Annotated in this window: 128 protein-coding genes, 1 other RNA gene and 10 pseudogenes (2 of these 139 cut by a window edge); 42 read left to right on the top strand and 97 right to left on the bottom strand. The window is 41.2% G+C overall.

Annotated elements, in window-relative coordinates; translation table 11 throughout:
* Window positions 1-278: the 3' portion of a DinB family protein gene (locus DIC78_RS21200; protein ID WP_106022522.1), read on the top strand. It extends 226 nt beyond the left edge of the window; the window shows 278 of its 504 coding nt (coding positions 227-504); its start codon lies beyond the left edge, outside the window; its stop codon occupies window positions 276-278.
* 206 nt (window positions 279-484) lie between these two features.
* On the top strand, window positions 485-718 hold the full coding sequence (locus tag DIC78_RS21955; protein WP_127696876.1) for a hypothetical protein: 234 nt from the start codon (window positions 485-487) through the stop codon (window positions 716-718).
* Between the two features lie 127 nt (window positions 719-845).
* Here DIC78_RS21955 and DIC78_RS21190 read toward each other — a convergent pair whose 3' ends face one another.
* The 8 genes and pseudogenes from DIC78_RS21190 to DIC78_RS21145 form a co-directional block, all read right to left on the bottom strand.
* Window positions 846-1,358: a GNAT family N-acetyltransferase gene (locus tag DIC78_RS21190; protein WP_127696875.1), complete on the bottom strand. Its 513-nt coding sequence runs from the start codon at window positions 1,356-1,358 to the stop codon at window positions 846-848.
* A gap of 368 nt (window positions 1,359-1,726) precedes the next feature.
* Window positions 1,727-1,888 (bottom strand): annotated as a pseudogene (locus DIC78_RS21945) (GNAT family N-acetyltransferase); the annotation flags it as partial.
* A 314-nt stretch (window positions 1,889-2,202) separates the two neighbouring features.
* The gene (locus DIC78_RS21175) at window positions 2,203-2,949 is read right to left on the bottom strand and encodes a hypothetical protein (RefSeq protein ID WP_240671132.1); all 747 of its coding nucleotides are present in this window, start codon (window positions 2,947-2,949) and stop codon (window positions 2,203-2,205) included.
* 33 nt (window positions 2,950-2,982) lie between these two features.
* Window positions 2,983-3,228 (bottom strand): annotated as a pseudogene (locus tag DIC78_RS21170) (hypothetical protein); the annotation flags it as partial.
* Between the two features lie 55 nt (window positions 3,229-3,283).
* Window positions 3,284-3,448 carry a hypothetical protein gene (locus tag DIC78_RS21165; RefSeq protein WP_127696873.1) on the bottom strand — a complete coding sequence of 55 codons (165 nt, stop codon included), beginning with the start codon at window positions 3,446-3,448 and terminating at the stop codon, window positions 3,284-3,286.
* Window positions 3,449-3,495: 47 nt separating this feature from the next.
* Window positions 3,496-3,864, bottom strand: a complete 369-nt coding sequence (locus tag DIC78_RS21160; RefSeq protein WP_106022517.1) for a hypothetical protein — start codon at window positions 3,862-3,864, stop codon at window positions 3,496-3,498.
* Window positions 3,865-4,407: 543 nt separating this feature from the next.
* Window positions 4,408-4,624, bottom strand: a pseudogene (locus tag DIC78_RS21150) (hypothetical protein).
* A 3-nt stretch (window positions 4,625-4,627) separates the two neighbouring features.
* Window positions 4,628-4,879 (bottom strand): annotated as a pseudogene (locus tag DIC78_RS21145) (hypothetical protein).
* Window positions 4,880-4,949: 70 nt separating this feature from the next.
* Between DIC78_RS21145 and DIC78_RS21140 the strand changes: the two are divergent.
* Window positions 4,950-5,129: a DUF8096 family protein gene (locus tag DIC78_RS21140; protein ID WP_106022516.1), complete on the top strand. Its 180-nt coding sequence runs from the start codon at window positions 4,950-4,952 to the stop codon at window positions 5,127-5,129.
* An 87-nt stretch (window positions 5,130-5,216) separates the two neighbouring features.
* Here the strand turns inward: DIC78_RS21140 and DIC78_RS21135 are convergent, their stop codons facing one another.
* Entirely contained in the window at window positions 5,217-5,840 is a 624-nt protein-coding gene (locus DIC78_RS21135; RefSeq protein ID WP_024571441.1) for a hypothetical protein, read from the bottom strand.
* Window positions 5,841-6,341: 501 nt separating this feature from the next.
* On the opposite strand from DIC78_RS21135, the gene DIC78_RS21130 reads away from it, so the two are divergent.
* Complete coding sequence (locus DIC78_RS21130) at window positions 6,342-6,572, top strand: hypothetical protein (RefSeq protein ID WP_127696872.1); 231 nt, start codon at window positions 6,342-6,344, stop codon at window positions 6,570-6,572.
* Between the two features lie 7 nt (window positions 6,573-6,579).
* Here the strand turns inward: DIC78_RS21130 and DIC78_RS22040 are convergent, their stop codons facing one another.
* From DIC78_RS22040 to DIC78_RS21115, 5 genes and pseudogenes are all read right to left on the bottom strand, one after another.
* Window positions 6,580-6,639, bottom strand: coding sequence for a hypothetical protein (locus DIC78_RS22040; RefSeq protein ID WP_255004945.1), 60 nt, complete (start codon window positions 6,637-6,639; stop codon window positions 6,580-6,582).
* A 115-nt stretch (window positions 6,640-6,754) separates the two neighbouring features.
* The gene (locus tag DIC78_RS22035; RefSeq protein WP_404506174.1) at window positions 6,755-6,826 is read right to left on the bottom strand and encodes a hypothetical protein; all 72 of its coding nucleotides are present in this window, start codon (window positions 6,824-6,826) and stop codon (window positions 6,755-6,757) included.
* A 386-nt stretch (window positions 6,827-7,212) separates the two neighbouring features.
* Window positions 7,213-7,358 (bottom strand): annotated as a pseudogene (locus DIC78_RS21940) (helix-turn-helix domain-containing protein); the annotation flags it as partial.
* A 271-nt stretch (window positions 7,359-7,629) separates the two neighbouring features.
* Window positions 7,630-8,109, bottom strand: a complete 480-nt coding sequence (locus DIC78_RS21120; RefSeq protein WP_223203877.1) for a hypothetical protein — start codon at window positions 8,107-8,109, stop codon at window positions 7,630-7,632.
* Window positions 8,110-8,202: 93 nt separating this feature from the next.
* Entirely contained in the window at window positions 8,203-8,436 is a 234-nt protein-coding gene (locus tag DIC78_RS21115) for a hypothetical protein (RefSeq protein ID WP_106022513.1), read from the bottom strand.
* Window positions 8,437-8,783: 347 nt separating this feature from the next.
* On the opposite strand from DIC78_RS21115, the gene DIC78_RS21110 reads away from it, so the two are divergent.
* From DIC78_RS21110 to DIC78_RS21625, 3 genes are all read left to right on the top strand, one after another.
* Window positions 8,784-9,044 carry a hypothetical protein gene (locus DIC78_RS21110; protein ID WP_127696871.1) on the top strand — a complete coding sequence of 87 codons (261 nt, stop codon included), beginning with the start codon at window positions 8,784-8,786 and terminating at the stop codon, window positions 9,042-9,044.
* Between the two features lie 502 nt (window positions 9,045-9,546).
* Entirely contained in the window at window positions 9,547-10,677 is a 1,131-nt protein-coding gene (locus DIC78_RS21095; protein WP_127696870.1) for a response regulator aspartate phosphatase, read from the top strand.
* Window positions 10,667-10,810, top strand: a complete 144-nt coding sequence (locus DIC78_RS21625; protein WP_024121692.1) for a hypothetical protein — start codon at window positions 10,667-10,669, stop codon at window positions 10,808-10,810. Before DIC78_RS21095 ends, DIC78_RS21625 begins: the two co-directional genes overlap by 11 nt.
* A 39-nt stretch (window positions 10,811-10,849) precedes the next feature.
* Here DIC78_RS21625 and DIC78_RS21090 read toward each other — a convergent pair.
* Window positions 10,850-11,196, bottom strand: a pseudogene (locus tag DIC78_RS21090) (Y-family DNA polymerase); the annotation flags it as partial.
* A gap of 294 nt (window positions 11,197-11,490) precedes the next feature.
* Window positions 11,491-14,094: a phosphoenolpyruvate synthase gene (gene ppsA / locus DIC78_RS21085; protein ID WP_127696869.1), complete on the bottom strand. Its 2,604-nt coding sequence runs from the start codon at window positions 14,092-14,094 to the stop codon at window positions 11,491-11,493.
* A gap of 510 nt (window positions 14,095-14,604) precedes the next feature.
* On the opposite strand from ppsA, the pseudogene DIC78_RS21690 reads away from it, so the two are divergent.
* Window positions 14,605-14,689: pseudogene (locus DIC78_RS21690) on the top strand (putative holin-like toxin).
* Window positions 14,690-15,347: 658 nt separating this feature from the next.
* Here the strand turns inward: DIC78_RS21690 and DIC78_RS21080 are convergent.
* The 3 genes from DIC78_RS21080 to DIC78_RS21070 form a co-directional block, all read right to left on the bottom strand.
* Window positions 15,348-16,250: a tyrosine-type recombinase/integrase gene (locus DIC78_RS21080; RefSeq protein WP_240671131.1), complete on the bottom strand. Its 903-nt coding sequence runs from the start codon at window positions 16,248-16,250 to the stop codon at window positions 15,348-15,350.
* A 460-nt stretch (window positions 16,251-16,710) separates the two neighbouring features.
* Window positions 16,711-17,130, bottom strand: coding sequence for a hypothetical protein (locus DIC78_RS21075; RefSeq protein WP_024121695.1), 420 nt, complete (start codon window positions 17,128-17,130; stop codon window positions 16,711-16,713).
* 59 nt (window positions 17,131-17,189) lie between these two features.
* Window positions 17,190-17,936, bottom strand: coding sequence for an SDR family NAD(P)-dependent oxidoreductase (locus DIC78_RS21070; protein WP_106021259.1), 747 nt, complete (start codon window positions 17,934-17,936; stop codon window positions 17,190-17,192).
* A 168-nt stretch (window positions 17,937-18,104) separates the two neighbouring features.
* On the opposite strand from DIC78_RS21070, the gene DIC78_RS21065 reads away from it, so the two are divergent.
* Together DIC78_RS21065 and DIC78_RS21060 are read left to right on the top strand one after the other, a co-directional pair.
* Window positions 18,105-18,461, top strand: coding sequence for a winged helix-turn-helix transcriptional regulator (locus DIC78_RS21065; protein ID WP_024121697.1), 357 nt, complete (start codon window positions 18,105-18,107; stop codon window positions 18,459-18,461).
* Window positions 18,458-18,700: a hypothetical protein gene (locus tag DIC78_RS21060; RefSeq protein ID WP_049809936.1), complete on the top strand. Its 243-nt coding sequence runs from the start codon at window positions 18,458-18,460 to the stop codon at window positions 18,698-18,700. Before DIC78_RS21065 ends, DIC78_RS21060 begins: the two co-directional genes overlap by 4 nt.
* Window positions 18,701-19,200: 500 nt before the next feature.
* Here the strand turns inward: DIC78_RS21060 and csaA are convergent, their stop codons facing one another.
* The 7 genes from csaA to DIC78_RS21025 form a co-directional block, all read right to left on the bottom strand.
* The gene (csaA, locus tag DIC78_RS21055; RefSeq protein ID WP_105955047.1) at window positions 19,201-19,533 is read right to left on the bottom strand and encodes a chaperone CsaA; all 333 of its coding nucleotides are present in this window, start codon (window positions 19,531-19,533) and stop codon (window positions 19,201-19,203) included.
* Window positions 19,534-19,595: 62 nt separating this feature from the next.
* Window positions 19,596-20,318 carry a helix-turn-helix domain-containing protein gene (locus tag DIC78_RS21050; RefSeq protein WP_106022154.1) on the bottom strand — a complete coding sequence of 241 codons (723 nt, stop codon included), beginning with the start codon at window positions 20,316-20,318 and terminating at the stop codon, window positions 19,596-19,598.
* Window positions 20,318-21,070: a GNAT family N-acetyltransferase gene (locus DIC78_RS21045; protein ID WP_106022153.1), complete on the bottom strand. Its 753-nt coding sequence runs from the start codon at window positions 21,068-21,070 to the stop codon at window positions 20,318-20,320. The genes DIC78_RS21050 and DIC78_RS21045 overlap by 1 nt, the downstream gene beginning before the upstream one ends.
* Before the next feature lie 78 nt (window positions 21,071-21,148).
* Window positions 21,149-21,724, bottom strand: a complete 576-nt coding sequence (locus DIC78_RS21040) for a TetR/AcrR family transcriptional regulator (RefSeq protein WP_106022152.1) — start codon at window positions 21,722-21,724, stop codon at window positions 21,149-21,151.
* A 2-nt stretch (window positions 21,725-21,726) separates the two neighbouring features.
* Window positions 21,727-22,431 (bottom strand): MBL fold metallo-hydrolase, encoded by a 705-nt coding sequence (locus DIC78_RS21035; protein WP_106021266.1) that lies wholly within the window; start codon window positions 22,429-22,431, stop codon window positions 21,727-21,729.
* A gap of 76 nt (window positions 22,432-22,507) precedes the next feature.
* Window positions 22,508-22,993, bottom strand: coding sequence for a GyrI-like domain-containing protein (locus tag DIC78_RS21030; RefSeq protein WP_106021268.1), 486 nt, complete (start codon window positions 22,991-22,993; stop codon window positions 22,508-22,510).
* A gap of 52 nt (window positions 22,994-23,045) precedes the next feature.
* Window positions 23,046-23,984, bottom strand: coding sequence for a helix-turn-helix transcriptional regulator (locus DIC78_RS21025; protein WP_127696868.1), 939 nt, complete (start codon window positions 23,982-23,984; stop codon window positions 23,046-23,048).
* Window positions 23,985-24,189: 205 nt separating this feature from the next.
* Here DIC78_RS21025 and csk22 point away from each other — a divergent pair, with 205 nt between their 5' ends.
* Window positions 24,190-24,732: a mother cell-specific sporulation protein Csk22 gene (gene csk22 / locus DIC78_RS21020; RefSeq protein WP_095713089.1), complete on the top strand. Its 543-nt coding sequence runs from the start codon at window positions 24,190-24,192 to the stop codon at window positions 24,730-24,732.
* A 30-nt stretch (window positions 24,733-24,762) separates the two neighbouring features.
* Here csk22 and czrA read toward each other — a convergent pair whose 3' ends face one another.
* A complete protein-coding gene (gene czrA, locus DIC78_RS21015; protein WP_024121707.1) occupies window positions 24,763-25,095 on the bottom strand; it encodes a Zn(II)-responsive metalloregulatory transcriptional repressor CzrA in 333 nt (110 codons plus the stop codon).
* Between the two features lie 191 nt (window positions 25,096-25,286).
* Between czrA and DIC78_RS21010 the strand changes: the two genes are divergently transcribed.
* On the top strand, window positions 25,287-25,961 hold the full coding sequence (locus tag DIC78_RS21010) for a lysozyme family protein (protein WP_024121708.1): 675 nt from the start codon (window positions 25,287-25,289) through the stop codon (window positions 25,959-25,961).
* A 92-nt stretch (window positions 25,962-26,053) separates the two neighbouring features.
* Here the strand turns inward: DIC78_RS21010 and DIC78_RS21005 are convergent, their stop codons facing one another.
* Complete coding sequence (locus DIC78_RS21005; RefSeq protein ID WP_003231280.1) at window positions 26,054-26,590, bottom strand: DUF420 domain-containing protein; 537 nt, start codon at window positions 26,588-26,590, stop codon at window positions 26,054-26,056.
* A 137-nt stretch (window positions 26,591-26,727) separates the two neighbouring features.
* Window positions 26,728-27,510, bottom strand: a complete 783-nt coding sequence (locus DIC78_RS21000; RefSeq protein WP_024121709.1) for a VLRF1 family aeRF1-type release factor — start codon at window positions 27,508-27,510, stop codon at window positions 26,728-26,730.
* A gap of 170 nt (window positions 27,511-27,680) precedes the next feature.
* Between DIC78_RS21000 and DIC78_RS20995 the strand changes: the two genes are divergently transcribed.
* The 5 genes from DIC78_RS20995 to desR all read left to right on the top strand — a co-directional run bounded on the left by DIC78_RS20995 (window position 27,681) and on the right by desR (window position 32,286).
* Window positions 27,681-28,178, top strand: a complete 498-nt coding sequence (locus DIC78_RS20995; protein ID WP_024121710.1) for a hypothetical protein — start codon at window positions 27,681-27,683, stop codon at window positions 28,176-28,178.
* Between the two features lie 64 nt (window positions 28,179-28,242).
* A complete protein-coding gene (locus tag DIC78_RS20990; RefSeq protein WP_106021270.1) occupies window positions 28,243-29,220 on the top strand; it encodes a S66 family peptidase in 978 nt (325 codons plus the stop codon).
* 157 nt (window positions 29,221-29,377) lie between these two features.
* The gene (gene desA / locus DIC78_RS20985) at window positions 29,378-30,436 is read left to right on the top strand and encodes a Delta(5) desaturase DesA (protein ID WP_095713094.1); all 1,059 of its coding nucleotides are present in this window, start codon (window positions 29,378-29,380) and stop codon (window positions 30,434-30,436) included.
* Window positions 30,437-30,555: 119 nt separating this feature from the next.
* Window positions 30,556-31,668, top strand: coding sequence for a two-component sensor histidine kinase DesK (gene desK, locus DIC78_RS20980; protein WP_024121713.1), 1,113 nt, complete (start codon window positions 30,556-30,558; stop codon window positions 31,666-31,668).
* Window positions 31,669-31,686: 18 nt separating this feature from the next.
* A complete protein-coding gene (desR, locus tag DIC78_RS20975) occupies window positions 31,687-32,286 on the top strand; it encodes a two-component system response regulator DesR (RefSeq protein WP_010334571.1) in 600 nt (199 codons plus the stop codon).
* 325 nt (window positions 32,287-32,611) lie between these two features.
* On the opposite strand, the pseudogene DIC78_RS22225 reads toward desR, so the two are convergent.
* The 9 genes and pseudogenes from DIC78_RS22225 to DIC78_RS20935 all read right to left on the bottom strand — a co-directional run.
* Window positions 32,612-32,688: pseudogene (locus DIC78_RS22225) on the bottom strand (lipoprotein); the annotation flags it as partial.
* The gene (locus tag DIC78_RS21935; RefSeq protein WP_223203880.1) at window positions 32,675-33,139 is read right to left on the bottom strand and encodes a sodium:solute symporter family transporter; all 465 of its coding nucleotides are present in this window, start codon (window positions 33,137-33,139) and stop codon (window positions 32,675-32,677) included. The gene DIC78_RS21935 and the pseudogene DIC78_RS22225, both read right to left, overlap by 14 nt.
* Window positions 33,140-33,822: 683 nt before the next feature.
* Window positions 33,823-34,686: a LysM peptidoglycan-binding and 3D domain-containing protein gene (locus DIC78_RS20965; RefSeq protein WP_095713095.1), complete on the bottom strand. Its 864-nt coding sequence runs from the start codon at window positions 34,684-34,686 to the stop codon at window positions 33,823-33,825.
* A gap of 236 nt (window positions 34,687-34,922) precedes the next feature.
* Window positions 34,923-36,710: a DNA helicase RecQ gene (recQ, locus tag DIC78_RS20960; protein ID WP_095713096.1), complete on the bottom strand. Its 1,788-nt coding sequence runs from the start codon at window positions 36,708-36,710 to the stop codon at window positions 34,923-34,925.
* 143 nt (window positions 36,711-36,853) lie between these two features.
* Window positions 36,854-37,040, bottom strand: a non-coding RNA gene (ssrS, locus tag DIC78_RS20955) — 6S RNA.
* 230 nt (window positions 37,041-37,270) lie between these two features.
* Window positions 37,271-37,897, bottom strand: coding sequence for an FMN-dependent NADH-azoreductase AzoJ (gene azoJ / locus DIC78_RS20950; protein WP_127696867.1), 627 nt, complete (start codon window positions 37,895-37,897; stop codon window positions 37,271-37,273).
* Between the two features lie 151 nt (window positions 37,898-38,048).
* On the bottom strand, window positions 38,049-38,540 hold the full coding sequence (locus tag DIC78_RS20945) for a TraR/DksA family transcriptional regulator (RefSeq protein ID WP_127696866.1): 492 nt from the start codon (window positions 38,538-38,540) through the stop codon (window positions 38,049-38,051).
* Window positions 38,541-38,662: 122 nt separating this feature from the next.
* Entirely contained in the window at window positions 38,663-39,007 is a 345-nt protein-coding gene (locus DIC78_RS20940) for a PH domain-containing protein (protein ID WP_024121720.1), read from the bottom strand.
* Between the two features lie 384 nt (window positions 39,008-39,391).
* The gene (locus DIC78_RS20935) at window positions 39,392-39,595 is read right to left on the bottom strand and encodes a DUF6501 family protein (protein WP_024121722.1); all 204 of its coding nucleotides are present in this window, start codon (window positions 39,593-39,595) and stop codon (window positions 39,392-39,394) included.
* Window positions 39,596-39,823: 228 nt separating this feature from the next.
* Here DIC78_RS20935 and dhaS point away from each other — a divergent pair, with 228 nt between their 5' ends.
* The 3 genes from dhaS (at window position 39,824) to DIC78_RS20920 (ending at window position 44,144) form a co-directional block, all read left to right on the top strand.
* A complete protein-coding gene (gene dhaS, locus DIC78_RS20930) occupies window positions 39,824-41,311 on the top strand; it encodes an aldehyde dehydrogenase DhaS (RefSeq protein ID WP_095713099.1) in 1,488 nt (495 codons plus the stop codon).
* A gap of 99 nt (window positions 41,312-41,410) precedes the next feature.
* Window positions 41,411-43,309, top strand: a complete 1,899-nt coding sequence (locus tag DIC78_RS20925; RefSeq protein WP_106021278.1) for a terpene cyclase/mutase family protein — start codon at window positions 41,411-41,413, stop codon at window positions 43,307-43,309.
* The gene (locus DIC78_RS20920; RefSeq protein WP_127696865.1) at window positions 43,299-44,144 is read left to right on the top strand and encodes a superoxide dismutase; all 846 of its coding nucleotides are present in this window, start codon (window positions 43,299-43,301) and stop codon (window positions 44,142-44,144) included. The genes DIC78_RS20925 and DIC78_RS20920 overlap by 11 nt, the downstream gene beginning before the upstream one ends.
* A gap of 31 nt (window positions 44,145-44,175) precedes the next feature.
* Here the strand turns inward: DIC78_RS20920 and DIC78_RS20915 are convergent, their stop codons facing one another.
* Window positions 44,176-45,513: a sodium-dependent transporter gene (locus DIC78_RS20915; RefSeq protein WP_106021281.1), complete on the bottom strand. Its 1,338-nt coding sequence runs from the start codon at window positions 45,511-45,513 to the stop codon at window positions 44,176-44,178.
* A gap of 240 nt (window positions 45,514-45,753) precedes the next feature.
* Here DIC78_RS20915 and DIC78_RS20910 point away from each other — a divergent pair, with 240 nt between their 5' ends.
* A complete protein-coding gene (locus DIC78_RS20910) occupies window positions 45,754-46,719 on the top strand; it encodes a bile acid:sodium symporter family transporter (protein WP_101860559.1) in 966 nt (321 codons plus the stop codon).
* A 57-nt stretch (window positions 46,720-46,776) separates the two neighbouring features.
* Here the strand turns inward: DIC78_RS20910 and odhB are convergent, their stop codons facing one another.
* The 8 genes from odhB to cdaS all read right to left on the bottom strand — a co-directional run bounded on the left by odhB (window position 46,777) and on the right by cdaS (window position 58,451).
* Complete coding sequence (gene odhB / locus DIC78_RS20905; protein WP_059293272.1) at window positions 46,777-48,030, bottom strand: 2-oxoglutarate dehydrogenase complex dihydrolipoyllysine-residue succinyltransferase; 1,254 nt, start codon at window positions 48,028-48,030, stop codon at window positions 46,777-46,779.
* Window positions 48,031-48,045: 15 nt separating this feature from the next.
* Window positions 48,046-50,880 carry a 2-oxoglutarate dehydrogenase E1 component gene (gene sucA, locus DIC78_RS20900; RefSeq protein ID WP_106021282.1) on the bottom strand — a complete coding sequence of 945 codons (2,835 nt, stop codon included), beginning with the start codon at window positions 50,878-50,880 and terminating at the stop codon, window positions 48,046-48,048.
* A 228-nt stretch (window positions 50,881-51,108) separates the two neighbouring features.
* On the bottom strand, window positions 51,109-53,025 hold the full coding sequence (locus DIC78_RS20895; protein WP_127696864.1) for a vWA domain-containing protein: 1,917 nt from the start codon (window positions 53,023-53,025) through the stop codon (window positions 51,109-51,111).
* A gap of 10 nt (window positions 53,026-53,035) precedes the next feature.
* A complete protein-coding gene (locus tag DIC78_RS20890) occupies window positions 53,036-53,926 on the bottom strand; it encodes an AAA family ATPase (protein WP_024121732.1) in 891 nt (296 codons plus the stop codon).
* Window positions 53,927-54,013: 87 nt separating this feature from the next.
* Window positions 54,014-54,604 (bottom strand): superoxide dismutase family protein, encoded by a 591-nt coding sequence (locus tag DIC78_RS20885; RefSeq protein ID WP_024121733.1) that lies wholly within the window; start codon window positions 54,602-54,604, stop codon window positions 54,014-54,016.
* 142 nt (window positions 54,605-54,746) lie between these two features.
* Window positions 54,747-55,979, bottom strand: a complete 1,233-nt coding sequence (locus DIC78_RS20880) for a C40 family peptidase (RefSeq protein ID WP_127696863.1) — start codon at window positions 55,977-55,979, stop codon at window positions 54,747-54,749.
* Between the two features lie 396 nt (window positions 55,980-56,375).
* On the bottom strand, window positions 56,376-57,593 hold the full coding sequence (locus tag DIC78_RS20875; RefSeq protein ID WP_127696862.1) for a macrolide family glycosyltransferase: 1,218 nt from the start codon (window positions 57,591-57,593) through the stop codon (window positions 56,376-56,378).
* Window positions 57,594-57,836: 243 nt separating this feature from the next.
* Entirely contained in the window at window positions 57,837-58,451 is a 615-nt protein-coding gene (gene cdaS / locus DIC78_RS20870; RefSeq protein WP_024121736.1) for a sporulation-specific diadenylate cyclase CdaS, read from the bottom strand.
* A gap of 275 nt (window positions 58,452-58,726) precedes the next feature.
* On the opposite strand from cdaS, the gene DIC78_RS20865 reads away from it, so the two are divergent.
* Window positions 58,727-60,085, top strand: a complete 1,359-nt coding sequence (locus DIC78_RS20865) for an MATE family efflux transporter (protein ID WP_127696861.1) — start codon at window positions 58,727-58,729, stop codon at window positions 60,083-60,085.
* A 15-nt stretch (window positions 60,086-60,100) separates the two neighbouring features.
* A complete protein-coding gene (gene rsbRC / locus DIC78_RS20860) occupies window positions 60,101-60,949 on the top strand; it encodes an RsbT co-antagonist RsbRC (RefSeq protein ID WP_095713111.1) in 849 nt (282 codons plus the stop codon).
* Window positions 60,950-60,978: 29 nt separating this feature from the next.
* Here the strand turns inward: rsbRC and bshB2 are convergent, their stop codons facing one another.
* The 4 genes from bshB2 to rarD form a co-directional block, all read right to left on the bottom strand.
* The gene (bshB2, locus tag DIC78_RS20855) at window positions 60,979-61,644 is read right to left on the bottom strand and encodes a bacillithiol biosynthesis deacetylase BshB2 (RefSeq protein ID WP_024121739.1); all 666 of its coding nucleotides are present in this window, start codon (window positions 61,642-61,644) and stop codon (window positions 60,979-60,981) included.
* A gap of 19 nt (window positions 61,645-61,663) precedes the next feature.
* Window positions 61,664-62,014: a YojF family protein gene (locus tag DIC78_RS20850; protein ID WP_010334594.1), complete on the bottom strand. Its 351-nt coding sequence runs from the start codon at window positions 62,012-62,014 to the stop codon at window positions 61,664-61,666.
* Window positions 62,011-62,289, bottom strand: a complete 279-nt coding sequence (locus DIC78_RS20845) for a hypothetical protein (RefSeq protein ID WP_044155530.1) — start codon at window positions 62,287-62,289, stop codon at window positions 62,011-62,013. Before DIC78_RS20845 ends, DIC78_RS20850 begins: the two co-directional genes overlap by 4 nt.
* 74 nt (window positions 62,290-62,363) lie before the next feature.
* Window positions 62,364-63,260: an EamA family transporter RarD gene (rarD, locus tag DIC78_RS20840; RefSeq protein ID WP_127696860.1), complete on the bottom strand. Its 897-nt coding sequence runs from the start codon at window positions 63,258-63,260 to the stop codon at window positions 62,364-62,366.
* 98 nt (window positions 63,261-63,358) lie between these two features.
* On the opposite strand from rarD, the gene DIC78_RS20835 reads away from it, so the two are divergent.
* Window positions 63,359-63,814: an Hsp20/alpha crystallin family protein gene (locus DIC78_RS20835; protein ID WP_024121742.1), complete on the top strand. Its 456-nt coding sequence runs from the start codon at window positions 63,359-63,361 to the stop codon at window positions 63,812-63,814.
* Between the two features lie 32 nt (window positions 63,815-63,846).
* On the opposite strand, the gene DIC78_RS20830 is transcribed toward DIC78_RS20835, so the two are convergent.
* Both DIC78_RS20830 and DIC78_RS20825 read right to left on the bottom strand, forming a co-directional pair.
* A complete protein-coding gene (locus DIC78_RS20830) occupies window positions 63,847-64,080 on the bottom strand; it encodes a hypothetical protein (RefSeq protein ID WP_044155524.1) in 234 nt (77 codons plus the stop codon).
* Window positions 64,081-64,180: 100 nt separating this feature from the next.
* A pseudogene (locus DIC78_RS20825) lies at window positions 64,181-64,281 on the bottom strand (transporter); the annotation flags it as partial.
* Window positions 64,282-64,644: 363 nt separating this feature from the next.
* On the opposite strand from DIC78_RS20825, the gene DIC78_RS20820 reads away from it, so the two are divergent.
* On the top strand, window positions 64,645-65,034 hold the full coding sequence (locus DIC78_RS20820) for a tautomerase family protein (protein WP_024121746.1): 390 nt from the start codon (window positions 64,645-64,647) through the stop codon (window positions 65,032-65,034).
* Window positions 65,035-65,260: 226 nt separating this feature from the next.
* Here the strand turns inward: DIC78_RS20820 and DIC78_RS22030 are convergent, their stop codons facing one another.
* Together DIC78_RS22030 and yodB are read right to left on the bottom strand one after the other, a co-directional pair.
* On the bottom strand, window positions 65,261-65,392 hold the full coding sequence (locus DIC78_RS22030) for a hypothetical protein (protein WP_276317327.1): 132 nt from the start codon (window positions 65,390-65,392) through the stop codon (window positions 65,261-65,263).
* A 181-nt stretch (window positions 65,393-65,573) separates the two neighbouring features.
* Window positions 65,574-65,912: a transcriptional regulator YodB gene (yodB, locus tag DIC78_RS20810; RefSeq protein WP_024121748.1), complete on the bottom strand. Its 339-nt coding sequence runs from the start codon at window positions 65,910-65,912 to the stop codon at window positions 65,574-65,576.
* A gap of 129 nt (window positions 65,913-66,041) precedes the next feature.
* Between yodB and DIC78_RS20805 the strand changes: the two genes are divergently transcribed.
* Window positions 66,042-66,650, top strand: a complete 609-nt coding sequence (locus DIC78_RS20805) for a nitroreductase family protein (RefSeq protein ID WP_127696859.1) — start codon at window positions 66,042-66,044, stop codon at window positions 66,648-66,650.
* Window positions 66,651-66,695: 45 nt separating this feature from the next.
* On the opposite strand, the gene DIC78_RS20800 is transcribed toward DIC78_RS20805, so the two are convergent.
* Entirely contained in the window at window positions 66,696-67,298 is a 603-nt protein-coding gene (locus DIC78_RS20800; protein ID WP_101860547.1) for an alpha/beta hydrolase, read from the bottom strand.
* 11 nt (window positions 67,299-67,309) lie between these two features.
* Entirely contained in the window at window positions 67,310-68,221 is a 912-nt protein-coding gene (locus DIC78_RS20795) for a ring-cleaving dioxygenase (RefSeq protein ID WP_127696858.1), read from the bottom strand.
* Window positions 68,222-68,405: 184 nt separating this feature from the next.
* Here DIC78_RS20795 and DIC78_RS20790 point away from each other — a divergent pair, with 184 nt between their 5' ends.
* Complete coding sequence (locus tag DIC78_RS20790; protein WP_044155515.1) at window positions 68,406-68,606, top strand: DUF3311 domain-containing protein; 201 nt, start codon at window positions 68,406-68,408, stop codon at window positions 68,604-68,606.
* Complete coding sequence (locus DIC78_RS20785) at window positions 68,606-70,096, top strand: sodium:solute symporter family protein (protein WP_024121753.1); 1,491 nt, start codon at window positions 68,606-68,608, stop codon at window positions 70,094-70,096. Before DIC78_RS20790 ends, DIC78_RS20785 begins: the two co-directional genes overlap by 1 nt.
* Window positions 70,097-70,131: 35 nt before the next feature.
* Here the strand turns inward: DIC78_RS20785 and ctpA are convergent, their stop codons facing one another.
* Window positions 70,132-71,532, bottom strand: coding sequence for a carboxy-terminal processing protease CtpA (ctpA, locus tag DIC78_RS20780; RefSeq protein WP_101860546.1), 1,401 nt, complete (start codon window positions 71,530-71,532; stop codon window positions 70,132-70,134).
* 151 nt (window positions 71,533-71,683) lie between these two features.
* Between ctpA and DIC78_RS20775 the strand changes: the two genes are divergently transcribed.
* Both DIC78_RS20775 and DIC78_RS20770 read left to right on the top strand, forming a co-directional pair.
* Window positions 71,684-72,385: a class I SAM-dependent methyltransferase gene (locus DIC78_RS20775; protein WP_095713119.1), complete on the top strand. Its 702-nt coding sequence runs from the start codon at window positions 71,684-71,686 to the stop codon at window positions 72,383-72,385.
* Between the two features lie 86 nt (window positions 72,386-72,471).
* Window positions 72,472-72,732, top strand: a complete 261-nt coding sequence (locus DIC78_RS20770) for a hypothetical protein (protein WP_024121755.1) — start codon at window positions 72,472-72,474, stop codon at window positions 72,730-72,732.
* 40 nt (window positions 72,733-72,772) lie between these two features.
* On the opposite strand, the gene DIC78_RS20765 is transcribed toward DIC78_RS20770, so the two are convergent.
* The gene (locus DIC78_RS20765; protein ID WP_127696857.1) at window positions 72,773-73,594 is read right to left on the bottom strand and encodes a M15 family metallopeptidase; all 822 of its coding nucleotides are present in this window, start codon (window positions 73,592-73,594) and stop codon (window positions 72,773-72,775) included.
* Between the two features lie 83 nt (window positions 73,595-73,677).
* Complete coding sequence (gene deoD / locus DIC78_RS20760; RefSeq protein WP_024121757.1) at window positions 73,678-74,379, bottom strand: purine-nucleoside phosphorylase; 702 nt, start codon at window positions 74,377-74,379, stop codon at window positions 73,678-73,680.
* Between the two features lie 201 nt (window positions 74,380-74,580).
* Between deoD and DIC78_RS20755 the strand changes: the two genes are divergently transcribed.
* A complete protein-coding gene (locus tag DIC78_RS20755; RefSeq protein WP_024121758.1) occupies window positions 74,581-74,706 on the top strand; it encodes a hypothetical protein in 126 nt (41 codons plus the stop codon).
* Between the two features lie 37 nt (window positions 74,707-74,743).
* Here the strand turns inward: DIC78_RS20755 and yodL are convergent, their stop codons facing one another.
* The 3 genes from yodL to DIC78_RS20740 all read right to left on the bottom strand — a co-directional run bounded on the left by yodL (window position 74,744) and on the right by DIC78_RS20740 (window position 75,983).
* Window positions 74,744-75,058, bottom strand: coding sequence for a shape determination protein YodL (gene yodL, locus DIC78_RS20750; protein ID WP_038954208.1), 315 nt, complete (start codon window positions 75,056-75,058; stop codon window positions 74,744-74,746).
* Window positions 75,059-75,117: 59 nt separating this feature from the next.
* Window positions 75,118-75,729 (bottom strand): phosphatase PAP2 family protein, encoded by a 612-nt coding sequence (locus DIC78_RS20745; RefSeq protein WP_101860545.1) that lies wholly within the window; start codon window positions 75,727-75,729, stop codon window positions 75,118-75,120.
* 77 nt (window positions 75,730-75,806) lie between these two features.
* The gene (locus DIC78_RS20740) at window positions 75,807-75,983 is read right to left on the bottom strand and encodes a YozD family protein (protein ID WP_010334612.1); all 177 of its coding nucleotides are present in this window, start codon (window positions 75,981-75,983) and stop codon (window positions 75,807-75,809) included.
* 120 nt (window positions 75,984-76,103) lie between these two features.
* On the opposite strand from DIC78_RS20740, the gene DIC78_RS20735 reads away from it, so the two are divergent.
* Window positions 76,104-76,247 carry a hypothetical protein gene (locus DIC78_RS20735; protein ID WP_101860544.1) on the top strand — a complete coding sequence of 48 codons (144 nt, stop codon included), beginning with the start codon at window positions 76,104-76,106 and terminating at the stop codon, window positions 76,245-76,247.
* On the opposite strand, the gene DIC78_RS20730 is transcribed toward DIC78_RS20735, so the two are convergent.
* From DIC78_RS20730 to cgeC, 13 genes and pseudogenes are all read right to left on the bottom strand, one after another.
* Window positions 76,244-76,924 carry a hypothetical protein gene (locus DIC78_RS20730; protein ID WP_010334614.1) on the bottom strand — a complete coding sequence of 227 codons (681 nt, stop codon included), beginning with the start codon at window positions 76,922-76,924 and terminating at the stop codon, window positions 76,244-76,246. The two genes, DIC78_RS20735 and DIC78_RS20730, sit on opposite strands and share 4 nt — an antisense overlap.
* Window positions 76,925-77,077: 153 nt before the next feature.
* Window positions 77,078-77,302 carry a YozE family protein gene (locus DIC78_RS20720; RefSeq protein WP_127696856.1) on the bottom strand — a complete coding sequence of 75 codons (225 nt, stop codon included), beginning with the start codon at window positions 77,300-77,302 and terminating at the stop codon, window positions 77,078-77,080.
* Window positions 77,303-77,388: 86 nt separating this feature from the next.
* The gene (locus DIC78_RS20715) at window positions 77,389-77,667 is read right to left on the bottom strand and encodes a YokU family protein (protein ID WP_127696855.1); all 279 of its coding nucleotides are present in this window, start codon (window positions 77,665-77,667) and stop codon (window positions 77,389-77,391) included.
* Window positions 77,664-79,079, bottom strand: a complete 1,416-nt coding sequence (gene kamA, locus DIC78_RS20710; protein WP_095713124.1) for a lysine 2,3-aminomutase — start codon at window positions 79,077-79,079, stop codon at window positions 77,664-77,666. The genes DIC78_RS20715 and kamA overlap by 4 nt, the downstream gene beginning before the upstream one ends.
* Window positions 79,080-79,111: 32 nt before the next feature.
* Window positions 79,112-79,939, bottom strand: a complete 828-nt coding sequence (ablB, locus tag DIC78_RS20705) for a putative beta-lysine N-acetyltransferase (RefSeq protein WP_106021303.1) — start codon at window positions 79,937-79,939, stop codon at window positions 79,112-79,114.
* The gene (locus DIC78_RS20700; RefSeq protein ID WP_127696854.1) at window positions 79,917-81,227 is read right to left on the bottom strand and encodes a peptidase; all 1,311 of its coding nucleotides are present in this window, start codon (window positions 81,225-81,227) and stop codon (window positions 79,917-79,919) included. The genes ablB and DIC78_RS20700 overlap by 23 nt, the downstream gene beginning before the upstream one ends.
* Window positions 81,228-81,235: 8 nt before the next feature.
* Window positions 81,236-81,889, bottom strand: coding sequence for a 3-oxoacid CoA-transferase subunit B (locus DIC78_RS20695; RefSeq protein ID WP_127696853.1), 654 nt, complete (start codon window positions 81,887-81,889; stop codon window positions 81,236-81,238).
* Entirely contained in the window at window positions 81,874-82,563 is a 690-nt protein-coding gene (locus tag DIC78_RS20690) for a CoA transferase subunit A (protein WP_044155490.1), read from the bottom strand. Before DIC78_RS20690 ends, DIC78_RS20695 begins: the two co-directional genes overlap by 16 nt.
* 18 nt (window positions 82,564-82,581) lie before the next feature.
* A complete protein-coding gene (locus tag DIC78_RS20685) occupies window positions 82,582-83,904 on the bottom strand; it encodes an aspartate aminotransferase family protein (protein ID WP_127696852.1) in 1,323 nt (440 codons plus the stop codon).
* Between the two features lie 130 nt (window positions 83,905-84,034).
* On the bottom strand, window positions 84,035-84,166 hold the full coding sequence (locus DIC78_RS20680; protein WP_373271166.1) for a YjcZ family sporulation protein: 132 nt from the start codon (window positions 84,164-84,166) through the stop codon (window positions 84,035-84,037).
* 67 nt (window positions 84,167-84,233) lie between these two features.
* Window positions 84,234-85,013, bottom strand: a complete 780-nt coding sequence (locus DIC78_RS20675) for a spore maturation N-acetyltransferase CgeE (protein ID WP_127696851.1) — start codon at window positions 85,011-85,013, stop codon at window positions 84,234-84,236.
* 28 nt (window positions 85,014-85,041) lie between these two features.
* Complete coding sequence (locus DIC78_RS20670) at window positions 85,042-86,322, bottom strand: spore maturation glycosyltransferase CgeD (RefSeq protein ID WP_127696850.1); 1,281 nt, start codon at window positions 86,320-86,322, stop codon at window positions 85,042-85,044.
* Window positions 86,323-86,399: 77 nt separating this feature from the next.
* Window positions 86,400-86,680 (bottom strand): annotated as a pseudogene (gene cgeC / locus DIC78_RS20665) (spore maturation protein CgeC).
* A gap of 202 nt (window positions 86,681-86,882) precedes the next feature.
* On the opposite strand from cgeC, the gene cgeA reads away from it, so the two are divergent.
* The 3 genes from cgeA to DIC78_RS20650 all read left to right on the top strand — a co-directional run bounded on the left by cgeA (window position 86,883) and on the right by DIC78_RS20650 (window position 89,547).
* Window positions 86,883-87,284, top strand: a complete 402-nt coding sequence (cgeA, locus tag DIC78_RS20660; protein ID WP_024121772.1) for a spore crust protein CgeA — start codon at window positions 86,883-86,885, stop codon at window positions 87,282-87,284.
* Window positions 87,285-87,290: 6 nt separating this feature from the next.
* Window positions 87,291-88,244: a spore maturation protein CgeB gene (locus DIC78_RS20655; protein WP_127696849.1), complete on the top strand. Its 954-nt coding sequence runs from the start codon at window positions 87,291-87,293 to the stop codon at window positions 88,242-88,244.
* 152 nt (window positions 88,245-88,396) lie between these two features.
* A protein-coding gene (locus tag DIC78_RS20650; RefSeq protein WP_127695692.1) for an IS3 family transposase occupies window positions 88,397-89,547 on the top strand; the annotation gives its coding sequence in 2 pieces (ribosomal slippage) (window positions 88,397-88,670 and window positions 88,670-89,547; 1,152 coding nt in all).
* A 56-nt stretch (window positions 89,548-89,603) separates the two neighbouring features.
* Here the strand turns inward: DIC78_RS20650 and DIC78_RS20645 are convergent.
* Window positions 89,604-90,752: a phytase gene (locus DIC78_RS20645; RefSeq protein WP_127696848.1), complete on the bottom strand. Its 1,149-nt coding sequence runs from the start codon at window positions 90,750-90,752 to the stop codon at window positions 89,604-89,606.
* A gap of 356 nt (window positions 90,753-91,108) precedes the next feature.
* Between DIC78_RS20645 and DIC78_RS20640 the strand changes: the two genes are divergently transcribed.
* Window positions 91,109-92,134 carry an SDR family NAD(P)-dependent oxidoreductase gene (locus DIC78_RS20640; protein WP_024121775.1) on the top strand — a complete coding sequence of 342 codons (1,026 nt, stop codon included), beginning with the start codon at window positions 91,109-91,111 and terminating at the stop codon, window positions 92,132-92,134.
* A gap of 44 nt (window positions 92,135-92,178) precedes the next feature.
* Here DIC78_RS20640 and msrB read toward each other — a convergent pair whose 3' ends face one another.
* Both msrB and msrA read right to left on the bottom strand, forming a co-directional pair.
* The gene (gene msrB, locus DIC78_RS20635; protein ID WP_024121776.1) at window positions 92,179-92,613 is read right to left on the bottom strand and encodes a peptide-methionine (R)-S-oxide reductase MsrB; all 435 of its coding nucleotides are present in this window, start codon (window positions 92,611-92,613) and stop codon (window positions 92,179-92,181) included.
* Window positions 92,600-93,148, bottom strand: coding sequence for a peptide-methionine (S)-S-oxide reductase MsrA (msrA, locus tag DIC78_RS20630; RefSeq protein WP_127696847.1), 549 nt, complete (start codon window positions 93,146-93,148; stop codon window positions 92,600-92,602). Before msrA ends, msrB begins: the two co-directional genes overlap by 14 nt.
* Window positions 93,149-93,281: 133 nt before the next feature.
* Here msrA and DIC78_RS20625 point away from each other — a divergent pair, with 133 nt between their 5' ends.
* On the top strand, window positions 93,282-93,707 hold the full coding sequence (locus DIC78_RS20625; RefSeq protein WP_024121778.1) for a MarR family transcriptional regulator: 426 nt from the start codon (window positions 93,282-93,284) through the stop codon (window positions 93,705-93,707).
* 45 nt (window positions 93,708-93,752) lie between these two features.
* Here the strand turns inward: DIC78_RS20625 and DIC78_RS20620 are convergent, their stop codons facing one another.
* From DIC78_RS20620 to ilvA, 7 genes are all read right to left on the bottom strand, one after another.
* Complete coding sequence (locus DIC78_RS20620) at window positions 93,753-95,090, bottom strand: MATE family efflux transporter (protein ID WP_127696846.1); 1,338 nt, start codon at window positions 95,088-95,090, stop codon at window positions 93,753-93,755.
* A gap of 72 nt (window positions 95,091-95,162) precedes the next feature.
* Entirely contained in the window at window positions 95,163-95,357 is a 195-nt protein-coding gene (gene ypmT, locus DIC78_RS20615; protein ID WP_127696845.1) for a protein YpmT, read from the bottom strand.
* An 11-nt stretch (window positions 95,358-95,368) separates the two neighbouring features.
* Entirely contained in the window at window positions 95,369-95,932 is a 564-nt protein-coding gene (locus DIC78_RS20610; protein WP_069487337.1) for a YpmS family protein, read from the bottom strand.
* 9 nt (window positions 95,933-95,941) lie between these two features.
* Complete coding sequence (locus DIC78_RS20605; RefSeq protein WP_095713132.1) at window positions 95,942-96,709, bottom strand: SGNH/GDSL hydrolase family protein; 768 nt, start codon at window positions 96,707-96,709, stop codon at window positions 95,942-95,944.
* A 77-nt stretch (window positions 96,710-96,786) separates the two neighbouring features.
* Complete coding sequence (locus DIC78_RS20600; RefSeq protein ID WP_106020328.1) at window positions 96,787-97,368, bottom strand: SCO family protein; 582 nt, start codon at window positions 97,366-97,368, stop codon at window positions 96,787-96,789.
* Between the two features lie 157 nt (window positions 97,369-97,525).
* The gene (locus DIC78_RS20595; protein ID WP_127696844.1) at window positions 97,526-97,777 is read right to left on the bottom strand and encodes a DUF2535 family protein; all 252 of its coding nucleotides are present in this window, start codon (window positions 97,775-97,777) and stop codon (window positions 97,526-97,528) included.
* Window positions 97,778-97,867: 90 nt separating this feature from the next.
* Window positions 97,868-99,136: a threonine ammonia-lyase IlvA gene (gene ilvA, locus DIC78_RS20590; protein WP_095713134.1), complete on the bottom strand. Its 1,269-nt coding sequence runs from the start codon at window positions 99,134-99,136 to the stop codon at window positions 97,868-97,870.
* A 250-nt stretch (window positions 99,137-99,386) separates the two neighbouring features.
* On the opposite strand from ilvA, the gene DIC78_RS20585 reads away from it, so the two are divergent.
* Both DIC78_RS20585 and trhA read left to right on the top strand, forming a co-directional pair.
* Entirely contained in the window at window positions 99,387-100,391 is a 1,005-nt protein-coding gene (locus DIC78_RS20585) for a sigma 54-interacting transcriptional regulator (protein WP_106019996.1), read from the top strand.
* Between the two features lie 23 nt (window positions 100,392-100,414).
* Window positions 100,415-101,056, top strand: coding sequence for a PAQR family membrane homeostasis protein TrhA (gene trhA / locus DIC78_RS20580; RefSeq protein ID WP_044155470.1), 642 nt, complete (start codon window positions 100,415-100,417; stop codon window positions 101,054-101,056).
* Between the two features lie 32 nt (window positions 101,057-101,088).
* Here the strand turns inward: trhA and DIC78_RS20575 are convergent, their stop codons facing one another.
* From DIC78_RS20575 to DIC78_RS20525, 11 genes are all read right to left on the bottom strand, one after another.
* Complete coding sequence (locus DIC78_RS20575) at window positions 101,089-101,709, bottom strand: lysophospholipid acyltransferase family protein (protein ID WP_103671792.1); 621 nt, start codon at window positions 101,707-101,709, stop codon at window positions 101,089-101,091.
* Entirely contained in the window at window positions 101,710-102,219 is a 510-nt protein-coding gene (gene dfrA, locus DIC78_RS20570) for a dihydrofolate reductase DfrA (RefSeq protein WP_024121790.1), read from the bottom strand.
* Entirely contained in the window at window positions 102,216-103,010 is a 795-nt protein-coding gene (locus DIC78_RS20565; RefSeq protein ID WP_127696843.1) for a thymidylate synthase, read from the bottom strand. Before DIC78_RS20565 ends, dfrA begins: the two co-directional genes overlap by 4 nt.
* A gap of 85 nt (window positions 103,011-103,095) precedes the next feature.
* A complete protein-coding gene (locus DIC78_RS20560) occupies window positions 103,096-103,629 on the bottom strand; it encodes a phosphatidylglycerophosphatase A family protein (RefSeq protein ID WP_003230797.1) in 534 nt (177 codons plus the stop codon).
* Window positions 103,630-103,646: 17 nt separating this feature from the next.
* The gene (locus DIC78_RS20555) at window positions 103,647-104,261 is read right to left on the bottom strand and encodes a YpjP family protein (RefSeq protein ID WP_127696842.1); all 615 of its coding nucleotides are present in this window, start codon (window positions 104,259-104,261) and stop codon (window positions 103,647-103,649) included.
* A 259-nt stretch (window positions 104,262-104,520) separates the two neighbouring features.
* Complete coding sequence (locus DIC78_RS20550; RefSeq protein WP_127696841.1) at window positions 104,521-105,306, bottom strand: class I SAM-dependent methyltransferase; 786 nt, start codon at window positions 105,304-105,306, stop codon at window positions 104,521-104,523.
* A 39-nt stretch (window positions 105,307-105,345) separates the two neighbouring features.
* Window positions 105,346-105,780 (bottom strand): bacilliredoxin BrxA, encoded by a 435-nt coding sequence (brxA, locus tag DIC78_RS20545; protein ID WP_127696840.1) that lies wholly within the window; start codon window positions 105,778-105,780, stop codon window positions 105,346-105,348.
* Window positions 105,781-105,885: 105 nt separating this feature from the next.
* The gene (gene ilvD, locus DIC78_RS20540; protein WP_127696839.1) at window positions 105,886-107,562 is read right to left on the bottom strand and encodes a dihydroxy-acid dehydratase; all 1,677 of its coding nucleotides are present in this window, start codon (window positions 107,560-107,562) and stop codon (window positions 105,886-105,888) included.
* Window positions 107,563-107,854: 292 nt separating this feature from the next.
* Window positions 107,855-108,985, bottom strand: coding sequence for a conserved virulence factor C family protein (locus DIC78_RS20535; protein ID WP_127696838.1), 1,131 nt, complete (start codon window positions 108,983-108,985; stop codon window positions 107,855-107,857).
* 59 nt (window positions 108,986-109,044) lie between these two features.
* A complete protein-coding gene (locus DIC78_RS20530; RefSeq protein ID WP_127696948.1) occupies window positions 109,045-109,650 on the bottom strand; it encodes an HD domain-containing protein in 606 nt (201 codons plus the stop codon).
* Window positions 109,651-109,681: 31 nt separating this feature from the next.
* The gene (locus DIC78_RS20525; protein WP_127696837.1) at window positions 109,682-110,164 is read right to left on the bottom strand and encodes a glutathione peroxidase; all 483 of its coding nucleotides are present in this window, start codon (window positions 110,162-110,164) and stop codon (window positions 109,682-109,684) included.
* 353 nt (window positions 110,165-110,517) lie between these two features.
* Between DIC78_RS20525 and metA the strand changes: the two genes are divergently transcribed.
* The 3 genes from metA to cspD all read left to right on the top strand — a co-directional run.
* Window positions 110,518-111,423, top strand: a complete 906-nt coding sequence (gene metA / locus DIC78_RS20520; protein ID WP_024121799.1) for a homoserine O-acetyltransferase MetA — start codon at window positions 110,518-110,520, stop codon at window positions 111,421-111,423.
* A 230-nt stretch (window positions 111,424-111,653) separates the two neighbouring features.
* Window positions 111,654-112,802, top strand: a complete 1,149-nt coding sequence (locus DIC78_RS20515) for a diglucosyl diacylglycerol synthase (RefSeq protein WP_024121800.1) — start codon at window positions 111,654-111,656, stop codon at window positions 112,800-112,802.
* A 245-nt stretch (window positions 112,803-113,047) separates the two neighbouring features.
* Window positions 113,048-113,131: the beginning of a cold-shock protein CspD gene (cspD, locus tag DIC78_RS20510; RefSeq protein ID WP_003153604.1), read on the top strand. Its footprint extends 117 nt past the window's final position; the window shows 84 of its 201 coding nt (coding positions 1-84); it begins with the start codon at window positions 113,048-113,050; the stop codon falls past the right edge of the window.

Here is a 113,131-nt window from a genome sequence, read left to right as displayed (position 1 = left end):
CAGCTCAGTTTATTGCAGACAGCTATCATCAAGCCAGTAATGCGTTTGTACAGGCATTAAAAACCCAATGGACTGATCATACACTTCAAGAACGTATCAACTTTATTGGTCAACAATTGCCAAATGGTTCACTTTTGATGTTTTTGATTCAACATCAAAATCACCATCGAGGACAAATGACTGTTCTTATGAGACAAGCAGGATTAACTGTTCCAGGTATTTATGGTCCAGCTAAAGAGGAATGGACAAAATTCGGTTTGGAACCCCCGCAAATGTAAGCAGCCTTTATAACGAAGTTAACCTATTACAAAATATAAAAGCATGTTTCGATAATTTTTTTTCAAAACATGCTCTTTCCTTTTGCTTTTGTTCATTTAATCAATGTTATTAACATCAGAAATAATATCTGGCATTTTTCTAATCTCCTTTTTGAATAATGTTTTGATACACATTAAAATGGGTAAAAATTTATCAGGTGATTTCTTTGAATCATGATCAAAAAGTTACTCATTACTCCTCATTTATTTTTTCAACGATCATCGTGTTGCTGGTCGCAATCTTTCCTGAATACACTTCTTGGTTTGTGACTGTTTTCTTTTTGGGTTTTGCACTTATATATACTCTCCAAAAACATAAAGCAAGTTCGTCAAAAGCAATTTCTTATATTTCATATTTCTTGTTCATCGTTGTATTGGTTTACACATTAGTAAATATATAGTTTTAATCCTACTAGAATTGTCTCAAATAAAATGCCCTGCATGTAAGAATGTCTCCTGCCATTTCAGTGTTCTAAGTAGGAGATGGTATTTTGTTTGTATCGCCAATGTTTCTTCCTTCAATATAGTTCAATTCCACTCTTCCTCTAAAATAGCGTAATAATATTCATCCCACCATTCATTGCCTTTAGGAATACATTTTTTAAAAAAGCCTTCTCTTCTCATTCCAATGTTCTCCATAACTCGGTATGATGGAATATTCTCAGGTTGACACGTAGCTATAATCCTATGTAAGTTCATTTCTTTAAATCCATATTCCAAGATCGCTTGTGCTGCTTCAGAAGCATATCCTCTATTTTGATAATTCGGATTAAACACCCACCCAATCTCATATGTATGTTCACCAAAATACTTATAAAAAACAATATGGCCGATAAGAAAATCTTCATCTTTTAGTATTACAGGAAATTTTTCTGCGTTATCACCTTTGTTTTTCTTTACAAATGCTTTTGCATCTTCTTCAGTAAAAACCCCTTCTGGTATATACTTCATAACATTCATATCTGACGTATACTCATATACAGCTTTCCAATCTTTGAATTCAAATTCACGTATCAATAACCTTTTTGTTGTTATATGCATTAAAATAACTCCCATCAAAAATAATTACACTTAATCTTTATTCGATATTAAGACAATAATAACCTCTTTAAATACTATCCTTATACAACAATCTGGGCCCCTTACAAACAACAAAGGGTAGGCGTCTCAGCTATATCTTCTTGTAGACTTCTGTGTACGCCTTTAATTGGTCACGTAAATCCTTGCTCTAATCGCTTGACTTTCCGGTTTAATGATTCGATAATCGCGTCTTTATTATTTTCGTTCATATCACTTTGCAGCTTTCTTTTTCATTTTTAAAGCTATTTACACAAAAAAGAGGCTATCCACAAAATGACAATTTCAGGGATAACCTCTTTTTTATCAATTTCTAATCAATCATCTAGCTTTCACTCCATAAAAGCTTCTGAATAATGAACGACACCTTGCACATCTTCAAGAGAATGATTTGCTAATTCCAGAGCCATAAATACTTCATCAGGCACCTCAAAGGGCGCTTTTATATTCCATAAGCTAGCTGGCTTAAAACCAAACTTCGGATAATAATCTGCAAGATTGCTAGTTGAAAGGGCTCTGAAAAAACTAAAATTTGACAATCAGGTAACTGTGGAATGTAACCGAGTCAGTCTCCAATTCAAATGAATTTCTTTAAAATTCTTAATTTATTTAAAACTCATTTATTTTTTAATTAATCAGTTAAGATTAAATTTATACACAAAAGTGTAAATACCTAACAAAAACCACAAGATCACAACATTTTTTCACAAAAAACTTCCTTTGTAATCAAAACAAAGGAAGCAGGATGTTTTCTATTTATAAAAATACAATAATGAAGAAAAGTTCGCCTTTTTTCACAATCAGTTTTTTATTGTTCGTCTGAAGGTGGCAGTAGGCTAGGCGGTAGTGATTCCTCAATTTCTTTTGGGAGAAGTGCTTTTACTGCTTCTTGCCCTATTTGTTTAGCTGCGGCAGGATTTCGTGAAGTCCAATTCATTATTTTTATCATTAGAGCAGTTGCCCATTTCTTTTTTGATAAGTACTCGACTTGTTCCTTTAATAATTCAACTTCATCATGTAGTTTTGTATATTCTTCTCTTGATTGATTCTTATTAGTTTCGTTTTTATTAATAGCTTCGTTATAAAGTTTTTCAAGTTGACTGAGTTTTTCTTTTAATTCATTAGCTTCTTTCCTAGTAAAAAAGGTTTCTACATCTTCTTTAAATTTCTCTCGAACCAAATTTTCAAGCTCAGCTAATTTTTCTTCTGTTTCCTCAGCTTGTCTTCCTAAAATTGTATTCCTTATTTCCTTTCGTAATGCATTAACCCATCCTTCGATGCTGTCTAAAAGATCGTTAGAATTCATATTATGTTTATTTTGAGTTAAAACTACTTCACCTGGACTATATTGGCATGATATACGAGAGCCCTCTCCTTCAATTGTTGCATTGTAATAATAATCATCATATAAATATTTAATATTTAAGTTTATTCTCCTTGCCTTCTGTTCTTGTTGAATAATATGAAAGTCATCTGAAGTTATTCCTTGGTTGTTTAGTCTGTTTCTGATTTCGGTTAAAAAACTTCTATTCAATGTAGTAGCCAAAATGCTCACCTTTATTGAATTGGAACAAAGTGAAGACAGAATTTAATACTGTATCAGTTTATTCAATATGTTAATTTTAATTTGGTCTTTATTATTCTTCTTTGTTCTTCTATAGCCATCTAATAAAGACTTATTATAAACTTTGAGGTAATCATCAATAGTTAGCAAATGATATTTCACATCACCATCTTCAAAAATCTCTAGACTATTATAGTCTACATCTGCAAATGTTTTTAAATCCTCAATGTAAGCAATGCCTACTTTAGTATTAGTTTTCCTAAATTCATGCTATTGTGTCTAACTCTTTATTAAAAGTTTTAGCTATACTTATAAATTCATTTATCTAAAAAGCCTTAAATACTGAGTTAAAGAAAAATATCAAAATAATGATGGCTAGTACAATAACAATTTCAAAAGTGTGTGAACTACCATCTTCTTTTTCTCGTTCCGTTCTCTCCCTTATTTGCTCCCTATATTTTCTTTGTATTTCATTCTTTTTCTTGTCCATCTTACTCGACCCCTTTCAAAGTAAAGCCAAGCAATTCTGAATTATTTTTATTCCTTTCTTTTGACTCTTAATTTAATCCATTCTTCATCATCAGAATATGGTTTTTTGGTTGTTCTATACCATCCGTTAAAATGAGCAACTAACTGAATCATTATTTTCTCAGCTTGACCTTTAGAGTCCATACCTAACTGCGTAAAACCATTTTTACTACTTAGCGGATCTCCGTCCCCTGGCTTATCAAACTGTATAAGAGCTATGTAGTATCTCCTTAGTCTGCGCCAAAAGGTTATAGAGCCACCAAAGTGATTCCGATAGTGATTAACATTAAGCTTTGGTTTATAGCCCTTTGACTTTAAATATTCGGCAATTTCTTCAGCGCCAAATTCTTGACCTATTTGACCTCTTTCTTTAAGCACATTCTAAACCCCACTCATAATAAAATGATTATTTTATTACTATTATACTACAATTTTCCATGGTCAGACTAAACCAAAAGCAGTCTATTCAGAACTGCTCCTTAGTGTTTTTAACCTTTTGGGTGTTTATTCATATAATGTTGAAGTACTGACTGATAAGGAGTGAAACATATGAGATATTATCCGACCCATAGTTTAATGAGACAACAACCACAATCCCCTCCACCGTCTTACGTACCACCAAAACCCTATCCTTCACATTATTTAGTTGACTGTTTAAATAATTACACTTATGTTTGGTTGGTAAATGGTGAGGGATTTTGGTTTTACCCCACATACCTCCAGTATGGTGAAGTTGCAGGATATAGATGGAACGGTACTTTTTGGACATTCTATGGATTTGATGAAAGATTAATTGAAAGAGTTGCGTGTTATCCGATTCCTACTTTGTATTAACAAAAAGCCCTCTGTGGAAACTTAAATCCACAAGGCTTTTTCATTTATTGTGACTCATCTTTTATCTGGTGCACATTTATTAAACTTTTAGCGTGTCACCACTTGAATTTCCCCTTACCTCACATTGCACATTACACTTCGTTTTGAGCTCGCTTGCAACCTCAATGACTTCATACATTGTTTGCAATTTAGAAGCGCCGTGGAGGTCGCTAGATGTCAAATAACCGTCCTCATCTAATTTAAATGATTTGAAGTATTCCTTGTTCTCAAACTGCAGTACATAAAAATAATCAATCAAAGGCATAAATCAACCTCTTTTAAATAATTTTGTAATCCTCATAGCTAATGGCAGTAGCCCCATTAACATGTAAAAGGCAATAACGTTAAGCTTATTTTTGAAAAACAGGCTGGCCAAATTCCTTTCCATGCTCGCTGCTGTTTCTTTATCCATGAGTCCTTAAAATACTTCATCATAGACCTGATCAACAAAAATAAACTTAATGCCAGTCAATAATCCAACTCCAAGCCAAATAATTAAAGAATAAGCTAATCCAATCATTTGTTCCCTCCCTATATCGAACGAAATTTGCTATTCTTGAGTATGTTGAATAAATTATGTGGGTGATCGTGTGGAAGAGAAGTTGGAAACAAACGGGTATGATACTTCAATCGTTTATGATTACAAAGAATATCCAGATACAAAATACGGACGCTGCGACAATTGCGATTACACACTCTTCAAAAGCTCTGTGAAGAGTGGAATATTCTTGCGTGAATGCCGGTGCTGTGGGATGAAAAAGAGCATTTAGGTTAATTAATTCCAGTGTATGTATAATCTAAAGACATTGAGGTCAAGCCCTACAGTTATTTTTCTATAGGGCTTTGAAACTGTTACATTAGTAGCTTTCCTCTGTGTCGATTGAAGTGAAAGGTTCTAACTCAATGGCCTCATGTACTTCTGGGAAAAGATAAATTTCTCTCTGTTGCCCTTCACTGTATGCTTTAACCAATGGAGCAATGGCATCTGACCATTTTTTAAATTCCGTAGGGTTTATTCTTGGAGTAGGAGTGTAAGCGTGATGAATTGCATACGCAGTTGTTTTATTTAAAACACTTCTAGGAATCATTTCATACCATGTGTCAGTTCTATTATGTCCTCCCAACGCTGTACCATTTACACCATACCTACGTGGAGCTGTTGCATACAGAATGTTCCCCCTTGAATCAGTTAAGAAAACAACTACTGTGCCGGTGAACCCTTTCCACTTTTTACTAGTCCATGTTTTAGTGGTTGCATCTAATCTTCCACTTGAGGATATAATAATATTGGTTGCCATTCGTCTATGATCCCCTAATTCTGTATGCTGTGAGCCCCGTAAAGGAAATGTCACACGCTCATCACTTTCAATACTTTCTACGTAAGGATTAAAGTTTAAGTAATCATTTCTGTAGTCAAACGATACAGGATACATTGCGTCGTCCCAATTTTGATAGAATTTTTGGAATTGATAATTATACACAACAAAACACCTCAGTAAATAATTTAGGTCAATGACCAAAATCAACATATTCAGTTAACTCGAACAAAGTTCCTAAATATTCACAATTAAATATGACAGTGTAGGTTCCTTAAAGATCGCAACCTTAACTCAAGAACTGTATAATTTATCTTCCTCTCATTATTTTTAGGTATTTATAAATGTTTTCAAATGTAGCTTATAACTCACTTATTTTTCTTCATTTAAATTTCAGGAATTGTTCCATAATCAAAATAAAAATATCTTCTGTTGGCTTTTCTTATATACTTACTTTTCTTGTTTGAGCTCTTTCTTTTTATTCCTTTTGTAACCTGCATAAGAGCCGCCAAAAATAGCTATAAACATGGCAATCCAAATAAAAATGTTCAAGGCAACTTCCCCAATTTTAAATAAAACACTTCTTTTATCTTGATTCTTTATGCTCTCGGATTAAGACACGTAATCGTGTTAAGGTTAATTCATGACTGCATAAGGAGTGATACCTTGCTAAAAGTTGCAAAAATTTCGGTTTCTTGCATTGCATTAGTCTTGTGCGTATACTCACTGTTTAATCAAAATGAATTATTGTTGCTGGTTGTTCAATTGTTTGTTGCAGCACTTTTATCAGTAGTCGGAATTGAAGCGATATTAAGCAAACAAAAACTGTCTGGATATTTATTGTTTGGAACAGCAGCCTTCTTACTTGTTGTAAACGGTGTGAAATTCATGATTTAAACTTATTTTAATTCCGTAAGAATATAGAGTCCCAGAACCAATAAATGAAAGCTGCAACAATGCTCATAATGAAATAATTTAAGCTTTTTAGCACAGCAAGCAAGAGCACTTGTTGGATTAGTCACAACAAAGAACGATAACGCAGCTACAAAAGCTATAGCTGTGTAGATAAAAAGATTAATTTAAACTTTTTTCCTCTTTTTCTCAGCAGCACTTGCAAATTGCAAAGGGACAGCAAACACCAAATAAGTGATTAAAGCGTAAAATCCTATGATGCCAATAGTGACTAATGCGATTTGCCATAAATCCAGAGTATAAAAGATTGAGCATTATTCAACCTCTGAAAATAACCACCGCGTTACGAAATAATTCATATCATTAAACTCAAACCATAAATTCTTTATCCAAACGTCTCTTAAGCTTTGTCTCTTTATGTGAACTCTTGATAATAAATTCTGTTCCGATCTGTTTTCACCTGGTTTGTTGTACTTAAATGTTCCTTTTCATACATCCTCCATTAAATCAATATCATTTTTCCACCTTGACTATCAGTAACCCATTCGCCGTTATATTTACATTTGCTCACTGTCCTAGAAAACTTGTAATTCTTTCCCAACCTTATAACTTTAGTTTACCATTATTATCCTGAGTGATCGATATGGTTATGATCTTTTTGAAATAGCAACAACTCATGCAGCTCAATGTTTAGGTATGTGAAGAGTTATCTAACAGCTCTCTTGGGTACCGCTCCATTTCATACCTGTATAGCTTTCTGACAATCGCAAAAGTGATCAATTCACGATTAAAATGTCTATATCAAATGGTGTTTTTATGTAAATTTAAAACAAGCAATAAACAAATAAAAACTGCCTCTATTGTTATTTTTCGTAATAATAGGATTTGACCCAATGATAATTTCTACCCTTATTTTCACACCATTCAATAAATCCCTTTGATTGTTTTTCTGTAAACAACACCCAGTCATTCAACAGATCTTGATAATAGTTAAGTGCTTCGTTATTGTTATTTCTTGTTTGTTGACATTCTACCTTGTTGTTTAACTGCCGTGACTTAGTAATAAGTGCTGTATCTTCTTTAATATCGCCAAGATACAAATCTTGGATATATGATGAAATGAATACCAAAGGGCGTTCAAATTAATATCGATTAGCGTTAATAAGGATAATTGTTCATTGCTGCCACCAAGTCTAAGTGCATTGTATAAGTAATCGACACGTTTTTCAGCATTTAAAAACACGCCATACCACCTATGTGGTCTTGGATCTTCGGGGTTACTCTTCATCCATACCTCAAGTAAAGGCTTTAAAAGTTCCTTTTCCAAAGGATGAACGAGTGTATGATGAATATCATCTGATGTTTCAAATAAAGCAAATAGCCAACAAGCAAAATTCTGTTGTGCATTATGATCCCATGTCTTTGCCTCATCAATAAAGGAAGATAATGGTTTAAAGGATTCCTTACGTAACCCTTTTTCTTTGAGAGAGCAAAACTTTTTAAATAATGGATATTCATCCAATCTGTCACTTTTCAATATATTAGTTAAGATATTTACTATTGTTCACATCTCTCTTTGTTTAGAATAAAATACATGTTTTATACAGAATTGATACTAATAAAAATATCCAAAAGGAAGGCTGTCTTTGAATAAGGATTGGTGAACTGCGATTACTTCTGAATCATTTTCTTTCTCTTTTGCCTCTGCTTTAGTTAGAAACATTGTATTTTGATAAATGTAATGAACCTCTGTTTCTGGTATCAGATCAGCGCCACTGTCTACATATTCATATATCCAATCTAATGCGGAAGCCTCACACTCTATATCTTCCACCGCTTCTGAAGACAATTCATCATTCTCCTTGATGTCCTTTAGATAACTTTCCAGGTCATAAGATTCGCCATCTTCAGGGATGTAAACAGAACAGCGTTCCGCATCATCATCATCTGAAGTCCTAATTCATTTATAATCTCCTATAAACAAACCGCGGTGCAGCTTGAGAGCCATGATCCTGCGTTTTCAATTCAGTTTGGAGGTCTTTCAAAAGCTGAATATCTTGATTCATTCGTTTCCCCCTAATTTGTTTAAAACCACGATTTTGAAAATAAATAGGCTTTTATGATCCTTCATTCACTTCCAAATAAACTCCAGATATTGCATAATAAATGCATAATATGTAAATGGAGTTGATATAATTGAACCCTCGAAAAATTTTATTGAGTTCTGCTTTAACATTCGGCATGCTAATATCCGCTGTTCCTGCCTTGGCAACGAATGTTTCATCTGAAGTTGTTGTGAAAAATGATGAATATGAGTACGATACCATATATCAGCTTAGTCCCATACCAAACTTCAAGCCTTCTCTTGAATACAATGGTTATACTTATACTCTTACAAATTATTATTTTGATTACTTAATAGGGTTTTATAAGGCTATTTATACAAAAGTTATTTAAACTTATAAGGGGCTTTTTAGCTCCTTTTTCTTGTTTTAAGCAAGGTGTTTCTTCCTATGTGATCTTTTATGTATGAAATCAACCGTAATATCTACTTTTGCTGGTTCCTTCTTTTCTGTTGCGCTGAGTAATAACAATCACTTGGCTATATTTTGATTCCTCAATGATCTCGACTGATTAACCCTTAGATGTAATATAAGTACTAGGATCGTGTACGATATACGACTTGACGGTATTAGGTGACAATTTGACAGAGAAATTTAATGCACTTCTAACTTTTTTAACTGCAATGGGAATCATTGTTGACCCGACAACTCTCAAGGTATTTCTGATAGTGAACAAGCAATGGATTATGATTCACCGAGATAAAACCCCTACCCTTCTCTTAATCGAGGAGGGTATTTTTTTCGCTTTTTAAGAAAACGTTAATCTTCCTTAAACACTTAAATATGATAAAATATTACATATTTAGTCTATTGGATACATAGAGGGAGGGATTTCAATGGAGCAATTAATTCCGTCATCCACGGTTGGAGTTAAAATCAATGAGTGGTATAAATACATACGGATGTTCGCCGTTCCAGATGCTGAGATATTAAAAGCAGAGGCTGAAGAAGAAATAAAACATATGAAGGAAGATCAAGACTTATTGCTGTATTATTCTCTAATGTGTTTTCGTCATCAGCTAATGCTGGATTACCTTGAACCTAAGTCATTGAATGAAGCACGTCCTAAAATTTCAGACTTATTAGAAAAGATCGAAAGCAGCCAAACAAAGCTTAAAGGTGTCCTGGAATACTACTGCAATTTCTTTAGAGGAATGTATGAATTTGATAAGAAGGATTATATAAATGCAATAAGGTCATATAAAATTGCTGAGAAAAAGCTCGCTTTAGTAACAGATGAAATTGAACGAGCTGAGTTTTATTTCAAAATGGCTGAAGTGTATTATCACATGAAACAAACCCATGTATCAATGCACTATGCTGAAGCAGCCCTTAACATTTATAAAGACCAAAAAACTTATACTGTTCGCCGAATACAATGTGCATTTGTTGTAGCAGGCAACTTTGATGATCTGGAAAGTCATGAAAAAGCAGTTCCCCATCTTCAGAGAGCCCTAAAAGACTCAAAAGCCATAAACAAACACAAACTAATTGGTGCATCATTATATAATTTGGGAAACTGTTATTATAAGATGAAAGAGTATGACAAAGCTGCTGAATATATTGAACAAGCAGTTTCATTGTATGAAAGAGATAAAAGCGATCTCCTCCCTCACACGTTATTTACGCTGACACAAATTCACTTTAAAATGAAGGATATTGAAAAAGCCTTGGTTCTTTACAAAAAAGGAATCGAGAAAGCAAAAGCAATAAATGACGATGTCTTAATGGCTGAGTTTAATTACTTAAAGGCTTTATATATCGACTCTATAGATAAACGCACAGTTTTCCGAACTTTTTCTGTACTTAAAGATAATGTTATGTATCCAGATTTAGAGGAATTAGCACTCGACACGGCTAATTATTGTAAGGAGATAGGGCAATTTGAAAACTCAACCACCTTTTTTGACGTCATGGTGGATGCCCGAATCCAAATACAAAGAGGAGAGTGTTTATATGAAATTTAAACTTGCATTAGCCACCTTGTCAGTTGTCGTTGGATTAGCAGTGTTTAGTGGCTTTTCATCCTCGAATGACCAAGAATTCCATGAAGCTAAAAGGAACATTACTTCTATTCAACCAACCAAGTTTTTTGTTTAATGTTTAGCCCTTCTCATTGAGAAGGGTTTTAACTCTTATGTACAACAACTTGTTACCCTTTATTCTGAACTTTGTTCAAGCAGCTCTAAGGGAAACTTGGCTAACTGGCCTACAGTCGATATCCCCATTCGGTTCAGGTTCCTTTCTACCCTCCCTCCTATCCCCACATTTTAGACAACAACGAATGAACATTCTAAAGCCTTATTTGGCACATCTTCATATCTCCAACGTGTAATCTCACTCTTCGTTTTCTTACTCTCCAGGTCAAGCGCAAGCTTACTGAGTAACATGTTATCTCCAATGCCTACTGTGCACATTAGGCCAAATTCTCTCCACATGCTGCTTTGAATTGCTTTGACCATGTCTTCAGGATCTTCTTTTCCTGCAATGCGGATTTCCCACGCTAAGCAATTATTACATAAAAAAGCCGGATCCCCACTCTATGGGGATCCGACTTTACTTATTGTTAGAGTATTATTTTTTCATTTTTTTATATTTCATCGATTCTCTAATCTTGTCGAAGAATAGCTAAGGCCTCAATGTGTGTAGCAAGCCATCAAATATTCAACATTCACTAAGTGTCCTTATCTCTGCTCAAGAAGATAAAAGAATGAACAGTATAACCGTTCTTTTCTCCATTTAAGGCCGTCCATTATGACAAGATCTTAATTGATAAGCCATTACAATATTTCAATGTACCCTTCTGTTCCATTCACACGAATTCGTTGCCCGTCTTTGATTAGTCTAGTAGCATTTTCAACTCCAACAACCGCAGGTAAGCCATATTCACGCGCTATTACTGCTCCATGGGTCATCAGTCCACCAACTTCGGTGACTAGGCCTTTTATGGATACAAACAAAGGTGTCCAGCTAGGGTCAGTAAAGGAAGTGACTAATATATCTCCAGCTTCTAGATCAGCATCTTCCATGTTTAAGATGACACGTGCTCGCCCCTCTATAACTCCGGAGGAAACAGGTAGACCTACAATCGCTCCGGCTGGGAGATTTTCTCGTTTGTACTCGCCTGTAATGATTTCACCATCAGACGTGATAACACGTGGTGGAGATAGTTTTTCATATAAATTATACTCGTCTTTTCGTTTGCTTATGATTTGGTAATCCAGTTTATTTGTGCGTACGACTTCGTGAAGTTCTTCAAAAGTGAGATAGTATATATCTTCTTTTTCATGAATAACGCCCACTTTTACGAGTTGTTCGGCTTCTTTCAGTAAAGCCTGCTTATAAACGAAGTAGCGATTAACCATGCCGTATTTTGGATATTCCCGATAACCGATGAAATTCCGGATTATGTCGATCATTCGTTTGGTTTCTTTGGCTTTTTGTTCACCATCCGGTAATTGCTTCAATCGATCTAATAACTCTTGTTCTTTCTTCAAAGCCTCCTGTCGCCCTTGTTCAAATTTCCGATGGCTGGCATTAGACTCAAAGTTTTTGATATTATTAAGAATCATTGGGACAAGTGTAGTTGGTTTTTCGCTCCACCGAGTTCTTGTAATATCAATTTCTCCGGCACACCGCATTCCGTATTTGTTGAGATAAGCATAGATAGCGTCTTGGATTTTCTGTCCATTTTCAAACTCAACCAGCTCATCCAAAAAGTGATCATTTTTTACATGCTGTAAATAAGCAATTACTTCTGGATAAGGACGTATCACGTCTGCGACGTCCAATAGCGCAAGACCCATTTCTGAAGTAATATTATGAGGTACAGATTGAGAAAGCGTATCTGCTGCGTTTTTTTCGCCTAACCACTCGTTCATTTTTTCGTTAATCCATGATGTAGCATTTATAGCAGCCATAAACACAGCCGAACTTTGTGGGTCAAATAAGATCTTCTTTAATTGCTGGATATCTTCGAGAATAAAATCAAACAAATCCGATCCCGATTTCGTTTGGATGTTTTGTTTTAACTCTTCTATCGATGTTTGACTACGCTTAATCAAATCAGAAACGATTGTTGGATCGTTCTCGAATTGTGCCAGCATATCTGTATTGTTACTTCGGTTGGGAATCGTTGCTGTTTTATCATTTGGTATCGACTTAATGAAATCCCGTCGCTCAATTGTTGTCATAAGTGCGTCTTTTAAGAGCGGATCGTGTTGTCCCATGCCATTTAATAAAAATTCTCTGCTGTCAGGTGATGCCAGATTATGTGTGACATCAACAAATAACCTTCCACCAGCTTTATGCATGGGTGCAGAAGTCGTCAACAGAAAAAAAGACAATCCCAGTGGTTTTATGGGATCCGTCATCATTTGTTGATGACCAACAGAGATATAGACGTGATTTTCTTGATCACTCGCTTCAGGGATAGGGTATAAAGTTGTGATTGGACGACTCTGGACAATATAAAAAGTATCGTCAACCAAACACCATTCGATATCTTGCGGGCAACCAAAATGAACTTCGATCTGTCTCCCGATGCGTGCCAGTTGTAAAATTTGTTCATCAGTCAGTGTTTGAGTCTTTTGCTGAGTAGGCTCGATCTGCTGTGTTTCTGTTCCTCCTTCTTTTCGTCCATAGTTAGCCAATTTTTTGGTTGCTATCATCTTATCGACGATTTGCTCATCCTGTACTTTATAACAATCGGCAGATACCAAGCCAGAGACCAGTGCTTCACCAAGTCCAAAACCGGCATCGATGGATAACACCTTTCTGTTGGAAGTGATTGGATCAGCGGTAAATAAAATCCCCGAAGTCTGTGGGAAAACCATCCTTTGAATGATAACGGATAAATAAACTTGGGTATGGTCGAATCCATTTTGCATGCGGTAGATTACCGCGCGATCCGTAAATAGGGAAGCCCAGCATTTGCTGATATGCAGCAAGATCGCTTCTTTGCCGATAATATTTAAATAGGTATCTAGCTGACCGGCAAAAGAAGCATGTGGTAAATCTTCAGCAGTCGCACTCGAACGTACGGCATAGGCATGTTCCTCACCAAACTGGGAGAGATAGTGAGCAACTGCTTTCACAACATCGGAAGGAATTTCTATTTCCATAATGATTTGTCGAATCTTTCTGCTGATTTTACCAATTTGATCTCGATCCTCAACTTTTAGCATGGCCAATTGATCCAACAACACTTGTAACATTTCGTTTTGTTCGACGGCTTTTTGATATCCTACTGTTGTGACACAAAATCCTTCTGGTACTTGTAGACCTTGAATTTTTGATAATTCCCCTAAATTTAACCCTTTTCCTCCAACAAGCAAATGCTGTGTTTTTTCAATTTCGTGAAAACCAAGAACCAAAGAACTCATTCTACATCTCCCCTTCAAAAATAATAATTGACAAAGAGCTTTCCAGCATGATATAATAAAAATATAAGATGGATATCTATAACTTTTTACACAGAAAGCACACGTAGTCTGATTATATCACCGTGTCTATTTTTGTGCAATATAAAAAGAACCTGGGCTATTTCAACAGGTTCTTTTTTAATTTCCCGCTATCATTAGTCACAAAAAAGTCGGAACTTTATTCTATAGAAAGAACATGAAAAGTATTTACAAGAAAAAATGACCAATAAACAAAGCAACATCCAACTTTTATTCTTGTATTGTTTCCATATTCAAATTGAATTTTTATAGACAATATATCAAAGGTTTTATAACCGAATACAAAAAAGAACCTGCATTTTGCAAGCTCCTTTCACGTTGTCAATATATTGTGAATGTTTAACGACAAGGACATTTATGTATAAATATTTCCTATAAAGTTTGCTCACTCAAGGGAGTCTTGCTCATCCCCTAATGAAAGGGGGTGATGCTATGTCAATATTCCAGGCATTAATGCTAATGTCTTGCATTCGAGTCGTTTATAATCGCCCTGCTGACGTATATAAATAAAAAATAGACCTCCCCGAGCCTCAGAACCTAAAGGGATAGGTCTACCAAGAAACCACATCGAGCAAGCCCTTTGATGGTCAGCTTTTTGTACAGAGCCGGGGTGTTGGCAGTACCCTAGGTCTTTTATGTTAAAAAGAAGATTCAAAAACTAAGCCAAAAAAAAATGAAGATATCGATACTAACATTTAATGCCTATTGAGAGTTCCTAGGCATTTTTTTGTGCAATAAAGAAAGACCCAGATCAAAAAGTCTAGGTCATACTGGTTCCTTCTATTCGCTTTGATATTTAGTACGTTTTCGTTGATTTAACTACGTTTATGACAACTCTTAAATGTATACTTCGGGTCACAGTTGGGGTCACACTCAGGTCATAACATGACTTTTACCGGTTTCAAATCATCCAATACAAACTAATCATTGTACAGTAATCTCCCCTATTTCTCTTCATTTCATATTTTCACAACAAATTCAAACATACAATAACAAAGTACTCCTTGCATTTCCTCACCCGTCATGCTATATTCATATAGCGATGAGCTGAATTGTGTAAGCCGATGTACATGCCCTTTGCAGCACACACGAATGTGGCGTGTTCAAAGAGGTACTACAAAGCCTTACACAGCGTAGCTCATCGCTTTTTTAATTCTGTCAGGTCACAGGTGAGGTCACGATTTTAATAATAAATCCATCTTATCTGCTGCTTCTAGTTGCATTGATGGAAGAGCGTGACTGTATGTTCCTAATCTTTGTTTAATATCAGAATGACCTAACCTCTCTTGTACTATTTTTGGACTTACTCCAATACTGATTAGATACGTAGCATGTGTGTGTCTCAGTGCATGAGGTTTAATCTTTGGTAATCTTAGCTGTTTGCGTATTGAGTGAAATCCCCTTCTCCAATTACAAGGCGGCAACCAATCCCCCATTTTCGTACATACCACTAAATCTAGATCATTGTATTTTACTCCTGCTTCTATCTTGTCCCTTTCAACCAACCTTTTATGTTTCCGTAAGCTTTCACATAGTGACTCAGGTATATTAACATTTCTGTATGAGTTAACTGTTTTAACTTCTGGCTCTAACCCATAGTTACCTTTATCATCTATCCTACATAGTGTTTGGCGTATTGTGATATACCGTTTTTCCCAGTTAATGCTCTTCCATTCTAACCCCAGAACCTCACCCATTCTCAAACCAGTCTTAATGGATATTTCATAAGCAATGTAATGTCTTGATGGGCGTTTAAGTTTTGAAGTATCCAGGAAACGTTTAATTTCTTCAGGAGTCCAAGTCTCCACTATGCTCTTTTCTCTTGGTAAGTTCAATTCATCAAAGATGGCCATATCAATTTTTCTTCTTCGTGATGCCTTTTTGAATATGCTCCTGGTTACCTGTACTGCTCTTCTTACTGTGTCAGCAGATACTTTTCGTTCAAAGTGGAGTGTATTTATGTGTTGCTGCAATACATCCTCTGTGATCTCATCGAATTTGTATACCGATAAATAAGAAAGAACATTGTATTGAAGTATCTCTCTATAGTTGTTAAATGTACTTGGTCTAAGCTTCACTCTTTTTGATTCTAACCAGGATTCAGCATACGTTCCAAATGATTCAGGTATCTCAGGTAAGTAGTTCTTTTCTTCTTCAACCTCAAGAATTACCTGTCTAAGTACCTCTTGAGCTTCTTTATAAGTCTTAATCCCTTTTCTTTTACGCTAATTCTCTTTTTGTTATTGGATGCGTTCCACCTGAATAAACAAAATAGTATGTTCCTGATTTTTCATCTTTTTTAACTTTTGTCATTCTGCTCACCTTTTTAAGTGAACACAAGGGAAAACGTACTAAAGACAATTATAATGACATGCTTATAAGAAGTCACACAATATATAGAGTGGACAGCAGCACACTAGGTTCGGAAGAATGTTCCGACCCTTTAACGCCCCTCTCTTCCCTTGTGATAACAAGAATACCCATCCATATTTTAACACACTGCATAAAAAAGACCCCCAGCTAAAGGGAGTCTAGTTTTTAATAAACTTCATCTAAAAGTTTCTCGCTTAAATCCTTAAATTTACCTTCATCTTTTAGAGCATTAAGAAGCGCTATCACTTTCTTTTCTTTAATTCCAAGAACTTTAGATAAGATATCACGCACTTCTGCAAAGTCAGGGACTTTCTCATTATGTAACTCCTGACTTGAAATGCCTTCAACCTCTTTTCGATACTGTTCTGGTGGCTGAGGACTATTTAGAACACGATCATTTAAGACTGATAAGATATATTCCAATTCTCTTCTTTTCTCACTATAAATATTATGTTGAATTAACCAATTGGAATAAGGGTATCTTGGATCATTCAGTTTTGCATTACTAAGCTTTAAGATTTGCCATTTAAGCTCTTCAATTTCTTGTTCAAGAAGTTCAACCTTTTCTTCTAATTGATTAGTCATTTATAGCCCTCCTGTGAATTATAGAAGTATCCAAAGTACCCCTTCTCTGCGCAGTGAAATTATACCTGTGCTAGCCCGCCATCTACGAACAATTCAACACCCGTCAAGTAACTGCTTTCGTCTGAAGCAAGGAAAGATACAGCGTTTGCTACTTCTTCAGGTGTCCCAACTTTTCCAGTTGGAACAGTATTTCTGGTATTTTCCATTGCTCCTTCAAGTGCATCACCAAAAAGCTCATCGTATGCAGGTGTAAGAATAACTCCTGGACTAACCACATTTACACGGATTTCAGTACCTTTTAGGTCAAGAATCCAGTTGCGAACTAGTGCTCTTAATGCTGCTTTAGATGCTCCATATACACTAAACGCTGGGTTGCCAATTGATCCAGCAGTAGAGCCCGTTACAATAATAGAACCTACTTTGTCCGGGAATAGTGATAACGCTTTTTGAACAGTAAAGATGGTTCCTTTAACGTTAATGTCGAACGTTCTATCAACCTGCTCTTCAGTAATTTCACCTAATGGAAGGAAGTTTCCGGTGCCTGCATTAGCAAAAAGAATGTCCAACTTACCTTTTTCCTGCTTTATAATGTCATATAGTTTGTCTAAGTCTTCAAGCTTAGAAATATCACCTTGAACACCGGTTACGTTCTTGCCAATTTGGTTAACAGCTTTATCAAGTTCGTTTTGTCTACGTCCCGTGATATAAACATATGCACCTTCGTTTACAAATTTTTGTGCTGTAGCAAGACCAATCCCACTTGTTCCACCCGTTACAAGCGCTATTTCACCTTCAAATTTACCCATACTTAACACTCCTTTAGAATTAATTTTATTTTATGTCTAGTACCTTTAAGTACTTGAAGAACAACTTACAAGATATAGTATCCTTCAGTAAGCACATTATCGGAAGTACCCACTTTTTTGTGATATAGTAACTAAAAAGTAATAAATGTGGAATGGAGAGCTTTAGACATGAAAAAATTTAGCTGTGGGTTTGAAGTGACAAAGGAAGTTATTGGCGGAAAATGGAAAGGCCTTGTATTATACTTTTTAATGAATGGACCAAAGAGAACGAGTGAATTAAAGCGCATTATCCCAAATATAACTCAGAAAATGCTGATTCAAACACTTAGAGAGCTTGAAGCCAGTGGACTTGTGAGCAGAAAGATGTATAATCAAGTACCCCCGAAGGTTGAATATTCATCCACTGAACTTGGAGAATCTCTTAAACCTATCTTGCAGGAGCTCTGTCAATGGGGAGGCCATTATGCGGAGCAAGAGTATGCAGAAGGTGAATATGAAATTGTACAACCAGAACAACTAAAGTGAGGATTGATGTAGCTGCTGAAGTAAATGCTAAACAACTTCAATACCATCACCTGACAGATGAAGAACAGTCAGAAATAAATGAGATATTCAATTATGAAAGTGAAGTTCTAATAAGAAGTATCATGGACTATATTCAGGAGAACTTTGATGAAATTCAAAAAAGAGCTGTTTCAAATGTTAAAAAGAAGGTTCAGAAACTTAGCCAAAAAATAAATGAAGATATTGATAATAATATTTAATGCCTATCTAGAGATAATAGGCATTTTTTTGTGCATAAAAAAGACCTGAATTAAAAATCCAGGTCACATTACTCCCCTGTATTCACCTTATTATTTAGTACGTTTTTATTGATTTAACAGCATTTATTCACATCCACAAAACGGTGTTTCAGGTCATAATCAGGTCACAGTACGGGTCACAGTTAAGTCAATTTTCTGAGTTTGGACAATAAAACACCAGCTTAATATCGTCATACAATTTAACAATATTACGATTGAATTTTGTGTTTTCGCTTACTTTCGACAACATCATACAAAATAAGACAAGTTTTATTACGTTTTCAATTACAATAACAAAGTACTCCTTGCATTTCCTCAACCGCCATGCTATATTCATATAGCGATGAGCTGAATTGTGTAAGCCGATGTACATGCCCTTTGCGGCACACACGAATGTGGCGTGTGGTGCATCGCCTCAATACGCAAAGACGTTTGCCTCTTAGGCAAACGTCTTTTTTGTGTTATCCGATTTTTGTTCCGTTTGGTAATGGTTGTTCAGGCTGAAGCAGGACGACATCGCCTTGGCCGGGAATGCCGCCGAGGACTAAGACTTCGGATTTAAAACCTGCGATTCGGCGCGGCGGGAAGTTCACGACAGCGATAATTTGTGTGTTGGTCAGTTCTTCCGGGCAATAGCGCTTTGTGATTTGCGCGCTTGATTGTTTAATGCCGATATCTTCTCCAAAATCAATGAACAGTTTAATCGCCGGGACTCTTGCTTCAGGGAACTCTTCCGCTTTAATAATGGTGCCAGTTCTGATATCCAGTTTTTCAAAATCTTCAATTACAGCCATCATTATATCTCCTTTTTCTTACTATTTTAAAAGAGACACCTGCTAAATGTTTAACCAAAAGCTCATATTTTTTTATCCGAATGAAAGGTGTTCCGGTATATTCGGGGCGATACACCTGTACTTTTTGCAAACCATCTTGTAAAAGAAGAAAGGTTTTGAAAGCCGAGCGCTTGACTCACGACAGTCAGCGCAACATTTTTCTCAATCAGCATCCGTTTCGCTTCCTCAAGACGGAGGTCAGCTATATAGGCTTTAGGGGACTTACCGGTCTGTTTCTTAAACCAGCTTGAATAGTAAGCTGGGTGATAATGTTCAATTTTCGCCAGCTTTTGTATTGTCAGCGGCTCAGACAAATGACTATGGATGTATGCGATTGACGCATGAGTATGGGTTTGCAGTTTTTCTTTTATGTATTGAACAAGCAAATGGAGCGTGTGCGCTGAGCGTGTGTTTGCTTCCTCTATTAATAAGTGCCTGATCGAAGACCAAAAAGGATCGATTGCAGCTTCAATCCCTGCGGCTGCATGATGCTCCTCAATTTTCATCGCCTGAAGCGGCACATCCAGCACAAGACATTCATTTCTGCCAATAGAGCGGAACCGATGCTCGCACTCTGGCGGAATATATAAAAATTGATCCGGCTTTAATATGACCTGCCGATCCTCTGTTTCAAGATCGATATTCCCTTCAAGGGGAAAAAGAAATTGGCTGTATGCGTGCTTATGTGAGGAATAAAGGCGTGTATATGTCCGTTTTTCACAGATAATCTCTTGAAGCGAATTCATCAGCCATCCTCCTTTTTGATCCGGTAATGGTGTTCCGATATAGGCAAGAACCCGATTTTTTCATACAAAGAAACGGCGGCTGAGTTTTCTTTCATCACTTGCAAGTACATATACTTGGCTCCATTGTTCATTGACCATTCAGTCAGAGCCCTGATGACTTGGGTCCCTGCCCCTTTCCCTCTATGTTCCTTTGCTACTACAACGTTGCTGAGTCCGCCATAGCCATCGATAACGGAAGCCGTGCCCACTGCTGTCAGGCTGCCTTGGTCATACATAGTGAAAAAGGTTTTACACGGCTGCATTCGTTTGAAAATGCTTGCATAGCCGCAATGCCGTTCGGCTGAAAATTCTTCCAATCGGATAAAATCATCAATCCATGAAGACGATGACTCCTGCTCCCACTTATATGTAAATCGGCTGTTGTCAAAAGTACGATCTAAAATATCGCAGCATGTTGCTGTCATTTGAAAACATTCATCAATCTTTTCATATCCGCTGTCTGCCAGCGCATCATCCAGTCCTTCCGGAGATGCGTCACTGATTTGAACACAAACGGGCAGGCCTAAACTTTTATAGAAATGCTCGATCTCTTTTTGGTAATCTCCTTCTGGCATGTCCGCCGATGTCCATACGCTGTTCGCCCGTTTGGTTACGCCAAAATTCGCTCTGAGAAGCCATTTCCCCATTCTTTTTTGAATATAAGACGGCCATGATGCTGCCGCTAATTGCTCAATTTTGTAAATATCATGCATCGCCTCTTGCCTCTCCCTTATATATACTGCATGATATATTATACAATATTCAGAAATATAAGACATATATTATTTAGTTTACATAATACTTTTATTGTTTGTTGACAGCCCCGATAGAAATAATCGAATTGAAAATGCTAAGCTTTCTGAAATGTCTTCCTTTAATTCAAACGCTTCTTTTCCGATTAAAGTCGCGAATCCGTGCAGCAAGCTTCGCAGCCCTCTTGTTGCATGGATCACAGTCTGTTCGTTTGCATAACCGCTGTCAATTAGCAGTTTCGTGACAAGACGGACAATCTGGTTTGACAGGCTTTCAGCTCTTTCATCTTGAATTTTAAGTAAAGTCGCTTCATAATAACCCGGATTTTCAACTGCAAACCCAACATATGCATCGCCTAAAGATAGCAAGGCGGACTCCCCCTTCTGTTCTTTGACGGAATCAGCCATCGTATCAAAAAGCCTTGTCAAACCGCTAACGGCAAGCTCTGTTCTGATTCCCTGCAGCCCGCTTATGTGATTATACAGAGACGGGGGCCGTACATTCATTTTTTTAGAGAGTGCGGCTAGTGTTACGCCGTTTATTCCTTCCTGATCAGCAATCTCTGCCGCCGCTTCTATAATCATCTTTTGATGTAATCCTGCTCTCGGTGACATGGTCAGACCCCCTTCTTTGCTTTTTGAATTGCTAATTTCATCGACTGTTCTGGTGAAGCAAGGAAATTCCCATGTCCGACCGCGAGACAGCTCGGCGCCTTGTCAACAAGCCATTCCGCGCTTCTTACAGCAGCCTCCTTATTCCAAGTGGCGAAGGCAGGAAAAGGAAATGTCCATCTCATCTGGCCGGAGACGGCTATTCCCCCGCGTAGTTGAAATGCATCCCCAGCTATTACAATTCCGTTTCTTGTGTCCAGAAACGACATGCTTCCCGGGGTATGACCTGGGGTTGAAATCGCAAGGAGAGAACCGATTGTTTCGCCACCCGCCAGCAAAACGTCAGGCTTTGTTTTGATATTTTTTGGAATTCCTCCTTTTATAGGCGTCTGCGGTTCATCTTTCCGCAAAGAAACATCACCTTTTAACAAGAATGAATCACGCTCGGATATGACAACCTTTGCATGAGGAAAGGCTTGGGACAGTGCATCCAGCGAACCGACATGATCACCGTGCGCATGAGTCAATAAAATGTGTTGTAACGGTTTTCCCAGCTGATTCACTGCTTGGATAATCCCTTTATAGCTGTTTGGAAGACCAGTATCAATTAAGGTTACTTCATTTTCTTCCTCTACAAGATAACAATTGACCGGAAATAATGTCGGATAAAACGTCAGCTGCCGCACAGTTTGATTCTGAATCATTCTCATATGATAACTCCTCCTGAATAAAAAACTAATGGTGTTAGTTTTATTATTAACTAATACCATTAGTTTTTCAAGAGTGTTATACCAAGTTTATGGCGACAAATATTTTAACCTGCGCCCGCTGCGGTGAAAGCGCACTTTGGTCATACTGCTCAAAGTCTCCTGAAAACGTACGCAAATGGCGCTTATCCCAAGACCAGATTTCCTTCCATGTGTCGAGTACAATGTCTTCAATAGGACCGATTCTTGAAGTGAAAACAGCATAAGCGGAAGCCGGTAAATATATATCCTCATAAGGTTCCGAAAGCATGTCGCTATGCTCGGTAAAAGCGCCGACAGAAAATGTGTAAAACCCATTCTCCTGCTGTTCGTAATGAGAGTATAAAGCGATAATGCTCTGATCTTTTTTATTAGGCGGAAGTAACACGCTCGTATCCTGCTGCCAAAATCGATTCCATAAGAGCGGGATTTGTCTTTTTTCCGTCATTTCCAATGCATTGCTTGTTCTTTGTGACAGCCCTGAAAAGCGCTTTTGTTCTAAATGTGTCATATGTGAATAGCTCATATGATACCTCCTTTTACCTAGATTATAAAAGAAGAAACCTGACAGCATTGTGTCAGGTTTCATATATTTTTTGCATATGAAAAATCGTTTCTTTTACCTTTTCCCGGATATGAAGGGGTTCCAGGACCTCAATATCCTTGCCAAATTGCAGCAAGAAACCGATCAGCCATTGATCCTCAGGCAGAGATATCACCGCTCGGCAGGCTTCATTATCATTAAATAGAAGGACATCATTTCCAAACCATTCACTTATACGCTGATGCGCACCGGGCTGGACAAGAATGACCAGTTCAGTTAAACGGTCCTTTCGATACCAATTCGCATCCCAAGGCAGAGTCTCCAGCTGTATGTCTTTTCTCTTAAATGATTGATGTAAAACAGTCAGATCTTTCATCCGGCTTAATTTAAAAAAACGGAAATCGTTTCTAACCAGACAGTAGGCGTATAAATACCAGCGGCCTGTCTTGCACACCAACGTGTAAGGCTCTGTTTCACGGAGAAGTGTTTCCCCGTTTGCATTTGTATATGTAAATGATATGGTTGACGACCGATCGATTGCATCACTGATGTTTTCTCGAAGCGCTTTTTGGTTCTCTGTTTGTCCCCATGCCGTCATGTCAATAAACCATTTTTCCGTTTCTCGCTTAAATGCCTCTGCGGCCTGGTCAGGTATGAGATGTTTTATTTTTTGATAAGCCGCGCTGTGAGAAGCGGGTTCATACATCGATGAGACGCTCTGCAAAGCGGAAGCAATAGCAAATAGCTCCTCTTCTTTCAGCCACTCTCTTTCAAGCCGATACGTTTCCATCACACTGATCCCGCCCCCGGCGCCTTGTGAGGTTACAATCGGAATGCCCGCTCTGCTGATCGTATCAATATCTCGGTAAACCGTTCTGACTGATACTTCAAACAAATCAGCTAGCTCAGCAGCCTGCACTTGTTTTTTGCTGATTAATAACATCACCATCGCTAACATACGTTCCAGTTTCATTTTTCGCACCTTGTCTCCTGCTTTTATTTTCCAATATTATCATACCATTTTATGAGGCTTGGGCATATCTATTATGCAGCCTAAAGGCATCGTGCATATGTTATGAAACAGGGGCCTCCCCTTCTTTTTTTATGGGCATTGTTTATTTAGACTACTATTTCAAAACGGATAAGCATACACTTCTCAACGGAGGGGATATCACATCATGCATCTTACACTTCAAAGCGTTTATCCTGTCGTGATTATCGTCTTTTTTCTGTATAAAAAAATCAAGCGATCCATCGGATATCAGCCGCTGAAGCCTCGCTGGCTTTTTACTCGTATGATTCTTTTTTCAATGTTTGCATTCGGTCTCACCATCTTCAGTCTCATTCATCCTTTTTTATACGGATATTTCATTATCGGCATTCTCGGCGGATGTCTGCTGGTTTTTTTCGCCAGGAAAAATCTTTCCTTTGAAAAACGTAGAGGAAAAATTTATTTTCGGACTCATATTTGGGTAGAGCTTATTCTGCTAACCCTATTTCTATCTAGATTTCTTTATCGTGTAACAGAGCTGTACCTTGCCGCGCCTGATTTACACAGCCTGGGATCTTACAGCCAATCTATCGGTACTGATCCTTTCACGATTGGCGTCTGTTTTCTGATCGCCGTCTATTATATCGGTTTTTCCTCTATTGTCATCAAAATCAGCAGAAACGGGCTGGAACAAAATGGGCACAGTAAAGAAAAAGACATCCTTGCTTAATCGCGACATGCGGCAGCAAGGATGTCTTTTTTAATCGTGTCTTGTATGATGGATCATTTGCTGAAGCACATCTAAAACATGCTCATCCTCGGGAGAATAGTAGATTGATGTTCCTTCTCTGCGCGATTTCACGAGCCGTAGATTTTTTAAAAACCTGAGCTGATGGGATACTGTTGATTGCAGTAAATTCAGTTTCTCAGCGATCCCGTTCACAGCATGTTCACCCTGAGAAAGCAAATGGAGAATTCTGATTCTCGTAGGATCAGAAAGCGCTTTGAAGGTTTGTGCGACTAGAAATAAAGTTTCTTCGTCCAAATCGGTCACCGTTTCATTCGCACGGTCCGTTTCTCGAAATTCAGTCATGTGTCTCACCTTTCTTATTTCATAGTTTTATCTTATAACAAATGACCTTTCATGCAAACCTGTCTCTTCTTGTTCCAATTTAATCTCATAGTTTAAATTTATGTTTCAAATCAGGTTTTCACTTGGTCTGGTATACGTTCTATGTCATAATGAAAAAGTCATACTGCTGCAAACATTGAGGGTGAAACACAGTGAAGAAAAAGAGAAAAGGCTGTTTCGCTGCTGCGGGTTTTATGATGATTTCTGTCTTTGTCATGGCCTCTTTTTTATTGGTCCTGCTTTTGTTCAACCGCGATTTAATCAAAAAACTTCCGATTGACACGAAAACAATTGTCCTCGAACGTTTAACTGATTATAAACCGCTGGTTGAGGACGAGCTTGAAAATCGGGGACTCTCCAATTACACATCGCTGATACTCGGCATGATGTATCAGGAGTCAAAAGGAAAAGGCAATGATCCGATGCAGTCCTCTGAATCTCTAGGGTTAAAGCGTAATGAGATAACAGACCCTCAACTCAGTATTAAACAAGGCATCAAGCAATTTACCCTCATGTACAAAACCGGTAAAGAAAAAGGTGTGGATTTGGATACGATTATTCAAAGCTACAACATGGGGGCAGGTTATATTGATTTTGTAGCTGAACATGGAGGAACGCATACTGAGGAATTGGCAAAACAATACTCCGAGCAGCAAGTCGAAAAAAATCCCGGGCTTTATACTTGCGGAGGAAATGAAAACAATTTCCGTTATCCGTATTGCTACGGTGATTACACGTACGCGGAAAAAGTAAAAGAAAAAACGAAAACTGTTGAAAAATCTTTACAAGTTGCAACACTTGAAACCATGGAATCAACGGCTCATTAAAGGAGCCTGTCAATTTACTGACAAAGCCCAAAACGATATTTGGGCTTTTGTTATGTTTACCAACCTCAAAAAAGCCATACAAAGTATGGCTTTTAATAATACGGTGATATCATCAAATATACAATAACGCCTGTAAGGCTGACATACAGCCACAGCGGCATTGTCCATCTGGCAATTTTTTTATGGCGCTCAACCTGCATGCTGAAGCCTCTGATCAGCGTAAACAGCGCAAGCGGCACGATAATTGCAGAAAGGCAGATATGCGTAATTAAAATAAAGAAGTAAATCGGACGCATAATACCTTCTCCGCCATACAGCGTATTCTCCGCAATCGAATGGTATGTGACATAGCAAATCAAAAACAATAAAGTTGTCGTAAAAGCAGCTAAAATAAAGCGTTTATGCGCCTTAATGTTTTTTTGTTTAATCATAATCAGTGCCGCCAACAAGAAGATAAACGTAAAGCTGTTGAATATCGCATTCAGCATTGGCAAAATGTGAATATTCGCATGGCTGAACTGATCTAATTTGGGCATAAAAAACAGCACTGCGATTAAACCGTTAATCAGAACTGTCAGTGTTAGGACAATTCCAGTATAATTTTTCGGTTTATTTTCTGTTTGATTCATTTGGTGACCTCTCCTAATTTGTACTGGCTATCCAAATCGTATGCAAATTCAACGGAGATGTCAACGTTTTCGATGGCTTCGTCAGAAATTAGACACACTTCAGAAGGCCGGCGCTTTAATAGCACCAGCCTTTTGGTTTATGCCTCTTGCATTAAATGGTCAACAACCTTATGTTCATTTTCATTCAGCAAATTCTTTTGGATTTTCGAATGAACGGGTTTGTTCATATGCTGATCGAGGATGTCAGCCGTTTCTTTATCACCGGCAATGATCATCCGCTCCCATTTTTTTGCCGCGGCCTTTTGGTCGAGGTTGGCCGCCAGCCGCTTGTACAGTCTCGTTTGATTCTCCGTTACATGATTCTTCAGCTGTTCCTCTTCTAATGAAGCCGATGTGGTTTTAGAAGACTGGCTGCTCTCCCATGATTCATTGATTACGTCATATTCATAATGTTCCACCGCTTCAATTTTGCCTAAAACGGTTTCTATAATTTTCACTTCATTTTGCTGCGTTAAAATAAAAGCCGTGCTTGGATACGTTTTGCGCAAATTCTCCAGCTGATCAAGTACAGCTGTCTCTTCCCAGTAAAATTTTGTTTCAACAGGAATTTGAAGCTTGATCGCTTCCCATATACCGCTATTCGAAACAAAAAACACGAGGCTGCGCGGCATGTTTTTTCCTATTCCGTTAAGGTGCTGATAGATTTTGTCCGTGATTGCATTCAGACACTTTTCTTCCTCAGGGTCACTTGCTGCCAGATATTCTTTTAATCTGCCGAACCCTGACTTAAGGGCAATTTTCCATTCTCCCCCTTGCTGCTCTGGATCCCTCATATCTGTGTTGAGATATAATGAGAGAATTTTGTCCGGGGATTCCAATTGGACATAACGCAATTTCTTAATCAATGAATCAATCGGCATTCATATTCCTCCTTTTGCAACGGGTTACTTTTCTTTTTCCTCTCTTAAAACCAATCAAACCTTCCTTGCACTAAATTCTAGCAATTATGGATTTATCATTTACAAACGCCTCTTCTATCTACTACAATTGGTTACTGTGTTTCTAACTATTTTTTGAAAGGGGTTTGATTTTGATTACCACTAAGGAAAAAAACCGCCAAGAGCTTGAAGAAGAGCTGAATCATTTAGAATTTCAAATTTATCGCATGCAGGAAAATATAAAGGATCTATCGAAAGATGCCAGAGTGCTTGGTATTGATCAATCGAAAGATGAAGATTGGATGATTGTTTCCTCGATTGATGATGGCCAAACATGCAAAATTATGCTCACAGATTGTGAAACAGCTTATAGAGGGAAAAGCTGCTTTTCACTTGTAGCATCCTATCAGGACGATGCCATTCATATTGGGGATATTAAAGGGCCTCCGAATTACGGCTTCGGTTCTATTTGTATGAAATATTTAAAAGATATTGCCAGAGACTGCAATATCCCGAAAGTTACCGGCGACATAGCCAAACGGGATTGGAATCATGTGGACAGACTCATTCATTTTTATGAAAAGCATCAATTTGAAGTATCCATTGACTACGATACACAATCAGGAAGCATTAAATGGACGGATTTCTAAAAAAGTCTGGAAGAATATGCCGAGATATGCTGTAATGGTGTAAAACTGTTTAGGAGGACCTGAAGTGTTTGCACCCAAACTGAAACCGGGAGACGAAATTCGAATCGTGTCTCCCGCCACCAGCATGTCCGTATTAACAAATGAAGCAAAGTTGCACGCAAAAACGACATTAGAACGATTGGGTTTTCGGGTGACCATTGCTGAATACGCAGAGGAGTTAAACGAATTCCAGTCATCCTCTATCGAATCAAGAGTAAGTGATCTGCACAGCGCCTTTTTTGATCCCGAAGTCAAAGCTATTTTAACAACACTCGGCGGATTCAACAGCAATCAGCTGCTGCGTTATCTTGATTACGAGAAAATCAAACAGAATCCAAAAATTCTTTGCGGCTATTCCGATATTACGGCTCTCGCCAATGCCATTTATCAAAAAACCGGTCTCGTTACATATTCAGGCCCCCACTTTTCTACGTTTGCAATGAAAAAAGGATTGGACTATATAAAAGATTATTTTCTGGCTTGCTGCGCTTCGGATGAAGCCTTTGAAATCCTGCCATCACAAGAGTGGAGTGATGACCAATGGTTTTCAGATCAAGAAAACAGGCACTTTTATCCCCATTCCGGTCCTATTGTGATCCAGGATGGCTATGCTGAAGGCACATTGATTGGCGGCAACCTGTGTACACTTAATTTGCTGCAGGGAACGGAGTATTTTCCGGAAACAGAAAATACAATTTTACTGATTGAGGATGATTATATGTCGGACGCAAACATGTTTGACCGCGATTTACAATCGCTCATCCACCTCCCTTCTTTTTCAAATGTAAAGGGGATATTGATCGGCAGGTTCCAAAAAGCATCAAACGTATCAATAGATCACGTAAAAGCGATAGTTGGTACAAAAAAAGAATTATCCGGCCTCCCCGTCATCGCAAACATAAATGCCGGGCATACCTCTCCAATTGCCACGTTCCCTATTGGGGGAACATGCAGGCTTGAAGCTGTTTCGGGTACATCACGAATATGGATCGACAAACATTAAACAGCTTGTAAAATCTTTTTACAAGCTGTTTTCACATCTGCACGTCATCTCAGTCCACATGACAAATGTCATATATGATGTATGATGTGTGCTACTACAAAGACATCCTTCTCTTTCGTATACTTAAGCGAGACACACAATGAGAGGATCCTTTACTATGACTGAACCAACCCTTAAACACAAACAAAAACTGCTGACAAAGCAAGTCGCTGCTTTTGCTCAGCCCGAAACAAAAAACAGTCTGATTCAGCTTTTAAACACGTTTATCCCTTTCTTCGGACTGTGGTTTCTTGCTTATTTCAGCCTCAATGTCTCCTATCTTCTTACTTTAGCATTAACAGTGGTTGCCTCAGGGTTTTTGACAAGAATTTTCATTATCTTTCATGACTGCTGCCATCAATCATTTTTCAAACAAAAGCGCTATAACCATATTCTCGGTTTTCTGACAGGTGTTCTGACTTTATTCCCTTACCTTCAATGGCAGCACAGCCATTCGATTCATCACGCGACCAGCAGCAATCTGGATAAACGCGGAACAGGTGACATCTGGCTGTTAACGGTAAACGAATATAAAGCCGCACCTAGACGCACAAAACTTGCATACAGACTTTATAGAAATCCGTTTATCATGTTTATTCTCGGACCAATTTATGTTTTTCTGATCACCAACCGTTTTAACAAAAAAGGCGCAAGACGTAAGGAGCGTATGAACACGTACCTTACAAACCTGGCAATTGTGTCATTGGCTGCTGTTTGCTGCCTGATCTTTGGCTGGCAATCGTTTTTACTGGTGCAAGGCCCTATCTTTCTGATCTCAGGTTCAATCGGCGTGTGGCTGTTTTATGTACAGCATACATTTGAAGACTCTTATTTTGAAGCAGATGAAAACTGGAGCTACGTTCAAGCCGCTGTGGAAGGCAGTTCATTTTATAAACTCCCGAAACTCCTTCAATGGCTGACAGGCAATATCGGTTACCACCATGTTCACCATTTGAGCCCAAAGGTGCCGAACTATAAGCTTGAAGTTGCTCATGAACATCACGAACCATTAAAAAACGTACCGACAATCACCTTAAAAACAAGCCTGCAATCACTCGCATTCCGTCTTTGGGATGAAGACAAAAAACAATTTGTGTCATTTCGGGATATCAAACAAATATCTTTCCGCCTTCCGCCTGATTCAACAGAAAAACAAAAGCTGCGGGAGAACGCCTGACAATTAGGAGGTCTTCTTATACAACAAGAAGACTTCCTTTTTATTGTTCGGTGGTGCAATCTGGCTTTTACAATGGTAAAGTTACATTTAAGATGAAAAGCTGAAAATGAGGTTATATCATGATCAAAAAGCATTTTACATTTCAAAAACTAAGCGGGATCACGCCTTATATATGGACGATATTTTTCATCCTGCCCTTCTACTTTATATTTAAATCATCTTCTACATTTGTTATTATCGTCGGAATTATTTTGACGCTTTTATTTTTTTCGGTTTATCGATTTGCTTTTGTCTCAAAAGGCTGGGCCATTTATTTGTGGGCGTTTCTGCTAATCGGCATTTCAACCGCCTCCATTACGCTGTTCAGTTATATTTATTTTGCTTTTTTTATTGCGTATTTTATTGGAAACATAAAAGAACGCGTCCCTTTCCACATTTTATATTACGTACATTTAATAAGCGCAGCTGTCGCAGCGAATTTCAGTCTTGTGTTAAAAAAAGAATTCTTTCTGACACAAATTCCTTTTGTAGTCATTACCCTCATCAGTGCAATTTTATTGCCGTTCAGTGTCAGAAGCCGCAAGGAGCGCGAACGGCTGGAAGAAAAACTTGAATTTGCAAATGAACGGATTGCCGATTTGGTAAAATTAGAAGAAAGGCAGCGGATTGCCCGCGATCTCCACGATACGCTTGGTCAAAAGCTTTCTCTTATCGGTTTAAAAAGCGATTTGGCGAGAAAATTAATATACAAAGATCCCGAACAAGCAGCGCGTGAGCTGAAAAGCGTTCAGCAAACAGCGAGAACTTCTTTAAATGAAGTAAGAAAAATCGTATCCTCTATGAAAGGCATCCGGCTCAAGGATGAAATCATAAATATCAAACAAATTCTCGAAGCTGCTGACATTACATTTATCTACGAAGTTGAGAAATTGCCCGAAAATATCTCATTGCTTAATGAAAATATTTTGAGCATGTGCTTAAAGGAAGCTGTCACAAATGTTGTGAAACACAGTCAGGCTAAAACATGCCGAGTTGATATTCAGGAGCTCTGGAAGGAAGTTGTTATTACAGTGTCTGACGATGGAACATTTCAAGGAAGAGACACGTGCTTTTCAAAAGGACATGGCTTACTCGGTATGAGAGAGCGTCTTGAATTTGCAAACGGGAGCCTTCACATCGACACCAAAAACGGAACCAAGCTTACCATGACGATTCCTAATAACTCAAAATAAACAAAAAGGATGGCTTACATGATTAGTATATTTATTGCGGAAGATCAGCAGATGCTGCTGGGCGCTTTAGGATCACTATTGAACTTAGAAGACGATATGAAAGTTGTCGGCAAAGGAACAACCGGACAGGATGCTGTCGAATTCGCAAAAAAACATCAGCCCGATGTATGCATTATGGACATTGAAATGCCCGGAAAGACAGGCCTTGAAGCTGCTGAGGAGTTAAAGGATACAGGCTGCAAAATTATTATCTTAACCACTTTTGCCCGCCCCGGCTACTTCCAGAGAGCCATTAAAGCCGGTGTTAAAGGCTATTTGTTGAAGGACAGTCCGAGTGAAGAGCTCGCGAGCGCCATCCGAAGCGTCATGAACGGAAAGCGTATCTACGCACCTGAGCTGATGGAGGATATGTATAGCGAGGCCAACCCTCTCACAGATAGAGAAAAAGAAGTGCTCGAACTTGTGGCTGACGGAAAAAACACAAAAGAAATCGCCCAAGAACTCAGCATTAAAAGCGGGACGGTGCGAAATTATATCTCTATGATTCTGGAAAAGCTTGAAGTGAAAAACCGTATAGAAGCCATTACGCGCTCAAAGGAAAAAGGCTGGTTTAAGTAAAAGAGGATCTGGGCATATGTCCAAGATCCTCTTTTGTTCATCTGCTACTCCCCACGCTGAAACAGGAGATATGTTGCCGCTCCAAGAATGAAAATAACACATGACGCCAGCTTGACGTGCTTCCATTGTGTAATATCAACCTGCGGGTCATAATCAGGCTTGTATTCAATTTTGAAACCGCAGCAAATGCCGGTACTTTTTTCGTAAAGAAGCCACGGGTACATTAAAGAACCTGATCATCTCTTGAAGATTCTATACTGGAAGGCATAACACACGGAACTTTTATAGACAGAAGAAAAGAGGAGTAAACACATGATCTACTCCTCTAATTAGTTTCTTGCCTCTTCACTTCTTCATAGTCTGGTGTTTTCTTTGATAAACCAAGGCGTCATTTTCGCCATTCATTGTTCATTGACATACCGTCCACCTCTTGATGATAGCTGTATAGCTCTATGGCGCGTATAAAACAAATGGTGCTATGACATGGATACAATCCCGAGGCTGCAACAAAAATGCGCCCTGATTTGACAATTTCACCTTTACCATCATCTGGCTTGAACATTGGCTTGTATATATTTAATGTAAACAAGGTAACTGTACTGTTTAAAGCCCCACTGAAAGAGCTTAAAATCGCCCTGAATAAAATAGCGGCAAAAACACCAGTAAGTGACGCTGGCGATAAGTCGATGATCAATCGAGGGTATACACTGTCAGCATTTCTATTCCGAAGCCATACAAATGAAAAGGCAGTCACTCCCGGAACTACTATATAATACACTCCGATCAGTTTAAAAGCCCCCTTCTGGCCTTCATCTGAATGTTTAGCGCCTAACGCACGCTGAACAAATTGCATGGTTCATAATACAGGTGATTCACTAATAAACCTGTTCAAATCGTCGGCCGGGATACATCTGCCGAATTACGAATATCGATTGATTGAGTTTTTCAATTATGTAATGCAGTCAGTCTTGCAATTCCGCTCCCAAAGCTGCCATCTTCGACTGCAAGAACACCGAGAACCACAATAAAAAAATCGCCGGAAATTAAACCAATTCCGTATATCACATCTGCTAAAAGCAGCTGCTATCAGCCCGCCAAAAAAATGTAGCAGTCGTTATGCAATAATGAAGGAAATCAGCTAAACCGCCATGAACGTGCTGATGCCAAACGTCTCCGTAAAGCGGAAGACAAGAGCCTTGAATACAGCACTGTTGCTGGAATGAAACAGCATAACCTATGATCAAATCGCTGCTCCAAAAAATCAGGTATCGCCATGACTCCTGTTTTTAAGTAACGCGGGCGGCGCACTTGCTTCCCAAGACATGCTGTCATAGAGCCCGCGTAGCTTTGTCCATTAATCAAAGTAACAGCACACCTTCTGCAAAGACAGTAGATGACAGGAGCGTTTACCTTCTATTCATCGAAATCAGAAAGAGCACAATTTTTCTTTTATCAGCGTATTATGTTTTACGTCTCTAAAAAACAAAAAAAGGACACGAGCTTAGAGCTACATGTCCTTTATCTTCATCTATTCTATTAATTTAACACTTTTACACTTACTGTTCTGACGCCCCAATTATGTGCATCACTTTTGTTTGGTACAAATACGTCAATTTTATTTCCTTTTATTGCGCCGCCAGTGTCTGCTGCTGTTGCTTCTCCATAACCTTCAACATAGACTTTAGAACCTAGCGGAATCACGTTTGGATCAACCGCAATAACTTTAGCATTCGGGTTCTTGTTTAAGTCGATGCCTGTTGCTGTAACGCCGGAAATGCCGCCGTCGTTAGCAGAGTAAGCAGTAGCAGTAACAGTTAGTTCTTTTGCCGCTTCTTGTTGATTTGTATTAGATTCAACAGCCTTTTCTTCTGTTTTAACAGAAGTTTCTGCTGCAGCCTTTGTTTCTTGTTTTGGTTGCTGTTGAACAGCTTCTTGTTTAGGTTGCTCTTTTTGCACAGCCTCTTGTTTTGTTTCAGTTTGAGGTGCGCTTGTTTGCGCATTCTCAGTCACTGTGTTTGTTGCTGTTGCCTGACCTTTTACTGAAAGTGCAGATCCAGCATAGATCATGTCAGAGCTTAAGTTATTCCAAACTTTCAGGTTGTTAACTGTCGTACCGAATTTTTGAGCAATCTTAGAAAGCGTATCTCCCGCTTTAATTGTATATTGCCCAGAAGTGGTTGTTTCTTCTGAAGAAATGGTCAGTTTTTCTCCCGCAATGATTGTATCAGAAGTTAACTTGTTCCATTCTTTTAGGTCCTTTAGGTTCACTCCGTTTTTCTGAGAGATCCCCCAGAGCGTATCACCCTTTTGCACCGTGATTTCTTTTGCAGAAGCGTGAGCTCCGAATGCAGTTGTTGAAAGTGCTGCAACTGCTACAAAGGACATAATCGTCTTCTTCATAAGTAAATCCTCCCTTGTTAGCTTTTTATTGGCGGCTAACAGGTGATATCGTAACACATGTAAATGTCAAATCAATAACAAAAAGATATGATTTAGATTACAGTTCCTTTACATGAAGGATTTCTCTCCGTTGGAAAGTCTTACTGAACCCTTGATATAATAGGCTTTTCAAGTCTTTTAAGTTCGGGTCAAAAAAAAGAAAAGAAAATGTGTTTTTCAAAGAAAAATAGGTTGATTTATGCTTTTTTTGAGTCTGTCACCTGTACATAAGCTTGTATTTCTTCTAAAAAAAGCCGGCCATATTTTGCTCTTTTTTGTTCTCCGACTCCTTTTATAGACAAAAGTTCCTCATCATTTACAGGCTGTTTTCCTGACATATCTTTCAGCGTCTGATCAGAAAAAACGACAAAAGGTGGAACACCCTGCTCCGCCGCAATTTGCTTGCGTAAGGTGCGCAGCCGTTCAAATAGCTCGTCATTTTCCGTAATGGCTTCTGCTTTTAATGCTTCTTTTCTCGCTACCGATAATTCGCCTCTCAGCACATTTCTCCCTTTGCCGCTTACAAAAAGAGTCGGAAATGTTCCATCTGACATCCTAATAAAGTCGTCAGCGATCAGAAATTCAATGAAGTCGCTGATTTCACCAACTGATTGGTGCTTTAATATTCCGTATGTTGAAAGGCTGCTAAAGCCGTTTTCGAGCACTTTTTTATTTTTTGATCCAGCGAGCACCTGGGCAACCATCGTCTTCCCAAAACGTTCATTCATGCGAATGATACACGATAAGACCATCTGCGCTTCTCTCGTCACGTCATGGGCTGTTCTTGTATCTGTGCAGTTTCCGCACTGTCCGCAGGCTTCAGCCTCCTTTTCTCCGAAATACATCAGAATAAATCGCTGCAGACAATCTTCCGTATGGCAGTAGTCAACCATTTGCCGCAGTTTTTTCAAGTCCTGCTTTTGCTTCTCTTCATTTTCCGATTGCTCGATTAAAAAGCGCTGCACCATAATATCCTGCGGAGAAAATAAAAGCACACATTCACTGTCGAGGCCATCCCGGCCAGCTCGTCCCGCCTCCTGATAGTAGCTTTCCATATCTTTCGGGATTTGTGCATGAAGAACAAACCTGATATTTGATTTATCGATGCCCATGCCGAAAGCAGATGTGGCAACCATGACCTGCATCTCATCGTTCAGAAACCTTTCCTGTTGTTCTTTTCTGACTTCGTCCTGTAAGCCCCCGTGATACCGCCCTGCGCTGACCTGATTTCGTTTTAATCGCTCATATATCCGATCTGCTTCTTTTCTTGTCGCGGTATAGATAATGCCTGCTTCATGTTTGTTTCTTTTTACATACTCTTCAATAAAACGATCTTTGTTTTCCCCTTTTGCAACTTTTAAAGTCAGATTATCACGGGAGAAACCGGTATACACCGTGTTTTCTTTTTGAATATGCAGCTGGCTGCATATATCATCATGCACCTCAGGTGTTGCTGTTGCCGTTAATGCCATGATGACGGGTTTGTCATTTAACTCACGAAACAGAATTTCAATGTTTCTGTAGCTTGGCCTGAAATCATGGCCCCATTGAGAAATACAGTGCGCTTCATCTATTGCTACTAAAGGAACGTCAATGCTTTGCAAAATACGAATAAATTCTGTTGACGTTAACCGCTCTGGTGTAATGTAAAAAAGCTTATAAGCTCCTTCTTTCAGCCCGTTCAGCCTTTCATATATCTCTTGATTGGTTTGCGTGCTGTTGATGTAAGCAGCTCTGATTCCCGCTTCTTCAAGAGCATCAACCTGATCCTTCATTAATGATATTAACGGCGAAATGACAATCGTTGTTCCTTCAAACATCAGTGCCGGAATTTGATAGCAAATTGATTTCCCCCCGCCCGTCGGCATGATGCAGGCCGTGTTTTGTCTCGCTTCTGTCACCGAACGGATGGCTTCCTCCTGCCCTCTGCGCAGCTTTTCATAGCCGAAATAATGCGACAAAAGAGATTGGGCTTTATGTAACATAACGTGTAACCCTCGCTTTTCCTTCAATTTCTCCCATCATATCACAAAAAATAACCCTGCATTTCTTCTCGGATGGAAATTGAATTTTCGATATAAAAATCCTTTTTCAGATAAAATAAAAAGCCATTTCCATAAAGGAAATGGCTTTCGCTACATCTTGCCGTATGCAAGTAAGAAAGTTTTAAACCACCACTCCTCAAAGTGGGTGTTTGCAGAAACGTTCCTGTCGTCCTCTACAATGGAGGCATGACATTCCGGCTTCGATATAAAACTCCCTATTACAGCTTAAAGGTTAAAACTTAATTAACAATACGTACAAAGTAGCTTCTTTTATATAGTACACCATCGGACATATTTTATCAAGGGGTAGATCAATTGTTCAGAAAAACTTTTTTCCGTCCGTAAAACTGTTTTTTCGCTAATATATCTAATGATTCGACAAACAAAAAATATATTACAATAAAAAACGGCGCTTTTTAACGACAAGAAGTCATCACTTTCTTCTATATAATATGTACACGCAAAAAAACTCCTATCTCACGGATAGGAGTCTTCATTCATTAAAATTTAACAGCAAGCTCTTTCGCTTCTCGTAAACCTTTTTCAACAATTTCTTGTGCTTTATCAGGCGCTGCGTTATGTCCCTCGATGACAACTGTGTGCAAGTCTTGAACACCCCAGAAACCAAGAACTGTTTTCATGAAGTTTAATGACATTTCTAGTGAAGCCATTGGCCCTTCTGAATAAACGCCGCCGCGCGCGTTAAGAAGTGCAACTTTTTTGCCGCCCATTAAACCAACTGGTCCTTCTTGTGTGTATTTGAATGTAACGCCTGCGCGAGACAGGTAATCCACATAAGTATGAAGCACTGCTGGCACTGTGAAGTTCCAAAGCGGGAATGCGAACACCACTTTATCAGCTTTTACAAATTGGTTCAGATATTTGTCAGCTGTTGCAGCTTGTTTTTTCTCTTCCTCAGTCATTTCCATACCTTGACCTGCTTTAAATGTTCCATTAATCATATCTCTTCCAAGGTAAGGAAGGTTTTCTTTATGAAGATCTAATTCAATCACTTCATCATTAGGGTTGTTTTCTTTATATGCAGCTAGAAATGCTTCGTATAGTTTAACTGAAACACCTTCTTCAGCTGTACGGTCACTTGATTTTACAAATAAAACTGTAGACATTTGTATTCCTCCCGGTAAACTTTTTATATTAACTTACAAATAGTATGTTACTTTCTTTTTTATGCAAAGTCAATCACTTTATTTCGAATATGAGATTTTTTTCATAAAAAAAAGCAAGTACACTTCATATCGGTGTACTTGCTTGCCATTTTCAGTTTGAATCCTGCTCACGGTCTAAAATCTCATACGTTTGAGAGCTTTTTTGATCAATTGTTTCTTTATTAGATAGATCTTTGACCTGTTCATGAAACTCCCTTTCGAATGACGGAGCATCCGTTTCCAAATCGTCCTCTACATCATCTTGGGCTTCCACTGTCATTCTTGCGTACGGAACAGCTTCCAATCTTTCGTACGGAATGTCTTGACCTGTTTTTTCACAAATGCCGTACGTTCCGTCTTTTATCTTTTGTAAAGCCTGATTAACCTCCTCCAAAAGTTCCCGGTCTATTTCTTTTACCGTTTGGTCTGTCATGCGGTCTGTTACAAGCGTTCCGTGGTCAGCCATATGGTTATCGACCCCATTAGACAGCTCTCCTACTTCTTCAGTCATTGATTGTGTTTTCTTTTTTTCGCCAGACAATTCTTTTTGCATATCAAGCAATTTATGGTAGAGATGCTGAGTTTGTTCTTTAGTCAGTGCCATGTGTATCCTCTCCTTTTTTTTCTCTGTTCCCAGTTTTGAATACTGACAAACCAAAAAAGCGTTTTTATGGCACAAAAAAAGCCAAACCATTCTTTGGGACGGCTGGCCTCAGTCAGTTTTATTCAGCTGCATAAATACTTTGTCAGCACCGCTTGCACTTCGCTTAAATCGGTATCTTTCGCAAATTCTAATTCAAAGGTTTTGCTTCTTGTCATTAATAAAAGTCCAGTATCGGGATCAAACATTCCCGCTTCTTGAATGGCAAAGCTTTCAATCGTTTTATATGGAAGAAATACACGAACCTTCTTTTTAGAAAACACCTTATTATCAAAGAAAATGATACGTTTGTTTGTAAAGCAAATTTGGTCAACCCGGAGCTTATAAATCGATTCTATTCTTTCCCCTTCAACGAGCAAAGCTTCAAGCTTCTTTGCGTCAGTTGATCTGCTAACAGAAAAAATACCCAATGAAGAACCCCTCTTTCTGCATTTATCTATTTTTCTTATGACGAGATTACATTAAATAAAATAAGTCCTTTATCCCTATATAAGAATACGACATAGAAGACATTTAAACCATTACGAACAGATTACATTTTTCAAATTTTTGATTTGTTTCTTGTCTTTTGAATTGTTGTCATCATGTAGTACGCACCAAAAGAGAAAAAAGTTTCATTTTCCGTAAATATTTTTTGAAAAATGAGTTTTTTAATGTTTCTTTTGTGTATCTGTTTTATTTTCCCTTTTTGAATCAAAGAAGAACCGCAGCTTAGCTGCGGTCCTTTGCATAACCATCCGTATCTTCAATTGTGACATCTTCTGTTTCTTCTCCCTCAGGAATTCGATCGGTGATTATACCTCTTCAAAATATTCTTTATAGTAACCGCCGATTTTATTTGTATTATCGACGACAAACAGAAATTCCTCTGTTTCATTCTTCACTTCATATTCTTTCCCTGGAGTTAATACGCGATTTACAATGTATTTTTTTGCGTTTGTCTGAACACACTTTACTTTTTTAATGGTTTCTTTTTCAAGCCAATTTTTATGTATCATGATGAAATCTCCTTTACTTGTCTATAAGCCTATTGTAGCTTTTTTCTTTTGTAAATTGCAATATCGGTTATTCATTGATTTTGCCTTGTTTTCTAGTATAGAATGTTTGTATACGCTTACTTCCACAGTAACGATCACAGCTAATTCCTGCTCTTCAATGAAGCAATATCCATACTATCACCAAGAATCTCAGAACAGACCATAAAAATGACTGGAGGTTTGTTACGAATGAGTTCTTTAACGATGCAAGTGAGTAAAAGGCTGGAGACATTTTTACAGGGAACAAAGAAGCTTTATATTGATGGAAAGTTTGTTCCCAGTGCCTCAGGGGCAACCTTTGACACGCCCAACCCGGCGACAGGCGAAACCTTAATGACGCTGTATGAAGCCCAGGCAGAGGATGTGGACAAAGCCGTTAAAGCTGCCCGCAAAGCCTTTGATCAAGGCGAGTGGAGAACAATGTCTCCAGCATCGAGAAGCAGACTGATGTATAAGCTGGCAGATTTAATGGAAGAGCATAAAACTGAGCTTGCCCAGCTTGAAACCCTTGATAACGGAAAACCAATAAACGAAACAACAAATGGAGATATTCCGCTGGCTATTGAGCATATGCGCTATTACGCAGGCTGGTGTACAAAAATAACAGGGCAGACAATCCCTGTTTCCGGCTCCTATTTTAATTATACACGCCATGAGCCTGTCGGCGTCGTCGGGCAAATCATCCCATGGAATTTCCCGCTTCTTATGGCGATGTGGAAAATGGGGGCGGCTCTTGCAACCGGCTGTACCATTGTGCTTAAGCCTGCTGAGCAAACCCCGCTTTCAGCTCTTTATTTGGCTGAGTTAATTGATAAAGCCGGTTTCCCTGACGGTGTCATCAATATCATTCCGGGATTCGGTGAGGATGCGGGAGAAGCACTTACCAACCATGAAGCGGTTGATAAAATTGCCTTTACCGGATCAACAGAAATCGGAAAGAAAATCATGGGCACGGCGGCAAAAAGCATTAAGCGGGTCACCCTGGAACTGGGCGGAAAATCACCTAATATCCTGCTCCCGGATGCGAATTTGAAAAAAGCCATTCCAGGCGCTTTAAACGGTGTCATGTTTAACCAAGGCCAAGTCTGCTGTGCGGGCTCACGCGTCTTTATTCATAAAGACCAGTATGATGAAGTTGTCAATGAGATGGTGTCTTATGCTGAATCACTCCGCCAAGGAGCCGGACTTCATAAAGATACCCAAATCGGCCCGCTCGTGAGCAAGGAGCAGCATGAACGCGTTCTTTCTTATATTCAAAAAGGGAAAGATGAAGGAGCTAAAGCTGTCACTGGCGGAAGCTGCCCTTATGAAGAAGGATACTTTGTCGCGCCGACTGTGTTTGCGAATGTAGAAGACGATATGACCATCGCTAAAGAAGAAATTTTCGGACCAGTCCTGACGGCCATACCATATGAAACAGTGGATGAAGTCATTGAACGTGCTAACCATTCTGAATACGGACTTGCTGCCGGACTATGGACCGAGAATGTAAAACAAGCCCATTATATCGCAGATCGTCTTCAAGCCGGGACTATCTGGGTAAACTGCTATAATGTGTTTGACGCAGCTTCCCCATTCGGCGGTTATAAACAATCCGGACTCGGAAGAGAAATGGGCTCCTATGCTCTAGATAACTACACAGAAGTCAAGAGTGTATGGATTAATCTTGAGGACTAAAAGGTTTTTCAAAAAAACTGCTGCCAGCCAGCAGTTTTTTTCTTTCAGTAATGGCGGCAAAAGCAGGTGAATATATATCTTCTGAAGGAGTTGAGCGGGATGAGCACACTTCAGAAGAAGGTGAGGCGCTATCAGCAAAACACCATTTCAGAGCTGAAAGATAGGCAAAATGATGACGGTTCTTGGACATTTTGCTTTGAAGGGCCAATCATGACGAATTCTTTTTTTATTCTGCTCCTCACCTCACTTGATGAAGGTGAAAATGAAAAAGAACTCATTTCGGCGCTTGCAGCCGGCATTCGCGAAAATCAGCAGCCAGACGGAACGTTTAACAATTTTCCTGACGAAACAGACGGCAATATAACAGCTACCGTCCAAGGATATGTCGGAATGCTGGCTTCAGGATGCTGCCATCGAACTGATCCGCACATGAAAAAAGCTGAACAATTCATTGCATCACATGGCGGCTTGAGAAATATTCATTTTATGACAAAATGGATGCTTGCAGCAAATGGCCTTTACCCTTGGCCCGCTTTATATTTGCCATTGTCGCTTTTAGCAATTCCCCCAACATTCCCGGTTCATTTTTATCAGTTCAGCACATATGCCCGTATACACTTTGCTCCAATGGCCGTAACACTCAATCAGCGATTCACACTAAAAAACCGCAAAATTCAATCTCTCCGCCACCTCGACCCGCACATGACAAAAAATCCTTTGACTTGGCTCCGTTCCGATGCTTTCGAGGAGCGAGACCTCTCTTCTGTTCTGACTCATTGGAAGCGCATTTTTCGTGCACCCTTTGCTCTTCAGGAGCTGGGCTTACACACAGCTAAAACGTATATGCTTGACCGGATTGAAGAAGACGGCACACTGTACAGTTATGCAAGCGCCACAATATTTATGGTATACAGCCTTCTGTCACTTGGTGTGTCACGCCATTCACCGGTCATCCGAAGGGCAATAAATGGCATCAAAGCATTGGTGACTGAATGCGGCGGCATTCCTTACTTAGAAAATTCCACATCCACTGTTTGGGATACTGCATTAATCACCTATGCGCTCCAGCAAAACGGCGTTGCCGAAACAGACGGTCCAATTACAAAAGCCGCTTCTTTTTTACAAAAGCGGCAGCATACGAAGATAGCAGATTGGTCTGTCAAAAATCCAAATGTATCTCCAGGCGGCTGGGGATTTTCAAATATCAACACGAATAATCCTGATTGTGACGACACCGCAGCCGTCTTAAAAGCAATTCCCCGCAACTTCTCTCCTTCTTCTTGGGAGCGAGGTGTGGCTTGGCTTTTATCGATGCAGAACAATGATGGAGGGTTTTCCGCCTTTGAAAAAAATGTGAACCACCCTCTTATCCGCCACCTCCCGCTTGAATCCGCCGAGGATGCGGCTGTTGATCCCTCAACCGCCGACCTTACCGGGCGTGTGCTGCACTTTTTAGGTGAAAAAGCTGGCTTTTCAGTTAAACATCACCACATTCAGCGTGCTGTGAACTGGCTTTTTGAAAACCAGGAACGTAATGGATCTTGGTACGGACGATGGGGTGTTTGCTACATTTATGGCACATGGGCTGCCTTGACCGGTATGCACGCCTGCGGAGTTGTTCGAACACATCCTTCGATACAAAAGGCAATCCGGTGGCTCAAAACCGTACAAAATGATGACGGCAGCTGGGGTGAATCCTGCAAAAGCGCTGAGGTCAAAACCTATGTGCCGCTTAAAGAAGGAACCATTATACAAACTGCATGGGCTTTAGATGCTTTATTACAATTTGAAAAACCCAGTCATCCAGCAATTGTGAAAGGGATGAATTACCTCATGGATAACAGTTCTCATGACGGTAGAAGCTTGACTTATCCAGTGGGTATCGGGCTGCCAAAGCAATTTTATATTCGTTACCATAGTTACCCTTATGTGTTCCCTTTGTTGGCTGTCAGCAAGTATTTGAATTCTATTGAAAAGGAGACAGCAAATGAAACGTGAATCTTATCAAACCGAGATGTTCAATTGGTGTGAAGCCTTAAAAGATCAGATTCAAAAACGAGGACAGCTTGATCGATTTGAGGATCAAATCGAAAAGATGATTGAAGCGCTGGAGGATGACCAGACGACAGAAGAAGAGTGGTATCAGCAGGCCGTCACACTCTATCGTGATATTACACAATCAGAAGAAACAGGTGAAAGACGCGCCTTCGTTCCTATAGGAAAACATGTTCTCCCAAAGCTTCCGTACAAGTACTCCGCTTTAGAACCTTATATTTCACGTGATATTATGGTGCTTCATCATACAAAGCATCATCAAAGCTATGTTGACGGACTGAATAAAGCAGAATTGGAGCTTAAGAATGCCAGAGCTTCAAAGAACTATGACTTGATCACTCATTGGGAAAGAGAGCTGGCATTTCATGGAGCTGGCCATTATTTGCACAGTATTTTTTGGTTTTCTATGCATCCAAACGGAAAAAGACGTCCTACTGGAGCATTATTTCAAATGATCGATCTTTCATTTGGAAGCTATTCGGCCTTTAAGGAGCATTTTACCCAAGCTGCAAAAAAAGTGGAGGGTGTCGGGTGGGCCATTCTTGTCTGGTCCCCTCGTTCCGGACGGCTTGAGATTTTAGCTGCAGAGAAGCACCAGCACTTCAGCCAGTGGGATGTTATCCCTCTTTTGCCGCTTGATGTATGGGAACATGCTTACTATTTGCAATATAAAAATGACCGCGGGAGCTATGTTGATCATTGGTGGAATGTAGTCGATTGGCGTGAAGCCGAAAAACGTTTTGAACAGGCAAAAGAAGTTGTATGGAAACTCTATTAAAAAAGCCCCCTTTTCCAGGGGGCTTCATTTTTTAAAAAACACCTAATACATGTAAAAATACAATAATGATCGCAACAGGTGAAAGATAACGTATCAGCAGAAGCCAAACCGCAAACCACTTTCGCTTGAGGTTTGAGCCGCTTTTCAGCTCGTTAAACAAATCCTCTTTCGGTATTTTTAACGGTACAAAGATAGAAATCAATAACGCTCCTAACGGCATTAAAATATTGCTGACCAGAAAATCAGCTGCGTCAAAAATAGACATGTGAAAAATGGTAACATCACTTAAAACCCCGTAGGATAACGCAGACGGTACGCCGACCAGAAAGATAGCAATCCCGCCGAGCCAGGCAAATCGTTTTCTTTTACTCACATCGCCTTTAGAAAGCACAGCGACCAAAATTTCAAGCATTGAAAAGGCAGATGTCAGTGCAGCAAATAAAAATAGAATTAAAAATGCTAATAAAAAGACAATTCCGAACGGCATTTGATTAAACACAGTCGGCAGCACATTAAATAACAGAACAGGCCCTTGGTCCGGTTTGAGACCGAATGAAAAAACAGCTGGAAAGATCGCGATTCCCGCCATAATGGCGACAAGGACATTCAAAACCGTAACAGATACAGCAGACTGCACCAGATTTTCTTGTTTCTCTAGATAAGCACTATACGTTACCATTACAGATACACCGACACTTAATAAGAAGAAGGACTGGCCCATCGCATATAATATCGTATTGGCGTCAATCGCAGAGATATCAGGTGTCAGGAAAAACTTAATACCTTCTATCGCTCCATGAAGTGTAACTGAACGCACCATTAAAATGATAAATAATATAAAAAGCGCCGGCATTAAAATTTGGCTTGCTTTTTCAATTCCGCTGCTTACACCTTTTGCGACAACCAAAATTGTGACCAGCATAAACAGCAGCTGGCCTCCTACAGCCAAATAAGGATTTGAAATAGTATTCGCAAACAGCGTATCAAATCCTGACGTATGCGATAAACCGCCGGTAAAGCCTTTAAAAATGTAATTTAAAATCCATCCGCCGACTACGCTGTAGAATGATAACAGAATAAAGCACGTCGCCATGCCCAAATAGCCTATCCAATGCCACTTAGACCCTGGAGCAAGAGATTTATAGGATTGGACGGCATCTTGCTGTGTTTTTCTGCCTATGATGAATTCACCAAGCAATAATGGCAGTCCGATTAAAATTGTAAATAAAATAAAAATAAATAAAAACGCACCTCCTCCGCTGGTGCCTGCTACATATGGGAATTTCCATATTGCACCGAGACCGATAGCCGATCCAGCCGCAGCTAAAATAAAGCCCAGCTTCGAAGACCATTGATTAGCTTCCTTCACCCTATCACTCCTATTTTCCAAAACAGTTTAAAGGTTCATTGTAAGAATATCTACCTATATAGTCAAGAATATTTTGATTAGTTTACATAATATATTTATCATCTATCTCCATGAATATATCAGATCACAGTCAATCTATCAATATTGAATTATTCAGAAAATTAATTATAATAGGGGAATACCAAAAAATCTGTAAGGATTTCTGCTGGAGTTCTTGATCAGTGTATGAGGAGTGTTTTTATGGAAAACATCAGAAAGATAAGTCATTTCGCGGGACAAACCTTCGGAATCTGGGTCATTGTTTTTGCCGTGCTCGGATTTTCTTTCCCGTCATTATTTTCTTGGATCAGTTCTTATATTACGATTTTTCTTGGCATTATTATGTTTGGAATGGGGCTAACACTGCAAACCGATGATTTTAAAGAGCTGATCAGAAAACCTTTGTACGTCATTATCGGAGTGATTGCCCAATATACGATTATGCCGCTTGTTGCTTTCGGCTTAGCATATGGCCTGCATCTCCCCTCGGAAATCGCGGTAGGCGTTATTCTCGTTGGCTGCTGTCCCGGTGGAACTGCCTCTAATGTTATGACATTTTTAGCAAAAGGCAATACGGCCCTGTCTGTTGCTGTCACAACGATTTCCACCTTGTTGGCACCGGTTTTGACGCCGGTTTTGATTATGCTGTTTGCCAAGGAATGGCTGCCTGTCTCACCTGGCTCGTTATTTATTTCGATTTTGCAGGCTGTATTGATTCCAATCATTGCAGGCCTAGTCGTCAAAATATTTTTCAAAAAACAGGTCGCAAAAGCCGTTCATGCCCTGCCGCTTGTTTCAGTCATCGGTATCGTTGCCATTGTGTCAGCTGTTGTAAGCGGCAACCGGGAAAACCTGCTTCAATCAGGTTTGCTTATTTTTTCAGTAGTTATCCTGCACAACGGGTTTGGATATTTACTGGGATTTCTATGTGCAAAGCTGTTAAAAATGGATTATGCGTCTCAAAAAGCAATTGCAATTGAAGTCGGCATGCAAAACTCAGGGCTTGGCGCAGCACTTGCCACGGCACATTTTTCACCGCTATCTGCCGTTCCGAGCGCGATTTTCAGTGTATGGCACAACCTTTCGGGCTCCCTGCTCGCTACATATTGGTCTAAAAAAGGTAAGAATCCAAAAGAAGATTCAAACAGCACAGAACTGACTCTTTAACATTCTATTGTATATAAAAAGGTACATCACGTTTATCCGTGATGTACCTTTTTTGTTTTATCCCTCTAACAAAAGCTGTTCAGGATCTTCTAGTAAGTTTTTAATTGTGACAAGGAATCCAACTGCTTCTTTACCATCTACGATCCGGTGATCATAAGATAATGCAATGTACATCATCGGACGGTTTTCGAAACGTTCTTCATCAATTGCGACAGGGCGCAGCTGAATCTTATGCATACCCAGGATACCAACTTGAGGGCTGTTTAAAATCGGTGTCGACATGAGTGAACCGAAAGTCCCTCCGTTTGTAATTGTAAATGAGCCTCCTTGCAGCTCACCAAGGGTCAATTTATTGCTTCTCGCTTTTTTCGCAAGCTCGCCGATTTCTTTTTCAATGCCTGCAAATGTCAGGCGGTCTGCATCACGTACAACTGGAACGACAAGTCCTTCCTCAGCTGCGACAGCGATTCCGATATCATAGAATTTTTTAACAATCAGCTCATCGCCTTGAATTTCTGCATTCAAGAGCGGATATTTTTTCAAAGCCGCTACAACAGCTTTTGTAAAGAAAGACATAAAGCCGAGCTTCACTTCATTTTGCTCAAAGAATTGGTCTTTGCGGCGTTTTCTAAGATTCATAACAGCCGTCATGTCAACTTCATTAAATGTAGTCAGCATCGCAGATGTTTGCTGTACTTCGACTAGACGTTTTGCGATTGTCTGTCTGCGGCGTGACATTTTTTGCACTTCAACAGGCTTTTCAAAGCTTTGCTGTGTTTTTTGAGCCTGCGGCTGCTGTTTTTGCTGAGGAGCTGGTTTCGCAGCCGGTTTTTCATACGCCTCAACATCCTGTTTGCGCACTCTTCCAAGCGGGTCGCCAGTCGGAACCTGAGACAGGTCAATCCCTTTCTCTCTCGCCAGCTTACGTGCAGAAGGAGATGCGATTGTTCTTGATTTTGCTTCAGTTTGCGCTTCCTGGCTCACTTCTTGCGCCGCTGGTTCAGCTTGCTTTTCTTCTTTTTCACTTTCTTTGCTTTCAGCCTTCTCTGAAGGAGCAGGGGCAGAACTTTCACCCGCGCCTTCTGTAATGGTACCGATAATTTCTCCAACTTGGACGGTATCACCCGAATCTTTCAATACCTCTTGAAGAACACCCGATTCTTCTGCTGTCAATTCAACATTTACTTTATCCGTTTCAAGTTCAAGCAGATATTCACCCTGTTCTACATAATCACCGGGCTGCTTTAACCATTGGGCTATTGTTCCTTCTGAGATTGATTCTGCTAATTCAGGTACCTTAATTTCCGCCATTTTTTCATTTCCCCCTTAGTTTTTGCGAGTCAAGCTATCAGATACAATACGTTCCTGTTCTTTTTTATGAACTGTCGGATCTCCCTCTGCAGGACTGGATCGTCTTCTTCGTCCAATATATTGAACGCTTACTCCTTCTGGTGCAAGTTCTGTCAAATAAGGGCTGATGTAGCTCCAAGCCCCCATGTTCTGCGGCTCTTCCTGAACCCAAACGATTTCTTTTAGGTTCGGAAGCTTTGCAAATAATTCTTTGACTCCTTTTGCAGGGAATGGATACAGCTGTTCAATTCTCGCAATGTGAAGCCACTCTTTCCCGTCTTCTAACTTGTTGAAATGATCGCTGATGTCTATAGATACTTTACCGCTGGATAATACGAGCCGCGTTACTTTTTCATACTCATGAGAAAGTCCTGACTGTTCGTAAACAGGCTGGAAGCGGCTTTCACTGAGCTCCTGCACTTCAGAAACGGTATTCGGATTGCGCAGAAGGCTCTTCGGCGTCATGATGACGAGCGGACGAATTTCCTCACGCAGCAGCATTTTAGCCTGTCTTCTTAATATATGAAAATATTGAGCGGCGCTTGTCAGGTTGGCAACCGTCCAGTTATTCTCAGCAGCTAGCTGCAGGAACCGCTCGATTCTACCGCTTGAATGCTCAGGGCCCTGTCCCTCATAACCGTGCGGCAGCAGCATCACTAATCCAGATTTTTGGCCCCATTTTGCTCGTCCGGCAGAAATAAATTGGTCAAAGTACACTTGAGCAGCATTGGCAAAATCCCCATACTGCGCTTCCCAAAGGACAAGTGTTTCAGGTGAATACACATTATAGCCGTATTCAAAACCGAGTACAGATCCTTCAGACAGCGGGCTGTTATGAACCGCAAATGATGTGTCACAATCTGACAAATGGTGCAGCGGCACAAATTCCTTGCCTGTCTCACTGTCGTGAAGCACAAGGTTTCTTTGAGCAAACGTTCCGCGCTCAGAATCCTGTCCTGTTAATCGAATCGGTGTTCCGTCTTTCAGAATGGAAGCAAACGCGAGAGATTCAGCCAATGACCATTCCACTTTTCTGTCATCATCAAACGCCTTGGCCCGTCTTTCCAAAATGCGTTTTAGCTTACCGAATACATTAAACGACTCCGGCCAATTGACCAGTTCGCCATTCAGCTTGCGGAGCACATCAAAATCAATAGATGTATCTACATCCGGAAAGCCATTTGAAACAGGTTCCGGAAGTTCTATTTCACTGGCGATATGTTCCTTTTTAGCCGGCACTTTTTGATAAGCGTCTTCTATGCGTTTCGTTACCGACTTTTCAATGTTTTGAACAACTTCCTCGGTAAGCACCCCTTCTTTAACGAGCTTTTCCGCGAAAATATGTTTGACAGTCGGATGCTTTCTTACAGCGTCATACAGCATCGGCTGAGTAGTTGACGGCTCATCCATTTCGTTGTGTCCGTAGCGTCTGTACCCGATCAAGTCAATCAGAAAGTCCTTGTTGAATGTTTTTCGGTATTCTACCGCAAACTTAACAGCTGAAAGACAGGCTTCAGGATCGTCCGCATTTACGTGAACAATCGGAATTTCATAGCCCTTCGCCAGGTCACTGGCATAGTTTGTTGATCTTGATTCAGCGCTTTCTGTTGTGAATCCGATCATGTTATTGGCGATAATATGAATCGCACCGCCGACTTGATACCCTTTTAAAGAGCTTAAATTCAATGTTTCAGCTACAATTCCTTCCCCCGGGAACGCAGCGTCTCCATGAATTAAAATCGCAAGTGATTTTGTTTCATCCTGAACCGGATATCCGCTATGTGTTCTTGTTTCCTGCGCCGCTCTTGTGCTGCCTTCAACAATCGGATTGATAAATTCCAAGTGGCTCGGGTTATTCGCCAGCGTAATGCGCGCTGACTTCGTTTCAGCGTCATGAAGCTCACGGTTCGCTCCCAGATGATATTTGACATCCCCCGTCCATCCGTAGCTGATGCCGATTGATCCTTCAGACGGGACAAGATCTTTGTTAGGCGCATGCTGGAATTCTGAGAATATGATTTCATACGGTTTGCCCAGCACATGTGCCAGCACATTCAGGCGGCCCCTGTGCGCCATGCCGATGTTGACGCTCGTTGTACCTGATTTGACAGATTGTGCAATTATGTCATCAAGCACTGGAACGAGAGCGTCCAGACCCTCAATTGAAAAACGCTTCTGCCCGACGAAGGTCCGGTGTAAAAATTGCTCGAATCCCTCTACTTCCATCAGTCTCTCCAGCACAGCTGACAGCTTTTCGGCTGAGTTCTTTTGGAACAATTCACCGGATTCAATCTTTTGAGTCAGCCACTCGCGCTCTTTAAAATCGTGTACATGATCAAATTCAAATGAGATGGTTCTTTTATACGTATTTCGCAAATATTGAATGGCTTCTAAACCGTTCGTAATGTTTGTAGGAGCGTCTTTACAAATGACCGACGCAGGTATTTCTTTTATTTCCTCTTCTGTTAGCCCGTAATCGGATAATGGAAAGAGCTCGCTCTTTTTCCCATCCTTTCTGAGCGGATTGACGGAAGCGTTCAAATGGCCATAGGTTCGTATATCTTCTGCAAGTCTGATTGCTGATGCGATCTTTTGTATCAGATCGGCTGTAACACGTCCCTTTTCTTTTGTTCCCGATGCCTCTTTTATATCGCTTGGAGGAGCTCCGAGTTCGTCGAACATTTCCTTCAGATCCGGATCAATGCTGTTCGGATCCTGGGTGTACTGATCGTAAAGCTCCAGCGCATAGCCGAGGTTCGGACCGTAAAAATCTTCCCAATTCATTCGTTGTTTCATATTATTTTGAAACATTTGAATATTACCCCCAACCTAGATAATCAAGTGATTTATTCACTATCTTAAAATAACTTTCGAACGCTGTGTCCAAAATTATGTAATAAAAACGCTTCCAACGATATTTTACCACTGTTTGCAATTTGATTCTACCTTGATTGTTCACAAAATAGTAAAAAACCTTTATAAAAAACAAAAAATTTAATCATTTAAAAAAAGAAACGCCAAAAAGCATAGAATAAAGGGTTATCCTATGCTTTTATGGAGCAGTTTTTTAAGAAGCGGATACAGTACATCCGGAAGCTGATCGACATCCGGGACAAATATACTGAACTTCCCGTACATATCCTGTATCGTTTTCATTTGTGATTCTTCAATTTCCGAGTTGGAGAGAAAAACATTTATGACTTCTATTCCTCTTTTTCGAGCTTCGATAACCGCTTCACTTGTATCGACAATTCCATTTTGCTCATAACCAAATGCGGCCGGCTCTCCGTCAGAGAACACGATTAAGAATTTTTGCGCCTCGCTCCGCTGCAGCATTTTTTTCGTCATTTGCCTGATCGCATAGCCGTCACGGTTGTCTTCCTCAGGTTCAAGCTGCATTATCGCCGGTCCCGCCGCCTGTCTTAAGGATGACTGAAATGGAATTACCGTATTAAAATAGTTCGGCTGACTCGTTTCGGTCGCATCGTTTGTATCCTCCCAGAAACCGACAATTTGATGCGGGACTGCTACCGACTTCAGGGCTTCGTGAAACAATACGATTCCCCGCTTCGTTTCATCCATTTTGTCGAACATGCTGGCTGAACAGTCGACCAGCAATGTGAAAACAGCGTCAATTTCTGAAGAAGGCTCTTGTTTTTTGTAAAAAAGACGCGGATTCCGCTCCGTAAAATAACGGAGAAGCTTGTTGTTCAGACGGCCCGCGTGAAGGTCAGTCCTTGGCAGCGTTTTTTTGTGTTCAAGCGTTTTTTGAATCATCTGTTTCAAACGCTTCTGATACGATTCGATCGATTTTGCCTGCTGTTTATAAGAAAGCTCTTCATCTTGTGTTGCAGGCTGCGGTTCTTTATAAATCGCAAACGCGAATTTATTTTCCTTTCCGTCGGCAAGACCCGCACCGTTCGGCTGGTCTTTTTTGGACTCCAGCGCTTCCAGTTTGGAATAGTCTTTTCGTTTTGTCTGTCTGGCTGAACCTTGAACAGAGCCGAGGGCCTGGTCTCCATCGTCCCCTTCACGAGAAGCATCTTTTCCTAAATCGGATTTTGCGCCGTGTTCAATATCAAATTGAAGGAAGCTTTTAGACGGCGCTTCTGTTTCACGGTGCCAAGTCGGCATTTCTTCATCGTGAATATCTTCATCGCCGTCTGACTTTTTCGGAAGCGTTATGTCATCACTCAGCTTCGGCGCTTTTTTCTCTTCTTCAAATAACGGCTGCTCGGCAGCTTTTGCATAATCTAACTCAGGCAAAAAGAAGTAGGTATTCAGCATGTCTTTATCAAGCACCTCTTCAAGTCCGTCCATGATATCTTCGACAATTTTCAGAACGTGATGTGTAGAATCAGCTTCATACACACGCAAGAGCTGCTGTTCGATAAACGGACGCATCAGATCAATATCATCACGCATAGACGGGATGGCTTCCAGAGGCGATTCCGCCGTCAGCTTGACATACATGGCGCAAAAGAGCGCATCCGTAAAAATGCTTCGTTCTAAATTTAAAGTCAGCTGCGTGGAGAAATGTTTTCTGTACATGTCTTTTCGTTTTGCAAATACATACTTTGTACCAGGACGCTCGTGTTTGATACATTCTTCAATTCTGATGTCCTCAAGCAGCATAAACAGCTGTTTGGCAAAGCTTTTGTACGTAAGATTGTGCTGGATATAATCCAAAAGGCTCGCAAACTCTTGCAGCGAGCTGTATTTTGTTCCGACTGATCGAAGGTAGACATCGCTTTTGAGACCTGCTTCCATATCTTCAGCTGCTCTGTCCTTCCAAAAATGGCTCATGTAGATTTTTTTTTCAAATGGGTTGTAGTAGGACTGAACGCCATACTCCACTTCCACTGCCTCACTTTTGGTGAGCGTTTTGGCCAAATCGGTCAGCATCATAAATAAAAACGAGTCAATTGTGCTGTCATTAAATTTGATAAATTTCATCGCACATCCCTCATTCAAACAGAGTTTCTGCGATATTTCGGACCGCCGCCTTTTCACGGTCATCGTCAAGCTTCTCTACAATTCCGCGTTCGATGGCGCGTAGCGGCGGAATATAAGCGGCTAAATCACACGTATCAATTAAAGCTCTGATGGATGCCGCTTCTTCAGACACCTGCCCGTTATTAGCCTGAACGATCAGATCAGAAGACAGCGTGATAAACCGGTCAATCAATTTCTCATCATGAAGGGCAGACTGAGACATGAGTACTTGTTTCAGCAGCTCGCCTTTAATATAAGGCACATCAATGATGACAAAACGGTTTTTAAGCGCTTCATTCAGCGGAACGGTTCCGACGTAGCCTTCATTGATGGCAGCAATGACTCCAAACCCTTCTTTTGCCCGAACGACTTCTCCTGTAAACGGATTTGTCATCATTTTTCTGTAGTCCAATACACCGTTTAAGATTGGCAGGGTTTCCGGTTTTGCCATATTAATTTCATCTATATAAAGAAAGTGGCCTTCATTCATGGCCGTTGTCACAGGTCCCGAGACAAACTCGATCGTCGCCTGGCCAGATTGATTTTCAATGGTTTTATAGCCGACCAGCGCTTCAGCATCCAAATCAACTGAGCAGTTGACACTGTGCATCGGTTTATGAAAATAGCTGGACAATGTTTCTGCCAGCCTAGTTTTACCTGAGCCTGTAGGTCCTTTTAACAGGATATTTTTCCCCATCGCTAATGCGATAATGGCATCGAATAAAATGGCTTCATCCTCCGCCTCATAGCCTGATGTCCCGATGAGCGATTGAAATTCTGGAGAAATCGGCTGGCTTTTATATGATAAAAGCTTATTTTGTATATCTTCCGGCAATGTTAAGTGCTGCAATTGAGATGTCATAGACAGGTTTCCTTTCCTATTCGTATTCCATTAACGAGTATACTAAAAAAGCCCCTGTATGCTCAATACAAAAGGGCTCCCGCTATATTACTGTTTCTCGTTATTGCCAGAAAGCGCTCCGCAGACAATTCGCGCTCCTGAATTTCCGCTCGGATTCGTCAAATAGTCGTCAGCCTGTTCATGAATAATAAACGCGCTGCCATCCTGGTCGAGAATATTCAATTTGCTTCCTTTTTGTAAAGAGGTTTCAGGCGCATTCATAATAACATCTACTTTCCCGTCTGCGCCGACCTCAAGATTCGGAAGATCTCCGGCATGATGTCCCATCGGATTATTGAAGCCGTGTTCTTTGTTCAGCGGATTAAAGGGTCCGCCCGCGGATTCAAAATCCGGCCTGACACATGATCCTTTTTCATAAATATGAAAACCGAGTGAAGCCCCAGGTGTCAGGCTGTGTGCTGAGATGTGAAAATCGAGCCCTTCGTCTTCTGACTCTTTTATTTCAATAAACCCGACTTTTTTGCCTTCTCTATTGACCAGCTGAATCTGATGGCGAAACGCTGAGGTTTCTATTACCTTTTTTTCCGGTACCCGCCGCGGATGATCGGGAGGTGTTTCCTGACTGCATCCCGCAAGACCCAGTGCCGCCAGCACGATAAGGAGCAAGAAACGATTCATGCTGTCTCCCCCTTGTTTTTTCTAACAGTCTGGTCAATCATATTCCGATATAAACTAAAAAAAGCCTTTTAAAAGGCTTTTACATTAGGGCAGCAGGACGTCCTGCCCAAACGCCCCGTCTGTCTAATGTCGATGCTATAGTTTAAAAATAGCTTCGTGCGCCCAGGTAGCGCTGTTTCCAATACGAATTGCTGAGATTGGAAATGCCCACACCGTCCGAGCTTGCATGAATAAAATTGCCGCCGCCCAAGTAAATCCCCATGTGAGACGGTCCGGATTTATACGTCGTAAAGAAAACAAAGTCACCGACTGACGGCTGGCTGACTTTTTGCATTACGTTCCAGTACCCTGCCGTGCTCAGCCTTGAAATAGATGATACTTTATTAATGAGGTAATAAATATAGCCGCTGCAATCGAAACCGGAAGGCGTATTTCCGCCCCAGCGATACGGAACACCGACATATTTTTTTGCCTCCGTTATCATTCTGTCAATCTTTGTTCCAATTTGAACGTTTGATCCTGGTTTGTCTTTCGGGACTGTCTTATTGGAATTATTTGATTTAGTCGTTCCTGAAATCGTGAGAACCTGCCCGATTCGCAGAACATCACTAGACAAATTGTTCTTATCACGGATACTTTGCACAGTAACGCCCAGCTGATTCGCAATCTTCCATAACGAATCACCCGATTTCACTTTGTATGTAGTTGTTTTTGAAGAATTTGAGTTTGACGGCTTTTTGGAACCGCTACCGCTATTGGATGAGCTGCTTTTTTTTATTTTTAATACTTGCTTAGGGTAAAGCGTATCTGATGTTAAGCCGTTTAAGGTTTTCAATTCGGCCACCGTCATATTTAGACTGTTTGCGATTTTCCACAGAGAATCACCAAGCTTTACAGTATATGTACCTTTTGATGAGCCTGCAGAATTTGAACCGTTGCTTTTTTTCTGCCCATTCGAACCATTTGAACTGCTTGTCCCTTTAATTTTCAGTTTTTGGCCGGGACGAATCAAATCACTGCTCAGGCTGTTTAAGCTTTTAAGCTCTGAAACACTCATTTTATGATTTTTGGCAATCATCCATAAGGAATCACCATATGCTACGGTGTATGTTGACGTTTTGCTTGAGTTTGATGAGGATGTTTTGCTTTTTTTGCTGCTTTCAGGAACTTTAAGGCTTTGGCCGACATAAAGCATTGACGATTTCAATTTGTTTTCGGATTTCAGTGCTGAAATACTCGTATGATACTGGCGCGAAAGTTTCCAAAGAGAGTCACCGCTTTTCACCTTTATCGTTTTTGCGTCCGCGGGTGCTGCTGCCATCGATGACCCAACAACTGCGGAAACAGCCAAGCCGGCTACGATCTTCTTTTTCATTCATTTAACCTCCTAAACTTTTTATGAGACAAACAGAAATAATTAGTATTCTGTTTCCAAAAATGGCACACATACGTTTTATCGTCACTTTTTTAGCGTTATAAACAAATTTTTATAGATCCGGCAGCAAATTCAGCTTCGTTCGACCTTAAAACTCTAGATAAACACCTAATACTTTACATAATTTGTATAGGTTTATCGAAAGTCTAAGGAACTATTTAAGCGGGGGTAAAATGATTGGTTTATGCTGATGAAAGAAGCAGATTTTCCTCCTTTCCTGTCTGTTTTTCTTTCAATTCTCTATCAAAGTGTCAAATCCCTTCTTCTGACTGCAACTCTGCCCAGCTTTCCGAAACAGTTAAAAGCCTGTCCATTTCAAATGAACAGGCTGTATTACTATGCGTTAGCTGATTGAGTATTGTGTTTAACATATTCAAGAATGCTGTCGGCAGCTTTTTCAGCACCGCCTGCTGCTTTCAGTGACTGGCCAATTGCTTTTGCTTTCTCAGCATAAACAGGATTGCTGATCACTTCTTGAATGGTTTCTTTCAGAAGGTTTTCAGACAGCTGTTCTTTTTTCAGCACTTTCCCCGCACCTACTTGCTCCACCTGTTTTCCGACAGCGAATTGATCGGCTCCCATCGGAATGACAATGAGCGGTGTTTCAAAATACAAGCCTTCGCTTGTGCTGTTCATTCCGCCGTGGGTGACAAACAAACTGGCTCTTTTCAGGATTTCAAGCTGCGGCACATACGGGCGGACAATAAAATTGTGAGGAATATCGTTTAACTCACTTTGTTTAACATGTTTCCCAATGGACAGCACAACTTTTCCGTCAAAGTCTTTGCACACCTCGAGACATTGGTTGAAAAACTCTTTTTGATTATTAAAAATGGTTCCCATAGAAATAAACAGCACATTTTCATTGTCAATCTGATCGAATGGAAAATCATTGCTTTTGGCTCTTTTTGCAATTGAAGGACCAACAAAAACATAATTTTCTCCGAATTGCTCAGCCATTGGCTGAAATTCTCTTGACGTAAAGACAATCGTCAAATCTCCATCGGACGAAAAAACGTCAAACGGCTTGGTAATTCCCGCTTGAAACTCGGCATTTAAGGTTTCTGCGAGCTGCTGATAGGATTCGTAATAAGGTGAGTCTTCAAATGGTCTGCTATTGAAGGTGTCCATCATTTCCTTTAAAAAATCCTCATTCATCGCAAAGGTCGTACATAATGAAAATCTAGGCAGCTTCAGCAGATTGGCAATGATTTTACCGGTCAGGAAATGGTGATCATATATGACATAATCGTATGATTCGTTTTTCACTTCATTATAAATATGGGTGGCGATGTCCTTACACCCTTTCAAAAAGGCGCATATCATTTCGGCAAAATCTCTTTCCTCATTACCAGTTGCGTTTTTTCCGAAATATTCTTCTCTAAAATCGTTATATTCACGAAATTCAATATCAAGCGCAGTGATTTTTTCTTCATATTCCTTTACTGCATAGTAAGTAATGTTTTCTCCTCGTGATTTCAGCTCCTTCATTACACCGATAGACGGATTAATATGGCCCTCTCCCGGAAAACCGATCATTAATACATTAGTCATGCGGCACACCCTTCCATTAAAATTTATGTAATATTTTATACAGTACTATAAATACAAAATCAGGTAAAGTATTTAACTTTATTAATATTAATCAAATATAACTTTTATACTAGGTTACATTTCCCGACTTTCTATTTTCAAGAAAAAAAGCATTCAGTATGGCATGAATGCTTTTAAAAAAGAGTTCTATTCCAGTCATTTTGTCTCATGAGACGAAAGCTGTTCGGGTCCTTTTGTTTATTTTTATGTTCTCGGTGAGATGAGCGGATATAACACACCGTCCTTCGCAAACGACATCTTGCCTGTTTCCTCAGAAACAACCAGCACAAGCGCATCTGTATATCCAGACATCCCCAAAGCCGCCCGGTGCCTGGTTCCCAGATGAATATCCACTTCTTGTGTCGTCAGCGGGAGAACGTTTCCGGCTGAGACGAGTGTATGGTCCCTCACTAATAAAGCGCCGTCATGAAGAGGGTTTCCCGGGAAAAAGATGCTTTCAATTAATGAAGCACTGATTTCTGCATGAAGCGATGTTCCTTTTTGAATAAATTTGTCAACCGGGTCTGCCCTTTCAATGACAATTAACGCGCCATGCTTATTTTCCGATAAATTTTTAATCGCCTTGGCCAGTTCCACAAATGACGGTGTAAATTGTTCAATGTATGATTGCAAATAAAAGGATGAGGCAATGCCGTGCATATTCTCAAAAATACGTCCCAAGTCATCCAATTCACAAAGGAGGCATTGATCTTTTTCGTGTAACGTTTTCAAAATAAGAGAAGCATCCCCTAATATCTGTTCTAAATGCGATTGTATCTTTGCCGTGAATACACTTTCTGTCATCTGTTCGTAATGCATGGGCCTTCATCTCCTTTTCATATTTTCAACTTTGCACGCATGCTTATCTTATTGATGTACATTCTATTGGTAAAGGAGGTATGTAAAGAATGGAAATGGAAAGAATCATTCAATATATCTGCACCTTTTTAGGCGTTATTTCGCTTTCTTTTATTTATGCCCAAATGTTTAGAAAAACGAAACCGACAAAAAAAGAATAGGCCAGGCGTTCATTGCTTTTTATACATAAAATGTTATAATTTCTCTCGTTATGATAAAGAAACGGGGATCAATGTATGAAAGAAACCAAAAACGCCGGACAAAAGATAAAACAGCTTTTGCACATTTTAATTCCGATTTTAATCACTCAGGCGGGGCTTTCTCTCATGACCTTTTTAGATACGGTGATGTCAGGGAAAGTCAGCGCCGCCGATTTAGCCGGTGTGGCCATTGGATCAAGTCTTTGGACGCCTGTCTATACTGGACTGGCAGGTATATTAATGGCTGTCACCCCGATTGTCGCACAGCTATTAGGTGCTGATAAAACCAAACAAATTCCCTTTACTGTCTTACAGGCTGTATATGTGGCCGCGCTTCTAAGCATCGCCGTTTTAGCGGTTGGATATGGAATAGTTGATCCTGTTCTGTCCCGATTGAACCTTGAGGCTCACGTATATGACATTGCTAAGCACTTTTTAGGGTTTTTATCTTTGGGGATTTTTCCTTTATTTGTTTACACCGTTTTGAGATCGTTCATTGACTCATTAGGAAAAACACGAGTGACCATGATGATTACACTATGTTCACTGCCGATTAATCTTGTGTTAAACTACGTATTTATTTTCGGAAAATTCGGCATGCCTGCCCTTGGCGGAGTCGGCGCCGGAATTGCATCAGCGCTTACATATTGGTGCATCTGTATCATCAGTTTTATCATCATTCACAAAGCAGCGCCGTTTTCTGAATATGGCATTTTCCTTACCATGTATAAGTTCTCTTGGGAAGCGTGCAAAAATATGCTGAAAATCGGATTGCCCATCGGGTTTGCCGTGTTTTTTGAAACGAGCATCTTCGCGGCTGTCACTTTGCTGATGAGCCATTTCAATACAGTGACCATCGCGTCCCATCAGGCCGCCATGAACTTTGCGTCACTTTTATATATGCTGCCGCTCAGCGTGTCCATGGCTTTAACGATAGTTGTCGGGTTTGAGGCCGGAGCAGCTCGTTTTAAAGACGCTCGCTCTTACAGCTTTATCGGCATCATGATGGCAGTAGGCTTTTCTTTGTTAACAGCTGCCTGTATCCTTTTATTCAGAGAGCAAATCGCAGGTATGTACACCTCTGATCAGGATGTCCTCCGGCTAACGAAGCACTTTTTAATTTACGCGCTGTTTTTTCAGCTTTCCGATGCTGTGGCAGCACCTATTCAGGGCGCCCTCAGAGGATATAAAGATGTCAATTATACACTTGCAGCCGCTTTTATTTCTTATTGGGTTATCGGCCTTCCTGTCGGTTATGCGGTCGGCACGTTTACAGGACTTGGCGCGTTCGGTTATTGGATCGGGTTAATTGCAGGACTAGCGGCAGGAGCAGTCGGGCTGTTTTTCAGGCTGGTTAAACTGCAGAAGCGTTATTTATTGAAGCAGGAATTTTAAAAGAGGTGATATGACATGGCACAAAATCAGAAATTATATGAGTATCTGTCTCAGCATGCAGAAGAAATAAGTTCTACATGGTATGAAACAATCGAGGAAACTGATCCGAATTCAATCTATGCATCAACAGACCCGGCCGTCATTAAAAATTTAAAGAGCCAGAATCTTGCTTTCAATTATAAGATCAGCCGTATCTTTATAGATGAAGAAGAGGTATACTTGCCCATTCTAAAAGCCTGGGCATTTGAAGTCACCCAGGATCAAGAGCATTTAAAAACGCCTATCCACTATATTATCCGTGAGTTTGTCAGAGTGAGAGACTTGTATATTTCCTATGTGAAGGACTTTGTTCATATCAATCAGGATACCGTGAAAAGCGAAGAAGCCGAGGATTTGTATCACACCCTTATTAAGGCGTTTGATCTTGTGATTCATATTTTTATAGAAGAAATGTACAAAAACACAAGCCTTCAGCTTCAAGCCCAAAAGGATATGATCACTGAATTGAGCGCCCCGGTAATCGTGCTGTTCCACAGTGTGGGACTGCTTCCGTTAATCGGTGATATTGATACCGTCCGCGCTAAATTGATCATGGAAAATACATTGAATCAATGTGCGAAAAAAAAGGTGACGCAGCTTTACATTGACTTGTCCGGAGTAGCGGTAATTGATACCATGGTTGCCCACCAGCTGTTCAGTCTGATTGAGGCGCTGCGTTTGATCGGCGTTTCATCCACATTGTCGGGGATCCGCCCGGAAATTGCGCAAACCGCGGTTCAGCTCGGTTTGTCTTTTGAGGACATCTCACTGAGATCTACTCTTGCATCAGCGATTGCATCTGACTTGAAATTAAAAAAGGTATAAGGTCCCCTCAAGGGCCTTATACCTTTTTTTTAATCATTCCATTGATATGTCCAATACACTTCTTCTTCAAACCATGTTGCCATAACAGGTTCATTGTTTTTCAGTTTTTCCTCAAGCTCTCGGAGCATACCTTCCGTCTGGGTGCGATGAGCTCTTAACGCGTTCATTTTAATATCTGCCACTTCTTTTATATCAAGTACGACGTCTGCTTCGCCAAGCACCTCTTCCCTATTGCGTGTAATAGCCATGCATAGTGTGCGCGGACGGTCTTCTTTCTTTTTGCGGTACAATGCCCGGATGACCGCTTCCCCGCATGCATCATGGTCAGGGTGCACGCCATGTCCCGGATAAAATGTGACAATTAAGCTTGGTTTTACATCATCTATGATTTCTTCCATGATATCAGCTAAATATTCATCGTCTTCAAACTCAAGCGTTTTATCACGAAGTCCGAGCATTCGCAGATCATTGATATCCATTTCTTTGCAGGCGTTGATAAGCTCTTGTTTTCTTAATAATGGCAAGGTTTCCCGATTGGCAAAAAATGGATCTCCCATATTTCTGCCCATTTCGCCTAACGTAGCGCAAGCATATGTAACGGGCACATCTTTTTTTCTGTTTAAAGCAATCAGACCCGCCACACCGTATGATTCGTCATCAGGGTGAGGCAGGATTACAAGCACGTGTTCTTTCATTATTTTTTCACCCTTTTCTTTAAACTGTGAACGGTTTTTCACTGATTTGAAGTGAAATAGCCAGTTTCCCGCCCGGCAAGTGTCCTGCCATTAATAAGCGGTTTTCTTCATCCACTGTGTACTCAGTCAGGCCTTCAGCATAAATCCAGCCCTCTTCTGTTTTTAAGCCGACCCGGTAAGGCCCGCTCCCTTTGATTTTAGCTTGATGATAGGTTACCTTCGCATTGCGTATATAAGCAACAACCGTCATGTTTTTTTCATTTAAATGTGCCGAGTAAGAACCGGTTGTGGTTTCTAAATGGATATATACAGGGCGGTCCGCATATCGTTCTAAAGATGCTTGCACATCTTCTTTTATGATTGCTTTCATAATTGCTCCCCTCTTTCTTCTTTTAAATACTGTACGCGTTCTGTATGTAATTTGACCAGTTGATATTTGACAGCCGGTTCCAGCTGAGAATTCACAATGCGCTGTATAGCGGCATAATATTTTTCCAGCATAGGTTTACGGAGTCTCGGATGTGTTCTCTTATCCAAGAGCTCAAGATCAATTGCCTCTGTAACCGCTTCTGCATCTTCGTTTGAGAAAGAGCGGCTGTTCCATAGCGAGGCGTATGCTTTTACTATTTCTATATCATTGTCCATCGTCCTGCTCCTTTATGTCTTACATACATGAAATGATTATACATAATATATACTCAAACTGAAAAGCCAAAGGCTCAATGGCTTTTTGATGCCCGTTTCCATTTCACTTGTGAAAACGTAAACAAGACTAATGCAGCCCATATACAGGCAAAGGTAAATGCCTTCGAGCTTGAAAATGGCTCATGGTAAATGAACAGCCCGATCAGCAAGGTGATGGTCGGTGCAATATATTGTAATATACCGACTTGATACAGCGGCAGCCGCTTCGCCCCTTCAGCAAACAATAAGAGCGGCAGCGCGGTAAACACACCGGCAAAAAAGAGAAGCACCCATGCCCTGCCGCTTTCTGCACCCGCAGGCTGAATATGGCCGCTAAGCAGCAAATACCCCAATGCAATCGGCATAATCATGAATGTCTCCAGCGTTAAACCGATAGCGCTTGAAAGACTTGTTCTTTTTTTGGTAAATCCGTATAAGCCAAAGCTGAATGCAAGCAGCAGCGCGATGTACGGAATGGAGCCGTATTGAAACGCAGAAATAATAACGCCGGCTGCCGCAATAGAAACTGCAACCAATTGAAGGCGATTCAGCTTTTCCTTTAAAAACAAAATGCCGAGAAGAACTGACACAAGCGGATTGATGTAGTAGCCAAGACTTGCTTCTAGCAGAAATCCATGATTGACAGCCCATATGTATACAAACCAGTTAACCGAAATGAGAATTGAAGCGAGAAATAAAGATAGTATGCCTCCGTTCTTTTTTAAAGACCGCAGCTCATGCCACCCCGTTTTCCATTGACGCAAGAAAAAAAGCACGATACACATAAAAACAAAAGACCAAATGATACGGTGAGCTAAAATATCAAGTGCCGGCAGCTGTTCAAGAAGCTTCCAATAAAGCGGAAACAGCCCCCACATCGTAAAGGAAACGGCTGTGTAAAGAACGCCTTTTTTTGTTTCTGAATGATGCATATTATGTCCCTGCCTTTCTTTAGAGCATCTTATATTATATCACGTGAAAGATCGAGCAGGCATATACTATTTTGTCCGTGAAGAAAGGTGTGACGAAGATGTTTGAGTGGAACAAGTACTTTCCTTTCCAAAATCAATTTTCCAAGGAAGCATTAAAAAAGGCCGATCCAAAAGAGGTTGAGCATTATGTAAACAGTGTAATGGAAAGTGTGTTCGGAAGTGATTACGCGGCTCAATTTCCATTTCGCGATCCTCTCCCGACTAAAGAAAAAACAAAGCGCACCGAACCTGATATAGATATATTCGAAACAGCAGACCATGTGTTTGTAAAGGTTTCAGTAAGCGAAAGCCAGCTGGAACAGCTCAAAATTAAACATACATCACATACATTACTGATTGAACATTTCCCGGGTTTGACTCATCCTAAAAAAGTAAATCTTCCCTGTCTTGTCAAGCGGAAAGGAACGAAAGCCGTATATAAAGACGGCCATCTGGAAGTCATGTTTCATAAACAGCAGGACTACAATATGTCCGAGGTAGAAATTATGCGATAAAAAACGGCCTGCTTCTATGCAGGCCGTTTTTGCTAATAGAAACCGGGATAACCTCCGCCATACGGTCCCCCGGGGCCGTATGGCGCACCTCCGTAACCGTAAGGAACAGGCGGATACGCATAGGGACGCGGATAATTAAAAAGAGCACTCCCAAGAAAACCGCCTAATAAACCGCCGACTAAAGGAGCGCCAAACAAAAAAGGGTTTCGTTCCGGGTATCCGGCCGGACCTGGGTTCCCGCGATAATATGAGTGTTGAGGGTACATGATTATTTCCTCCTTTATGTCTGCCTATATATAAGATATTCATCCAGGAAGAAAAACGATTGGGCTATTGTTAAATTGGATTTTTACTGATAAAGCATTATTACAAAAATAATCCGGCCAATAAAACACAGCCCAGTCCTGTACCGAGAGGACCGTTGTGAGCAGCGTCCATGTTTGAAACGTTTCCTTCATGCTCACGCCGTCAGAAATAACAAAATAAAAACCCCGGCAGCAGTGATAAAAATCGGCATGGCCAATCTCCATTTTCATGTTGTTTTTGACAATATCTCCGGATGTTTATTAGAAAACGCTTTCATTTCAACGAAATAGGATCTTCGTGGTGATATAATTGTCATCTTTTGATCAACTATTATTTTCATACTAACCTCCTAATCAATTACTGCCAGTAATATTTATGATTTCATAGGCTGTCAGACAACAATATAGTTATATATTGATCAATTATTGGTTATATGTTATGTTTTTATCTATCAATCGGCTTCAGATAACAAAATAATGTGATAACATGCTGATAAAATCAGTGTCACAAAAGGAGGAATTCAAATGCCATTATTACGTTTCGATCTGATAGAAGGCCGTGATCAAAAAGCATTACAATCGCTATTAGACACTGCTCATCAAGCAATGGTAGAAGCGTTTGGCGTGCCGGAGAGTGACCGATATCAAATTGTGCACCAGCATCCCGCGAATGAGCTCGTGATTCACGATACCGGATTAGGATTTCATAGAAGCAAGGATTTGATCGTGATCAGCATTACAAGTAAAACAAGAACAAAGAGCCAAAAAGAGAAATTATATGCCTTGCTGGCTGAAAAACTAGAAGCAGAATGCGGTATTTCCCCGGAAGACCTAATGGTTTCCATTACGGAAAACGGTGATGCTGATTGGAGTTTCGGGCTCGGCGAGGCACAATTTTTGAATGGTAAGTTATAAGATGGTGAAACTTCTTCATCTGCTTTACACTTAGCAAATGGCCAGTCAATGAAATAAAAAAAGAGAGATCCTTATTCAAGACATCTCTTTTTTTATTTCTTTTTCAAAAAAGCAGAAATAACCAGAATGAAAACAGCCAGCAAAACGAAATATAACGGTGTGATCCAGATTTGGTGGATAGAATCAGGGTCTCCCTTTTTATACCCAGTTTCGATGCCTATGTAATTCAATGAAAGCTGACAGGGTTTTGATCGTATATATAAAATTCAGGCAGATAGAGCTCCGGTTTGCTGATTTGAACAACAAGATAAATGATGATTCCCATTAACAACAGGATAGCTGTTAGTAACTTTTTCACGGAAGGATCCTTTCCTATTTTTGTATGTTGACATCATCCTAACATCTCTTTTTATAAGTGTAAAATATAAGCTGATTCATATCATGGCTCCTAAAATAAAAAGTCATGTAAACGGTATGACCCACTTACATGACTTTCTCACTGAAACAAACCCTTTCTGCGGGTGCTCTGTTTCTTTCCATTATTTCTCTTCTTCGCACACTGTAACACCAGGCTCACAAAATTGATCGGCCCACGCTTGCATTTCTTGAAATACGGCTTGCAGCGCGGTTCCTTTTTCAGTCAGCGTATAGATCACTTTTACCGGTGTCTCGGGAAGAACCCGGCGTTCAACAATTTCGTTTTGCTCTAGCTCTTTAAGGCGCTCTGCCAGCATTTTTTGGCTGATCATCGGTATGGTTTCCGTTATCTCTTTAAATCGTTTCGGCCCATCCATTAGTACATGGATGATCAGACCGTTCCATCGTTTTCCCAGCAATGAGAAAGCTGACTCCATTTTAGGGCACATTGTATTTCCCACTAGTCTTCATCCCTTCATCTATTGTTTGACAAGTATTCACTGATCCATTAAAATTATCTTTCAAGTTACATTTAGTAAGCTTCTAACTTTTCTATTATCATACCACGTTTACCCGAAGGAGGAAACATTATGACTGATACTCTGGACATTTTGCAAGCACGGGCATCTGTTAAGGAATATGATACGAATGCCCCGATCTCTAAAGAGGAACTGACTGATCTTTTGGAGCTCGCCACTAAAGCGCCTTCTGCATGGAATCTGCAGCACTGGCATTTTACAGTTTTCCACAGCGATGAATCAAAAGCGGCTCTTCTGCCTGTAGCATATAATCAAAAACAAATTGTTGAATCTTCTGCTGTCGTTGCCATTTTAGGCGATCTAAAAGCGAATGAAAACGGTGAAGACGTTTACGCTGAACTGGCAAACCAAGGTTTCATCACGGATGAAATCAAACAAACGCTTCTTAGCCAAATTAACGGTGCTTACCAAAGTGAACAGTTCGCACGCGATTCCGCTTTCTTAAATGCTTCATTGGCTGCTATGCAGCTTATGATTGCCGCAAAAGCGAAAGGTTATGACACCTGCGCAATCGGAGGATTTAATAAGGAGCAGTTCCAAAAGGAATTTGATATCAGCGAGCGCTATGTTCCGGTTATGCTTATTTCTATCGGGAAAGCAGTGAAACCTGCACACCAAAGCAACCGCTTGCCTCTATCAAAAGTATCAACTTGGCTGTAAATCTAAGAAAAACCTTAGTCCGGATAAACACGGACTAAGGTTTTTTTATTGAAACGTATCTTTGTACCATTGGCGAGCCTGTTCAGCTTCATGCTGTGTGAGCTGATGGCCCCCATCCTGCCAAAAAACTGAAGCAGATGCCCCGCTGTCAAGCAAACAGCGGTGAAGCTCTTCCGATTCTTCCTTTGTGCAAAGCGGATCATATTTTCCCGCCCCAATGAAAACAGGAAGCCCTGTCATATTGGGAAGCTCAAGCCCCCGTATCGGCACCATAGGATGATGCAGAATAGCCCCCTTTAAAACATCCGCATAATGAAAAAGCAGGCTCGCTGCGATATTTGCGCCGTTTGAGTAGCCGACTGCAATCACTCGGCTCCGGTCAAACTGATGCGTTTGTGCCGCCTCGTCGATAAAATCTTTCAATTCTTTTGTCCGCTCAACGAGATCCTTTTCATCAAATACACCTTCGCTGAGGCGTTTGAAAAAGCGCGGCATTCCATTTTCGAGCACTGATCCCCTGACACCCAGCAAATGAGCATCCGGATCTATAAAACGGCCCAATGAAAGGAGATCATGCTCATTTCCTCCGGTTCCATGTAACAGCAGTAAGACGTTATCAGATGTCCCTTTTTCAAAAATATGCTTCATCATGTCCCCTCCTACAATTCAGGCAAAATATCTGTAATTTGTTTGCGGTGTTGCGTCAGCCATTCAGGCAGCTTTAAGGATGTCCCCAGCTCATCAAACGTTTCATCTGTCATAAAGCCTGGTTCATCTGTGGCAATTTCAAATAAAATGCCGCCTTTTTCCCTGAAATAAATTGATGTGAAATACTCCCTGTCCAGAATTTCTGATGAAGGGAGATGTTTTTCAGCAATAAGCGGCTGCCATTTAGCCTGCTCCTCACTCGTTGTCCGAAACGCTATATGATGAACTGTTCCATAACCTCCGACGCCTCTTTTTTCCGGCTGCAAATGAACGTCAATCACGTTTCCGACAGCCGCTGCGGATTTCAGTCTAACGATCTGATCTTCTTCCGCTACTTTGCTGTATCCGAAGCTTTCCTCTAACAATTGAATCGTTGCTTGCGGATCATAGGAGTACAGCAGCACGCCTCTCATTCCGGTGATGGCTTCATGTTCTGAAATGCCGTCAGGTGTCCACTCGCTTTTTCCGCTTTCGCCGTCTTCCATGATTGCTAACGGAAGGTCTTCTGTATCATCAAAGATCAGAGCGTGTTCCCCACATAGCATTTTCTCCTCTGCATTCAGTCCATTATTTTGAAGGCGTTCCTTCCAGAAAGCCAGAGAGCCTTTAGGGACTGAAAAGTAAATTCGGCCGGCTTGGCCTTTCCCTACCGTCCCCTGCCCGCTTCCTTGGAACGGGAAAAAGGTAATAATGGTCCCTGGATCTCCATTTTGATTCCCAAAGTAAAAATGATATGTTCCCGGGTCATCGAAATTCACTGTTTTTTTGACAAGCCGAAGCCCGAGCACTTCTGTATAAAATCGCAAATTTTCTTGCGGATCTCTGGCAAATGCTGTGACATGATGCAATCCTTCTGTTTTCATCTTTTCACTCCTAAATTATCTTGATTTCGAGATATTTATTATTTTAAACCTATAATGTGCAGGATGCAAACCATGTGATTTAATTAAATAATTGAAAAAATCATTTTTTTCTAATAATTATCTTGTGATCTTATCTTACAACTGCTATTATAGTGAGCATTATCATCTTTCAGGAGGAAAGTAAATGGTTAAAAAAGCACTTATTGTTATACTCATCATTTTACCATTCATTCAGCTTGCACTTTTGCCGTTTGTGAATCGAATCGAACCGATTATTTTCGGCCTTCCTTTTTTCCATTTTTGGCTGCTGCTGTGGATTATCATTACGCCGGTATGTTCGTTTGGCATTTACCTGGTGCAAAAAAAAGATGGAGGAATTGAATGATGCAAGGAAATCTCACTGCACTTATGATTACGGCTATTATCGTATTAACTGTTGTCTGTATCGGATTTCTCGCCGGGAGAGACAAATCATCGCGAACCTCGGTGGAAGAATGGTCTGTCGGCGGCAGACGTTTTGGAGGCCTTCTCGTTTGGTTTTTAGTAGGCGCTGACCTTTACACGGCATATACTTTCTTAGGCCTGACCAGTACGGCTTACACAGGCGGAAGTGTTGCGTTTTTTGCTATTCCTTACTCCGTATTGGCTTATTTTATCGCCTATTTCTTCCTGCCGAAACTTTGGAAAGTTGCGAAAATTCACAAATTAACAACTCTCGCTGATTATGCGCGGGAACGTTTTGACAGCAAGCTGTTGGCAAGTCTCGTTGCAATTGTCGGTGTCCTGATGCTTATCCCATATATCTGTCTTCAGCTTAGCGGAATTCAAGATACGCTTCAGGTGGCGGGAACCGGCTATATCAACGTAAAGTTTGTTGTCATCATCTCATTCATTCTAGTTGCTCTTTACACGTTTTTCAGCGGGATTAAAGGGCCTACTTTTACAGCCATTATTAAAGATATTTTAGTATGGGTGATTATGCTGTTTATGGTCGTTTCCCTCCCTCTTATTCATTTCAACGGCTGGACGCCGATGATTGATACATTGGTGAAGGAAGCGCCGCAAATGCTGACGATACCGACAGAGGGCCCAAAAGGCATCCCTTGGTTTATTACAGCATCTATTGTATCCGCCTTGGCACTTTTTATGTGGGCGCATGCCGCTACAGGTGTATTTACGGCGAAAAGTGCCGATGCAGTTAGAAAAAACAGCATGTTTTTGCCGCTTTATAACATCGTTTTAATCTTAGTTATTTTCCTTGGTTTTATCGCTTTTCTTGTGCTGCCGGAAGATACAAATCCAAGACTGGCGCTGCTGCATCTGATTCAGACGTCTTACGGCGGCGTAGCACAAGGTTTTGCATATGCCACTATCGCCCTAGCTTCATTGATCCCTTGTTCGATCATGGCTATCGGAGCATCGAATTTATTTGCCAATAACTTATACCGTGACTTGATCCATCCAAATGTGTCACAAAGCAAACTGACCCTTATTACACGTTCCATGGTGTTTGTCGTGATCGGTCTTGCTCTTCTATTTGGAATGCTGTTCCCGACTGCCTTAGTAACACTTCAGCTTTTAGGCGTTTCCGGTATGGTGCAGATCTTCCCCGCGATTGCCGTCAGCTTATTCTGGAAGAACCAAACGAGAGAGGCGACAGTGATCGGATTATTAGCCGGCCTTGCGGTTACGTTTATTGTGTATATCACTCAATCTGCACACGGCATTTATGAAGGTTTCTGGGGATTGTCCGCCAATATCATCGCTGTAATCATTCTCAATCCGCTGTTTGTAAAAAGAGCAGGTTCAAATCCAGTCAAAGAAGGTTTATTTGGTAAAAAAACTGAACCAAATCCGAATCAGAAGGGTGCTTAAAAAAAAGCCATACGCGGTAGCCGCGTATGGCTTTTTTACATTTCTTTTTTCAGCGTTTCAATTGCTTTTTTCATTTGCGTATCATTATTTGACAGTTTTTGTTGAAGTTCTGTCATTAGTTTTGTTGTAGTATCACCAGTCAGCACGCCTGTTTGTTTCAGATTCTCTTTTTTCTGGAACTGTTTGACGACTGATACAAAATCCTGATCATACGTACTGTTTACCTTCACCTGATAGCCAAGTGCTTTCAGCATTTGCTGAGCGACTTTGACTTCAGTGCCTGTATTGCCTGATTTGTACGTTTTATCAGCGTCCAAATATGGGAGCTTCGCGTAATCAGGAAGCTCTGCTTTCACTTGCGGCTTGATGCCTTTTTTATGAATCCATTCACCGTCAGCAGTCAGCCATTTGGCCATTGTCAGTTTGACTGTTGAGCCATCCTCATACTCTTTTGCGGTTTGCACTGTGCCTTTTCCGAATGTGGTTTCTCCAATTAACGGAATGCCTGACGATTCATGAAGGGCAGCGGCCATGATTTCTGCAGCGCTCGCTGTTCCGTCATTTACTAAAACGACAGTCGGCTTGGTGACTTTTCGTTCTTTTTCCGCTTTCATGACTTCTTTTGAGCCGTTTTTGTACTCAACCTGCATAATATTTTTACCTTTATCAATAAACAGATTGCTCATTGTAATCGCCTGGTCCATTAAGCCGCCCGGATTGCCCCTCAAGTCTAAAATATAGCCTTTGGCACCTTTTTTCTCTAAACTGTCGATCGCATTTGTCAGCTCTTTAGCAGTTGTTTCAGAGAAAGAAGTGATTTGGATCTCACCGATATTGTTGTCTTTCATCTCAGAATAGACGGTCTCAACAGGAATCGTATCGCGCTTAATGGAAAGATCAATCTCTCCCACTCCCGCTCTGTTCAGTTCAAGCTTCACTTTTGTTCCCTTTTTGCCGCGGATTAAAGCGACGGCTTCATTTACATTCATGCCTTTTACGCTTTTACCGTTTACTTTCAGGATTTGATCCTTCGGTTTGATTCCGGCTTTTTCAGCAGGTGAACCTTTGATTGGCGCAACAATAAGGATTTCACCGTCTTTTTCCTCTACTTGCGCTCCTATTCCTTCAAAGGATGCAGAAATGCTTTCTTCGAATGATTTTCCTTCCTCTTGATCCATATAGGTAGAGTAAGGATCGTCCAGAGACTCAATCATTCCTTTAATTGCTCCGTCTACTAATTTGTCATCGTTTGTTTCCTTGTAATAATCACTTTTGATTTGCTCATACGCTTTATTTAATTTATCGAACTTACTGTCTCCTGTGCTTGTTGATTTCTGGCCCAGAATGCTTGAATTGCCCGTAATAAATAAAGTCAGCGCCGAAGCGACAACCGCAGTGATCAGCACAACAAAAAACAGTTTCAATTGCCGTTTCAATTAAACACCACCTTTTCTTCTTACATTATTATCATGGACGATTTCCTATTCGTCAACTCGGAGCAGAAAATATAGAGATCCGCCCTTCTTTATCGTTTCATAAACCTATGTCTTTTCACGACATATAATAACGAAAAAGGAGGATACCATTTTGAGCCGATATTTAGAAATGCTGTCCTTATTCGGTGTCTCAGGTGCACATCCAGGCGGGCTTGCTTTTTCAAAAGCCGTATTGCAAAAAGCGGCACCTCCGCCTGATCAGCCGATTCTTGATGCCGGATGCGGGACGGGGCAAACTGCGGCTTATTTAGGACATTTGCTTTATCCTGTCACAGTCGTTGATAAAGACCCTGTCATGCTTGAGAAGGCGAAAAAAAGATTTGCAAATGAAGGGCTGGCCATCCCTGCATATCTTGGAGAGCTGGAACATCTTCCGTTTTCTTCGGCGTCCTTTTCCTGCGTCCTGTCCGAATCCGTCCTCAGTTTTTCCCATCTGACATCCTCCCTTCAAGAAATTAATAGAGTATTGAAGCCGGGTGGAATGCTGATCGGTATTGAAGCGGCGCTTAAAAAGCCGATGCCTCCGCGCGAAAAGAAGCAAATGATGGACTTTTACGGTTTTACAAAGCTTTATGACGAATCGGAGTGGATAGACTCGATTCGTTCCCATGGATTTCAGAAAACAGAAACGATCACCCTTTTGCCGGAAGATATGGAATTTGAACCGACGACAGAAATGGATGTATCGCAAGCAATCGCTCCTATCTACTATGAAACGCTTCAGTCCCATTATGACCTCATGCAGGCATACAGCGAGTATATGGGTCATTGTATCTTTATCGCATACAAGTAAAACGGCGCTTCACCCCCTCTTTTCGTCCAACCTTTTTTGTTTATCTATCATAAGCTGATAGAAAGACGGATTAGGAGGGAATTATATTGGAAAAATACTATCATATCTGCCGCCAGCACCAAGGAAAAGTTGCTAGAATTACAGAAAGAAACGGCAGAGTCCATGTGGGCAGAATTACACGGGTAACCAACAGCAAGGTCTTTATTGCTCCAGTTACTTCAGGGGGCCCAAGAGGCGGATTTGGCTATGGATATTGGGGCGGCTACGGATATGGATATGGAGCCGCATACGGTATTGGCCTTGGGCTGATTACAGGTGTGGCGCTCGCCGGTTTATTCTTTTTTTAATGGAAAAACCCGCTTAACCAATGGTAAGCGGGTTTTTATTTTATATCTTCTTCACTTTTTCAAAGTATTCTTCTAATGTTAAGTCATTCTCATGAATAACCTTTGCAGCCTTTTTGCCTACATAACGCAAATGCCATGGTTCGTATTCGTACTTCGTGATGTCTTCTTTGTTTTTAGGGTAGCGAATGATAAAACCGTATCTATATGCATTGTTCTGCACCCATTTTCCGTCTTCGGTGCTGCCGAACGCCTCATTTAGCTCAAAACCGTTGCTTCGGCTGGAAATATCCATTGCTAAACCTGTTTGATGTTCGCTTTCACCCGGATATGCGACAGCTTCTCTTGCTTTCTTTTCCCCTTTTAAGCTTACTTCATTTTTAAAGATAACCTGCTGTCTGTCATACGAGCGGTATCCTGACACGGCTGCCAGCTCATAGCCATCCTTTTTCGCAGCATCAAACATCGTTTTTAATGCGTCTGCTGCTTCTTTTCTGATGTATCGCTTTTGTATTTTCTCTTTAAAAGAAAACTCGACATCAGGGATAACTAGATCGCTAGGTTCATAGTCTCCTGGCATTGCGTATTGCTTATTGACAAGGGCGAGGATATTTTTTGGATTTTGAATGGTTTCCAGGCCGTCCACTTTTTTAATGTTATTGAAAAACTTGCTTTCCAATAAGAACTCACTGTCCTGCGTATTTGTTCTTTTGCTGTCAGCTGTTTTTTCTTCTGTCTGTTTTGATTCTGCAGTGGTTTTCGTATCCTTTTGAGCATCCCCATTTGACATGCTGCAGCCGGCTCCGACAATTGCCGTCACACTCAGAGCGGCGGCCAGCGAGAACCATTTACCGGACTTTTTCATAATCACATTACCTTCCTTTTATCAATCGTTTCCGTATCCATAAAGAAGAGGCTGCCGGCACCCAGCACGCCTCTTCATTTATTTTATTTTGATACAGAATGTAAAGCCACTTCTATCATATCATGAAAAGTGGTTTGACGCTCTTCTGCTGTTGTTTCTTCTCCTGTTAATACGTGATCGCTCACGGTCAGGATGGACAGCGCTTTTCTACCGTGCTTCGCTGCCAATGTATACAAAGCGGTTGTTTCCATCTCTACCCCGAGCACACCGTATTGGGCAAGCTTTTCAATTTGAGAATCGTCATTGTAGAACTGGTCAGCAGTAAATACACTGCCTACCGTCACCGGTACGCCTTTATCCTTAGCGGCGTCATAGGCATTTTTCAAAAGCTCGAAATCTGCGTTAGGCGCGAAATCGATACTTCCAAAAGCGACTCTGTTCATTTGTGAATCAGTAGAAGAAGTCATGGCCAAAATGACGTCGCGCACTTTGACATCTTTACGGATGGCGCCGCAAGAGCCTACTCTTATTAAGTTTTGCACATCATAGCTTTGAATTAATTCATTGACGTAAATTGAAATGGACGGAACGCCCATGCCCGTGCCCTGCACAGAGATTTTTTTGCCTTTATATGTACCTGTAAATCCATACATGCCTCTGACTTCATTATAGCATTCCACATTTTCAAGATACGTTTCAGCGATAAATTTTGCTCTTAAAGGGTCCCCCGGCAATAGTACCGTATCCGCAATTTGTCCTTTTTCCGCACCGATATGTACACTCATCTCATATCCTCCTCAACCAAAATTAACGATCAGTCCGTTCATTTTACAACGGATGTCATGATGAGACAAACTTCAGCATTGATTATAAAGGAATGTTCCGAAAAAAGAAAATGATCCGGGGTATTTTTAGGCGCCATTAGAGAAAATCGGGATAATTGAGCCGCTTATATGAGAACCTAACGGCAAAAGGAGGGATGAAACATGGGTAAAAAACAGCGTAACCGAATAACCGGACAAAAAAAGAACAACCACATACCTGCTAAAGACGTTATCGCGGCTGAAGAGGCGCACGAAAAAGAGCATTCCGCGGCCAAACGAAAACCTTAAAAAACAGAAAACTGCGGATATCCGCAGTTTTCTTTCGTTATGTTGTTTGCACAATCAGACGATTGATTTTCCTCCATCCGGCGGGAAGCAGTTTATAATATGTTTTCCCTTTTCTGCCTTCATCAATCAAAATCACATCCCCTGTGGCCATAAATCTCGCATCATAATCACTTGGAACAGTATCGAATACATTAAACAAAGAGAATGCTCTTTTTAGCACGTCTTGATGATTGCTCCCGTTCAGTTCAGTTCGATAGACGGCTCTGTAGCCTTTTTTTTCACCAAACCGGGGTGTTTGAAATATTGTCACATCGTAAAAACAAGACTTCTTTTTAAACACGGATAACATCATCAAGATCCCTCCCTTTTATTTCTATAACATATTGGCGTTTCGCCCTCTTTTTCCTCTCTCTACTTTTGTCGAAACGAATGAAACTTTTCGTCAAAACCTTTCACGAGGAAAAACAGCAGCAGGCCGAGACTGAAGCCTCCTAAAACGTCAGTTAAAAAATGCACGCCGAGGTAGACTCTGCTGGCACCAACCAAAATAACGACAGTACCGGCAATTATGTATACCGCTTTTTTATGCTTTGACAAAAACGGGATGTGTTTCACTAAAAAGTAGGCGATTACAGGATAAACACAAGCAGCGTTCATGGAGTGGCCGCTCGGAAAGCTGAAGGACGACTCATGAACGAGCGGTTCAAAATCCGGCCTTGCCCGTTCGATCCACTCTTTTAATATTTTGTTTAACAGACGATCCGCACCGAATATGAAGAGCATCAAAAAACCATCCAAGGTTCTCTTGTAAAAAAACAGCCCTGCCCCAATAACTACGATAAGTGGCAGTAAAAAGGAAGTAGCACCAAGATGAGTCACCCAAATCATCACATCATTCAGCCAAGGCTGACGGATAGCTGCGGCTGCCTTACTGATCATTTCATCTGCTGATTGAACAGCAGATGTATGAATAACCGCGGCTAAAAAAAGAAAGAGAAGAAACAGACTGACTGGCTTGTACAAGATTTTCCCTCCTTTATTTCTCAAAAATTCATATCAGCCGAATAAAAAACCGGAGCTGGCCGCTCCGGTTTCAAGCCTTAACAATCTTCATCCAGCTCTTCATCTATCATACATTTTTCTATCAGATAATCAAAGGTAATATCGGCGATTTCAAACAGCTCATCTTCACTCGGTATGTAGCCCCGTCTTGCAAGCTCTCTGTAAAAAAATTCAGCGATTTCTTCCGTGTCAATCACAAGATCTATTTCTTTCATAACCGTACCGCCTCCTTTTTTATGTTTTATGAAAAAACGGGATGAATTATACCCGGTGTTCTAAACAATTCTTTCATTCATATACATTGAATAAAAAAACAAGCCATAGGAGGCTGACAAATGATTGCTAAAATGATGGAAGCACTGGACGGAGAAAGATTCGATATGGTGATGGAAAAAACGCTCAAAGGTATGACGCATGTCATGATTTGGGGCTGTCTGCCTTACTTTTTATATGTGGTCATCCGCTTGTTCACAAACTAACTGAAGTGTTCTTTTAAACTTTCCAGCACAAACATCATCATATCTTTATATTCTTCATCTTTAAACATTTCGTACAGAATTTTGTAATCGTTGTAAATATCCAAAAGCTCATCAACAATTGATACAGCCAGGATGCGCAGGGTATCTTGATCTTCATCTTCGCCTTCAAACTGAAGAAGAGCAGACGGTACAATATCTTCGCCGATCTCATGGGCAGTTTCTCCGACATAGTGGACAAACAAAAGCTGATGCACAAACTGGTCCATTTCATACTTTCTGAGTACCAGCGTGAGATCCTCTTCCTCCGTTTCAAGCCACTCTCCATCCTTTAAACGAGTCAGCTCATAAATAATATCTTCCCAGCCATCTTCTAAATATCTCCAAATTTCTGTTCTGTGGCCGATAATGCGAAAGAGTTCTTTTCCATAATCTTTTACATAAACGACATCTCCAATGAGGAATTCATATTCAATATCAAGTTTTTCCATATCGACAATGACGCCTTCATAATCTTTATATAATTGAATGGACGATTCAAAATATAAGACTTCATTGTGGTTTACTTCATAAAGATAGTGCTTATCGATTTGGTGCACTTTTGTGATTGTGCCGACTGTCCCATACATAATGACGACTACGATATCCCCTACTTGGAATTTCGGTTTATTTTGCTTCACGGTGTCTCCCCCTCGCCGCAACATTTCTCATACGCTATCGTATGCTGGGTTACACCAATTCGCATGGGCATGAAAACCATTGGAAGTATCCAATTATGGTATGTGTATGCGCACAAAAAAATCCGCAGCGGATCTGCGGATTTAAACATGTGGTTATTTGCCGTGCACCTCGGCCTCGTATTTTTCCCAAGCTTCATCAAACGTAGCCATCGTGTCCAGATAATCAACATTCAGCTCCAAATATGAACTGATTTCGTGATAATTGGTTGATGTTTTTGGGAAGCTGTGATCCTCATACGCCTGATTGGCAAACTCACTGATGCTGTCCTGCGGTTTAGGATGTCTGAATTTCAATAAATAGTGATAAAAGGATTTCATGGGTTTCCCCTCCTGGTGTCTGTCTTTTGTTGTTCTATTATACAGTGCAAGTGTAAAATTACAACAAAAGAATAACGAAACATCATTCAGGAAAAATCAAAATAGTTGCGTTTTAATATCCTTTCCGTTTCCATGAGCTGTTGATACGTCAGACTTTCAGGGAGTTTTTTTGTGTTGATTAAAAACAGCTGATCCTCAATATCCTTTGTCGTCGAATCCTCTTGGTAGGCCATTCCGCAAGAAGAGCAAATCATCGCGGGGGTGTTTGTCAGCTCTATGGCTCGTGTGCCGTCAGGAAGCTCCCAATAAACCGTGTTCGTGCCAGGCTGCGCCTCAGGCACACCGCACCATTCGCATGTTTTCATGAAGAATTCCCCCCGCTTTCTGCCTCTTTTTCTTTTTTCTGCTGGGCTAAAAATTTCTTTTCCTTTAGCTGGTCTCTTTTCTCCCGCCGGTCCTTTAAGGTTTCATGCCCCGGCTTCGCTGTATATGCTTCTCTCCTTTTGATTCTGGCCACGTTTTCCGGTGTGAAAGAAATCTCTTTGTCGGCAAGGATGGCACTCAGTCCAATTGGCTCTTTTTTGTCGACAGCTTCAGGAAAAACAGACTCAAAATAGGCGTCAGCCTGGTTAGGGATATAATGTTCAGGTTCCGGATAAGAGGTAATGACTCCTTCAAAATTTCTCAAGATGATTTTGTCAGGACTTTGCGATAAAACATAATTTGGCTGCAGTGCGATTTTCCCGCCGCCGCCTGGTGCGTCAACGACAAAAGTTGGTACCGCGTAGCCTGAAGTATGGCCTCGCAGCCCTTCAATAATCTCCAGCCCTTTTGAAACCGGAGCTCTGAAATGTCCGATGCCTTCTGAGAGATCACATTGGTATATATAATAGGGACGGACTCTGATTTTCACCAAGTCATGCATAAGCTTTTTCATAATTGTTACCGAATCATTAATGCCTGCTAGCACGACGGCCTGATTTCCGACCGGCACACCTGCGTTCACCAGCTTTTCGCAAGCCTCAACGGATTCCTCCGTCATTTCGATGCTTGTGTTGAAATGGGTGTTCAGCCAGACCGGATGATATTTCTTTAAAATATCGCACAGTTGATCGGTGATTCTCTGAGGGAAAACGACAGGCGCTCTTGTGCCGATTCTGATAATTTCCAGATGGGGTATACTGCGCAGCTCTTTTAAAATGTATTCTAAAATTTGATCATTGATCAGCAACCCGTCCCCGCCTGAAATCAGGCAGTCCCGGATCTCGGGTGTCTCCCGAATGTAGGCGATCGCGGCATCAAGTTGCTTTTTAGGGACACCCATTCCGATTTGACCGGAAAAACGCCTCCTTGTGCAGTAGCGGCAGTACATGGAGCATTGGTTCGTGACAAGGAACAGGACTCGGTCGGGATAACGGTGTGTCAGACCGGGTACTGGAGAGTCTTCATCCTCATGAAGCGGGTCTTCCAGGTCGTATTTTGTTTTGTGCATCTCTTCAGAGAGCGGCACAGACTGCATCCGTATCGGACATCTGGGGTTGTCGGGATCCATTAAGGAAGCATAATAGGGTGTGATATTTAAGGGGATCGTTTTAGTAGAAATTCTGACGCCTTCCTCTTCTTCTTCGGTCAGGTTAATCACTTTTTTCAAGTCATCTAATGTTCTTACAGTATGGGTCAGCTGCCACAGCCAATCATTCCATTTTTCTTCCGGAACATCCTTCCATAACTCTATCTCCTTCCAATGCCGTTTCGGTTTATACCATTTGTTTGTCAAATCAAATTCCTCCTCGTGCATTTCTTTTTGACTTACAGGCGCTTGCACCAGATATTCATATTTTCGAGCCCTTCTCCTATATAACAATTATTGATCAGCCTTCCGCCATACTGATACCCGGAATGATACAGGACCGCATTCATTCCAAAAGATGCAGCGCGGGCGAGTGAAAATACTTGAAAGATATCTTGCTCTCTCATTTCTTTTTCTAATGCATCTATTAAAATACTTGTCAGCGAACGGCCCCGATAATCGGGAAGCACGGCACAGTCCGTCATTTCGGCATGCCCCAGCTCAGGATTGATATCTGCGCTTGCCGCGCTAATCAGACGGTCATCTTCAAGCATGACATAATAAAGCGTATGCTCATTCATCGTCTTTTCAATATAGGCGGGATCAAACACAGGAGTCGGATACGTGCGGAATACTTTTTTATACAGCATAGATAACTGATACATGTCGTTTGTTTCTGCTTTTCTCATTGTAAAAGGAGACCTGTCTTCGATTTGTGGCTGAGGCTTCAATTTATATAATAGCTCTATCATTTCCTGCTCGGATAAATAGGTATCTGTTTGTCTTCGTTTTTCTGTGAGATAACGGACCATAACGGCAGCGCGATGGCCGAGATAGTAGCCTTCGAGAAAGCCCTCCGGCGTAAACAATTGTTTAGCCAGCTCTGCCTCGTCATGCTGTTTAGTGTACACAATAATTTTTTCGGCACCCTCCTCTTCAGCCGCTGTCATAATATCAGACAAGGCTTCCTGAATAGCGCCTTCATAACGAATGACTCTAATTCGTTTATTAAAGCGGTCATTGTCTATGACAGCCGTAACACCGCTATTCTTTACCGTTTTGATCATCAGCATCCTCCCCGTCTGTATGAAGCCCGCACCAATCCATCACAAAAAGAGCAATAATTTTAGCTGATTCTAACATGGCTTCAACCTCAATATACTCGTTTGCCTGATGTGCCGTTTTCGTCTCTCCCGGTCCAAAAACGATAACAGGAGTATCTCCCGCATGATACAAAAGGCCGCCGTCTGTCCCCCAAGGCGACGCTTCGATGATCGGCTCTGTTTGTTTTATTTTTTGATAGGCTGATTGCAAAACTGATAGTAAAGGATGGCCATCAGGCAAATCATTCGGCAGCCATTGAGCCCCGAACCATTCCACTTGAATTGGATGGCGTTTAAACCATTCATCATGGTATTGTAAATCTTTCAGCCAATTTTCCAATTCCATTTTCACTGCTTCAGGCTTTTCATGAGGAGCAATTCCGCACCTTCCTTCTATGACGACGCGGTCTGCTACCGAGGACGGCCATGTTCCGCCTGAGATGGTGCCAATATTGATTGGAACCGGGATTGGGATATGATCATAAAGCGGGTCAGAAATTCTTGCATTGCGGACTTTTTCAAGCTCTTGAATGGCTGTAATGACATGCATGCTTTTTTCAATGGCGCTGACACCTTCATACCGTGTGCCTCCGTGTGCCGCTAATCCTTTAACCGTGATCCGAAACCACATCGAGCCCTGCTGTTTAATAAAAAGCTTCATATTGGTCGGTTCCGGAATTAGCGCCCCGTCCGCACGATAGCCTCTCATAATGGCAGAAAGTGTTCCGGCGCCGCCGCACTCTTCATCTATAACACTCTGAAACAATACATCACCTTTCAGTTTGACATCGCAGGCGTGCAGAGCTTCTAATGCAAATAGAAGGGCTGTATTGCCTCCCTTCATATCAGTGGAGCCGCGGCCGTAAATTTTACCATTTACTTCGGCAGCTTGAAACGGTTCATACTTCCATTCCTTCAAATTTCCTTCTGGCACAACATCGATATGCCCGTTTAAAATCAGAGATCGTCCTCCGCCCTCTCCCGTTTTTTTAGCGACAATGTTCGGGCTCTCATGAAAATCCGAACGGTCTGATATAAAATAGGGATGCTGTTTTAATTGTTTTAGGCTCGGCTCCCACACATCAATGTCCATATGAAATTGCCTAAGCTTTTCAAGAACTACTGCCTGGGCGTTAAATTCCTTGCCAAGTGTGCTTTTTTCTCCAACCAGCCTTTTCAAAAGACGAATGGCTTTGGCTGAATGCTGATCAAGCCATTCGATTACTTTTCTTTCAATGTCCTGCATCATCACTCCCCCTTTTAAGAAAAAGGCATATCTACCATTATTTCAGCGTCGGTCAGCCCGATCACCTCGTCAATTGTTGAGCCATTCATCAGTTCTTTTAAAATAAAATGATGCCGGTCAACTGCAAGAACTGCTTTTTCAGTAATGATCATATCTACACAGCCTGCTGCTGTTAACGGAAGGGTGCAGGCTTCTGTTAATTTAGGCCTCCCTTTTTGATCGGTATGGCTCATGACGACAACCACTTTTTTCGCTTTTTGGGCGAGCTCCATCGCACCGCCCATGCCTGGCACCTTTTTTCCGGGTACAAGCCAATTCGCAAGGTCTCCCGACTGGCTTACCTGCAAAGCGCCTAAAATCGTAATGTCAATCATGCCTCTTCTGATCATGGCAAAAGACATCGTTGTATCAAAATAAGATGCCCCCTTTACAGCACGGACAGGGAATCCCGCGGCGTTGCATAAATTTTCATCCTCATTCCCTTTTTCAGGACTTTCGCCAATCCCGAGTACGCCGTTTTCCGCCTGCAGCATAACCTGCATGTCAGGCGGCAAAAAGTTCGGCACCAAGGAAGGGATGCCGATACCGAGATTCACCATCATGCCTGGTTTGATTTCAGAAGCAGCCCGTCTGGCGATCTGCTCTCTTTCTGTTACTCCCAAGCCCATTTCCACCTCACCCCTTCGCTTCTCACAACCCCCTCAACAAAAACCCCAGGCGTTACAATCATTTCTTCTGCAATATCACCCATCGGCACAATCGTCTCAGCCTCGGCAAAGGTTCTTTTGGCGGCCATTGCCATAAGTGGATTCATGTTGCGCGCTGTTTTGTCATACGTTAAATTGCCGAATTCATCTGCAATGCAGGCATTGATGAAGGCAAAATCAGCCGTCAGCGCTTCTTCAACCAAGTATTGTTTCCCCGCTACAGACACAATCTCTTTTTTCTCACAAACCATTTGATTATCAATGCCGATATCGGTCAAAATGCCGCCAAGGCCGGATCCGCCGGCGCGAATCCGTTCTGCGAGCGTGCCCTGAGGCGAAAATCGAACCTCTAATGTGCCGTCTGTCATCTGTTTTCCGGCTACGGGATTTGAACCGATATGCGATGCAATCAGTGTCTTGACTCTTTTATTGACAATAAGCGGTCCAATCCCAATCTCCGGGAATCCGGCATCATTGCAAATGACAGTTAATTCTTTCACACCGCTGTCCAATATGGCTTCAATCAAAGAAGGAGGAGAGCCGACTCCTCCGAAGCCGCCAAACATAAGGACCGACCCATCACGCACATCTGCAATTGCCGATTCAATGCTGATCGTTTTTTGAAATGGTGCCATATTGATTTCAGTCCCTTTTCAGTTTTTTTCAACTTCTGCAACTGTTTCCGAAAAAGTTGATATAAGCTCTTCCATCTCTCCGTCTGAGATTGTGAATGGAGGAGCGATGATTACGGCATCTCCTTCCCCGCTGTCGATTCCAGCCTTGGCAGGATAGACAATGAGCCCGCGTTTTTTTGCTTCGCTGATGATACGCTGGGTCATCGACCGATCTTGCGGAAACACTCGCTTTGTCTTTTTATCAGCCACAAATTCAACGCCTAACAGCAGTCCTTTGCCGCGGACATCCCCAATGATGCCGCTTCGGTGCATCATCTCTTCAAGTTTCTTTTTCAGCTTGAAGCCCTTTTCTTCAGCCTGTTTGATCAAGCCGTGTCTGATAACATAACGCAAAACCTCGAGAGCGGCTTTGGCTGAAAAGGGATGAGCACTGTATGTGTGGCCGCTCATAATAATACCTGATCCTTGTTTTATCGTTTGGAGAACCGTATCAGACACAACTGCAGCTGCAATAGGCGCGTAGCCTGCACCGAGCCCCTTTCCAAGCACAGCGATATCAGGAACGGTATGCCAATGCTCTGTCGCAAGCATCCTCCCAGTTCTCCCAAGCCCGGTCATCACTTCATCCGCAATAAACAGCACACCATGTGAGCGGCACACCGCTTGCAATCTCTCATAATATCCAGAAGGAGGAGTGATTGCTGCTCCCGCGGCTCCAATAATAGGTTCTGCCACAAATCCAGCAATAAACTGACTTCCGATTCTTTTTATAGCGGTTTCCAGCTCCTCCGCAGCCTTTTGAACAAAATCTTTTTTTGCCTCTTGATTCAGCCGATATATATGCGGGGCTGAGAGAGCGGGATAACGCTCTAGCAAATGGGTGAACCGGTACCTGCGTTCATAAAATCCCGACAATGAAAGCGCTCCCAAAGTTATTCCGTGGTAACTGCTCCATCGTGAGAGAAAGATGGATTTTTCTGTCTGCTTTTTTTCCTGCCAATATTGAATGGCGATTTTCATTGCCGTTTCTATGGCCTCTGATCCGCTATTGACAAAAAAAGACCAATTCAAGTCTCCCGGCAGCTGCTCGGCCAGTAAAGCAGCTAATTGCTCGGCCGGCTCACTCGTAAACTGCGAGCGGTAAGCAAAAGACACCTTATCAAGCTGTTCTTTCAGCTGCTCGGTTACTTCATCAACCCCATGGCCGATATTGCATGTCACCGCACCAGATGAGCCATCAAGATATTTTTTTCCGTTCTGATCATACACATATGTGCCCTTTGCATGACTGACAATCGGATATTCCGCATTAAGCTCTGGCTTAATTAAATAACTGCTCATGCTCCACCTCAAAAACACCTTTTCTACATTGTATGAGTGTCCAAATAGCGGCATGACGCTCCCTATAAAATCTTTTTTCGCACAAAAAAAGAGCCCTTCCGAACTTCGAAAGGCTCTTGTGTTATTTCATCTAGCAAATAAAAGCGGCTCCGACGATAATTAATAAAATGAACAAGACAACAATCAATACAAATGTATTTGTCCCGCAGCCAAATCCTCCGTAACCGTATCCATGATAATATCCATGCATATTGTTTTTCATCCTTTCTTATCACGATATACGGCATTGTATGCGGGCCAAGTCCCAAACGGTTTGTGCAAATGCCCATCTATGTAAGGAAATAATGAAAAACAGTGTGCACCCGCTCAAATTTTTTAAATTTGAGCCTTTCATAAAAATGAGTAACGCCATCAGAATTTGAGGCCACTAAATAAGCATCGTCCATTCCTAAAGATTTGGCAATGGACAGCATCTCACCCACAAGAATACTGCCGTAGCCCCTTCTTTGAAACTGATCCAAAATCGCCACTTCTTCAATTTTCGCCGTTTTCTCTTGCGAATCAATAAAAAGTTCTCCGCAGCCAATCGGAATGTTCTGTGATGAATCGCTGTAACAAACGACAAGCAAAATCGTACCCGCTTTGTAAAAAGGATATTTTCTCACTAATTTTTGTTCTGCGGTTGCCTCTCCTATATAAAGCGAGTCATAAATTTTCATGATAGAAGATCCGTCACTAAGACTCTTTGCCGTCCCCCATGCCGTGAAAGGATGTCCCGTCTGTCCCTTCCAGTCTCCAAGCTTCATGCAGTATAACAGCTCATCTTCAACCACAAAACCGCTTTTCACAAGCGACTGCTTCAAAACGAGCGGAAAAACATGCTGAGGAGACGCTTTTAAATGGATATAATTCGCATCAAGCAGCTTCGGTACGGACGGCAAAAAATCAGGTATACGCTCCAATGGAAATGTATCATGAAGCTGCACAAAATTATGAGAAAAAATTTGCGGCAGCTTGGAATCTTTATATACACTGTAATGACCAAACAACTTCGATTCAGACGTTAACGATAGGTATTGATGCTCCGTTTTTGAATAATGTCCTGTCATGAATGTCTCCTTTTTATGACCTATACATTTACTCGATTGCAATATTTAATTTCTTTATAATCTCATCGTACACCGGATAAAACGGCTTTCCAATTGGAAATTGCTGAATATTCCGGAAAGAAGCGGGTATTGGTTTCTGCTGCAAAAAGAATTTTCTCGCCACTTGCTCGCTGATTGGATGAAAAACACCGTTTAGAAATAGAAACCGCTCGCGTTCTATAAAAAACAGCCTTCGTCCAGGCGGATTTGCGATCACCCCAGATCTGTCCCGCGTGATAGGCGGCCCTTCCTGCAGATCCTCGAGCACTTCTTTTTCAATCGTCAAAATATCTTTTCTTTTAAATTGATAAAATTGAAAAGCATGCTGACTTTCTATCCGTCTTTTTTTACCGGCGTCAATGTAAAATACTGCAGGCTGGTCAGCTTCTTTTACCAAAACATAATTCGGAATGTTTAAACATTTCCCCGTATGATATTGAAATAAATACGGATCGGGGATAACAACAGTCCGATCCAGATACACTGAACTCCATCTCTCCCCCACAGGATGCCGCACACCTTGATCAAGAAAATACACATGTTGATCAGATCCTTTTACAAACGTGCCGTCAATCAAATCGGCGGGCAGAAACTGATAAGCGTTTTGAAAGGAATTCGGGGTCTTATACGTTGTATCTAATACTTCATTTATCGGCAGGAACGGGGCAAATGTGTTTACTCTAATCCAAAAAATTGAGTCGCCGTGATTCCAATGCATCATATCATCGTCCCAATAGCTTCCATATTTATCTTTGATCCGATCAAGCAACGAACGGCGATGCATAACAGAGCAATGATCGACTTGAAAAGCGGCTTGATCAAGCACCGCATTGGCATCTCTGTAAAAATGGGAAATTTCCTCTCCTCTTTCGTTTACATGAACAACTTTTTGTTTTGAATAGACTGCCTGTGCTTCAGGATGACACAAAAATGTCTGCACCATACGGCTCAGCCGATCAGGATGATAAACTGTATCATCAGTAAGATAAGAAATGTAGTCGCCGGCGGCAAATGGAAGAGCGTTATTAATTAATGTGGCATAACGGGTTGTTTTTAATCGATTTTGAGGATGGACGAAGCTGTTTTTATAACGAATGCGCTGGTCATGAAGGTACTTGTGAATCACCGCAATCGTTTTCTCATTTGAATGGTCATCCATGACAAAAAGCTCCCAATTGCTATGAGTTTGATTGATGACACTCTCAATCGCCATTTGCAGATAATCAGGTTTGTTATAACTCGTTAAAATAATGGAAACTTTGTCCCCCATCTCTGCAAGCCTCCTATTGTCACACATGAAAACGGCTCCGCAGCAAGCAGAGCCTCTGTCAACATGTAAAAAGCACCTCAACTTACAATAGCAACATTTGATCCCGTTTGATTTAGCGGGTTCTGAAAAATAACCAAATCAGCCAGGAATTTTTACGATAACATTTTGAAGCGTATCTCCATTGATCAGATTGACTCTTGAAATCGGACCCCAAGCTCTTGGCAACTACGAGCTGGCGTTTGAGACCAGATTGATTTCCGTCTGAAGCTGTTTGACGTATAAGCAGAATGAATAAAAACAGAATAAAATGCAATTCGTCGTCATTTTCTTCTTGGTTCACTTTGTTTTCTAAATCCAAACTTCCCTCTCTCCCTTACCTCTGTTTCACAATATGAACATGCTGTCAATTGCGGTATAGGCAATGTCCATTCATAGAAGAAAATCAGCATTTTCCTTAAATATATGAAAAATAGCTCAGGTACGGCGTTCGACTCATACCAATTGCCAATCAGAAGAATATGATTAAACGTGAGTTCAATAATTAATAGGAGGTGTATGTGTTGAGCAGTGAAAATGCGCAGTTAAAAAAGGATATTATTAAAAGCCTTTTAAGCCCTTTATTTACAAATGCAACAGAAGGAGGAGAAAACGTGAATAATAACCTTAAAGAATTACTTGAAGCTGCTGTTGATAAAAAAGTTGACGAAAGCGAAACGGTTACTGCTGAATCTGTTTTAGATCCTTCCCTTCCTGCAAGATGGATTTTTGCCAGAATTACACCTGGCACTACCATCAGCATTGTGACAGATTCCGGTGACATGATCGGTCCGGTTGTCTTTGTTGCTTTTGATCAAGTTCACGGCATCGTATTTGTCACACAGGAAAGCTCTGTAACTCCGCCAGGTCAAGCGACAACATTGATTGATGTAGATAAAGTAGAAAGCGTTACATTCTTTTCATAACCTCTGATGAAAGTTTTGTATATCCAGTCGGGATATGGAGGAATATACAGTTATTTTGACCGCTGGGCTGAAGAATGCTTTCGGCACGCTCAGACAGAATACATGGCTGCAGATACACCAGACACCGAATCGCTGTCACGCATTGAAACGTTTCAGCCGGATTTCGTACTCATGATGGTTGGAGTTCACGTTCCTCACGACTGGCTGACCTGGTTAAAGGGTAAGGGTATTCCCGTATATGTTTGGCTGACAGAAGACCCATTTTATATTGATATCAGTCTTCAGGTGATAAAGCACGCTGACGCAGTTTTAACAATTGACCAAAATGCTGCTCTCTATTATCAGGAGCTTGGTTATCAGCATATCTATTATGTTCCGATTCCTGTTAATCATCGGCTGTTTAAAAAAATGGACACCGAACATTCCTTTCATTCACAATTGCTTATCATCGGCTATCCTTACCCTAATCGGGTTCAGCTTGTGAAAGAAGCGGCATATCTCCCGTACACCGTTCGGGTCATCGGAAAGGAATGGAGAAAATACCTGCCTAAAAAAGTACTCAAACAGCCGCATATAGATGTAGTCAGCACATGGGTTCCGCCTGAACAGGCCGTTCATTATTATAACGGGGCAGACATCGTGATCAATCCGCATCGGCCGTATCATTTTATGTTCAACAAAAATAAAAGCCGCATTAAAAATACAAGCTTTAATAACCGCACCTTTGATATCGCTGCATGCGAAGCATTTCAACTAGTGGATCTCCCTGCGGCACATCCTTTTTCATCCTTTATTTCTTATCACAGCATCAACGACTTTAAGGAAAAAGCCGCTTTCTATATCAATCATCCTGAGGAACGAAACAAAGCTGCGGCGTTAAATTATAAAGAGACCGTTCCTGCTCATACATTTGATGAGCTTCCCGCAAAACTGAAAGCCATTCATCTGGCGCTTTCTTGAAAAATCGTTCATTTCATATGAACGATTTTTTCGTGCACATAAAAAAGCAGCCGAAAAGGGACTGACCCCATAAGATGAGACAAATAAAAAACACCTTCAAGTTTGAAAACGGATAGTTGTTATCCGAAATAAGACTTGGAGGTGTTTTTTGTATGGGAACAAGAATGAGTTATCCGATTGAAGTCAAACAGAAGGCTGTAGAAATGAGATTGGCAGGCGTGCCTATGAAAGAGATCATGCAGGAATTGAATATCAGGAATAAGACGCAGGTTCAGACATGGGTTAGATGGCATAAAGCTGGGGATACACATCGATTTGAACAGCCTGTTGGTAAGCAATACACTTACGGAAAAGGTCCGGAGTATTCTTCCGAATTAGAGAAACTGCAGGCAGAGAACCGTTATCTGAGACAACAAAATGAAGTTTTAAAAAAGTACAACGAATTGGAAAGGAAGTTGATAGCCAAACGTCAGTCGAACTTGTAGAAGTATTGCACGGCACAATGACCGTACAGAATATCTGTGTTCATTTAGGTATCTCACGAGCGTCTTATTATCGTTGGAAGAAGAACCTGATGAAAGATCATCCCAAGCGCCATTTGGAAAAACAAATCGGCACGTTGTGCCGAGAGCACAAGTATCGATATGGATATCGAAAAATTACAGCTATATTAAAAAAGGAAATGCGTATTAACCATAAAACGGTTCAGCGTATCATGCAGAAAAATCAGTGGCAGTGCCGGGTTAAGGTGAAAAAGCGCAAGAAGAATGGGCAGCCATATGCCGTGGTTGATAATATATTAGATCGAAACTTTCAGTCCGATCATCCTCTTGAAAAACTAGTAACGGATATCACGTATTTGCCTTATGGACAGAAACAATTGTACCTTTCCAGTATATTGGATGTATACAATGGAGAAGTAATTGCTTTCACGATTGGAGATAAGCAGGACACAGACTTTGTCTTAAACACACTTGATCAACTGCCAACACTGCCTCAGAACTGCGTGTTACATAGTGACCAAGGATCTGTGTATACATCTTATGAGTATCAGAAAGCTGTTAAAACAAAAGGCATTACCATGAGCATGTCCCGCAAAGGGACGCCCGCTGATAATGCCTCCATCGAATCGTTTCATTCCTCACTAAAGTCTGAAACGTTCTATCTTAACAGCATTAATCGAACCACGACCGCCATCGTAGAACGCACTGTCAAAGAATACATTTATTATTATAACAACATTCGTATTCAAACGAAACTAAACAGCCAATCACCGATAAGCTATCGGCAATTGGCTGTATAAAAGGTGTTTTGATCCCTGTCTCAAAAACAGGGGTCAGTCCCAAATAGGCTGCTTCTTTATTCATCAGATCTGTCCTTCAGCTTCCTTGGATTCACCTGTTTATTCAGGTCAGGTTTTCCGCCTAGATGCTGAGAAATCTGTTCCCATGATACAATTTTGAAATTTTGATTGACAGCTTGTCCATTTTCTATATTTTCTCCGTCCTGCGCTACAAAAATGCCGTACGGATATTTTGGCCCCAGCCCGAAACCAAGAACATCAATACCGTCAGTATCACTCGTCCCGTCTATTTTCTCGCCATCCGTAATTTCAAAATTGGCAATATACCGATTGCCTCCCTGTCTTTCATACAACGCATAGCTGTTATTGCCTTGGCTTGAGGCGATAAGATAACCTTTTCCGTCCGGCGCATAATAAATGGTCAAGCCCTCAATATCAGCTGTCAAATGCTTTCCAGAAGCATGATCAATGACTTTGCCCTGCGATCCTCCAGATGGTTCAGCATTAAATTTCCAAATCGCTGTGTCTTCCTCCGCTATATAGAGATTCCCGTACTCGTCATCTGCGACGAGACCTTCAGTTTGTGAATGTAATTTGAATTGCCGCACTTTTTTCCCTGTTACATATCCCTTCCCATTGTCGGCAATTTCATATTGCTCGAACTCTCCTTGCTTTCCTGTTACCAACGCATAAAATGCCCCTGTTTTTTGGCTGTGATACAGGCTGAAACCGTAAACTTCAGAAATATCAGTGGAAATAGGATGTTTTGGGTCTGTGATGCTTTTCAATTCACCTTTTTCCCCATCAATGGCGTAAACTTCGATCGAATTTTTTCCTTCTGTCCGGTTTGAAGCAGCGGCAATGTCAATCTGTTTGCCGTTGAACGGAAAATCATAACGCAGATCGACATTATTCAGCTTGCCAAACTCGTAAGAATTGATCTGTTTGCCGTCCAAATCATACACGACTAACCCGGACTTCTTGTTTGTCGTTATCAATTTGCTTTTTTCCGGATGCTTTGCATCAACCCAAATGGACGGATCATCCGCTGCGTCATCTCCTGAAGCAACCGGGTCAGTCTCTCCCTTTGCCGTCACTTTGAAATGATTCACTTCATCAGCCTGATGAGCCGATACCGAGTTTGCAGATAGGCTAAGCAATAAACCCGCAGTGGCACTAAACAGAATAGTTTTTGGATACTTCATTTTACAGCCTCCTTATTTTAACCTTCATTTTCTTATTGTAAAATATATGAAGTTAATGAACAGTGAGACAATCGAACCTTTTTTTCGTAGTGTTTCTAATTCAAAAGAGAGCTTTTTATATGGACGTGATAAGATCATATGGGACCTGTTTATATGGAGCGAAAAAAGATAATATGAAAATTTAGTACACTGTTTATTTAGTTAGATTAAGCCAATCTCTTCATTTTCTATTAAAAAAGAACACTTTGTGACATCATCATTCCCCTAAATTTCGTTTTATTGGTTGCTTTCATTAACTCGATTAAAATGTTGAACATATGATGCATGGTAGAGAAACGAGAGTTGGAGGATAAGCCATGCCTAAACAGCAAACAGCAGAACTAAAACCATTTTTCCATAACAAAACAGTTTTAGTCACTGGCGGAACGGGTTCAATCGGAAGTCAAATTGTCAAACGCCTTTTGCTGCTTACACCAAAAAAGGTCATTGTATTCAGCAAAGACGACAGTAAACAGTATGTTATGAGTCAAAAGTATGCGGAGGATCAGCGGCTTTCATTTGTACTTGGAGATGTGCGCGACCACCGGAGAGTGAATCAGGTGATGACAGGTGTCGATATCGTCTTTCACGCAGCAGCGCTGAAACAGGTACCGACATGCGAAGACAATCCGTTTGAAGCGATCCAGACCAATCTCATCGGCGGACAGAATGTGGTGGAGGCCGCCCTAATCAATGGAGTACAGCATGTCATCAATATCAGTACAGATAAAGCTGTGTCCCCTGTAAACACAATGGGTGCCACTAAGCTGTTATCTGAAAAGCTGTTTCATCAAGCTAACCGCCACGTTCAAAATAGAGGAACTGTTTTTTGTTCCGTCCGTTTCGGAAATGTTCTCGGCTCAAGAGGTTCAGTCATCCCTATTTTATTTGAACAGATGATGGAAGGTGAACCGCTGACCATCACAGACAAGAACATGACCAGATTTTTTATGTCTATTAATGATGCGGCCACACTGACACTGCAATCAGCCGCTATAACCACAGGCGGAGAAACTTTTATTTTTAAAATGGAATCACTGAAACTCGAGGAATTGATTCATGGATTTGAAGAATACGCAGCGCAGCACGGTCTCCCGCGCCCGGCCGCAATAGAAGTCGGCAAGCGTCCAGGTGAAAAGCTTCACGAAGAATTGACATCTCCCCACGAAGTAGAGTCACTATATGAATGGGGCAACCTATATGCTATCCTCCCAGAACCTGAAAAACATCCTGATTTTCGCAAAGTCAATTTGCCCGGGTATCAGTCTGATCAGGCTCCTCTTATTACAAAAGACAGAATTGCCCAAATTATTGAAGACCTGCATAAAGAAAAAAAGGCATAAAACAAGCCTGTCTATCCATTAGGCAGGCTTGTTTTTTCTTGCATTTATTTGTCAAATAGGTGCTGATAGCTTTCATATCCCTCTTCTTTGAGCTTATCCTTAGGAATAAACCGCAGCGCCGCAGAATTAATGCAGTAACGAAGTCCGCTAGGTCCAGGTCCGTCATTAAATACATGTCCCAGATGGGAATCAGCTGTTCGGCTTCTGACTTCTGTCCGAATCATTCCGTGGCTCGTATCCTGTTTTTCTTCCACTTCTTCTTCCTCAATCGGCTTTGTAAAGCTTGGCCAGCCGCAGTGGGAATCAAATTTATCCTTGGAAGTAAACAAAGGCTTTCCTGACACAATGTCAACATAAAGCCCTTCTTCTTTATGATCCCAATACTCATTTTGAAACGGCGGCTCCGTTCCGTTATTTTGTGTGACCTCGTATTGCATACGGTTTAATGACTTTATTCTTTCTTCTTTATTTAGCGTCATTTATTTCGCCCCCCCAATGCTCACTGATAAATCCAGATCTTCCGGAGCCTGTCCGGTAACGCTGATAATGCCCTGGATTCTTTTTATAAAAATGCTGATGATAATCTTCCGCTTCATAGAATGGTTCAGCCTTTAAAATATCTGTCACGATAGGATCTTTAAAAATGCCGCTTTCCGCCAGCCGCTGTTTTGATGCTTCGGCAAGTTCCTTTTGTTTTTCATTATGATAAAAAATCGCTGCACGGTAAGAGCTGCCGCGATCAGCGAACTGACCGCCTGCATCTGTCGGATCAATTTGCTGCCAGAACAGCTCTAACAGCTTTTCATAAGGGAATACATCAGGCTCAAACGTGATTTGTACAGCTTCACGATGCCCTGTTGTTTCGCTGCATACTTCTTCATACGTAGGGTTTTCAGTATGGCCGCCTGTATACCCGGACACCACTTTTTCAATTCCCGGCTGTTCGTCAAATGGTTTGACCATACACCAAAAACAGCCGCCTGCAAATGTGGCGAGTTCTTTTTTTTCAGACATACTGGTGCCTCCTTTGTTAATACGTGGTATTATTATATTATAGCATGTAAAAATAGAATGAAAATGATTCTGCTTTTCAATAAAAATCTATAGGTTTTGAGTATTAGCAATTATGTAATGGGGGTTCACAAATTTGAAAGTAAGAACACAAATGATGTATGATATGGAAACTTTACTCCGTAAAGTTTTTAAACAAATACGCAATGAAATCAACGATATTCTAGATAAAGAGCTTTCGCGGAATGAATTTACCATTTTGCGCATTCTAAGTGAACAGGGACCTAAGAAAGTGACGGAATTTGCGCCCATTTTGGAAGTATCAGCAAGCCATATTACCGCAGTGACTGACGCGCTGGTAGAAAAAGAATGGATCACGAGAATCAGATCGAAGGAAGATCGGCGGATCATCCGCATCCATATCACTGAAGCAGGTGAAAAAATCGTTCAGCATTTCAATGAGAAAAAAACTGAATATTTCTTTAAACGCTTTGATTGTTATACGGATACTGAACTCGCCACATTAATCGAGCTTTTCAGCAAACTTGATAAAAAACGGTAAAAAGCACATACCCAATTAGGGTATGTGCTTTTCGCAGCGTCTTTCTTATCTTTCAGTAAACAATTTCATCGTTTTCCAGCGGCCGTATCTGTAGTACAAAAACGCCGCACAGCTGCTGAATAAGAAACTCATACCGATTCCGAGACCGATCCCTTTCTGTCCAAGCCAAGCTGAAAACAGAGCCGTGAAAGGATATCTCAAAACCCAAAAAGAAATCAAATTTAAAACCAAAACCTGCATCATTGCCCCAGCAGCTCTGACAATTCCGTTCAGCACAAAATTAATACCGATAAAGGGATAGAAAAACGCAATCCACCGCAAATATTGTTCACCAAACGCTACCGCGTCAGGCTCACTAATAAATAACCTCATTAAATATTTTCCGAATATCCAAATGATAATAGCAATTACGAGCATGCAAGAAAAAACAGACATCACACCAAGCTTCGCAATCGATTCCACTCTTTTATAGTTTCCGAGCCCGATATTTTGTCCCGCCATGCTGTTGACCGCCGTACCGGCCGCCATAGCCGGAAGTGTGATGATGCTGTCCAGCCGCTGCACCGCGCCAAATCCAGAGACCACATGCTCTCCATAGGAGTTGACGACGCTCATGATCGCCATCATTCCGCCTGTAATCACCATCATCTGCAGACCGGCGGGAATACCAAGTTTCAGAATCAATACAGTCTCTTCCCACTTAGGTGCTCTTGGCATAGAAAACGGAACCAGTTGATGTTTGATGACATAAAACAAACCGTAAAGGAACGCAATGCCCTGTGACAAAACAGTTGAATAAGCCGCTCCTGCAATCCCCATGCGGAAAACAGAAATAAAGAGCGGTGCCAGCACAGCATTCAGCACAACGGCAAAAGCGATGAACCGCAGCGGTGTTTTGCTGTCGCCTAGCGCCCGAAGAACCGTACTGATAAAGTTATAACCAAACAAAAACAGGATGCCGATAAATTGAATCTGCAAATAGATCTCGGCAAGCGGAATCATGGTCTCCGGCGTTTGCAGAAGACGCAGCAATGGTTCTGACAGGAAAAAACCGGCTGCGCCGAACCCGATGCTTAAGCCTGTTAATAAAACTACAAAGGCATTTATATAAGACGCCATTCCTTTCTCATCATCTTTTCCCTTTTGCTGAGACAAAATGGTTAAGGTCGCATTATTAAGTCCCAAAATAAAAGACAGCACGGTTAAAACTATCGTGCTTGATACCGCGGCCGCGCCAAGCGCTTTTGCCCCCAGCAAATTGCCGATCCATAAACTGTCTATGAATTGAAAAGAAACCTGCAGAGCATTTCCCAGCATAATAGGCATCGAAAACAGGATAAGCTGCCTCAGCACGTTTCCCTTCGTAAAATCGTATGCTTTCATTTCTTCTCCTTGTTCTCTTATATTTTCGTCCAGCCGCATGAAAAAAGAGACGGTGCAGCATGTCTCTTTTTTTCATGATTTATCGGTTTTTTTTCGGTCTTTCATGCCAAATGTAAACACCATCACACTCAAAAACAATGCGCAGTACGAAATGTTCAAGTACACTTGATCCATATCCTCAGCCGCCAGATGATGATAAGCCAGCCAGCCGAAGTAAAGGGAAAACGTAAATGATAACAAACTGAAATACTGGTAAATCCGCTTCATTTCAGTCACCTCTATTGTTTAGGATGGTAATAGGAAAACTCAATTTCATCTTTTTCTAAATTAATTTTATCTGCTTTGACATACATACCGTTCGTTAATGGCATTTCAGACAAACGAACCTCAATGCTTTTATCGCCGGGATGAACATGCACAAAGGATGGAAGTTCATAGAAGCTGTCCATATAATTTAACACAAAGCTAATAGGAATACTCAATTTCCCTAAGGAAAATTTCGTTACATTCAGCTCGACATCGCCATTCTTTTTCACGGTCGGCTCAAATGCGATAAACGCGTCAATTGACGTGGAAAATGCTTTGATTTTCCCTGCCACATGGACATCGTCATCTATATCCACTTTGTAATCAAGCTGATTTGACGCTTTCTCGTTTAAATATGAGTTGACAAACGCAGCTAAGGATTCTTTTGTGCTTGTCACTTGAAATCCGTACTCGCTTTTAGAGGTATCCTCTACCTCCGCTTGCTTGCCCGGCAGCATGACCAGCGTCACAAATCCTACTGCTAATACAATATTGATGGCAAGCAATATAAAAAACAGTCGTTTCCAGTTATTCATGATTTCACCCTACTCTTTCGGTAATCCTTCTTTTTCAATTGCTTGATAGACCCGCTTCGCTATTAAGGAATAACCCGTTCCATTAGGATGAAAATCATCTTCCTCAGAAATTCGTTTACTGTCACTTTTTTGATTGAACAAGTCTTCTATATTAATGATTTTTGCATGTTTATCTTTTTTCAGCTCTTTTTTAGCAATGTTGTTCCAATCAGTGACTACCCCGTTTATTTCCTGTAATTCAGATAAAGTAAATGTAAACGGATTATACATGCTGACATAAATCAGCTCTGCGTGATTATTCAGCGCGCGGATTTCTGAAATGATTTTTTTAAAACGCTTTTCGTACGGCTTTTCCTCTTCCTGAAACGGTTCGACGGTTAATTGCAGGAAGTTTTGACGAAGGACCTTCATCAGATCATTACCGCCAATTGTTAAAAAGACATAATCTGCATCTTTTATGCCTTTTTGAACGTTTTTATCTTTTAGTTTCTCTAACAAATCCTCCGAACGATTCCCTTTGACGGCATAATTTTTAACGTCAACCTTTTTGACTTGCTCATTTGACCGGATAGAATCCGCCACCTTGCCGACATATCCCTTGCCCTCAGGATCTCCGACACCTTCTGTAAGCGAATCTCCGACAGCGGCAATGACAATGTGTTCCTTCGTTTTCAGTTCATGGGCTTTTTGTTTTCCCTCAGATGCTGTACGTATGCTCGTACATGCAGTAAGAAGCAAAATCAAACTGGCCATGAGTGCAAAAATGCGCAGTTTCAATCTTGTTGCTCCTCCCCATTCTACTAGTGGAAAGTGTATCATGTTTTAGGAGATTTGAAAATGCCTTGTCTTCGAGATTACTTGAGTTTACTAGCCGCTTTCACATCAGCGATGATGTCATCGTATGGTGTATTTTCTACTCCATTGTAATCTTTCAGCACTTTACCGTCAGGGCCTACTAAATAAAAAGAGGATTGGTGAATGACCTGGTCCTGGCCTTCAGGTTTCTTCACGATCGCTTTAAAGCTATCAAACGCAAACGTCTCGATGTCACTTTGACTGTATCCCGTTAGAAAATCCCAGTTATCAAAAGATAAAGGATAATTTGCCGCAAATTTTTTCAGCTGCTTCGGGTTATCATTCTCAGGATCAACACTAAAGGATACGATACGCACATCTATATTCTCAGCCTTTAATTTCTTTTGAAGATCTGTCATATGAGCCGTCATCGGCGGACACACGGTCTCACAATTGGTAAAAATAAAGTCTGCGAGCCAAACCTTTCCTTTTAAACTGTCTAAAGAAACATTTTTGCCATCTTGGTTTTTAAAAGTAAAAGACTCCACCTCGTAATTAAGCGGATCCTTAATCTGATGTCCTCCACAGGCACACAAAAGCAGAAAAATCAGCCCCACCGCCAACCCTTTGATCATCTTCATGCCGTTCACCCTTTCCAGCTTAAAGCGCTTACTAAATGCCGCTCTCACCTTCTTACATCCTTTGTTTAATTCTATACGCGCAAAAAAAATTCCTGCATGCCCCTTCGTCCGCCTTCGAGCGGCATAGCAAAGGGGACACACAGGAATAAACGGCGTATCACGCGTTGTGTTTTAACACCTCTTGATGAAAAACAGCCTGATAATCAGTCCATTTCATCCGGCGCTTCATATATTGTCGGAAAGAATACACTTTTGCCCTGCTTTTTGATGAAAATACTTTTTTTAAGTAGATCTGCAAATGCTGATTTAACATAAAGAAATAATGTTCATCTTCCTTTAAAACAGGTATTTCTGTCACTTTCACCTGAATCCCGTCGCTGCGTTTGAACTCTAGGCTTTTGAGTAACAAGCTATCAATCCTCATTTTTTGATTGTTTTCTTCTATTATATACAATGCCGGCCGGGCTGTCTGTCATTTTGCGCGGTTGTGCTGAAAAAATCAGATCAGCAGATGGAATAAATCTTGATCCTTATTTACCTCTAAATAATGAAACGCTTTTTTATTCATCCGTTCAATCAGCGGTCCATAGTCAGCTTTGTTTTGAAGCTCAATGCCGACCAGGGCCGGTCCGTTGCTTTTATTGTTTTTCTTCGTATACTCAAATCGCGTAATGTCATCATTCGGCCCAAGAACTTCATCAAGAAATTCACGGAGTGCCCCAGCTCTTTGCGGAAAATTGACGATAAAATAATGCTGAAGGCCTTCGAAAATCATAGACCGCTCCTTCATTTCCTGCATTCTTCCGATATCGTTATTGCCGCCGCTGACAACACATACTACGTTTTTCCCTTTAATTTCTTCCTTATATAAATCCAGTGCCGCGACAGAAAGAGCACCCGCCGGTTCAGCGACAATCGCACATTGATTATATAGTTCAAGAATGGCTGTGCATACCTTCCCTTCTGGCACGAGAAGTATGTCATCAACAACGGTTTCTAGCGCTTGAAAGGTTTCATCGCCGATTTTTTTTACAGCCGCTCCGTCCACAAATTTATCAATTTTATCTAACGTGACAACATGTCCAGCTTTGTTAGATTCAAAATAAGACGCAGCACCCGCCGGTTCAACCGCGATTACTTTGGTTTCAGGAGACACGTTTTTCATATACGTGCCGACCCCTGCAAGAAGCCCGCCTCCCCCGACACTTGCAAATAGAAAATGCGGTTCTGTATCAATATCGTTTAAAATTTCAACCGCCAGAGTTCCCTGGCCGGCCATTACATCCGGATCATCAAACGGATGGATAAAGGTGCGGTGTTCCTGCTCACAGCATTCAACTGCGTTTTTATACGCATCATCAAAAGTATCACCTGTCAAAATAATATCGATAAACCCTTTTCCGAACAGTTCAACTTGTGACACTTTTTGTCTTGGTGTTGTGGAAGGCATGAAAATCTTCCCGTGAACGCCCAGGTGTTTACACGAAAACGCTACACCTTGCGCGTGGTTTCCGGCACTTGCGCACACGACTCCATTTTTAGTCTGCTCGTCAGAGAGCTGCTTCATTTTGTTATAAGCCCCTCTGAGTTTAAAAGATCTGACTACCTGCAAGTCTTCTCGTTTCAAATAAATATTGCATTCGTATCTCTCAGAAAGTCTGTCATTCCTTTGCAGCGGTGTGTGAGTCACAACGTCCTTCACGTTTTGATGAGCCTTTAAAATGTCTTTCACTTGGATGAGAGAGTTTTCTTTAAGCAACGGTTTCATGTACAGATTCCTTTCTTGTTTTAAATCCCTATTTAATATGCCATTATAACACGAATATTCAAATAATAAGACAATTATTTTTATTTAGTAAATAAAAAAATGGATCGTATTCTAAGTTCCCCCCACCCGTGATAACATCTGCGTGACCTGTATCCAGCAGCCTAAGAAAAAAGTTTCTTAAAGATAAAAGATGTTTTCATCTGAAAGGCATGCTATAATAGAACCAATTAGAACCAAAAGGAGCCAATAAATGATTACCGCACCTCGACCTTGCACTTTTCATAATCTAATTGGAGAGCATCAACTATTTCTCGAAACAAAACGAGTCGCCATGCAGTTCGCCCTATCAGAGCTTCCTGTCCTGATCACAGGAAAGGTCGGAACAGGCAAGGATCATTTTGCACAAGCCATACACCAAGGCTCTTCAAGAAACGGCGAACCATTGATCAGTATCAATTGCAGCACCCATTCAGAAGAAAGCCTTGCATACGAGCTTTTTGGCGCTGATGATGCCTTGGGTGCGTTTCAAAAAGCCGCCCAAGGTACACTTTTTCTTAATGACGTATGGAGTATGCCGGTTTCTGTACAAGCTAAGCTTCTAGAAGCACTTGACTCAGATGGGGAAAAACCGAGAATCATCTGTGCTTCTGCAATCCCGATAACAGAAGTTGCTGAAAATACATTCAGGCAGGACTTATTTTACAGGCTGCACATTTTAACGCTCACATTGCCGGTGCTGTCCGAGCGAAAAAGCGATATCCCCCTTTTGACCCAGTATTTCCTTTCGGAATCGGGGCAGCAATTGTTAATTGACCCCTCAGTCTTTCCGCTGCTTGAACAGCATCCCTTTGATGGGAATGTAAGAGAATTAAAAAACGCTGCAGATTATATGGCGGCTGTATCAAGCGGAGGAACCATTCATCCGTATGACGTGCCGCCGTATATACGGGACGGGCTAAATGAAAAAACGACGAAGAAAAAAGCGAAGCTTCTGACTTTAATGGAAAAAGCCGAGTTTCTGTTTATTTTGGAAACCATAAAAGTGTTAAATGAAAAAGGCGAACCGGCAAGCAGACGGATTATCTCTGAAAGCAGCAAAAACAGCCAAATCTCTTTAACGCCGCAGCAGGTCAGAAGCCGTCTCGATTATTTGGAGAAGAAAGAGTACGTGACAAAAAGCCGCGGACGTGCGGGCACGAAAATCACTTTAGAAGGGCTGATTTTTTTAGAAACGCTGCAAAAACAAATGATGTAGCAGCTAAAGAGAGGAGAATGTACGTGTATACAATAAAAGAAGAGATCGCCAACGCCATTACCCACGGTATCGGTGTGTTCTTATCCATACCAGCATTAGTGTTTCTCATCATATTTGCGGCTAATTACGGGTCCGCATGGGATATCGTCAGTTTTACCATATTTGGTGTTTCCATGCTGCTGCTTTATTTGAGCTCCACCCTGCTTCACAGCATTCAGCACAAAAAGACGAAAGATATTTTGGAGATTATTGACCATAGCGCTATTTACGTGTTGATCGCCGGAACCTATACCCCTTTTCTGCTTGGACCGTTAAAAGGCACACTCGGCTTCACCCTGCTGATCATCGTTTGGGCGCTTGCCCTTGGCGGAATCGTATTCAAAATTTTCTTCGTAAAACGGTTTATCATTTTATCTACCTTGATGTATTTATTAATGGGATGGCTAATGATTATCGCGGTTAAGCCTTTATATGCTTCACTGACAGGAGCTGGATTCAGCCTTCTTTTGCTTGGCGGTCTGTTGTATTCAGCCGGAACGATCTTTTATATTTGGAGAAAGATCCCCTTCCATCATGCCATTTGGCACAGCTTTGTTTTAGGCGGGAGTGCGGCGATGTTTTTCTGCGTGCTGTTCTATTGTGTGAAAGTGCCGTTTTTATCCTAATGAAAAAGCGCAGTCTCAGTGACTGCGCTTTTTTAGGCCCGTAATTGCTTCTCACTTGCCGGTATATAAGCCTTGGAAAATGACACTTCTATATCTGCTGGCTTTAAGCGTTTAACAAGCGATCCCTTCAGCAGTTCATCGGTTCCTTTCGTTTCCACCATTACAACCGGAAGGCTGCAGCGGGCTGCAAGTTCCAATGGATTGATACAGCCATCTAAAGAAAGAATCATGCTTTGGCCTTTTTCTAATTGGGTCAAAATATCTTCATATACCATGTCTGAACTGCTCTCTCGAATGACATTCATCCGTTCAAGCCATTGCCCGATAATCGGTAAACGAAACACTTTGGGATTTGTGATAAATCCGGCTGGTTCTTCAATATACCCGGCAATCAAAGCAAGTTCAGGCAATCCTAAACGAGAATGCACATACAAAACAGGACCGCTCGGTATCGGCTCTGGCTGATGAATGGTGATGACAGATCCTGAAATGCCGATACAGCCTTCCAAAAACGCCTTTGGCTGCTCGTAAACGAGCGTCATCTGTTTTTTGTATGACAGACGCGGATCCAGCATTCTTTGATTAAACAATTGTTTTATATTTTTTAACAGCATATACACAATGTAAATCACTAGACAGCTGTAGCGAATCAATTAAAATCCTCCCGCTTCAGATGATACATTCTTTTTTTCATACACTAAAAATTCATAGTCATACGGATTTTTTTCGTCCTTAGTCCCTTGCTCAGAAGAAACAAGTTTCCATTTGCTCTCATCAAATTCAGGAAAGTAGCGGTCTCCATCAAACTGGTGATGAATTTTTGTCATATACAGCCTGTCCGCATAAGGGAACAGCGCCGTGTAAAGCTGTGCGCCTCCGATCACGAAGCATTCCTCAGTATCTGAGGCAATCTGGAGCACATCCTCTATTGAACTGACGACGGTACAACCTGGAAATTCTGAATCGTGTGCAGATGTCACAACAATATTTTTCCGATTCGGAAGCGGACGTCCAATTGATTCATATGTTTTTCGCCCCATGATGATTGAATGTCCTGAGGTTATTTTTTTAAAGTATGCAAGGTCATTCGGCAAATGCCACGGCAAATCATTGTCCTTCCCGATAAGCCGGTTGGCATCCATCGCGAAAATGAATGAAATCATACGCTGACCGCTCCTTTAATATGCGGATGCGGATTGTAATCTTCAATGATAAAGTCATCAAACGTAAAGCCGAAAATCGAATCAACCTCTCTGGCAAAACGAAGCTTCGGCAACGGGCGGACATCTCTAGTCAGCTGCAAGTTAACCTGTTCAATGTGATTTTGATAAATATGAACATCGCCGAATGTATGAATAAACTCGCCCGGCTCAAGCCCTGTTACATGCGCGATCATCATCGTAAGCAGCGCATAAGAAGCTATATTAAACGGCACACCGAGGAAAACATCGGCTGAGCGCTGATAAAGCTGGCAGGACAGCTTGCCGTCAGATACATAAAATTGGAACAGGCAGTGGCACGGAGGCAAGGCCATTTTATCGATTTCACTAACATTCCATGCACTGACGATTAAGCGTCTTGAGTTCGGATTTGTTTTAATATCTTCAACAAGACGTGAAATTTGATCAATGGTTTCTCCGTCAGCTCCCCGCCACGAACGCCATTGCGAACCATATACAGGTCCGAGTTCGCCGTTTTCATCGGCCCACTCATTCCAAATACGCACTCCGTTTTCCTGCAGATAGCGTACATTGGTATCACCCTTTAAAAACCAAAGCAGCTCGTGCGCAATTGATTTAAAGTGAAGTTTTTTTGTGGTCAGCATCGGAAAGCCTTCCTGTAAATTAAATCTCATTTGATAGCCGAAGGTGCTGATTGTTCCGGTTCCTGTACGGTCGCCCTTTTTTTCACCATGATCTAAAACATGTCGGCATAATTCTTTATACTGTTTCATTTTATTCATCCTTTAAAAGTAGTCTTATAGTAGTGTAACACAATAAAAAATCATTTCTGAACCCAGAAATGATTTTTTTTATAAGTCAGCTGACAACAGGCTTTTCGTCCTGTTCTTTTTCTTCATCTTGCAGATCCTGATGCGTATGGGCAATTCTGCTCGCTGCTGCGGCTGCAAGTGCTGCCACAATATCATCCAAAAACGTATGGATGCCGTCAGGGCTTTCATCGAGCTCCTTAATAATTCCGATCTTCTCTTTATCCAAATAACCAAAGTTGGTCAAGCCGATCGAACCGTACACATTAACGATTGAAAGAGGGATAATTTCATCTATGCCGTACAGCGGTTCATCTGTTTCAACAAGATGCTGCAGCGGTTCAGGAAGCAGTTTCTGCTCTGCAAGCTGATCAAGCGCCAGCCCGGTTAAAACAGCATGGATAATTTCACGCTTGTTCAGTACTTTTTCTACATTCTCCATACATACACTAAGCGGGAGATTTGGATTGTATTTTTCCTGAAGTTTTTGAACAATACGCGCAATATCTTCTATCATAACGCCCCGTTTGTTCAGCATATCTTTTGTTATATCGACCATTTCATTCATTGTGTACTTTTTCATATCTAATGGCATCTCCTTTAGGCACTCATCCAGTTGGGAGGTGTGTTGCGGTCCCAATAAATGCTCCCAAGCTCATGGTGTGATTGAAATCCATCTTCTGCTGTATGATAATGAAAATTAAACCAGTAGCCGTCATGCGGAGGGTGGTCTCTGCGCACATGGAACCTGAGGAGGTCTTCTCCGGTTGACCGATTAAAAACGTGAAAGATTTTCTCCGTTTTCCCCGCTGAAGGCTTGCTTGAAATCACAACATCTTGATACGCTTCGTCATCTTGTAATGTCGCTAAAAAGTCACATATGACGTTTTCGATTTTCGGCAGAATCTCTTTCCGATAGTCATCCTCAATGACCGGAGCAATTTTGCTGCCAAATTTCAAAAAAGACTGATTTTCAGCGCTGTCAAGGAGCTGCTCCTTGTACGTTTGAAAAAGTAATTCGGGGTCTCGCCTGTCTTCCGATTCATAATCATCGTACAAATCATGCTCATCATAAAAAGCGGTGTAATCATTCTGCTCAAGACTGCTCGGCTGTCCTGAAGGCTTGTCTGCCATGAGAGCAGCCGGAGGAGATACGAGCCCGAACGTTACGATGGTAAATAAAACCACAAGGGTCTTTCTCATCCACAATTTCATGACTGCTTATTCCTCTCTATTTTATTGTCATGTTTCTCTTATTTTATCATAGGTCGAACTTACAAGTCATGTACTATATGAAGCTCTAAGTCAATTTAGGAGATTTGTTGCTTTGCCGCGTGTATAAAAACGCTTACAATATAATATGAAAGGAGGCCTTCCGCATGATTGACGCTTTGTTTGCAACGGTTTCACTTTTAACATTATTATACTTTGTCGTCATGGAAGTCACCGATTAGAAACAAGCCCGTGAGGTTCTTCACGGGCTTGTTTCGCTTGCGATTTGAATAACACCGTAGTGAAAAAGCGCTGTTTTTCTTTTCAATACGTTAAAACCAAATTGGTCAAAGCGCGGGCTTTTCCAATGGTCTTTGAGTACAACGCTTTTTCTGGCTGCCCGCACCGCTTCTTTGATGCAGCCGTCGGCCAATGCAGAATCCTCAGCCAGCTCTCGTAATGGCTCGATGCCATCAGACGACTCTACAGGCTCATGAAACATCGGATCAAAATAAATGACATCTACTGATTTGTCAGGCAGCTGCTTTAGATAGTCAAAGCAATCCGCATGATTCACTTGTATTCTTCTCATGGCAGCTTGAAGCTGTTCTATACCGGTTTCCCACGAATGGAGCCCCGTATTCACCAGAACGGACACAAGCTTGTTTTTTTCCAGCCCGATCACCGACCCGGTTTCACCAACGGCCATACTTGCGATAATTGCGTCGGAAGCCAGACCGAGCGTGCAATCCAAAAAAGAATCTCCCGCCGTTAAGCCGGCTGCCCGAAGCATTGGCTCTTGCTCGCCGCGCATAAACCGTTTAGCTCTGAACATCGCTGTATTCGGATGAAAAAAGAATTTACCGCCTTGTTTTGTATAAAGTTCGAACCGCTCTTTTCCAATCACGAGCAAATCACGCTCAGCTGACTTCAGCATATTTTCAACCGTTTGTTTATTTCGGTCGCAATATCGTATACCCAGCTCTTCCGAAAGCATTTTTGCGATCTTTATCGTGTGGTCAGACGGTCTATAGCTTGTTGTAATCATGATCTATACTCCAAAAGAAAATGCCCGGAAAACGGGCATTTAGCAGTGTGTATCAAAGGCGTCAGTTAAGTTTTTCATGATTTCTTCCATTTCGTGCCCTTCAATCTCATGACGCGGAATAAAATGCACGACTTCTTTGCCTTTCAAAAGAGCCATTGACGGTGAAGAAGGCTCCTGGCCTGTAAAATACTCCCGCATTTTTGCAGTGGCTTCTTTATCTTGGCCCGCAAATACTGTCACCGTATTATCAGGTGTTTTGTCGTTCTGCAGGACTGCCTGAGTTGCCGCAGGACGCGCAAGACCAGCTGCACAGCCGCAAACAGAGTTAACGACTACGAGAGTTGTGCCCTCTGCCTTTTCCATAAAATTCTCCACTTCTTCTGCCGTTGTTAATTCTTCAAAACCGGCCCCAGTCAGCTCGCGGCGCATCGGAACGACAAGCTGGCGCATATATTCTTCATAAGCCATTGACATAAAAAAAGCCCCCTCTATTATCCTTCATCTGAAGTAAAGGATACTATAGAGAGAGCCGGATTTCAAATGTTCACATCTTAAAACAAGAGAATGTGATCATGATGTCTAGATTTTCATGATACCGCCCGTATTGGCACTTGTTACAAGTTTAGAATAACGGGCTAAATAGCCGGTTTTCACTTTTGGCTCAAAGCCTTTCCAATTCGCTTTCCGTTTTTCCCATTCTTCTTCCGGCACTTGAACGTCCAGGATGCGTTTTTCAATATCAACGATGATATGATCGCCGTTTTCAACAAAGGCAAGCGGTCCGCCTTCTGCTGCCTCTGGTGATACGTGTCCGATTGAAAGGCCTCGTGATGCTCCGGAAAAACGTCCGTCTGTAATCAGCGCTACTTTCGGACCAAGCCCCATTCCGACAATCTGTGATGTAGGTGCAAGCATTTCAGGCATACCCGGACCGCCCTTTGGCCCTTCATAACGAATGATGACGACATCGCCTTCTTTTACTTTCCGGTTGATAATGCCGTCTAGCGCCTCATCCTGAGAGTCGAATACGACAGCCGGCCCTTCGTGTCTCGTAATTCCGTTCTGTACGCCGCCGGTTTTGATGATAGCGCCGTCCGGAGCCAGATTTCCGAATAATACGGCAAGGCCGCCCTTTTCATTGAATGGCTGATCTAACGGATGAATCACGTTATAATCCTTCACTTCATGTCCGGCAATGGTTTCTCCAAGCGTCTCACCTGTAACTGTCAGCGCGTCCAAATGAAGTGCTCCTTCTTTTTTGGAAAGCTCATTCAATGCTGCAGACACACCGCCCGCTTCATGAAGATCTTCAATAAATACATCAGATGCAGGCGCCAGCTTAGCCAAATGCGGCACGCGCTCTGCGACTTCATTGATGCGTTCTAAAGAGTATTCAACGCCAGCTTCATTTGCAAGGGCAAGCGTATGAAGTACAGTATTTGTTGAACCGCCGAGCGCCATATCAAGCGCAAACGCGTTATCAATCGCTTTTACTGTAACGATATCTCTCGGTTTGATGTCTTTGCGAATGGTTTCCATTAATTGCGCAGCTGATTTTCTGACAAACTCTTTTCGTTCCGGTGATGTCGCGAGAATGGTTCCATTACCAGGCAAAGCCAATCCAAGCGCCTCTGACAGACAGTTCATTGAGTTTGCTGTAAACATTCCCGAGCAAGATCCGCATGTCGGGCAGCCGAACTGTTCTAATTCTTGAAGTTCGCTTTCGCCGATTTTTCCAGCTTGATAAGCACCGACTCCCTCAAATACTGAAGAAAGAGAGATTTTGCGGCCGTCGCTTGTTCTTCCTGCCGCCATCGGTCCTCCGCTGACAAAAATGGTCGGAATGTTGATGCGCATAGCCGCCATAAGCATTCCCGGCGTGATTTTATCACAGTTCGGAATACAGACCATTCCGTCAAACCAGTGCGCTGATACGACAGTTTCCACTGAGTCCGCGATGATCTCACGGCTCGGGAGCGAATATCTCATTCCGATATGCCCCATCGCAATTCCGTCATCTACACCGATTGTATTAAATTCAAACGGTACGCCTCCGGCTTCTCTGATTGCTTCTTTTACGATTTTTCCAAACTCCTGCAAGTGAACATGACCGGGAACGATATCAATATATGAGTTACAAACCGCAATAAACGGTTTGCCAAAATCCTCTTCTTTTACACCTGCTGCGCGGAGCAAACTGCGGTGCGGTGCTCTATCGATTCCTTGTGTGATCATGTTACTGCGTAATTCTGCCATGGTGATCCTCCTAAATAGTCTCAATTGTTAGATTGAATTTTATTTTAACAATTTTCAGTTTATTTGTGGGCCGTTTTAGCTAAATCGCATGATTTCAGGCCGCCCTTTCCTCTGTTGTTTGATTCATGTTTTTATATTTATATAGCTTTCTGTCGATGTGAACCCTCCAACTATTAATATTGTTACTTACTATATATAGTTTTTGATTATTTTTCAACAATATTCGAAATAATTTTTATAAAAAGTGAATTCAAACAAAAAAGGTGCATGATCTGCACCTTCATCTTCTTTTTTATTCGCCTTTTTTTCTGCTCTCTGTCATTTGCTTCCAGACTGAACCTTTTGCCTCTTCCCCATGTTCGATTCGTTCCAGCGCCATTTTCACTTGAAGGCTGACTTCGAATTCCGGATCATCTTCAGCAGCCCGCAAAGCTTCTATTGCACTTTCATCACCGACTTCGTAAAGGAACATAGCGGCGCGCCAGCGGACCAGCTTGCTTGAGTCGCTTAACGATTTTATCATCGCAGGGATGGCTTGAGGATCGCCGATATCAGACAGGCAGTCTCCAGCCGTCCTTCTCACCGATACAGACTTATCCTCAAGCGCCTTATACAATAGAGGAAGAACATCAGGTGATTCAATCATTCCCAAATACACAACAGCCTGTCTTCTAATGGACACCTTCGGATCATCCAATGCTTTTTGCAAAACGGGGATGTCCTCTTCTTTTGGATCCATCTGCTCCAAGTGTGCGTACCGCTGCTTCCAGTCCTCGTCATCCAGCATGTCAAGCGTTACTTTATAGGCTTTGCGCTGTGCTGTTTGTTTCGTTTCGCCTTTACCTTGGATCGCTGCTTCCGTTAGCCGTTTCAGCCTTTCATCACTGTAAGCGGCCTGAAGCTCTTCTGTCACGTCATGGCCGATTTCAGTAAAATCGCCGAATCTGACGCCTTGTTCTTTCCAAGCTCGTTCAAACACAACATTTGACGCTTCAGATCTGAGTTTTAAGATCGCCTGCTGAAAACGGTCAGGAAGCCCGAACCGCTCTTCACGCTCACCATCTGTTAATTTGACTTGCATAGGAATTCCGCTGAACATCTGTACAAAAACTTTCACTTCTCCAAATGACTCCTGATCCGAGCGGTTTTCTGCACTCTCAGCGCTCTCCATTCCAAATGCCGTCCGGACTTGCGGTAAAATGTCTTTCCAGTCATATCTGGCGTTCCGTTCAACCGCAAGAAAGTCGGCAACGTGATATACCCCTTTAACTCCTTCAACATTTAGGATTTCCACGACAACAGGCGGGGCGCCTTCTGCCTGATCCGGTTTATAATTATTGCTTTTGCCCGCCGGAAGCTCTTCCGTTAAGATGACCTTCATTGTATTCGGGCTTGGCGTCGGTTCAATTGATTTTATCTTCATGATTGTCCTCCTATAGCCTATCTGTGACTTATTCTAACATAGTCGCCCCGCGCCTTCTATTACGATGTTTCAATATCAATTCCGGGAATTTCTTTTTCTAATTGACTGACAAAATGAAGCATAAATTTATGCCTCTCGTCAGCCATTTCTCTTGCGGTATCTGTATTCATCATATCTTTTAGGAGCAGCAGCTTGCTGAAAAAGTGGGTATAGGCACTCTTATCATTTCCATAAAGGCTATGTCCCTTTGCTCCCGCAAACATAAACGTCCGTGCTATACCAACTGCGCCGATCGCATCCAGCCTGTCAGCATCCTGTACGATTTTCCCCTCAAGTGAAAGCGGTTCTTTTCCAAGCTTTTCCCTGTCCCGAAAGGACATTCTAGTAATAATGTGAATAATTCTTTCAGCCTCATCTTTTCCGGCTCCTAAAGAAACCAGCCGTTTGTCCACCTCACTGACTGAAAGCCTGATTGCGTCAGGCAGCTTCACATCAATCAAATCATGAACCAAGGCTGCCGCTTCAACAACGAACAAATCCGCATTTTCCTTTTTTCCAATATATAAAGCAAGCTCTGCAACTCTTGACACATGAAGCCAATCATGACCCGTGCTTTCCCCGCTCAGAACAGATTTGACCCATGTCCTGATTTGCTCTGTCTGCATCAGTTTTCGATCCCGCACCAAAACACCCTCTTTATTGTCCTAATAACTTCGCAATAACGTCTTCCAGTTCTTTCGGATTTGTGTTTGGTGAATAGCGTCCGGCTATTTCTCCGTTTCTGTCCACTACAAATTTAGTGAAATTCCATTTGATTGCCTTTGTTCCAAGCATGCCTTTCGCATTGTCTGTCAAATACGCAAAAAGCGGGTGGGCATTTTTTCCGTTCACCTCGACTTTTGAAAACATGGGAAACGTCACACCGTAATTTATTTCGCAAAATTCCTGTATGCCTTCCTCGTCGTCAGGCTCCTGATTCATAAATTGATTGCAGGGAAACCCTAAAATCTCCAGGCCCTCCGGCTGGTATGTATCATACAACTCCTGAAGCTGCTTAAATTGAGGAGTAAAACCGCATTTACTGGCTGTGTTAACAATCAACAACACCTTTCCGGCAAATGGCTGAAGTGTCATGTCTTTGCCTGTAATGGTGCGGACCCTCATATTGTATATAGACATTGAAATTCCCTCCTAATGAACCTGAGTGCTGTGATTATTTTACCTTTTTTCCTGTTTCAAAACAAAACGGAAGCTCTAGGTTTATCAATTGTACAGACATCGTGTTCAACGGATGTTCTTCCCTCATCGGATCATTTGTTTATGAACAGAAACATCTCTTGAGAAGGAGCTATTATTCTATATATTGCATGACACCTGGAAAACTCATTACAGTGAAACCAAAAGTCATATGTTTGCGTTTATTATATAGTATTTTCTGCTGTTCCCCTTCAAACCCTTATAGATAGATTGAAAATTGGCGGGAAAATTCCTATAATGAAGAAAATTAACGGGGAAATGATGGAGGTGGCACGTTGCCTATTAATATACCTACACACCTGCCGGCAAAACAGGTGCTTGAGAGTGAACATATCTTTGTAATGGATGAAAGCAGAGCATTTCATCAGGATATCCGGCCGCAGAAAATTATTATTTTAAATTTAATGCCGAAAAAAATCCAAACGGAAACTCAGCTGCTCAGACTGCTTGGGAATTCGCCTTTGCAGGTTCATTTTACATTTTTAATCCCAAGCACTCATACACCGAAAAATACAGCAAGGGAACACCTTGATGAGTTTTATACGACATTCTCCAATATCCGTCATAAGAAATTTGACGGCATGATCATCACCGGTGCGCCGATCGAGCATTTGGCGTTTGAAGATGTTTCTTATTGGGAAGAGCTCAAAGAGATTATGGAATGGAGCAAAACGAATGTCACGTCAACCTTGCATATTTGCTGGGGTGCTCAGGCAGGTTTGTATTATCATTACGGCGTGGAAAAAACTGAAATGCCGAAAAAAATCTTTGGTGTGTTTGAACATACTGTTCTTTCCAAGCACGAAAGATTGGTAAGAGGTTTTGACGAGCTATACTACGTGCCGCATTCCCGGCATACAGATATAAATATGGAACAACTGCAAGCAGTGCCCGAGTTAAACATTCTTACTGCATCAAAGGAAGCTGGGGTTTGCTTAATTGTGTCAAAAGACGAAAAACAAGTCTTTTTAACAGGACACCCTGAATATGATACAAATACGTTGCTTCAAGAGTATGAAAGAGATCTGGAACGAAACCTTTCGACTGTCGAGGCGCCGAAACATTATTTCGCAGAAGACAGCAAAGAACCTGTCAATCGCTGGAAAGCACATGCGACATTATTGTTTATGAACTGGCTTAATTATTATGTTTACCAAGAAACTCCTTATGAATGGGACTAATTTTTCTTTTTAAAGTGATACGCTGAGCAAAAAATATGATAAAATACATCTGATTCAGTATGCGTATAACAAAAATTTAAAATACTGGAATCCGAATCTTTTAAAATTAGTTTAATTTTTTCACTGCATTAATAATTCGATTATGTATTTGTGTTATGTTTATGTATAGACAATAACTCCTTACGATGCATGAAGCTTGCTTGTTGTTGATTACATTGAGGTGAATTTACTTGAATACCAATAAAAGAGTATTAATTTTGACTGCAAATTACGGAAATGGACATGTACAGGTAGCCAAAACGCTTTATGAACAATGTGTACGTCTCGGCTTTCAGCATGTAACAGTTTCTAATTTGTATCAAGAGTCAAATCCGATTGTTTCAGAGGTAACTCAGTACCTTTATTTAAAAAGCTTCTCAATCGGAAAACAGTTTTATCGTTTGTTTTATTACGGAGTTGACAAAATCTATAATAAACGTAAATTTAATATTTACTTTAAAATGGGAAATAAACGATTGGGCGAACTTGTCGATGAACATCAGCCCGACATCATTATTAATACATTTCCGATGATCGTCGTACCCGAATACAGACGGAGAACAGGAAGAGTTATTCCTACCTTCAACGTCATGACTGATTTTTGTCTTCATAAAATTTGGGTTCACGAAAATGTGGATAAATATTATGTGGCGACAGATTATGTGAAGGAAAAACTGATTGAGATCGGGACCCATCCCAGCAACGTGAAAATTACGGGAATTCCGATCAGGCCTCAATTTGAAGAATCGCTGCCGGTAGAGCCGATTTATAAAAAGTACGATCTTTCGCCTGATAAAAAAGTGCTGCTCATCATGGCTGGCGCACACGGTGTATTAAAGAACGTAAAAGAGCTGTGCGAAAACCTTGTTATGGATGATCAGGTGCAAGTGGTGGTCGTATGCGGAAAAAATACGGCTTTAAAAGAATCCTTGAGCATACTTGAAGCAGAAAACAGCGATAACTTAAAGGTTCTCGGCTATGTAGAGCGAATTGACGAGCTCTTCCGGGTCACAGATTGCATGATTACAAAACCAGGCGGCATTACTTTGACAGAAGCCACTGCTATCGGCGTGCCTGTCATTCTGTACAAACCAGTGCCCGGACAAGAAAAAGAAAATGCAAATTTCTTTGAGGACCGCGGAGCTGCAATTGTCGTGAACCGACATGAAGAGATTCTCGAGTCTGTCACCTCCCTTCTTTCAGATGAAGATACCTTACAGCGAATGAAGAAAAACATTAAGAGTCTTCATTTGGCACACTCCTCTGAAGTGATTTTGGAGGATATTTTGAAGGAATCAGAAATGATGACGACCAAACAAAAAGCCAAGGCGCTTTCTTAACTGATGTTCTTGCAGGAGCACACGAAAAATCGTGTGCTCTTTTTATTCGCATTCATCTTTTCGTAAAAGCGGTTACATTTTTTTGAGAAACTTGCCCTTTTTTTCAAAAATAAGCAGTTTCGCAACTTGACGCGTGCTGCCAGATGGTGTATAGTTGAACCATCATTTAACAACGAAACGAAGTTAAATGATACAAAATTTTTTTTAGCACATAGGTGCTACAGTACTAGGAGGAATTAAGCAATATGCAAAACGGTAAAGTAAAATGGTTCAACAACGAAAAAGGATTCGGCTTCATTGAAGTTGAAGGCGGAGACGATGTATTTGTT

The organism is Bacillus halotolerans, from assembly GCF_004006435.1.
GTDB classification, from domain to species: Bacteria; Bacillota; Bacilli; order Bacillales; family Bacillaceae; genus Bacillus; species Bacillus halotolerans.
The sequence above is the reverse complement of the archived record's forward strand: the minus strand, read 5'-3'. Positions and strand labels throughout refer to the sequence as shown.

What these genes read in the sequence shown, in the direction of transcription:
- ilvD (WP_127696839.1), bottom strand. Translation starts at nt 107,562, where the DNA reads ATGGCAGAATTACGCAGTAACATGATCACACAAGGAATCGATAGAGCA.
- DIC78_RS20885 (WP_024121733.1), bottom strand. Translation starts at nt 54,604, where the DNA reads ATGAATCGTTTCTTGCTCCTTATCGTGCTGGCGGCACTGGGTCTTGCG.
- odhB (WP_059293272.1), bottom strand. Translation starts at nt 48,030, where the DNA reads ATGGCGGAAATTAAGGTACCTGAATTAGCAGAATCAATCTCAGAAGGA.
- DIC78_RS20935 (WP_024121722.1), bottom strand. Translation starts at nt 39,595, where the DNA reads ATGATACATAAAAATTGGCTTGAAAAAGAAACCATTAAAAAAGTAAAG.
- DIC78_RS20645 (WP_127696848.1), bottom strand. Translation starts at nt 90,752, where the DNA reads ATGAAGTATCCAAAAACTATTCTGTTTAGTGCCACTGCGGGTTTATTG.
- ypmT (WP_127696845.1), bottom strand. Translation starts at nt 95,357, where the DNA reads ATGAAGCGGATTTACCAGTATTTCAGTTTGTTATCATTTACGTTTTCC.
- DIC78_RS20925 (WP_106021278.1), top strand. Translation starts at nt 41,411, where the DNA reads ATGAGCACACTTCAGAAGAAGGTGAGGCGCTATCAGCAAAACACCATT.
- msrB (WP_024121776.1), bottom strand. Translation starts at nt 92,613, where the DNA reads ATGACGCTAAATAAAGAAGAAAGAATAAAGTCATTAAACCGTATGCAA.
- DIC78_RS21005 (WP_003231280.1), bottom strand. Translation starts at nt 26,590, where the DNA reads ATGAATCAAACAGAAAATAAACCGAAAAATTATACTGGAATTGTCCTA.
- DIC78_RS20850 (WP_010334594.1), bottom strand. Translation starts at nt 62,014, where the DNA reads ATGAAAGCAATCATAAAAGAAGATGTGCAAGCATCTTTAGAACGATAT.
- DIC78_RS20945 (WP_127696866.1), bottom strand. Translation starts at nt 38,540, where the DNA reads ATGGCACTGACTAAAGAACAAACTCAGCATCTCTACCATAAATTGCTT.
- DIC78_RS20550 (WP_127696841.1), bottom strand. Translation starts at nt 105,306, where the DNA reads ATGATTACAACAAGCTATAGACCGTCTGACCACACGATAAAGATCGCA.
- DIC78_RS21165 (WP_127696873.1), bottom strand. Translation starts at nt 3,448, where the DNA reads ATGGACAAGAAAAAGAATGAAATACAAAGAAAATATAGGGAGCAAATA.
- DIC78_RS20795 (WP_127696858.1), bottom strand. Translation starts at nt 68,221, where the DNA reads ATGAAAACAGAAGGATTGCATCATGTCACAGCATTTGCCAGAGATCCG.
- DIC78_RS20920 (WP_127696865.1), top strand. Translation starts at nt 43,299, where the DNA reads ATGAAACGTGAATCTTATCAAACCGAGATGTTCAATTGGTGTGAAGCC.
- DIC78_RS20800 (WP_101860547.1), bottom strand. Translation starts at nt 67,298, where the DNA reads ATGAAGCATATTTTTGAAAAAGGGACATCTGATAACGTCTTACTGCTG.
- azoJ (WP_127696867.1), bottom strand. Translation starts at nt 37,897, where the DNA reads ATGTCTACAGTTTTATTTGTAAAATCAAGTGACCGTACAGCTGAAGAA.
- bshB2 (WP_024121739.1), bottom strand. Translation starts at nt 61,644, where the DNA reads ATGAAAGAACACGTGCTTGTAATCCTGCCTCACCCTGATGACGAATCA.
- DIC78_RS20695 (WP_127696853.1), bottom strand. Translation starts at nt 81,889, where the DNA reads ATGGGCTTGGGAGTAACAGAAAGAGAGCAGATCGCCAGACGGGCTGCT.
- dfrA (WP_024121790.1), bottom strand. Translation starts at nt 102,219, where the DNA reads ATGATTTCATTCATTTTCGCGATGGATGCCAACCGGCTTATCGGGAAG.
- DIC78_RS21050 (WP_106022154.1), bottom strand. Translation starts at nt 20,318, where the DNA reads ATGAATTCGCTTCAAGAGATTATCTGTGAAAAACGGACATATACACGC.
- DIC78_RS20875 (WP_127696862.1), bottom strand. Translation starts at nt 57,593, where the DNA reads ATGACTAATGTATTAATGATCGGTTTTCCGGGAGAGGGCCATATTAAT.
- DIC78_RS21095 (WP_127696870.1), top strand. Translation starts at nt 9,547, where the DNA reads ATGGAGCAATTAATTCCGTCATCCACGGTTGGAGTTAAAATCAATGAG.
- DIC78_RS20790 (WP_044155515.1), top strand. Translation starts at nt 68,406, where the DNA reads ATGGTTAAAAAAGCACTTATTGTTATACTCATCATTTTACCATTCATT.
- DIC78_RS21025 (WP_127696868.1), bottom strand. Translation starts at nt 23,984, where the DNA reads ATGAAACTGGAACGTATGTTAGCGATGGTGATGTTATTAATCAGCAAA.
- DIC78_RS20535 (WP_127696838.1), bottom strand. Translation starts at nt 108,985, where the DNA reads ATGAAGATAAAATCAATTGAACCGACGCCAAGCCCGAATACAATGAAG.
- DIC78_RS20755 (WP_024121758.1), top strand. Translation starts at nt 74,581, where the DNA reads ATGGGTAAAAAACAGCGTAACCGAATAACCGGACAAAAAAAGAACAAC.
- DIC78_RS20530 (WP_127696948.1), bottom strand. Translation starts at nt 109,650, where the DNA reads ATGCAGACAGAGCAAATCAGGACATGGGTCAAATCTGTTCTGAGCGGG.
- sucA (WP_106021282.1), bottom strand. Translation starts at nt 50,880, where the DNA reads ATGTTTCAAAATAATATGAAACAACGAATGAATTGGGAAGATTTTTAC.
- DIC78_RS21065 (WP_024121697.1), top strand. Translation starts at nt 18,105, where the DNA reads ATGAAAAAATTTAGCTGTGGGTTTGAAGTGACAAAGGAAGTTATTGGC.
- DIC78_RS20600 (WP_106020328.1), bottom strand. Translation starts at nt 97,368, where the DNA reads ATGAAGATGATCAAAGGGTTGGCGGTGGGGCTGATTTTTCTGCTTTTG.
- DIC78_RS20740 (WP_010334612.1), bottom strand. Translation starts at nt 75,983, where the DNA reads ATGAAAGAAATAGATCTTGTGATTGACACGGAAGAAATCGCTGAATTT.
- DIC78_RS21190 (WP_127696875.1), bottom strand. Translation starts at nt 1,358, where the DNA reads ATGCATATAACAACAAAAAGGTTATTGATACGTGAATTTGAATTCAAA.
- DIC78_RS20845 (WP_044155530.1), bottom strand. Translation starts at nt 62,289, where the DNA reads ATGGACAATGATATAGAAATAGTAAAAGCATACGCCTCGCTATGGAAC.
- DIC78_RS20805 (WP_127696859.1), top strand. Translation starts at nt 66,042, where the DNA reads ATGACTGATACTCTGGACATTTTGCAAGCACGGGCATCTGTTAAGGAA.
- rsbRC (WP_095713111.1), top strand. Translation starts at nt 60,101, where the DNA reads ATGGCACAAAATCAGAAATTATATGAGTATCTGTCTCAGCATGCAGAA.
- DIC78_RS20525 (WP_127696837.1), bottom strand. Translation starts at nt 110,164, where the DNA reads ATGTCTATATACAATATGAGGGTCCGCACCATTACAGGCAAAGACATG.
- DIC78_RS20555 (WP_127696842.1), bottom strand. Translation starts at nt 104,261, where the DNA reads ATGAAATTGTGGATGAGAAAGACCCTTGTGGTTTTATTTACCATCGTA.
- DIC78_RS20620 (WP_127696846.1), bottom strand. Translation starts at nt 95,090, where the DNA reads ATGAAAGCATACGATTTTACGAAGGGAAACGTGCTGAGGCAGCTTATC.
- DIC78_RS20830 (WP_044155524.1), bottom strand. Translation starts at nt 64,080, where the DNA reads ATGTACCCTCAACACTCATATTATCGCGGGAACCCAGGTCCGGCCGGA.
- DIC78_RS20880 (WP_127696863.1), bottom strand. Translation starts at nt 55,979, where the DNA reads ATGAAAAAGAAGATCGTAGCCGGCTTGGCTGTTTCCGCAGTTGTTGGG.
- DIC78_RS21000 (WP_024121709.1), bottom strand. Translation starts at nt 27,510, where the DNA reads ATGCCGATTGATTCATTGATTAAGAAATTGCGTTATGTCCAATTGGAA.
- DIC78_RS20685 (WP_127696852.1), bottom strand. Translation starts at nt 83,904, where the DNA reads ATGAGCAGTTATTTAATTAAGCCAGAGCTTAATGCGGAATATCCGATT.
- desA (WP_095713094.1), top strand. Translation starts at nt 29,378, where the DNA reads ATGACTGAACCAACCCTTAAACACAAACAAAAACTGCTGACAAAGCAA.
- DIC78_RS21075 (WP_024121695.1), bottom strand. Translation starts at nt 17,130, where the DNA reads ATGACTAATCAATTAGAAGAAAAGGTTGAACTTCTTGAACAAGAAATT.
- DIC78_RS20865 (WP_127696861.1), top strand. Translation starts at nt 58,727, where the DNA reads ATGAAAGAAACCAAAAACGCCGGACAAAAGATAAAACAGCTTTTGCAC.
- ablB (WP_106021303.1), bottom strand. Translation starts at nt 79,939, where the DNA reads ATGATCAAAACGGTAAAGAATAGCGGTGTTACGGCTGTCATAGACAAT.
- DIC78_RS20675 (WP_127696851.1), bottom strand. Translation starts at nt 85,013, where the DNA reads ATGACAGGACATTATTCAAAAACGGAGCATCAATACCTATCGTTAACG.
- DIC78_RS21045 (WP_106022153.1), bottom strand. Translation starts at nt 21,070, where the DNA reads ATGCATGATATTTACAAAATTGAGCAATTAGCGGCAGCATCATGGCCG.
- DIC78_RS20670 (WP_127696850.1), bottom strand. Translation starts at nt 86,322, where the DNA reads ATGGGGGACAAAGTTTCCATTATTTTAACGAGTTATAACAAACCTGAT.
- DIC78_RS20610 (WP_069487337.1), bottom strand. Translation starts at nt 95,932, where the DNA reads ATGAATAACTGGAAACGACTGTTTTTTATATTGCTTGCCATCAATATT.
- DIC78_RS20835 (WP_024121742.1), top strand. Translation starts at nt 63,359, where the DNA reads ATGTTTGAGTGGAACAAGTACTTTCCTTTCCAAAATCAATTTTCCAAG.
- ilvA (WP_095713134.1), bottom strand. Translation starts at nt 99,136, where the DNA reads ATGAAACCGTTGCTTAAAGAAAACTCTCTCATCCAAGTGAAAGACATT.
- desR (WP_010334571.1), top strand. Translation starts at nt 31,687, where the DNA reads ATGATTAGTATATTTATTGCGGAAGATCAGCAGATGCTGCTGGGCGCT.
- csaA (WP_105955047.1), bottom strand. Translation starts at nt 19,533, where the DNA reads ATGGCTGTAATTGAAGATTTTGAAAAACTGGATATCAGAACTGGCACC.
- DIC78_RS20890 (WP_024121732.1), bottom strand. Translation starts at nt 53,926, where the DNA reads ATGACATCTCAATTGCAGCACTTAACATTGCCGGAAGATATACAAAAT.
- brxA (WP_127696840.1), bottom strand. Translation starts at nt 105,780, where the DNA reads ATGTCAATGGCTTATGAAGAATATATGCGCCAGCTTGTCGTTCCGATG.
- ppsA (WP_127696869.1), bottom strand. Translation starts at nt 14,094, where the DNA reads ATGAGTTCTTTGGTTCTTGGTTTTCACGAAATTGAAAAAACACAGCAT.
- deoD (WP_024121757.1), bottom strand. Translation starts at nt 74,379, where the DNA reads ATGAGTGTACATATCGGTGCGGAAAAAGGACAAATTGCGGATACGGTA.
- czrA (WP_024121707.1), bottom strand. Translation starts at nt 25,095, where the DNA reads ATGACTGAATTTCGAGAAACGGACCGTGCGAATGAAACGGTGACCGAT.
- DIC78_RS21040 (WP_106022152.1), bottom strand. Translation starts at nt 21,724, where the DNA reads ATGTCACCGAGAGCAGGATTACATCAAAAGATGATTATAGAAGCGGCG.
- DIC78_RS20690 (WP_044155490.1), bottom strand. Translation starts at nt 82,563, where the DNA reads ATGGCACCATTTCAAAAAACGATCAGCATTGAATCGGCAATTGCAGAT.
- DIC78_RS20910 (WP_101860559.1), top strand. Translation starts at nt 45,754, where the DNA reads ATGGAAAACATCAGAAAGATAAGTCATTTCGCGGGACAAACCTTCGGA.
- DIC78_RS21935 (WP_223203880.1), bottom strand. Translation starts at nt 33,139, where the DNA reads ATGCAATTTGTTCAGCGTGCGTTAGGCGCTAAACATTCAGATGAAGGC.
- DIC78_RS20640 (WP_024121775.1), top strand. Translation starts at nt 91,109, where the DNA reads ATGCCTAAACAGCAAACAGCAGAACTAAAACCATTTTTCCATAACAAA.
- yodL (WP_038954208.1), bottom strand. Translation starts at nt 75,058, where the DNA reads ATGATGTTATCCGTGTTTAAAAAGAAGTCTTGTTTTTACGATGTGACA.
- DIC78_RS20565 (WP_127696843.1), bottom strand. Translation starts at nt 103,010, where the DNA reads ATGAAACAGTATAAAGAATTATGCCGACATGTTTTAGATCATGGTGAA.
- DIC78_RS20715 (WP_127696855.1), bottom strand. Translation starts at nt 77,667, where the DNA reads ATGAAAACATGCGAATGGTGCGGTGTGCCTGAGGCGCAGCCTGGCACG.
- DIC78_RS21035 (WP_106021266.1), bottom strand. Translation starts at nt 22,431, where the DNA reads ATGAGAATGATTCAGAATCAAACTGTGCGGCAGCTGACGTTTTATCCG.
- recQ (WP_095713096.1), bottom strand. Translation starts at nt 36,710, where the DNA reads ATGTTACATAAAGCCCAATCTCTTTTGTCGCATTATTTCGGCTATGAA.
- DIC78_RS20655 (WP_127696849.1), top strand. Translation starts at nt 87,291, where the DNA reads ATGAAAGTTTTGTATATCCAGTCGGGATATGGAGGAATATACAGTTAT.
- DIC78_RS20735 (WP_101860544.1), top strand. Translation starts at nt 76,104, where the DNA reads ATGATTGCTAAAATGATGGAAGCACTGGACGGAGAAAGATTCGATATG.
- DIC78_RS20560 (WP_003230797.1), bottom strand. Translation starts at nt 103,629, where the DNA reads ATGAAAAAGTACACAATGAATGAAATGGTCGATATAACAAAAGATATG.
- DIC78_RS20785 (WP_024121753.1), top strand. Translation starts at nt 68,606, where the DNA reads ATGCAAGGAAATCTCACTGCACTTATGATTACGGCTATTATCGTATTA.
- cdaS (WP_024121736.1), bottom strand. Translation starts at nt 58,451, where the DNA reads ATGCATTACGAACAGATGACAGAAAGTGTATTCACGGCAAAGATACAA.
- DIC78_RS21030 (WP_106021268.1), bottom strand. Translation starts at nt 22,993, where the DNA reads ATGAGCTATTCACATATGACACATTTAGAACAAAAGCGCTTTTCAGGG.
- DIC78_RS20965 (WP_095713095.1), bottom strand. Translation starts at nt 34,686, where the DNA reads ATGAAGAAGACGATTATGTCCTTTGTAGCAGTTGCAGCACTTTCAACA.
- DIC78_RS21625 (WP_024121692.1), top strand. Translation starts at nt 10,667, where the DNA reads ATGAAATTTAAACTTGCATTAGCCACCTTGTCAGTTGTCGTTGGATTA.
- DIC78_RS20680 (WP_373271166.1), bottom strand. Translation starts at nt 84,166, where the DNA reads ATGAAAAACAATATGCATGGATATTATCATGGATACGGTTACGGAGGA.
- desK (WP_024121713.1), top strand. Translation starts at nt 30,556, where the DNA reads ATGATCAAAAAGCATTTTACATTTCAAAAACTAAGCGGGATCACGCCT.
- DIC78_RS20765 (WP_127696857.1), bottom strand. Translation starts at nt 73,594, where the DNA reads ATGAAAAAGTCCGGTAAATGGTTCTCGCTGGCCGCCGCTCTGAGTGTG.
- rarD (WP_127696860.1), bottom strand. Translation starts at nt 63,260, where the DNA reads ATGCATCATTCAGAAACAAAAAAAGGCGTTCTTTACACAGCCGTTTCC.
- DIC78_RS21070 (WP_106021259.1), bottom strand. Translation starts at nt 17,936, where the DNA reads ATGGGTAAATTTGAAGGTGAAATAGCGCTTGTAACGGGTGGAACAAGT.
- dhaS (WP_095713099.1), top strand. Translation starts at nt 39,824, where the DNA reads ATGAGTTCTTTAACGATGCAAGTGAGTAAAAGGCTGGAGACATTTTTA.
- msrA (WP_127696847.1), bottom strand. Translation starts at nt 93,148, where the DNA reads ATGTCTGAAAAAAAAGAACTCGCCACATTTGCAGGCGGCTGTTTTTGG.
- DIC78_RS20820 (WP_024121746.1), top strand. Translation starts at nt 64,645, where the DNA reads ATGCCATTATTACGTTTCGATCTGATAGAAGGCCGTGATCAAAAAGCA.
- DIC78_RS20720 (WP_127696856.1), bottom strand. Translation starts at nt 77,302, where the DNA reads ATGAAATCCTTTTATCACTATTTATTGAAATTCAGACATCCTAAACCG.
- DIC78_RS20895 (WP_127696864.1), bottom strand. Translation starts at nt 53,025, where the DNA reads ATGAAATTTATCAAATTTAATGACAGCACAATTGACTCGTTTTTATTT.
- DIC78_RS20585 (WP_106019996.1), top strand. Translation starts at nt 99,387, where the DNA reads ATGATTACCGCACCTCGACCTTGCACTTTTCATAATCTAATTGGAGAG.
- csk22 (WP_095713089.1), top strand. Translation starts at nt 24,190, where the DNA reads ATGCATCTTACACTTCAAAGCGTTTATCCTGTCGTGATTATCGTCTTT.